Origin of the sequence: Olivibacter sp. 47 (genome assembly GCF_030372825.1) — a bacterium.
GTDB classification, from domain to species: domain Bacteria; phylum Bacteroidota; class Bacteroidia; order Sphingobacteriales; family Sphingobacteriaceae; genus Olivibacter; species Olivibacter oleidegradans.
The window spans coordinates 931,973-1,047,315 of the sequence record NZ_JAUCNR010000001.1; the positions used below are offsets into that span (position 1 = coordinate 931,973).

Genomic DNA, 115,343 nt, shown 5'->3' on the forward strand with positions numbered 1-115,343 from the left:
GAATCATTATTAGATAAATGCGTATCCGTTTCGAAGTCCTATGATCTTATATGGATTAACGAATATTTGGAGAACCCCCTCGTTTCGTTTTTCGAACAAAATGGCTTTTGTAGAGAAAACGGCGTTTATCAAATGGAAGAATTACCATTAGCATCAACGTATCTGATTAAACGTATCCATCAAAATACAATATAAAGGAGTAGGTTCCTACTCCTTTATATCATTCAAACAATTAGATGACCCCAATAAATTGAAGGTAAGGGCGCATGATTTCTTTTGTAAATGCGGGCGGCTTTAGATCAATTTCATCCAAAAAGCGTTGGGTATTGCTTCGATCATAGTAGTAGGTGTTTTCATAGGCTTCTACCAAACATTTGCCTTCATGTACATCTTCCGTGAACAGGCTTAAAAGTGGGTATATTGGGAGTTCATTATGATAACGCCATTGATTTAGCCATTGTTGATACGCCATTCCTTCTAGTTTCAATCCAAAATATTCATTCATCTTAGCACAGAAATCGGTCAGCGAAACATCATTTTCCGGCAAAGGCGACAAGTGAAAATTTAGACCCACTGCTTCAGGCTTTTTTCCAATATGGGTGATTGCCTTGCACATATAATCCACGGTCGTCAATTCATCTTTCAACCCCATCACCAAAGGGAATGATTGCAATTCTGCACAGCTGCGAATTAAGGCTCCCCACCATTGATTCTTAACGGTAGCACCGGAAGTGCTGTGACAAACTGCAAAGCCTAATCGGAAATTAATGATCGGCACGCCTTTGTATTTGGCCTTTTCTGCGATGCGTTCCATCACCCATTTACTTTGTATGTAACCTAAATCGCGACTTACCGCATCCAGGTTCTGCTCTATTGGATCATCTTCATACATCCAGGTTTTACCTGTAAAAGGCCGCCCCCAACTAAACACGCCCATGGAGGATAGTAATACAAGATATTTGACTTTACGAGTAACCGCTAGGTGTAAAATATGGTGTAAGCCATCTATATTCGGCTTTTTAATGAGTTGATACGGCTGTACGTAACTCACCGAGCTACCAGAGTGGTAGATCACTTCGATGGTGTCCACTAAATAGGCGTAACGTTCATCTTCCAAACCAAAATTCGAAAGCGAAAGATCCCCCACTTCAACCTTCACACGGTGGTCATAATCAGCATGCCATTTAAGTTTAAACTTATCGAACGTATCAGTAAGCCTCTTCTTTGCCATTTTTTCACTTTCAGCTCTTACGAGGCAATAAATCAAAGCCTGTGGGTGCTGATGAAGAAGCTCTTCCAAGAGATGCGAGCCTACAAAGCCGGTACTACCGGTCAGAAAAATATGTTGGGGCCTGGCTAACACATCTGCACTTGGTAGATCGCCTATGGTAAAATCGAAAAGGAGCTCGGCATCATTCAGTAATTCTTTGACAGTCTGCTCCGCTTTTATTTTTTGCGACACCTCTGTTTCATTCAATCTCTTTTCAACTTCTTCTACAAAACCTTTTATGGTTGAGTAAGTATAAAGTTCCGGCAAAGCGATTCGGGCCCGCACCATTTCCGGCAATTGCATATGCAATTGAGCCAGCAATAAAGAGTGTCCGCCCAGGTCAAAAAAGTTCACATCGGTTGAAATTTGCTCCAAACCTAGCAAGTCTTTCCATATCCTTGTAACAAGCTCGGTCAGATTTGTCTCTCTCCGAATAGATATACCTTTTTTATCTTCCTGTGAAGGGATTAGCAATTGCGATTTATCGACTTTTCCCGCATGAGTTAGTGGCAGTTTCTCCATTACAACCACTTTGTCCGGAACCATATATGCAGGCATTAATTGTTGCAACTTGACCCTGACATCGCTGAATGTATGTTCATCAACATTAGCAATAGGCTGGACGAATGCAGTCAATGATGGCAAACCCAGCTCGGGACGATGCACTTTCACCGCAGCCCTTGCCACTTGAGGCAACTTTGCAATATGATGTTCTATCTCAGCCAATTCAATACGGTATCCTCTAATTTTAACTTGTTCATCTTCCCTTCCCACATACTCTAGCATGCCATCTGCACGCTTTATAACCCGGTCGCCCGTACGATAAAGTCTGGGCTCGGCAGCCTGTTCATTCACAAACCACGATGGAGCTTTTATAAAAGCTTTTTCTGTCTCATCAGAACGATTAATATAACCTAAAGCCAATTGCGGACCACTTATGTACAATTCACCGATCCCTCCAACAGGTACCTGTTCCATTTCTGCATCTAAAACCCAAAGACCAATTCCCGGAAGCGCTGAACCGATGATACGAGGGTTAGGATCTTGGTCAAACAGATAGTTGGTTACCGCTACGGTCGTTTCGGTAGGCCCATAACTGTTAATCAGCTTGACTCGCTTATACCATTTACGAACCGTGCTCTCTACACTTGCTTCACCCCCTATGGCAATGGTATGAAGATTACCTATAGGTTTATTGACAGGCAAAGAAGCGAGCACAGCGGGTGGTAATAGAGGCACTATATCAATGTGATTCGCTACTATAAAATCCAACAGAGGTTCCCCCACAATCTTATTTTTCGGGTACAAGACCACCGTAGCGCCCTGTAATAAGGGCACCCAAATATCGATAACTGCCGCATCAAAGCTTGGGGAAGCGAACTGTAAAGTTCTACTGTCTGTGTTAATGTCCAATACCTTAGCTTGTCGACTCACAAAATGATAAAAAGCGCCGTGGCTGATCATTACTCCTTTCGGTTTACCACTACTACCTGATGTATAGATAATATAAGCACAGCTATCTGCTTCTACTATTCGTTCTAAATTATTGTCTGGATATTGAGCTAAATCAATGTGATCCGGCATATCAAGCATCACACTTTTGACCCCCGAATTTCCTGCGGTTAAATCATAACATTGCTCCGTTATAAGTAAGTCGACCCCTGCATCGTCAATCATCGTTTGAATACGGCTTTCCGGGAGCTGACCATCAATGGGCACATAGGCAGCCCCCGCTTTTAACACGGCCAGAAAAGCGATAATCCGCTGCGGTGATTGACGCAGGCAAACCGCCACTTTATATCCATGGGTTATCCCTTTACTTCGTAAATAATGGGCTAGTCGGTTAGCCTCTTCATTTAGAAATTGGTACGTATACTCCGTACCCTCAAACACCAAAGCTACTTTGTGGGAAAGTCGTAAAGCAATGGCCTCCAATCGATCTACTATATGAGTACAGTGATCGTTGTCTAAAATAGGTTCTTGTATTTGCATAGTATCTTTATTTAACAAATACAATTTTGCAATTTATGGTTATACAAGAAAAAATTTTACACATAAAGTACTTTAGCCGAGACTAAACTTACTATTAACCTCTTTTTGTTAATTATAGGTTAAATATATATAAATATGTATAGCCAATTCAATCGCCCTAAAATCTCAATATCGGCAGCTTCATATCATGATATAGAAGTACGGCCCAATGCTCTTTATTGGCCTTCCGTTCCCACTCTTGGCGAAGCATCATTGCCTTTTTACCATCATAATCACTTTTATAGGCAATATGTAACTTTAAATAACCACGTTGCGGTAAATTATCGGCCCCATAGAAGGCTGTTTGTTTCTGTTCTCGTATCCAAAAAACTTGATGAAAAGGAGAATGTCCACCAGTTACCTGATAAGAGATTTCATTACTGATCATCCCCTCATCGTCCTCCATAAAAATCAGGTTTGGTAATTCAGCTAATTTTTCAAGCAGTCGGGGATTGTAAGATGGAACATCCTTCTGTTCCAAGGCAAAAGCCAATTCACGTTTCTGCAAAAAAATCTCCGCTTCGGGAAAATTGGATATTAACTTTCCATTTTTCATTTGACCGAGACCTTCTATGTGGTCTTTGTGCAAATGGGAAAGGAGAATTTTCGTTATGGCTGTTGGTTTTACTCGTTCCTTTTCAAGATTACGATATATGAGCGGCATTCCGTCAGTATCAATCGTCCCCAGACCAGTGTCCAGAAGAATGCGCTCTTCACCTACAATCACCAAAAAAGGATTAATTGCCATTTTAAGATCAGTAGCCGGCAAGAACTCGTTCAATTCAGTGAACTCTTTATTCTTGGTGACACTGTAGTTGCCTTCCTTTAAGGGTATAATTTTCATCGATCTATTTTCGTAATTAATGCTTTCGAACCATATTGGCACACCGGATGCTCGCTTTTTTAATGACTTCCTTTTAAGCAGGCACATTGCGCTGCGAAAAGCTTTCGAAAAATAATTTTCCTAAGCGTAACATAGTGATAACATTTTACATGTGTTTTTTGAACAATTTTTCCCTATATTTGACCAAAATTTGGAGTTCAGTCTGAACGTAGTATTTTATTTTAGTCAACCGGATAAGGGTCTGCATTACAAAGGCTATAGCTATAGTCAGGCCCGGATAAGGATTATATGAAAACCTTTACAACACACCTTCAGGCAATTAACCCCGACACACAGGAATTGCAGTTATTTGCAGGGCCAAATATTTTAGCGCGGGATTGGGATGAGGCAGAAGATTACTGTTATAGAAACGGATTAGGTTATCTAGTAGTGGATGGTGAACTTAACGAGGCACTCGGCACAGAAAATGCAACCAAACTAGTTCAACATATAACGTTAAATTAGATTCTAAAAGATGCTGTAAATAACCACTACAAATTCAATTGCTTTAAAATCACTTGTTCCAGTTCAGTTACATCAAACGGTTTCTTTAAGTAAACATCGGCTTGTGAATTTTGTGCTATTTTATCAAAATCGTTATTAGCTGAAAAGAAAATGATTGGAATATGCTTAAACCGGACGTCCCCCTTTAATAAGGCAATGGACTTTAATCCACCCGGCCCAGGCATCCAATTGTCCAAAAGAATGATATCCGGCGATTTCGCTTGCACTTGCGAAACAATATCCTCCGTTGTATTGCTTGTTTCTACTTCAAGCCCTAATTCCTCACTAATGATGGAACAAAAATATAAAATGTCTTTATCGTCGTCTAGGATAAGGATGCGTTTCGCCATAGTCCACAAAAATAGCACTTGAGAAGCAATTCGCAAATTAACTACTAATTAAATTCATTCTTTTTTCAATTATTAGCGATCATTAACAAGAAACACTTCTCCGTTTCCGTTGATTTCCCAAACGGTGATCGGATTGAAATGATATCCGCCCTTGCTTTCCCTTGCTTTAACTAACTCACGATAACTCGGCTGCCGGTATCCTGTTTCATCTATGGCTCTGCTCATGATCAATGTTGCTCTTCCATTCCAATGCCACAAATATCGAAATGCAGTATGGGCCTTACGTAAAATCGGTTCCTGTAGTGAAGCTTCCTGCCAAGACCTTCCCGCATCCACACTTACCTCTACCCGCCGGATCCTGCCTCTCCCGCTCCAAGCAATTCCTCTAATTTCAACCCATCCCCTCGAGATTTGCAACGGATAAGATGGAAATGTAATGATAGAGCGTGCATCCATGACGAAACTAAACTGCCTGATTTTCCCACCGGCTATAGGTTCTGTATACTTCGATGTCTCTTCGCGTGTCATATAAGGCTGATCGGTCAATTCAATTCGTTTTAACCACTTAATTTGCGTATTACCTTCCCATCCGGGCAATAACAGTCGCAGGGGATAACCTTGCTCAGGCCGTATAGCCTCTCCATTCTGTGCATACACAATCATGGCATCATCAAATGCCTTGTTTAAAGGAATACTTCGTGTCATCAAAGCCGCATCCCCTCCTTCTGCAATAAACCAACTAGCTTTACTCTTGATGCCAACCTCTCGAAAAAGTGTCGACAGCATAACGCCGGTCCACTCACTTTGACTGGTCAATCCGCAAATTTCCTGTGGTGTCAACGTCGTCTTTCCGGTCCGAAAATTTCCTGAACATTCAATAAAGCAGATGCGCGTAAATACAGGAAAACGCTTGATATCCTCTAGGGTAAACGACATTGGTTTTTCAACCATCCCATGAATAAGCAGGTCATGCTTGGAGGGCTCAATAAACGGCACACCTGCGTGATCTCGCTCAAAGTGCAAGTCGGCAGGTGTAATTGTTCCATACAGGTCTTGCAAAGGGGTTCTCGCCGAAGTAAAAGATGGCAATTTAACCGGTTTCTCAAAAACTGAACGTGTGCCTAAAATACCGGGAGGCGCTCCTTGAATTTTAGTTGGGTTGGTTATCGGTGTCGGGAGTGTTTGCCTTGCCACTTGCGTAACCCGGCCCAAAGAGTCTTCAACCAATACCAAACCAAGCGCTGCGGTACCCTTTAACATACTTCGCCGATCCATTTTTAAGTTGGATAAGTTATCAGCTGCCCGCGTATTTATTATTTTGTTATCCTCTTTCATATTCACTTAATCATTGGCCCATCACGCCTATCATCCGAAATAAATTTGTATCTATTAGGCATTTTTACTTTAGGCAAAGTAATCGAGTTAATGTGCAGTGTATCCGCAATTAATGAATTGGCCGACAATAAATAAGCCGTCAAATGATAAACTTCATCATTAGCAAGCGAGCCCGGTGCATTATAAGGCATTGCTCTCCTTATATAGTCAAACAAGGTGGTCGCATACGGCCAGTAATTTCCGATGGTTTTTTCTTTTACCCCATGGTCTCCTACTAATCGATCATAAACCCCTCCCTCGCCTGTCTTTCCATGACAGGAAGCACATTTTTGTTGATAAATTAGCGCTCCTTCTTTTGCATTTCCGTTGCCTGCAGGTAATCCCTTACCATTCGGAGCAACCGAAATTGCGAATTGGGTAATTTCATTTTCTTTTACTATCCTTCCAAAACCAAAACTTTCCGGGTAGTTTCCCTCTCGTGGACGAATAAGTACATCTTTAGGTGACGGTTGGCAGCTCCAAAAAGTACCTATGAAAAATAGAATGGCTGTATACAATTTATTCTTTACGATCATAGGATCCTGCGTCCAAGGTGCTTTTGGTTAAAGTATAATTCCGATGCTGACGCTTTAATACCACTTTAATGGAATCTCGCGACTCATTTAATCCCTCTAGAACCACCGTCGAGCCATTATCACTCGTCCTATATTGCAAGACCATTTTATTTCGAATAAGGGGGAGCGGTGCTTTGACGAAGTCTCTGGATCTTCTAGCCGTTGCCCCTCGTGGGTCGATCATTTGATCTTCCTTTCCAATATGCTGCCAAGCCGTAGAACTTATCCAATCCGCTGGATAAATATCATCAATCGCAGTTTGCCCGGCTCCTTGCCTATTTGGATAGTCAACATTTCGTCTTTTAACGCTTGCAGGGAAGCGTGCCGCAGCAATATTCTTATCTTCCAGATAAAGTGTTTGCGTAATCGTATCTGCATAATAGTGATAAACCCGGCGCCCACCAGCAACACCGGCAATCTCGAAGGTACGATCCACATCGCGGATCGGGCTACCACCCCCATTGGATAAATCCAATGGTTGCGCCCTATTAACTTTAAAGGTTAAGCTACTCCACTTTTCGAAGGTTAAATCCTGCCACCGTAATGAGTCATTTGGATTAAAAGGAATTAACTTGCCATTTAGATAAAATTCATCAACCTGATAATAGCCTCGGAGTTTTGCAACGCCCGGAGATGACGGTTGCTTATAAGGATCATACCAAAAATTGAGCAGTTGCACATAAAACAGTACGCCTAAGAACAAAACGAGGACCACTGTCTTTAAACCGAAACGGACAATATGCTGCCAATTTCTTCGAAATTTAGGGTAGTAATGTCTTGGCACGGTTACTTGTTCCAAAATCATTAAGCGATAGATATCAGACACATAATAGCTCAGAATAAATGAGCCAAAGAGCACGAAATAAGAAGCATAAATATGCACACCTCCGTCATAAGCAAAATTTACAAAAGTAATGCTACCTAGTGCACCGACCAGCAGGGCTGCTCCGTAAAAAGTTGTTTTTCTAAAAAACAACAAACTACCGGCCAACAATTCTACAATACCTGCAAACACCTGATACCAGGGTACAATACCGATAGATAACCAGTAGATTTTTTGTGGCGTCAAATCACCAAAATTTGTATTCAACAAGCCTTCTGACGGATAAGGCATTTGAACCGGGAGCACTTTTGTGAAGGCAAAACCGATGATACCGATTCCGGCGCGATAACGAGCAACGACCATTAACCAGTAATACAATTTACGATAATCCCTTGCCTTTTTGTCAACTGCGCTCCATAATAGCGCACCAATTAAGGAAAACAACAATACGATAATCCAGTCATTATAGCCATACCACTCGGGAAGCCACTTAGTTAACATAGGGAAAGAAGGTTGAAACCGCGCAATGTCATATAAATCACGATAGTGGAGACTCGTCCAATCAATTGCAAATAGATCTGTATACCAACGGATATTCCAAGGAATAGACATGAGAACAAAAAACAAAAACAGCAATCGGAAACCGAACTTCTGCCCCTTGTTCCAAACATGGCCACTAGGGCTCACTGCATTTTGGACAGCTTCTTCTGAAATCGAAGAATGAATAGGTGAAACAATTGATGAATCCATGGCTTATAAAATTTATAATATGAGTTGGCTGCGTCTGCCCACTTTCTTCGCTTCCTTTAATAGGTATTTCTTATCTATTTTGCGCAAGTGTATATCGATCACTTTTTGAGCAGCATCCTTTCCAATCAACCGGATGGTGCTATCCGAAAGGAAGATCGTTGAAAAAGAAAATTTCGTCAATTCGTTATGGTTTGTGGGGATTCAGGGTAAGTCCTCCTCCATCGTTTTTTTCACAACGATAGTAGCGCCTAGCACCATTACCGGCAAATTCATAGGCCTTAGCTTCGTCATTGCGATGTATTACTTCGACGTTATGTGTATCGGGTTTCAGTCCAACTGCCGTTTGTATACTAAGGGTTGGCCATTTTTCCACAACCACATTTCGCCAACGTAAACTGCTTTTGCTGACATACGGAAGTTCCTTTCCATCGTATACAAAAGAACTTACATCATAAAAGCCTTCCCTTAATAAACCGGAACGGGAAGAAAATTGATAGCCCCCCATTCGATATTGCGTATAAGCTCGTTGCCCATAGAGTACGACAAAAAACAATAAAAAGCCGAGTTTTAACACCATTCTTCCAATAGAACCGTAATTTGTTACATATTCGGGTTTGAATCGGGCGGGTACTGCAGCGCGTTCAAGCGTGAGTAACGTATACAGACGAGGCGCATCATAAGCCAGCAAAACAAGGGCAAATTGAATGAGGTATAAGCTATATGTTGCCTCTCCCCCTTCATAAGCCAAATTGGAAAGAAACACATTTCCTGTAAAGCTAAGGATAATGAAAGTTGCGATGAATACAGTTTTTCGATATAATAAGAGCAGTCCGGCTAGGATTTCCACAAAGCCCAAAAAACTTTCAAAAGAGGGGGCTACACCCAAACTAAGCGAAAAAATTTTCCAGGCTGACAGATCACCATAAGGGGTATTCAAATCACTCAGTGTTGGTGGAGGAGATTGCAAAGGAAATAGTTTTAAATAGCCGTAAGCAATGACACCCAAAGCCAGGCGATAACGTAAAATTACGCGAAGAAAATAGTACCAGCGATCATACGCGCGTGGCGTACCACGATCAAAACCACTCCACGCTAGCGTACCAATAAGCGCAATCAATGCTAAAATTGACCAATCAGCAAAGGTATTCAAACCCCAATAATCGCCTGCCATATAAGAAGATAACAGTTGGGGCGTATACCGACTTATATTGAACAGATCGGTTAAAGTTGGGTGAAACCAATCGATTTTGAAAATATTTGCCCAATACTTCCAATCTAACGGTAAAGCTTGAAGTAGTAAATAGATCAAAAAGAAACGAAAAATAATCTTTTCAAAGCTACTCCAGTACGATGGTTTCTCAGTAGTTGAATTTGCCATACTATATCTTATTTTAATATCCCGGATTTTGTTCTAGCGCGCTGTCTACTAAAATCTGTTCGGCTGGCAAGGGCATCAATAAACGATTAGTATCACTGATATTAAGCACGGTCTGTGCCCTACCTGTTCGTACCAAATCAAACCATCTATGGGCTTCCAAACCAAACTCTAACCGTCGCTCATTTTCAATAGCCAGTAAAAGCTCATTTTGCGTACCCACAGCCGTTTGCGGTACACCGGCACGGTTCCGTATTGCATTTAAATCACGAACTGCTTCTTCCAGTTTTCCGAGCTATGCATTAGCTTCCGCGCGGATTAAGTACAATTCAGCTATCCTAATGACATAGGTGGGATCGGTGGCAGGGCTACGGTAATAAAGATTACCATACCATCTGTTCTGATTGTCTTTCGCCACAAGCGCACTGCGCGAACCACCTATTGTTGGATCGTTCACTAAATTCACGAACGTGTTATTCGGCGCCCATTGACGTGTCCCTCCATTTTGTTGTGGCTGCCATTGCCCACGATGGGGATTCACCTCATTGGCATTGTAAAAAATTTCAAAGACCGACTCACGGGTTCCAGTCACTCCGTCCGCAAAAAAGGAATAATAGGGATTTAATAAGCTATAATTAGCTTGATCGTCGATTAAGAGGCTAGCATAGTCTGCTGCCTGTTGCCAATTTTCCCGATAAAGAAAATAACGAGCTTTCAAGGCCCGTACCGTTTTCTTTGTAGCCTGGAATCGGTTGGTAGTCTCCTGCAGTAATTCCTCTGCTCGATTCAGATCAGCCAGAACCAGATTATAAGTCTCCTCTATTGAACTACGTGCAATACCCACGTTGTCGGTAGGACCGGCCGTAGGCTCAGTAATCAATGGAACACCACCCCAAGTACGAGCCAAGTCGAAATAGGCAAGCGCCCGAATAAAGTAAGCTTCGCCGGCAATTCGCTTTCGTACATCTTCACTGATAACGTTGGCTGCCAACTCATTTACGTTTTTAATTACTTGATTTGCTCTGTTGACGGCTACATAAATTTCCTTCCAGGTATTCGTGATTGTTGCGTTCTCTGCATTCACTTGATGGTTTATAAATTCCTGCACCTGCGATTGCGAACCTGTCCACTGAATATTATCTCCGGATAGATAAGCAATTGACTGGAAGTCGACACTGTAATAAGTTCGCAATGCACTATACACACCATTCAAAGCGGCATTTGCAGAAGTTTCGTCTACAATAATATTTTCGCCTGAAATAGAAGCCTTTGGTTCAACATCTAAAAATTTACTGCAGGAAACCATAGCCATGATAAAGGCAACAAAAGTTGTATTTTTTAATGTCGTCATGAAAAAATCCATTAAAGCGCTAAATTAATCCCCAGTTGAAAGCTCCTTGGTTGCGGAGGTGTTCCCAAGTCAATACCCTGCTCATTTGGATCGCTGCTAGCAGCAGCTTCCGGATCCAAACCGCTGTACTTAGTCCAGGTAAACAAATTATTCCCTTGCAAATAGAAGCGTAAACGATCCAAATGCCAGCGATCTGTTACATGCTTCGGCAAGGTATAACCGATAGTAAGCGACCGCAAACGCAGGTATGAACCATCTTCCAACCACCTGCTGCCACCATCTTTGTAGTTATTCACATTTACACCATCCGATCGGGGCACATCCGTTATATCACCGGGCTGCTGCCATCTGTCTAAGTTGGAGGCAAAGATGACCCGAGCTGCGTCACGCGCGCCCCCCGCTTCCCCGAAAAATCGATTATGGTTATAGATCTCATTGCCGTAAGAGAATACGAAGAAGATATTTGCGTCGAAACCTTTAAAGGTGAAATTGTTGGTTAGGCCGCCATAAAAATCCGGCCAAATACTGCCCATAATTTTCCGATCAGCTACTGTAATCCTACCATCTTCATTTACGTCCTCATAAACCACATCCCCTGTTTGCGGATCTACATATAATTGATTATAAACCCAAAAGGAATATAGTGGGTGCCCTTCTTGAAAAAGGATGAGATCACGGCTACCGTAGTTTAAGGGATTCTCCAGCTTTTCTATTTTATTTACGTTTCGCGCAATATTAAAGGAACTTTGCCAGGAGAAATCCGTTTTTCGGATATTCCGACTGACCAATGCCAGCTCCAGTCCCTTGTTACTGATTTCCGCAGCGTTACTCGTATAACTGTCATAACCGGTTGTGGCTGCTAGCGTAACCGGAAGTAAACCATCTTTCGTATATTTACGATACCAATTGAACGAGATGTCCAGTGCCTGTTTGAACAAGGTTGCATCCAGTCCAATATTCAATTGGTCGGTCCGTTCCCAGCGGAGCTCGCTGTTTGCTAATTGCTCAGGTGCGATCCCTGGAATCCCTTGATAAGAAGAGCCGATGCCCGACCAAAGTCTGCGCGCTGCAAAAGCACCGATACCGTTCTGATTTCCGGTGCTACCATAACTTGCACGAATTTTGAGGTCATCTAAATAAGCGAGGTTCTTTAAGAAATTCTCACGTTTGATACGCCAGGCTGCACCTACCGCAGGAAAATAGCCCCACAGGTCAGCAGACCCGAAACGCGAAGAGCCGTCGGCACGCAGAGAAAAATCGATCAAATATTTATCGTCAAAAGCATAATCGATTCGACCAAAAAAAGAAGCCAGGTTGTATTTCTCCCAATCTTGACTGCTTGTAGTGGTTGCAGCTGAAGAGATCAATTTAAAGTCGTTACTGGCAAACCCCCTGCCTGTTGCCGATGTGCGCTTAAGGGTTGAACCTTGTAAAGTATTACCTACCAATATACCGAAATCATGCCTTTGATTGACTTTTTTTCGATAGGTTATGGTTTGTTCATTGATCCACGTGGTAGACTGTCCGATAGCCGAGGTGGCTAAACCGTTCGGACTACCTGCAATAAGTAAGTTGTTCCAATATTCGCTTTCATCGTAATTGTTATAATCCAAGCTGAAAGTTGAACGGAATTTTAAGTCGGACGACAGCTGAATATCTGCATACAAATTTCCGATATAACGCAAACTGGTGCTGTGTACATCATAATTTTCCAATAATAGCGTCAGGTTGTCAAATCCAGCTCTGCCAACCAGCACCCCCTGATCATTATAAGGGGAAAGGTAAGTAGGAGTATGTAAGGCTGCCTGTAATAAACCGCCCTGAGGGCCATCACCTGCACGAGCTTGATTTCTTCCGGTTCGGCCGATGGTATTACTGGTTCCTATCTGGACACGATCACTGATTTTTTGATCGAGGTTCACCTTAAAGCTAAGCCGGTCAAAACTGATGGGTTTGAGAGTGGATTCCTGTCGATTGTATCCCCCACCAATATAATAACGGGTCCCGATAGCGCCCCCACTGATTGACAGATCGACATTGGTTAATGCTGCCGTACGAAATGCCTCACCAAGGCGATCATAGGTTTGCTGCTCTTCCGGCAAACCTATGCCTGCAATACCATTTATCACTTCCGTTACCGGACGAAAGGGCTCCGGTTGACCAATATTTCGATAGTATTCATTTACCAGCGTAGCATGCTCAGGCCCGGTTGTTAGCTCCCAAAGTTTCGCTGCCTTTGCTATTCCCTGTGAAAGATTGAGTGCCACCTTTGGCTTCTGATTAAAATTACCTCGTTTGGTTGTAATAATAATAACGCCATTTGCACCACGGGAACCATAGAGCGCCGTTGCTTCTGCATCTTTTAAAACCTCAATACTTTCTATATCTGCCGGATTGATATCGGCTATAGGAGATGTTGCCTTACCTCCTGTATTAACAGTTTGTAAACTGTTGGTATTTAAAAATACCCCGTCGATAACATATAAGGGATCATTGCTGGCATTGATGGAGGTTGCCCCCCGTAAACGTATATTTACAGCTTCCCCAGGTACACCTGTGTTGCTAGAAATTTGAACACCCGATACTTTACCCTGCAATTGCGCATCAAAACCACCTGCCGGAATATCCTTACTCTCAGCAGGATTCACTTTCGTAACCGAACCGATTAAGTTTTTCCGCTGTTGTGTAGTATAACCTACTACCACTACATCGTTTAACTGATTGAACCCTGGCTTGAGCAAAATTTCAATCTTCGCTTCTGATGCGATTATTTTTTTCTTTTCATAACCGATATAAGAGATTTCAAGTGTATAAGGAAATATTTGTCCCGTAACAAAGCCAAATTTTCCTTCCTCGTCCGTGGATACACTATGCGTAGTGCCTTCTATGTGTACCAAAGCACCCGGTAATGGTTCTTTTGTTATTGAATCGAGCACTTGCCCCTGAAGTGTAGAATTGACAAGCGGTTTAGTTTGCTGGGCAACTAACTGTTCCGTAAAAAAGATGATAAAAAGTAATGAAAGGAGAGATGGCACGGATTGTGCCCTCCTCTTTTGAGTTTGCATAAAAAATGGGTTAAGTTACAAAGCTTGATCACGCAACGCCAATTGATCATGATCAATGATTAAAATCCTATAGTTTATTTATATTTTGGTCTCCAAATCAACATCGAAAAACGAAAGCATGTAAATTCTTTATCTTCATAATCGTTCTAATTTAAAATCAAGATGCGCATCTTCGAGCCAAAGTTACAAAAAAATTGAAAAGAATATAATATCTACCTTTTTTATATACTTTTTTTACAAAAACAGTTCTATCTTTCACTTGTGGACTAAATCGTTATGTTGAAAATATCCTTCAGTGCTTGTTTAGCCGCATGGAAACCGCCCATTCCATGCACTCCTCCTCCAGGCGGTGTTGAAGCAGAACAGATATAAAGTCCTTTGGCAGAAGTACGATAAGGTGAAAAACGGAGTGCAGGGCGTGTAAAAAGTTGCCTCAAATCCAACGCACCACCATTTACATCTCCACCTATATAGTTTGGATTATAATTTTCAAGGTCTTCCGTATTGGTAATATGACGGGCCAAGATAAGGTCACGAAATCCAGGAGCGTACCGTTCTACCTGATTTTCTATCTGCTCCGTCATATCTTTTGTCGAACCATTAGGCACATGACAATACCCCCACCCTACCTGCTTTCCCTTTGGCGCACGTGAAGCGTCGAACAAGCTCTGCTGTGCAAACAGCACAAAAGGTTTTTCGGGATGTCTACCTTGAGCCACCAGTTTCTCTGAAAATGCAATTTCTTCAAAAGTGTTACCGATATGTATAGTTCCTGCCTGCCTACACGATTCCGCGATAAACGGAACAGGTTCACTCAAGGCCCAATCGATCTTGAAGAGACCTGCACCATAACGGTAACGACTTAGTTGCTTGCGATACAAAGAGGTAAAACGGTGCCCTGCAATAGCTAGTAGCTGTTTGGGCGATATATCAAAAAAAACAGCACGTGCTTTGGGTAATTGTGCAAGCGACCGAATCCAAATACCTGTTTCAATCTTACCGCCCAATGCGCAAAAATAAGCTGCCATGCTTTGCGCCAACTGCTGGCTTCCTCCCTCTACAATTGGCCAACCGCTGCGATGGCCTGCCATTGTAAGTACCAAGGCAATTGCAGACGTAGTGAGTTGGTCAAGATTTAAGAGGCTGTGCGCAGCCATACCTGCAAATAAAGCTTTTAACTCTTTCCCTTTAAAGCGTTTTGAAAACAAGGTAGCTGGAAGTCCCGCCTTTAAACCAAACCCTAAGTATTTCCATGGGTGTTTAGGAAAACCGAACGGCCCTAATAAATCATTTACAATATCCGGCCACGAAGTTACCAGCGGTTCAATCAAGTCCGAATAATATGCTCGGTCTATACCTAAAGTCTCCGCAGTTTGTCCAATATCCTTGTATAAGGCCGCAGCCGTTCCCCCGTCAAGTGGATGGGCCGCTAATACCTTGGGATCTATATAACGCAAACCATAATCCGCCAAAGGCAAGCTACCAAGAAATGGAGAGGCCGCTGCCATGGGATGCACTGCCGAACAAATGTCATGTATGAAACCGGGCAATGTTGATTCTGCACTACGCATACCACCTCCGATAACGTCCTTGCCTTCAATAATCAACACATTTAAGCCTTGTTGTTGCAATAAAATAGCGGCGGCTAAACCGTTAGGGCCTGAGCCAACTACTACTGCATCATAATCAGTATTAGGCATTCATCGCTCCTTTCTTCAGTGGACGTCTTTGCATATCATTTTATCGGCTTTTTACATCACTAAACCTCAGGACCCTACGAACCTTTTTGCTAAACTAATAAAAATCCACCAAATAGATATGTTTTTTTTCAGGCGGACAACCTAGTCGCACTATATAGTAAAGCCTTTAACTGTGCCTCCCATGGGCAACCCGTTATCCATAGGACGCCGTAATTTTGGCAGCTGAACCTCCGTACACAGGAAATCTTATAAACAAATTATAAGTTGGTCGTAATCAGCATTTCCGTTACTCGGAATATGCGATACAGAAAAGTGTTTCACCCTTATTAACCGGGGGCGTTCCTACTTTATATAGAATAACACCCGGCACCTCTGCAATAACATCCTGCAATTTATTTCCGAAAACATCCGTGATATATCCCAGCTGTTGTCCCTTGGTAACCCGATCCCCCGCAAGCAAGGTGCTATAGAAAATGCCTTGGCCATGTGAGCTGATATATTCTTGCCGGTTATAGTGCACCTTGGTCCGGGTAAGGTCTGATTTTGTTGCATCCGTGTACATGTCCATTTCTTTTAAACAATTGTATACGGCTTGCTTTATCTTCTTTACCGCACTGACCTGTACCGTTCCCAGTTTGCCACATTCGATACTCAATGCGATTCTTCCATCTTGAACAGCTTGTTTAAATGCATAAAGTGCCGCTTCATCGTCGCTAATAGTGTATGGATATGATACGATATGCTCGAAGTCGCTTGCTTCTGCTAATCGCTTTGCCACCCTCGTTTGTTCTGCTTTATCCCGACGGTCATAATAACAAACAAAAGGTAACAAGTCTTCATTTGCATCACCGCCGTGAATATCGAGAAAAACATCACTGTTGGGGATAACCTGCTGACTAATTAGATGCGCTAAACGCTCCGTAGCGGTGCCATCGTATTTACCCGGGAAGGATTTATTAAGATTCTTATGATCTATCGGATTGACAAAGGGTGATCTACGGTAGAAAGAAGCAGTGTTCGCAACCGGAATAATGATAAGGGTGCCTGTCAATTGCTTTGTATCTATTTCCTTCATCAGCTCCTGAACAGCAATAATAGGCGGATATTCAAAGCCATGTATACCAGCAACGATTGTGAAGATTGGTCCGGATTTTGCTCCTCTCATTACCGATATAGGCAAAGCAAGCAAGCTATCCTTATGGTTATCAACTCGTAAACTGAGGTTTTCTTTCCCCGGTCTCGCTCCATCCAACGCTCCCTTTAAAAGGCTTTGCGCGAAAGTAGTTTGAAAATAAAGAGACATTACTATGAATAGGATATATCGCATCGATCGTGTTTTGAATTCTTGAAAGCCCGTTTAACACGTGCGAGGCTAATATACGAAATTCGAAAATGAAGAAATCGTACTTTTATCTTTCGACCATCTGCGTTCTATCCGGACCAACGGAGATATAGACAATTGGTATCCCGAGCTCTTTCTCCAAAAATGTAACATAGTCTATTAAGGTCACCGGCAATTGTGATTTTTCACGGATCCCGTTTACATTGCCCCAACTTTTAAATTCTTTAAAAACAGGTGTCGCCTTATCACTGTCCACCCAGGTTGACACGAGATCCATTCGTTTGCCATCTACCAAATAATGTGTACAGACCTGAACAGTTTCCATAGCGCTGAGAACATCCACCTTGGTAATGATCAATTTAGTAACACCGTTCAGCATAATCGCATATTTCAAGGCAGGGAGATCCAACCACCCCGTTCTTCGCGGCCTTTTGGTTACAGCACCGAATTCATTACCTAATTCCCTTAATTTTTTGGTGTCTCCATTTTTTATTTCGGTTGGAAAGGGCCCATTTCCAACACGAGTGCAATACGCTTTAAAGACCCCGTATACCTCTCCTATTCGCTGCGGAGCGATTCCCAAGCCCACACAGGCACCCCCGGAAAGCGTACTAGAGGAAGTCACGAAAGGGTAAGAGCCATGATCTAAATCCAGTAGAGTCGCCTGAGCTCCTTCCGCTAATATCCGGCCTCCGCTATTTAAAATTTCCTGGAGTACGGGTTCGGTATCGATAAGGGTGAACTGGCGTAAAATATTGATGTTTTCCATAAACTTTTGATAAAGTGTTTCCAGGTCAATTTCTTCTGAAAACAATACCTGCAGTTGTTTAGCATGGTCCTCCATCAATTTTCGACAGCGTAGCGCAAAGTCGGGTTGCAAGAGATCACCAACACGAATACCTTTGCGAAGAATTTTGTCCGCATAGGCTGGAGCAATCCCTTTCTGAGTGGATCCAATTTTCCGTTCTCCTAAGCGCTCCTCTGCAAAGCGATCCAGGAGGCAATGTGTCGGCAAAACCAAATGTGCCTTTTTCGAAATAAGCAGATTCTGCCAATCGATGACCCGGTGCCCCAAGGACTCGAGTGCATTCAGCTCACGCCGTAGTGCAGCCACATCCAATACAACACCGCTGCCAATTACATTACGAATTTTTCGGTTAAAAATTCCGGACGGTAGAACGCTAAGCACCACCTTCTGTCCATTAAATTCCAGGGTATGTCCGGCATTTGATCCACCGTGATATCGGGCCACCGCTTGATACCGGTCACACAGAACATCAACGATTTTACCTTTACCTTCGTCTCCCCACTGAAGACCTAAAACAACATCTGCTTTCATTTTTGACGAATTAAATAATTATGATCCAAATTTGATCGCTAATTTTTAAATTCCCATTGTCATTTGACAAGAATGCTTTCGTTTAGAATATATTTCTTCGGATACGACTTAACGAGGAGGGAGTTATTCCAAGGTAGGAAGCCAACATTGATTGGGGAATACGATTAGACAGTCCCGGATAATGATTGAGGAAGTTCAAATAACGCGTTTGTCCGTCCTGCACCAACATATTGCTAGCTGTTTTCATTTTGTTCTCCAACACGGCTGCATTCAGTTTTACAAAAATGGTTGACCAATTTGGAAGTTCGTGATCTAAAAGCTCAAAATCTTCCCGGTTCAAAAGATAAATACGTGCATCAGTTATCGCTTCAATATATTCTGTGGAGGCAATACGATCAATAAAACCATTTATATCGCCTATTAATCGACCTTCATAGACAAAATACCTCGTAAAATCATCTCCAAATTTGTTGTAATAACAAGACCGAAAGATCCCCTCTTGCACAAAACCGAGGCTCGAACAGATTTTTCCTGCTTCAACGAAATATGCGCCCTTATGGATCGAAACTTCTTTTACAAGCTCTTTTAGAAGCTGCTCCCCTTTGTGCGTAAGTCTTCCAAATTGATCGAGATACGCTAATAATTCTTTCATTCAATAAAGTAGCTACCAAATATCGTGAACCAATTGTCAATTGACAAAAATTAAAAAACAAGTAGCAGCATCTACTACTTCTTATCGATCCACCGGACATTTATCTGTTTGCGCTTCTAATCGAATTAATTTATCTTTAGGTCGTGTAAAGATTAAGTTTTTGCCTACAATAGCGACTTTGTATAATTTGCCATCTATTGTCTTAAATCATTCCTAATTTCTACATAAACTTAGGCAGGTATAAGAATCTGTATGTAAATGTAACAACCAACGGAAAGTAAGAATTAAATACACGATGAAGAACTTGTATGTGTAATCAATAGTTTCACCATGACCAAATTTTCAATGTTTCTCTTTGTTATCATTCATCAAGATGAGGTGATTGCTTATGCATCTCGTTTAGAAGATTTATGGGAGCGTTTCGGCAATTATCTTGGCAGCCAAGGGCACGTAGATAGATTTAGGAAGATGGTGGAAGAACAACAGATTCTAGCAGGTAAAATCCAATCCTTCTCTTTTATAATAGAAGGTAATGAATATCATTTTCAACAATTGGAAAAAAGAATTAAACGATGAGATGCTCACTTACGATAGTGGACTATACAATTCTACAACAATTTTTGAAAGGTATATTCCTTTCCCGACAAGGTTAATTTAAAAAGCCTTTCTCTTTTAAATTTCCGATAAAAGAAGTCAAAATTTCTCGATTCTCCTTCGATCTCTTCAAATTTTCGTACAAAGGCCCGAAGATTCGTTTCAAAACAAATCGCTTCCCCATTTCGGATGACAATATATAATGCTTTTAAGCCCTGCAACATGGTAACAAAAATATACACTTTTTATGCAACTATATCTCAATAATGTTGTGATATTTTTTTCATTTGCAACAATATATGCCTATATTTGCAATCCTATTTTACGAATCATAAATGAGCATCTATGAACTTGCCGCACAACTTGGTTTATCTGTTTCATCTGATAACGTTGCTGAAATTCCCATTATCATTTTGAATGATCATTTATTTGTGTCAGCATCAAGCATGAATGATCTGTTCGATCTCAATGACACCCGCACCATGGAGTGGCTGAGCCTTCCTCCCATGTCCTTAGCCGATTATTATTTTTCAGGATTATCCGATCCTACATCTTACCTTACATCTTCTGATAGACAACACATAAAAAACTGTCTATCAGAAGATAAAAAACAAATTAGGCATACATTTGTGTGTCCGGCGTTCATTATATTTTTTTCGTAAGAGATAAAAATTAATTTCACATAAACATTTCACATATTTTCACGTTTAACTGTAATCAAGTGGTTGGTTATGAAGATATGTATTGTGGACGACGATCCCATATTTCAGCTATTGGCTAAAAAGCAATTTCAAAAAATCGCCGGTGATATCGATACGGTAAGTTTCACCAACGGGATAGACGCTTATGCGTATTTTCGGTCGGTTGAATTAACTTCTTTATCTATGCCTAAGCTTCTACTGGTAGATCTTAATCTTCCGATTATGAATGGCTGGCAGCTAATTGATAAATTAAGGAAGACCTGCCTTACAGAAAATACGCTTATTTATATCGTAAGCTCATCCCCCGCTATCGAGGACAGAGTACGAAGTCTATCCCTTACTTGCGTAAAAGATTATCTAATGAAACCAATCAATTCCCAACAATATGAAGAACTCTATAGAGCCGCTAATGTTGCGCACTAAAGTATAAAGGGGGTTGGGTTTATCGTAAGAATACCGGGTGTATTGCAATATCGTCATCATTTATTTCAATGATACTGTACCCTAATCGCTTATTGTCAATTTCAATTTGGCTGGCGTTTTTAACGAACTGATAAGATACCGCAGGTGAAACATATTGATTAATATTTCTGTAAACCTGTGAATCGGCCATGTGATAGTGTCCGCAACATATACATATTTTGGATGCAGATTGCGTTAGTAAATCAACTATTGTTTCCCGATCACTTAATGGATATTCGTCGTCGACAGGTGTGTTTACTTTAAGGAGCGGATGATGAATAAAGATAACAACCTGCTGTTCATCTACTAACTGCGTCTTTAACCATTCTTGTTGACCGCGACTAATGCTACCGGACGAAGAATCCATAAAAACATACTTGAATTGACCTACCTTTTCACTATAAAACAACTCATTGTCAACAAATTGAGCATCGACATGAAAATGCTTTATCACCTCATGAAATTTATCGTGATTGCCTAGAATCAATCGGAAACGAATCTGTGGCACATCAAATAATTTAATGAACTGCGCGTTCACCTTTGGATCTCCTATGTCCCCTCCGCAAATCACTTCCGTTATTCCCTTCGAACGGACGTCGTTCAAAACGGCTTCCAGATTTCTTACACCGTCAACACCCTGATCCAAGGTAAACTGTTCCCCCAAATGGGTATCCGTCAAAAATGCTATTTTCTTATGCATGCAATCAAGCGTTAAAATTAAGTATACAAGGCTCCGTATTTTACAACGATTTTATTTTCCGAAGATACACCTATTTCAAGAACAAACGGAACATCACAAGGTTTAAAATAATATATTCATTCAACAAAGTCCAAGGAGGTTCTAATACCGCAAGAATAATAATAGTAAGGATGATGGTCTTTATATGGATCTACCGGTTTTAAATCTACATATTGTATAGGGAGCGGTCTAAATCCGTTAGGTTATCCGAATTTGCCACCCACGTAATTCGCGGTCAGTTCATGTTGCGGATTATTAAAGAGCGACATGGTATTATTCTCCTCAATTATTTCGCCTAGGTACATAAACACTGTTTTGTCGGCAATACGCTGTGCTTGCTGCATGTTATGGGTAACAATGACAATGGTATAATTTTCCTTCAATTTAACAATAAGCTCTTCTATCTTCGAAGTGCTTATCGGATCAAGCGCGGAACAAGGCTCATCCATCAAAATCACTTCAGGTCGGAGTGCTACGGCCCGGGCAATACAAAGACGCTGCTGTTGGCCACCCGACAAGCGGGTGGCTGGTCTTAGCAAATCATCTTTTACTTCTTCCCAAATAAAACTTTCTTTCAGCGCATTTTCAACGATTCTTGGCCGTTGTTCTTTCGGCACTTGATTAATTTTCAAACCATAGTTTATATTTTCATAAATGCTTTTTGGAAAGGGATTCGGTTTTTGAAAGACCATTCCAATACGCCTTCTAACCTGTGTAACGGGAAAATCAGCATCATAAATATTTTTACCATCCAACAAAAAATCTCCTTCTATACGAGCGTCGGAGGTCAAGTCGTGCATCCTATTAAAGCAACGTAACAAGGTGCTTTTTCCACAACCCGAAGGTCCAATGAGTGCCGTAACTTTATTTTTTTCAAAACGGACATGGATGTTCTTAAGTACCTGCTTAGATCCGAACCAAAGATTTATTCCTGAGGCTGCAAGCTTCGTCTGACTATCCTTCATTTTTACTGTGTTTATAACGTATATAAAAGGCGATGCTGTTCAATATAAAAACCACCATAATCAAAATCAGCGCCGTTCCATAAGCCAAGGGTCTCACCTCCTCAATGGCTTGGTGCTGTGTTGATAACATATACAAATGGTATGGCAAGGCCATAAACTCTTGGTTGAGATAACCGGTGGGGTTGTTGATATAAAAAGCAACGCCGGTAAAAAGGATCGGTGCGGTTTCTCCGGCCGCTCTCGATAAAGCTAATACCATACCCGTAAGGATACCCGGTAACGCGGACGGTAGTACCATGTCACGAATGGATTCAAATTGTGTAGCACCTACCCCCAAAGCGCCTTCACGCGTGCTTGCCGGAATTCGACGAAGCGCTTCTTCTGTAGTGGTAATGATATAAGGCAGCGACAACAGACCTAAAGTAAAGCCTGCCGACAAGAGGGAAGTCCCCATGTTTAATCCCTGCACAAACAGCGCCAGGCCAAAGAGACCGTAAATAATGGAAGGCACTCCGGCCAAATTACGTATAGAAGCGCGAATAAGACGCGTAAACCAAGTGTTAGGAGCATACTCATTGAGGTAAATAGCACAGCCTATGCCAAAGGGCGCAGCCACCACTGCAGTAATTAAGGTCAGCATTACCGTACCTATTATTGCCGGCAAAATTCCCCCATTGGTCATACCATCTGTAGGCAGTGTACTAACAAAGTCCCAAGTTAGCACGGGTGCTCCTTTTCCGATGATATCACCGATAATGATCAAAAGAAAAATGCAGACTAAGCCTGTACAAAGAAGCAAAGTCCCCCATTCAATAATTGATGTTAATCTATTCATGGCTAAGAAGCTTGATATTTCTTAAACTTGTTAACGTAATATTCACCTACTAGGTTAACGACTAAAGTAAACAGGAAGAGAACCGTAGCGATGGCAAATAAACTATAGTAATGCGTTGTTTGATAAGGCACCTCTCCCATCTCAATGGCAATTGTTGCAGTAATGGTGCGTACGGAGTGGAAAAATCCTTTCGGAAAGGCAGCCGCATTACCGGTTGCCATTAGTACGGTCATTGTTTCACCTAAAGCACGGCCAACGCCTAACATGACGGCAGCCAATATCCCGGGTGCACTACTCGGAATGGTGATTTTACACAGCGTTTGCCAACGATTTGCGCCCAAGCCGAAACTAGCTTCCTTATAAGACTGCGGCAAGCTATGTAAGGCATCTTCTGTAACTGTTATAATGGTAGGTAGTGCCATAATCGCTAAAAGAATGGCACCATTGAGTGCATTCAAACCGTTCGGTTGATTCGATAATTCTCCTAGTTGTGGGCTTAAAATAACAATTCCTAAAAAGCCAATAGCTACAGAGGGAACGGCTGCCAGCATTTCAATAGCCGGTTTAAGAATATTCCGCAGCCTTCTATTGGCATATTCGGAAAGAAAGGCTGCCGTACCAATTCCTATTGGGATTGCTATCAACATGGCACCAAAGGTGACTAAACAAGTACTGACTAATAAGGGAAGGATACCATAAGTGGCGGGAGTACCTCCCGGATTCCACTGGGTACCGGTTATAAAGTCCAGCGGCTTAACCTCAATCAAGAAGGCTACGGTATTCCATAACAACATAAAAAAAATTCCACCAAGAATGGCGATAATGAGCATACCGGTTGCCCGAAAAAGCCATTTAGCGAGGAGATCGATTTTTTCTTTAGCACTTAATTGCATAGCCAGGGGATTTACCGGGTGATATAGTAGCCGGAAGCCTTTATAATTAACTTTCCTTCTTCGCTTCGCTCAAAATCGATAAAAGTCTTAACTTTCTCCCAAGAAGTACTCGGAATAAATTGATATAAGGGACGCTGAAAGGCATAACGTTTTTCCATGATTGCTTTTTCGTCTAAGGGAGAAACAGCGGTCGCCTTTTTTGGGTCGCGTATATAAAGAACTTTTACAGCACGTTCCTTCGCTTCGTGAGCGATGTATCCAGCGCCCACATAGCCAATGCCCGAACGATCCGCCTTAATGCCTTCCATAATCTGCGCATTTCCGTTCATCTCCTTTGCATCTCTGCTAAATCGAATACCCAGCCTTTCTTGAACAAAAGCATGTGTTCCGGAATTGCTTTGCCGCCCATAAATATTAATCGGCATGCTCGTTCCCGTCACTGGCTTCCATGTTCGGTACCGACCGCTTAAAACCTTTCTTAAAGTGGGTATATTGATGGTGTCTAACGGAAATTCCTTGTGTACAATAAAAGCCGTAGCGTCCTCTGCAAAGACAATCGTGTGTAGCTTTATCTTTTTAACCTTGAATAAACTATCTTCTTCTGCGTTTAAACGTCGTGAAGAATTAGCGATATCTGCTTGCCCATTCAGTAAAGAGGCGATTCCCAAACCGGACCCTCCACCGGATATTGCTACGCTAAAAGCGGGGTTCACTTTATAGAAACGTTCTGCAAGGGTTACCGCCAAGTTCACCTCCGTATCCGATCCTTTTACCTTAATAGATCGACTATCATTGCTACAGGCACATATAAGTAACAGAAAGACAAACCGATACCACATAAGTCGCTTGTTTGGCAATTAAACAAATCTACTAAATTAATGTTAGCAGAATATGTATTTTACATAAAGGAAAACACCTATTACAACGCCTCAACTATTCCGGAAGACTGTGACTAGTAAATAAGCAATAGAATGGTTACCCGAGCTACATCAATAAGCATTTGGCAACTATAGCCCCTCGATCTATCACTTCGTAACATCTATATGTGACATGAATGATTGGACACGAAACAGAATAAGTATAATTTTTGTGTTCTCTCTATGGATATGGAAATTAAACTATTCAAATAATTATGAAAAAGCTATTTTTATTTTCGGGAATATTGCTGTTAGCATTAATAGCACAATTCCAGCTAGCTCAAGCACAAACAGATCAAACAGGTAATGTGACCGTTTCGATCGACCTAACCGCTCCGGTTATATCCATTGATTTAGGTGCAGATCCAAACGTAACTTTCGTATATAGCACACCTGAAGACTACACCACACCACAGGTTGAACCGAAAGTGGGACATTTCACGGTGGTAAGTAATCAGGATTACGAAGTCACTGTACAAGCAACGGAAGAGTTTACGGTAATACCTGAGAACGCTTCGCCCATTCCACTGAGTGTTGTCCAAGTAAGTGTTGACCCTTCCACTACCGGTGGCGGAACGCCTGCGATAGTCCCATTATCATCCACCGCAGGAACTTTAGTTACTGATGGCCCAGCTACAATCGGCACAACTTATAATATCAATTACACCATACCCGATGCTACTTCTTTAATTGATAAAGTGCCCGAAGTATATTCTACTACGGTGATTTATACAGCAACGCAAATTTGATCGGTGCATGATATATGACAGGTGTTACTTGGAATTGATCAGGCGATGGAGAATTCGCACTTCTTTGCTCTCAGTGATTTTTTATTTGTTATGCACTTGGAACTGTTTCGCCCAAGGAATATCGATATCACCGTCTCGGATTTTTTTTAAGGGGCTTCCCGGCGAGACGGTCCAAGAAGTGATTACTCTTACCAACAACTCGTCAATATCGTTCAATTTTATTACGGCATTAAAAGATTGGCATCGCGATTCGATCGGTCGAAAGGTTTACGACGCCCCAGGTGATGTGGAACATTCCAATAGTCGCTGGATCAGACTTTCGGAATCTACCATTAACCTTAACCCGAACGAAACAAAACGCATACTCGTGTCAATGACCGTACCAAAGGATGCAGGCGCACGCGGCTTGACCAACAGTATGCTTTTTTTTACGCAAATGAAAGAGCAGACCAAGCTTTCAAAAGAAAAGAAGCAACTAGGCGTAAATGTGCTTTTAGAGGTCGGCGTGCAGATCTATCACGTGCCACCGGGACTAACACCGGGCGAGTTGGATTTTGTCGCTTTTGAAGATCAGGGTATCATAAAATTAGAAACAGACAGTGTTCGTCGCGTTGCACTGAAGGTTAAGAACACGGGAGAAATCAATAAAGATGCGCATGTACGTTTCGAGTTGACAAATGTGCAAACCGGCGCAGAAATCCCCATCAAAACCACCGCTATCGCCATGCTTCCCCATGCACAACAATGGATTTACGTCGATTTACCAATTTCATTAAAGGGAAAACACTTAGGAGTTGCCATCCTAGACGCGGGAGATAATTATGATTTGCGTGTTGCAGAAAAAGAAATTGATTATTAACAAGCTACTATTGGGATGGCTCCTGCTTTCAGCTCCAGCCTACGGACAAATCGTCATTAATTTGCCCCAAGCCAATATTACAGCACGTTCAGATTATACAGCTACCTTGGCAAGTGGAACGTATTCGAGCTTAATTGGGTTGGTGCCGAATATTGAGGTGAAAGCCAATAGTCCCAATTTTACCAATACGGTTGGAGAAACGTCTACTGTGCCACTGAATATCGCGCATATACGGTTACGAAGTATCGGCTCTCTTTCCTTAATAGGTGTCTCAGCAGAAGTCACCCTGAGTACTTCCTACGCTTTATTATACGCAGCATTGGCCAGTATTTCGTCAGGCGCCGTTATTGCGGACTATCGTATATCAACGGGCAGCCACACTTGGATATCGGGCATTTATCGTACGCCTATTAACTTCAGAACAGGACTGCTATCCCCCAATCAGATAACACCTACTACGCCGAATTTAGATATAAACGTACCTGGATTTATTGCCCCTCAGGCTACGTTATCGTCGCTAAGCTTGCCAGTAAACAATTTGAGTTTTTTCAGAAACAGCGCCGGTATCAGCGCTGCCGGCAATATCTCTGTATCAACTACGGTGCCCTATCTTCTGAGCTTGCAAGCAAGTAACACGCAGTTTTCTTTCAACACGAATAGTTCTTATAATCAAACACCTAGCACTTCGGTTGGGCTTGTCAATTCAACGCTATCCAATATCACCAATGCTACGCCGATCATGTTATCCACCACATCACAAGCATTAACGGCTGCTTCGGGCATAGCCGTGCCTACGAACAATAATCAAGCATTAACTGCAGCATTTTCCATTACGGGAAACAATCTGAAAACAGGTTTTGTACAAGCGGGAACCTATTCAGTGCCCATTACTTATACCTGGAGTAAATTGGCCAGTGCTTATCCTACAGGCTCATTACAGGTGCAGCGAAGCAGTACTTTACAAGTCATCGTCAGTGATTTAGCGGAGTTGATTGCTTTGCAGCCAAATGTTAACTTTGTTTTTGATGATGTGACGGATTACCGTCAAGGCATAACGAGAGATATGACGCAACATTTACGTATTAGTAAAACAACTCCCTATAGTCTCTACGTACGTTCATCAACCGCTAACTTTTCGGGAGCCGGTGGCCAAATACCTGTAAATATTTTGCGTATAGGCGCCTCTGCCGGGCAAACAGGAGTTAATACAGTTACTCTTTCCACTACACCACAACAACTTATAAATAATGCTAATCCCACGATCGATCGAACGTTGGATATCCGTTATAGTATTCCGAACACAGCAATGTCGCAATTGCTCGGTAAAGCACCCGGCACTTATAGTGCTACCGTTATTTACAGTTTTACTACACTTTAGGCACTAGAATTTTCTAACGTCTACTTTACGGCGTTGGTCATAATATTTAAAATCTAAAACGTATTTATCCGGTGCTGCCTTCATATCGATCTTCTCTATTTTATTTTCTATAGTAAATGGCATTTCATCGGTTTCAACGGAAACCTCATAAATATCAGGAGCTAAATAAAAAGTGTATCTCCCATTCTGATCGGTTAACGTTCTATAGACCCTTCCTTGCGAATCGACGGCAATCAAGCGAATACCCGACAGTAGTGGAGCCGTTAGCTGATAGTTTTTACCCATAACTTGCATTTCGCCCTGCAGTAACTTGGTTTGTGTCAGCGGAATTTCCAGGGATATATTCTTGTTTAGGACCAAGGATATTGGTTGCGCACTCGTCCAGCCCTTTGTACTCAGCAAGTCGACGGTATAGTTTCCTACTGGCATATGCTGAAATTCCGCCTGACCGGATTTATCGGTCACAGCAGTTTGATCATTTATTTTAACCATGAGACCCGAAATGTGCGATTCTCCTTCGTCTCGATTGCCATTGTTGTTAAGATCCTGATAATAGATGAGGCGGATTCTCTTGCCGTTGGATGTCTGCATGGCAGCAAACTGTTTTTCAATACCGATCCGTATCTGTCGCGTATCAAATGAAGAACGAACATAATTCAGACCTACTTCCTCAGGCAGTGCTGTTTGCATGGTCACCAATGTATAGAACATATCGCCTGTAACTGCCCAATTTCCCTTCAGATTCCACCTTGCCGTTCCATTTACAGAATAATTACGCGTATCTGTAAAGCCATAATAATTATACATCGCTGCCAATTGTACCTGCAACTTATTTTTAAACGCTGTAAAATTAGTATTGGGGCCTATTGAATATAAGCGGTAAGCTACATCATTTACGTTTGCAAACAGATCGCTGAGGTAATAGGGATTTATTTGGATATAAGTGCTAATACCGAACAAAGGATTGGTATAGCTTCCGTTAATCCGCAAAGAATGGTAAGAGCTTGGAGCCATCGGCATCGTGCTTTCATAAACATAGCCATGATCAACGTGCAGATAAAAACTATGTATAGGAGCTGCATAACCCACATTCAATAGCATTCGCCCCGCCGAAGATCGCCATCGCGACGCGGCTTCACCCTCCGATGAGTAGGTACCATTCCGTAAGCTTTGTTGCATGAGGTAAGGCTTCATTTCCAGCCGAAATCTTCCCAAATTTTTACCATAACCTATTTCATAGGAATAGATACTATTTTGAAAAGGGAGATAACCATATCCGTATCTTCGACCTTGATAGGAAGGTCGATTATTCAGCAAGCTAATACGTAGGGAGTATGTCCCGCCATCCTCTGTTGATTTTATAATTCGACTATCGCTTTGCAAAATTCCGCGTCGAAGCCCGGTAAAATAAGGACTGCTGTAATAGTTATTGGTGCTGAATTGATACCCTTTATGTGTGATTGAGTAATCGATTCCCCCAGCTACTGCTCGCCGAGTGCTTGCAATGTCCGTAAAAGTTTCCTGGCTATAACCTGCTTCTATTTTCAAATCATGTTGCGCACCTAGCTTCAGAGGAACTGCAACACTGACCTGATGACTGTTCAACGCATTAAATGATTGGTGGCTATGCAAGTAAGTCAATCGCCCCTCTTGCCCGTTTTTCAAAAAACTATAATTCACGGCTAATATATTTTCGTTCGGCAAATCATTGAATATTTGAGAAGCCAGCATATAATTATTCTGAAGAGCATATACGCTTACGCGGTCCACCTCATTGATGCGATAACTGGCCCGGGCACCACGGCCGCTCAGCGCGTAATCTAAGTTCTCATAAATGTTACCCAACTTCAGCCCCCAATTTTGATTTTCATAAGACAAATAGGTATCATAGAGATTAACACCGCCCAGCTGCTGATAATAATCCAGATTTAAACGATAGTCAAGTTCGTGTTTATTCGCCATAGTGAGCTGGCCATTCGCCTGCATTTGGTAAATTTCATTATACTGATTTAAACTGAGATATCGAAAAGCGGCCGTATTATTAGGTGTTTGTGCGAAAGGCGCATTACTGAAAAACGAGCTTACACTATTCACGTGTTGAATGCGTACGCGATGTACGGCTAATTGCTGACCACTAGCGTCTACTGCTTGAATAGTGACGGAAAAATCAGCTGCCTGACGGCTATTCGTTTTGTTTCGAGCAATGAACGGAATCAATTGGCGCGCACCTGCCGGCAATGTAAGACTCATCTGCTCGCCTATAAACTCCAATCCTTCAGGAACTTCGCTTAAAACCAAACGAAAGGAAATGGGAATTAAGCCATTGTTTACACAATTCAGCATCAGCTGCGTTTGGTTTGTACTTGGTTGCAAGAAGTAAACCGGTTGTTCTGTTTGGAGTGTTAAGGTACGTGTATCCGCTAATTGAGTATAGAAGAAGGCATTAGGCAGCGCCTCCATTTCCTGATCTAAGACATTTAACCGAACCTCAAAGCGTTGTAAATTTTCGACGATAGTCTGTTTATCCGCTATGTATTTTACGGGGAACCGCTTTTCCTCTCCCGGATCGAGTCTAATTGTGTCAGGTAAAGCGATCAGCGCCTTATTGGAAGATTTGCCGGTCGATTCAATTGTTAAGAAGACCTCATCAATAGTATGGTTTTTTACTACAAGTTTATTACTAAATGTACTACTTGGCTTTATAATTAAGGTATCTCTCTCGAAAACACAGCTAACCGTTAAGTCTTGCGCATATACATAACCGATGCACCAAACTATAGAGAAAAAAAGGATCAATATGGCTATAAGAGCTTTCACAAGCATGACAGAAGTACATAAATCCCAAAAACAAATATTCTATTTACAAAGCGGACCTAGAAAAAGCAGATGTCACATAACGATGTGATGATTCTTAATATTTTAATTGTGCGATCAATTCCCCCTTACTGTTTATGTTTAACTTGCGATAAATCCGTTTAATATAAACCCGTACCGTGTCAACTGCCAAATTGTAGCGATCGGCTACTAGCTTATAACTCAACCCATCAGCAAGCCCGTTAGCAATCTGCAATTCGCGCGCGGAAAGTAGATCCTCTCGTCGTTTTGCATCATGTATCCTTTCCACCATTTCGCGGGAAATAAAAGGGCTAATAACAGACCCACCTTTATGAGTTGCGATTAAAGCCGGTGCTATATTATTTAAGCAAGTAGACTTTAACAAATAGCTAACGGCGCCCGCGCGAAGGGCCTCCAGTACAGTCGCGATATTAGCGATTTCGCTTAATATGATTATATTTGTTTTTGGAAACTGAATTCTTATCTGTTTAATCACTCTTGTCGAATATCCTTTAAGTTCAACTAAGATCAGTTGTGGTGACAGTGCCTTTTGATGGAGCAGGTTATTGGCGCGCTCCAGCTCGAAAAGGATGTTGAATTCCTGACTTCTTTGGTTCAATAAGAGCGTCCGAATTGTAGCTCTCATCTGTTCATCCGATTCTATTATACCTACGCTTACCATAATTATTCTTTATACTTGGTAACAAAGAACAATTATACCAACAATTAGTTTGAGAAAAATCGAGAAATATTGAGAAATTATTTACAAATTATAGTGAATAAACGAGAACAAATTATCTTATACCGAGCTAAGACATACTCGTTTTCTTCTCAATGGCGTGCGGCACTATTAAGTATATCGCTCTATTTTTTCAAGCATATCGTTTAGTTCAAAAGGCTTGGCTATATAATCATCGGCTCCGGCTTCTTGGGCGATTTTCGCGATGTCTCTGTTTGCGGAAAACATAATAATGGGTAGTTGACGTGTTAGGTCTCGGCTTTTGAGCTGTTTACAAACGTCTTTTCCGTTCACACCTGACATCCAAATATCCAATAATAAAATATCCGGAAGCTCATGCCGTGAGTCTGTTACTATGCTTAAGTCGTCAGTGGCTTCAACGTCATAATTACATACCTCAAGCAATAATTTGACAGAATCAAGGATACCTGGATCATTATCTATGATCATTACCTTTTTCTTTCTCATCTTTATGCCAAGCTTTAACTTTTAACAACGTTTAGCTGATTATGTTCCCTTTATTTCTTTAGAAGCAATGAAAATGAAAAAATAGAGCCCCCCTCTTTTTTGTTTTCCAACCAAATGGTTCCTCCGTGCCATTTGATGATTTCCGAACAAATATAAAGCCCCAGTCCTAAACCCGGATACGTATTTTGATTTCCACCGGTTACGCGATAAAATCGCTCGAATATCCTTTCTTGGTCAGCTTCAGGAATGCCAATGCCAAAATCTTCCACAGAGAATACGATGCGATCGCGTTGATTCTCATTAACCAGCTTGGTGTATACATAGATAACATCTGACTGAGGAGAATACTTAATCGCATTAGTTAACAAATTGATGACAACCTGCCCAATCCGATCTTGATCACCAAACACCTTTTTTGATGTTGTTAAACGCCTAATGATCTGATGCCGCTGGGTAGTTCGTTGTATTTCCTCCACCACACTATCAATCAATTCATTGAAGTCGAAATGTTTCTCTTGCAAGTGTAGCTTTCCACCTTGTATTCTCGACACATCAAGTAGTTCCGCTATTCGCGATGTTAACTTATCAATCTGCGCCTCCATTTTTAAGGAAAGAGCTGCTGCTTGCTTGTCATTCGCTTCTTGCGCAGAACGATGAAAGATTTGGGTATAGGCCTTAATTACCGTCACCGGTGTTTTTAATTCGTGTGAGGCCATAGCCAAGAATTCGTCCTTTTGTTCCGAAAGTTGCCTCATCTCGGTAATATCACGGGTTGTACCTGCCACCGCAACAATTTCATTGTTTGCGTCAAATACCGGCGAAAAGATATAATCATAAATGCGTCTGCCAAGTGTAGCATGAGGGAAAGCAACCTCGCCTCTTATCAATCGTTTCGTTGCAACCACTTCGTCAATCTCCCGCTCGTGCATTTCGGCATGCCATTCTTCATAGCCCAATTCACGAAGCCCCTTACCCTTTGCCTCTTCCAAGGTGTTTTTGCCCCACATTATAAGTAAGGCCTTGTTAGCATAGGTAAATTTGTATTGTAAATCAAACACGTAGACAAGATCCGGTGTACTTGCCGTTACTGCCTCATAAAGCCTTTTCTGTTGTTCCAGTTCGTCTTTCGATCGACGTAAGGCTTCTTCCGCTTGCTTCCGTTGCGTAATGTCACTGGTGGTTCCAAACCATTCAATTATATTGCCATCTCGGTCCACAATTGGAATAGCACGAGAAGATGCCCAACCCATTTTACCGTCAAGCCGTTTCACTCGGTGTTCCAGTTGAAAAATACTCTTAGTGCGTATTGCTTCTTGGATGACATGCAAGATCTGTTCCTTATCTTCGGAATGGATGTACTTATCCATCCAATGCTGAATGGGTTCCCCTGTATCTTCGAGAAATTCACGGCCCTGAAGTTCGAGCATAATGGTCCAATCTGCGTTCATCCGATAAATGACATCGGACGTGGCTTTCACAAATGCGGCAAAACGTGTTTCACTATCTCGTAATTGCTTATTAACGTTTACCAATTGCTGATTTAACACGTTTGCCTCGGAAATTAGTGGGCTAGAAAATAACTGAGCACTATTCGTCTTCGGATCTGTCATCATTGTCAAGGTCGTCTTTGGTGAATTATCTATCAAAACCGACGCCGGTTTTTTTCGTCAAACTGGTATTATTTCCGTCATCAAATCTATATTGCCTCCCTTTAGCCTAAAACGTATGAAACCTGTTAAAAAATAATTTAAAAAAATGTCCTTATGGAAACAGCTCAGCCTATTAAGCCGAACTGACTCCTATACATCGCTGCTTGTCAATCAATTTCCAATTGAACAGTTCATAGGCATGCAAGGTTACCCAACGAATTAAAGCCGGCCGATCCGATACCATGGCCTTCTTGCATAACCTATCAATACAGACTCCTACCCTACAAGCAGGCATTTTCAGCTCGCTTCCAATTTCCGCATTGGTGTATCCTTCAATGACATAATGCAAAACCATTTTTTCTTGCTCACTGATCAAAGGTATTTTTCCATTGAGTGCAAGACCTGATAAGCGAACAAAATTTTCGGCGATCTCAAAGGAAGTTTCAGGTGAAAGCACGTACTCGCCTGCTAACAACAACTTAATTATAGTCAGGCAGTAATCATAAAAAAAATTTCTGGAGACATAACCATTTAGGTAAGTCCGGAAGTTGGAGAAATGAGTATAACAAGCCAACTCATCCACCAAAACAAGTTTTCCCGCAACACCGATATTGTGTTTGACTTTCGTCAATGTAGTTTCGTCCACCCGCTTTGTCTTCGTTTGAAATAGGAATAAAATTTTTGGGGGAACGCGATAATTTTCGATAAAATCATCTACACTTTGATAATATTGGAAACTACATGTTTGGTTTTCACTAATTGCGAGTCCATTTTTCAACAGGGCGGATCCCTCCCTTATAATTGAGATTTTTACTTTTTTCATTGTAGAACGACAGAAATTACGGTTTCTAAAGTCTTGAACAACAAAGAAAGATTTTTGTTCGCTTTTCTATAGGAAAAAGCTCTTGATTTGATACCAAAAATCACTCCTTCATAAATCAAGGATTACGAAGAATTGCCGAGATAATTTCGTTCCAAAATGCGCTTCAATAGTAAAAAGGGCAGTCGATGCGATCTAAGGAACGTGTTCAATTCGTCAACGGGCATTTTCAATTCAAGCGCCAACAAAGAGAGAAAGGGAATGTCCAATTTTTGCAGTTCGGTTACTTCCTCAATACTGAATGAACCGATTGCTTCGCAATCATGGTATAAATCTTTCAGCTTTCGTATTTTATTCGCTTGTTTCTTTGTGTAGTCCTCGATCAGCTGCTTGTGATCACGCATGAAATCGTCAAAATATCGGTGCAACAAATGTACCTCTTGAAAGGGTACCTCAAAATCAAGACTTGTTATGGAGTCGTCGCTACGTCTACTTATCCGCACCAAAACGTTCACTTTTCCATCGAGGTGTACGTGTTCTAAAAGTTCAAGATAAGTAGTCCCGTCTGAAAGTTTAATGCTCTTTTTCCCCATGATATCCAAATGGCGACAATATACCAAATTACCAAGCAAAAATAATTTTTAGTTAATTTTTTAGACTAGCAACTAATACATTAATAAAAATAGGCTAACAAACAAAAATACAATAGGTTTCTTTTATATGCAATATCCTACTTTTTCAAAACTTATACTACAACAAGTGTTAGTTTAATACGTTTGCCGTTGATCTTAACTAAAATGCAATGCCGTAAACAGTAATTGTGATCTTCAACGTAAGTTTATAAAGGAAGGCTTCGGGCCGGACCCTTGCGTCAGCTAAGATGAGAAGACACGATTCGCTGTAGACTGAGAATCTTTCCATGCTATTAATCGAGAAAAAGTCGATATTTATATACAATGGTTACCGGTCACCACATCTCACCTAGCAGTTTCGACTTTATTTCCTGTCCCAGTATATCGTCCTCATTTAGATCAGACATCCGGACACAGAGTTCAAGATGCCAACTGTGTATAGATTCCTCAATGGTGCTACCAAACCCGAATATTGTATCCGAAATACCATAGTAACAGCAATACATTTTACGGTAAGGGAAGACAATAGGAGTCAATACAGTATATACGTAATTCAGTTCAAGAACAGAACCTATTTCTTCATGGATATGAGAATTGCTGCGCTCCATTTGCCGTATTTTTCATCAAATAGTATTCATTATGGAACCATAGACTAGCCATTTTGTTTATTTAAAATGATATTTTAAAGAAGGAAGGCAAATACTAAAACGCAGGTTAACCCGCTTTCAATGTTGAGAAACTTGCAATATGTTCAATATTAAGGCTGTTGCAATTCCCGTACGATCGCGGCGGCCGGTGCAGTGATGAAAAACCGCCTGCTTTTCGTACATTGTTAACAGGGCTTGGAATAACGGTTTGTAACGAATTGCCAGTGGATCTACCCGACTATAAAATGCTGTCAGGAAAGCAGGGAGTTCTTCAAGGTTAACTCCAAACAATGGGCAGTTCGACGCAGGTATAACCGCTTTTTCCAACGCAGCGTATGATATCTTGTGTAGTAAAAAAAGCGCCTTCAATACGCAAGATATTATCTTTGTCTTCCAGATCAAAATTGATTTTCGAGCCTGGGTAGATTCGAGAAAGAAGACGAATGATGCGTTCAGCCTCCTGGAGATGCTCAACATCGGTTCTAAAAACTTTGATCATGTTATTTGCTTGCTTTAATGTGTCTTATTCTTCCTTACCAGAAACGAAAACGGATTAAAGGATACCCCCAAATTAATGTAGAATGTTGGATCAGGACTTGTTTGAAATACCGGATCGCCAAAAGAATCTTCTTTCCGGAATAATCGGCCTGATGTTGTCAATTTCATTCCCGTCTTAGCCGTGAGCACAAAATATTTTGCTAAAAGATGTTCATACACCAATCCCGAATTAAGATCCAATTGCCTGTATTCATATCGCTGTGAAGTGCCGTCAAGATCGTAAACATAAAAAGAAGTTCTATCTAATTCGGTTCCCAAAGACAGACGCCCATTGTTAAAGACATATTTTCGAAGGTAAATATTTCTTGGCAGTACAATGTCGGCTATAAGCCCATTATTGAATTTATGCTCATAAGAAAAGGTTGGTATAAATGGTGTTTGTGCGCTGGGATCGATATTAACCAACATTCCAACCATTAACCTGGTGCGTTGATTGGCTTTCAACACCATCGTGGCGGTCAACAGCCCTTTAACCCTTTCGAAATGTCGGTCACTGCCATCACCGGAAATGCTAGAGGTATAGATGGTCCGTTTGTTAAATAGCTTAGAGAAATAGGTAAGGGTCAAGGCTGAAAAGAGGTAATGATAATCTTCATCCACCGTTTTAATTGCACCGGTGGGTAACGACAAATCTGTGTTTAGTGAGGTGTATCGATAACCGGCTGTTGCGCCCAAAAGCCACGTCTTTCTTTTTATAAAATTAAAATTAGCGCTAATGTCGGCCTGTCTAATGTGATTAACCTTACTCTCCGGAATCGCATTGGGGCCTTTCTCGGAAGTAAATTTGTAAGGTGCCGTCTGAATGAACTCGATATTCAATGGACGGGTAAAGGCAAATTTATCGGCTACATAGGCCACGGCTTTTTTTCGTATGTTTAAACTATCGGATGTTGCCCTATACAGGCTGTCTTTCTGTTGCGAAAAACATTTTGCTGAACACAGTGCCAATAAGTTAAACAGAAGGAAGCTGGTTTTCTTTAAATTATCCATTTAATCGAGATTTTTTTATGTTGATGCTATGGCAGACGTTACAGGATAAACCGGTACTACTCGGCGATAATCAAGTAACGATATTTCGGAGTCATTTTTACTTTCCATATAATCCGATATGGGATTAACAGTCCAAAGAAAAGCATAAGCTTCTGACTTTTTTGGGTTTTTAGACCAAAGCCCTTACATATTATACTAAAGCCTTTCTATGGTAGATTTGGTATAATAAATAACAAGGTTAGTATAAAAACTAGTGTACATACTGCTTATCGAATTATCTTTGCTAAGAATTTGATCTTCCCCAATGCAGCAGCAGGAATCATTAGAAATAAAGAATACAGCGATTATCCGACTAATTGTAGACGAGCGTTATCGAGCGTTTCGACATATTTTTCTCTTTTTAGGCCTCTTTGTTATGATCTCCTTTACAAATCCCTTATCAGAATACACGGGGCTTTATCGTTATTATCGTCGGTTTTGTGTTTTTGCTCATTTAATATTCATGTTCTATGTGAATATGAATATTTTGATCCCTAAATTTTTCTTCAAAGGTAAATATGTACTATATATAGTGTCTTTACTCCTACTGGTAATGATATGCCTCTTTATGATGAAGTTTTTACTGGAAAACACACTCGACCCACAAAACGTTTCTGTAAACTATCAAAAGGGCAACCCTGCTAAAGGATTCTATGAAACTACACTCATATTAACACCAGTCATATTGGTTACCACATGATCAAGTTATTTCAACGTTGGATACGCGATAATGAGCGGATGTCTGATCTTAAAAACCTCACCCTCACCATGGAACTAAACGAGTTACGAAATCAGATCAATCCGCATTTTCTTTTTAACATGCTGAATGGGATTAAAGCGCTGGTTCGCAGTAACCCTGAAAAAGCGACGCTCGTTATCATGAAATTATCTGAGTTTCTTCGTTATCAACTTTATGAAAATAATGTAGAAAAAACACCGCTCCGATCCGAGATTGATTTCCTAACTAACTTCCTCGAATTAGAGAAGATCCGCCGGGATAACTTTCAGGTTGAGGTCAATGATCAGTCGACCATACATAACTTAAATGCTATTTTTTTACCCGCCAATATTTTCACCACTTTCGTCGAGAATGCCATCAAACATAGCATTGATATAAAGCAAGGGGAATCTTATATCCGTATTGACATAAACGTAAATAATCATAAACTTTATTTTGATTGTGTTAATTCAATAGATCCCAATTATGTCGCTTCAGATAAAAAGAACAGCGGACTTGGGCTGGCAAATGTTAAGAGACGGCTACATTTATTATACGGCGATAGTTATACATTAAATACCACTTCTAAAGTAAACGAATACCATGTTCACTTAATCTTACCGATATGAATTGTATTATCGTAGACGACGAACCATTGGCGAGAGATGAAATGCACGCGCTGATTAAAGATGTCTCTGACCTTGACATGCTGGGCAAATTCTCCAATGCGCCGGCAGCGCTCGATTTTATAAGCACCAATGAAGTAGATCTTATCTTTCTCGATATTCAGATGCCTATGGTAACCGGCCTGGAGTTTGCTGCACAAATCCCCAACCAGGTGCTCACCATTTTTACAACCGCCTATCCGCAATATGCCTTAAAAAGCTATGAGCTTGACGCCATTGATTACCTTTTAAAACCCGTTGATAAATCCCGCTTGGAAAAAGCAATACATAAAGCCGAAATATATAAAACGCTGCTTTCGCATGCTACGGAAAAGAACACCATTGAAGCGAATACGGAGCAGTACTTGATCGTCAAATCTGATCGTCGATTTTATCGGATAAACTTCGAAGATATCCGATTTATCGAAGGACTCAAAGACTATGTCGTGATTTATACCAAAAGCCAGAAACTGATAACAGCGATGAACTTAAAGGCCATCCATCAGAAAATTCCTTCCGGGATATTCGTCCGTGTAAGTAAATCGTATGTGGTTAACAAGAAATATGTTGAATCATTCGACCATCATACCATTTATCTAACAGATAATGAAATACCTTTAGGAGAAGTCTACAAAAATGATTTTTTTAAGGAATATTTAGGCAATGTCTCCAATCCAGATATTCCCTGATCAAATTTGTCTTTATTTTAGGTAATTTCCCGAGACTTTAGACGCCGACCGCAGCAAACACGCGAGGATCGACGCCTATCTTTCTAATTATATCACAGTTACTACTTTACACTACAATACTATCGATGGCCGTATCCAATGCAGTTTCCTGAACCGCCGATACGGCAAAACCTTCGCCCCGAATAAAAGTAACATCGGTAATGCCTATAAATCCCAGAGCCATTTTAAGATACGGTGTCACGAAATCGAAGGATTTATAGTCGCCGGAGCTGTAAATGCCGCCTGTTGTTACCGCTACGTAGGCTTTCTTTCCCGTTATCAGACCTACCGGGCCCTCCGGCGTATATTTAAAGGTAATTCCTGCGCGTGTAATATGATCAATCCATGCTTTCAAGGTAGATGAAATACCAAAGTTGTACATTGGAGCACCAATTACCAAAATATCCGCATCCATTATTTCCTGAATCGCCTGATTGGAATGTTGTATAGCTGCCCTATTCTCATCTGTGTATTTCTCAGCTGGTGTAAAAAAAGCATTGAGATGCACTTCTTCCAGATGAGGGAACGGGTTACGCGTTAAATCTTTCACTTTTACAAAAGATGCAGGCTCCTTTTCTCTAAGGCGGTCGATTACCGCATTCGCTAACTTGATACTGTTCGATTGCTCGCCCCTTGGGCTAGAAATAATATTTAGAATCCTTGCCATTTTATCTCTAATAATTTTTTGATTTGTTTTATGAGGTAAAATTAGGCAAGCAGCTCGCTGCCCGAAATAACATAGGTTAAGAAATTCGATTGATTTAGATCAAGAACTTACGTGACTAAGTAAACAATAAGGTGGGCAATTATCTCGCGGCTTTCCCAAATAGCGTAGTTAATAGGAAGGAAGTAGAGGGTGCCTAATGACAATCTAAGCTTTTTAGGCACCCTTATGAATATTTCAATTATTCCCAATCAAAAATCTGTTTAAGATTGGGATTGAGCATAATCTGTTGTTGCGGAATCGGTCGATAATAATATTTAGGGGCTACAAATGTTCCTACATCTTCTATTATCTGAATATTTCCCGCGTTTGCTCCTCCTAAGAAGACCGATACGTCCTGACCGAAGGTACCAACGCGGTAGTATTGGAGCACCTTACCCAAACTGTTGGTTTCTTTATCGTTAGGGATCGATTGCGAAGCAGGAAGCAAATAAATATCAGGCACGCCGTCACCCGTTAAATCATGTTTTCCCAACGAAGCAAAATAGATTCCCTGTGGTTCCTTTTCCAGTACTTTTCCCGCCTCCCACCGCATCAAATCATCATGTCGTAAACCCTCCATTGCCAGTTCTACCCTACGTTCCCTCCTGATTTCCAATAATTCGCTGCGCTGTGCAGACGAAAGGTTGGGAAATTTGGCAGCTTCAACTGGATCCATTGGCGGGTTTAAGGTCATGTGTGGCATACCAACACGATCCCTTAATTTATTCACCGTAATATCCAAGTCGCCTTGCGTAAGTTGCGCTAATTCGGCCCTAGCTTCCGCATAAATCAGCAGGACCTCAGCAAAGCGATAAAGCGGCACATCCATATTATTCCGTACATCCTGATCTGTTGTATTATAAAAGCCTTTAATCTGATGATAACCCGAAAAGTTCTTCGCCAACTGTTGCACATATAAACCCGTTCCCTGCGCATAAGTACCGGAGCGCACCAAAACCCATCCCGGATAAGCAAAAGTTTGATATAAACGCGGATCGCGGTTGCTGAATTCTTCAACAAACTCGTTTTGCTGATAGTTAGGGCGACTGCTATAAAAAGAACCGTCCTTCATAAGATACGCCTGTACGAGATCCTTTTGCGGATAAGTCTCATAGTTGCCGAAAACCCCTTCGCCACTATCTCCATTCAGCACATTCGCTTGGTAAAACCGACCAAATATGATTTCCGGATTGCTTGAGAGATCCGCACTTGCGAAAAGGCTCCCATAGTCTTCATTCGGTTTTCCGGTAGAATAGAGACTAAAGGTCCCGCTGTCCATAATTTCTTTCGCCACAGCGGCGGCTTTTTGTAGCAGTTCATCAGCTGATTCTGACAAGTTCAGTTCAGCATGGTATTTCCGAAAAGTTCCTTCATATAACAAAAAGCGGGCATAATCAGCTTTGACCACCCAACGGTTCACGGCTCCTTTAGGGGCCGAAACATCCACATTGTTCATTGCGAACTCATAGTCTTCGATGAGGTGGTTGACCACGGTTTCCCGTGGGTCGCGCCCGGCAAATAAGATATCTTCGCTGTTTGCTTCCAATGGTACATCTATCCAGGGAACATCCGAATAGCGTTTTATTTTATCAACATAAAAGCGGGCACGGAAAAAACGGGCTAAACCTTCGAAGTGGTTTAAGCGGTCCTCTGCAGCGTTGGCCCTCCGGAAATGCGCCAAAAAGAAATTAAAATTTCTGAGCTGGCCCCAGTCCCACCCACCGGTAATTGTGGTAGAAGAAGGATTGGTGGTCATCATGGTTTTCAATTCCACATTGCCCGTCGAGAAGGCATTGTCGGTTAAGTTATAAGCATCTGCTGTATAAATACCGGTAGAAGGAAAATTGTAAAGATTATAAATATATAAGTTTAAGTCTCCTTCCGTATTGAAAAAATTGCCCGCGTCAATATCCGTTTCGGGTGTTTTTTCCAAAAAATCATCATTACAGCTTACTGTCGAAAGGGCTAGGAGTCCGATGAACAGGCCGATTTTAAGAAACTTGTTCTTCTTTGTATATTCTATTGCTGACATGTTTTTATTTTTTAAAAGATGGCATTGATTCCTACCGAATAACTCCTTTGAAAAGGGTAAGTCATTCCATTTCCTTTTCTACCGATGCCACTGGTCGGATCGGTATTGATATTTGCGTTCGTACTTTCGGGATCATAAAAATCTTTGATTCCCGACCATTCGAAGAGGTTCTCACCGGAGGCATAAATGCGAAGACGGGCCAAGCCTATTTTTTTTATCAATGTTTCAGGTAAAGTGTAACCGATTGTAATATTTTTTATACGCAGATACGAACCGTTAAGCAGATAGCCGGTTTGGGGAATGGCCAATCCCATCGCATCGTCAATTCTTGTTCCTAGGTTAGCATCAGCCAACCACGATTGCATAATCGGGTATTTTCCGTTGGGATTTGCATCTGCAAGTCCGAGGTTCAGATAAGATTGCGAATGACGCGCCCTTTGTTCATCACTATCGCCGGTAGGTCTATAAAAGTCGAGCAAATGCTCATAGATATTTCCGTAGGGCTGTTGGTAAAAGCCCCAATAAAGGTAATCGATTGGATAATAATCCCGTTTTCCAACACCTTGTAAAAAGACCCTGACATCAAAATTTTTCCACGAGGAGTTTAGATCAAGACCAAACTGGTAGCGTGGTGTTGAATTTCCGATTACGGTTAAATCCTTTGTGTCGTCCAGCGTATAGCCCTTTTCAATTTTTCCGTTACCGTCCCGATCGATATATTTGGGCCATCCCGGTACAATCTGTAACGCACCCCAAGGAATAATAGCTGACTCGTCTAATTGTGCAATCTCGTCGGTATTGGCAAAAAGTCCGTTGCTTTGCAATCCCCAGATTTCCCCCAGCTCCATTCCTTTGTAGTATTGCAGGATGCTTCCGTTCGGATTATCAAACCGTGTAATATGTGTTTTAGAATCGGAGAGTACAAAGCGGCCCTGGAAGGTCAGTGGGCTTCCGCCAACCTCATATTTATTCTGATATCCAAATGAAAGCTCCCAACCCTTGGTTTGCAGGTCGGCAGCATTTTCACTCGGCTCAACGGCACCCATACGCCGGGGAGCTCCTTTCCGCGTGTTAACATATTGAGGGTGTTCCGTTTATACATGTCGAAAGTCAGCGTAATACGATCCTGGAGGAGCCCCATATCCAAACCGACATTAAGTGTATTCACCTTTTCCCACGTATAATTGGGTGAAACCAGGAGCGGCGGACTGATCATGGTCGGGCGCGAATCACCGATCAGGTAACCGGACTGTGAAGCCTCCATGAAAGGAAGATAGCCGTAGTTGGCCACGTTCTGATTTCCTAAGGAACCATAGGAAGCCCGAAGCTTTAGATTATTGACGGTCTGACGGATACCGTCCATAAAAGACTCCTGATCGATCCGCCATGCAGCGGAAGCGGAAGGGAAAAATCCGAAGCGTTTATTTTTGGGAAAGCGTGAAGAGCCGTCATATCTTCCGTTGAATTCCACGATATAACGGTCATTATAAATATAATTGACTCGACCGAAAGCACCTCTAAGCGCATAGGTCCTGATATCTTCCTCGCCATTGGTCAATCCTGTGGCTAAGCCAATCGTGGGATAAGATGAAGAAATCAGGTCCTGTTTGCTGACATAAAAAAATTCGTCACGGTAATTTTCCTGGTTATACCCCACAATGGCCGACAAACTGTGTTTTCCGAAGCTTTTATTCAATGTCCCATAGATATTGAATACTTGATAGGTAATAGATTCGGCATCTCTTCTGGCACTATTCTCTCCTTCCTCACGTACATCATTCGGACCATATCCGATTTGATATTTGGTATTATAAGAATTCGTGTTGATGGAGGTATTTCTAAAGGTAAAATCACTATTAACGGTGAGCAACTTATCCCAAAAAGACATCTCCGTGGTGAAGGTAGACTGAATCATGTTTTGTTTCACCGTCGTTGCACCACCGTCAACTAGTTGGGCGGCCAGCCGACCTACGGTTTCATTTGCCCAGGTGCCATCCGGATTCTTATCCCATGAAGTAGGAAAAATAGTATACAGATCATAAATACTGAAAGGAGTGTTCGTAACAGGCAGTGATGAGGAAGCTTGGCTGGGATTGCTGTAAAATCGGGGCGGCGATTTTCGGTTCGTATAGGTATAATAGGTGTTATTCCCAACTTTAAGCCACTTCTTTAAGTTATAATCAATTTTAGCGCGCAGACTATAGCGTTCATTGTAATCATCGGCCAAGGTTAACGGACTGTTCTGTCTGTTATAGCCGCCTGATAGGTAATATTGTGCTTTATTGTTTTCGCTCACGCCGCTAATGGCGAGGTCGTGATTTTGGTTGAAGTTATAATCATCCATAAAATAGCGGCTCCAGTCTCGATTACCCATATATTCCCATAAGCTGGGATCGGTAGGATTTACCCGTACCCCGGCGATAGACGGATTATCCGATCGTTCTTTGGCATATTGGTAAAATTGATCGCTATAATTAACGTTATCCCAAGGGGTATTATCGGTAGATAATTCCAGTAAACGCGAAAAGATGTAAGGGTCTGTCACCATTTTCGGCAAAACGGTAGGTTTATTTAGGCTGAAATTATTGGAGTAGCTGACGGTAGCACCCGCTACAGCGCCTGTTTTAGTTTTAATTAAAATCACCCCAAATGCCGCCCGCGCCCCATAGATGGCCGCAGCGGACGCATCTTTGATCACCGACATCGTCTCAATGTCCTGTGGCGCTATCAGGTTCAGTTCAGCGGCACTTATCTGCACACCATCAACCAATATAAGCGGCCCGCCACCATTGATGGAAGTGATGCCCCGAATGTTGATGTCCGCCGCTTCACCCGGACCACCGGATGCAAAGCGGATATTTAAATTTGGCACCATTCCCTGCAAACCTTGCGCAACATTTGCTATTGGCCGATTCTGTAGGTCTGTTGCTTTCACTTGGTCGACCGCACCGGATAGGTTCACTTTCTTCTGTGTTCCGTAACCAACCACGACAACTTCGTTAAGGCTTTGTTTGTCATCGGCCAATATGATGTCGTAATGCTCAGCCGCTGTTACCTTTACCTCTTGCGGCAAATAACCAATGGCAGAGATATGCAGCACATCCCCTGTTTTTACTTTTAAAGAGAAAACGCCGTCTATCGTTGTCGACGTTCCCTGTGTCTTACCAACAATGGCAATACTCACACCGGGCAGTGTTTCGCCAATCGAGTCTTTCACCGTTCCGGAAATTGTGCGGTCATCTTGACGCACCTGTCGGCCATATACCCCATACTGCCAGATGATCAGCGGGCTTATGACAAGTAACAGTAAAATCTGTTTCATAACTATTTTTTAAGATTAGGGATCTGGCAACAAAGATGAATTTCAGATGTTAAGGAGGAATTAATATATCGTTATTTTAATTGAACATTCATTCAATTAAAAAAGAAAAGACACTTACTGTCAGTCACTATCATAAGCCACTAACCTTATGGCGGCGTTGTTACGATCAATAAAGATGCGCAAGTCCGCTTCCGAAATATGCAGACAGAATAGCAAATTAGGAAGGAATGCTTGTAGGAGACGCTAGGTTAACTTTAACAGATCATAAACTTCTTCTTTGTATTGATTGAGTCTATTTTCGACCATCGACTTATCTTCTACCAACGATAAATAAAAATAAGCGCCATCCAGAAAAATAAAAATCAGATCAGCCGTATGCGCTGGGTTCGTTAGACGCAGCTGTTCCCGGTCGTTCAATTTAGCGAGTATGGTGCTAAGCATCGATCGTAACGAGTCGAGAATGGTAATGTATTTACGCCTAATTTGTTTGTTCCGGAAACTCTCTGCATAAAAGTCGTAGAATAGACTATCATCAAATAATTTGTTCCATTTCTTTGAAAAGAGTCGATCAATAATATCGTAGAGGTCTGTCAGGCTATAATCTTTTTCCTTGTCTATGTTGAAAATCAGCAGATAGCGTTCCAATAAGTAATCGATCAACGCTTCCTTTAAATCCTCTTTAGTAGCAAAATAATGGATGATAAGGCTGGGGTTTATATTCATCACTTTAGCCACTTTTGCTATTGAAGTATTGGCGTAACCAATTTTTTTTGCTACTTTATAGAAGACTTTGATAATCTCCTGTTTCCTGATATCTTTTATACTTTTTCTACCCATATATTTATCGTACTGAAATCGGTTACAAATAGATGAGTTATTATTGAATGAACATTCAATTAATTAATAAAATAAAGATTTCTTAATGATGGCTTAACTGCTCAAGCTGAATTTTACCGCAATGAATGTAAGTGCGACAAAAAGAAAAACCCAATGTCATCCCTATTAAAGAACCAAGTTAATCAATCCTTTCTGATTATGGGGATAATTCGGGATATTTGATTTTTGCCGAAAGATTTAAAACATGAAACCATCATGATTTATTCAAACCACACAGGGGAATGAATAAATCTGATAGCTTCATCACCACTAAAAAGCAAATTTAAATAGATGAAAAAACTTAGTATTTTAGTTCTATTCTGTATGTGCTTTGGCCCCGTCATTGCACAACGACAAAAAAAGGTAGTTTTCATAATTGCAGATGGCATTTCAGCCGATGCATTGGAGCGAACAGACGTGCCAAATATGAAAAAGTTGATGGCGAAAGGCGCCTACCTTCGCGCTTACCAAGGGGGTGAAGCAGGCTCGTATAGTGAATCGCCAACAATTTCTGCTGTAGGCTATAACAATGTACTAACAGGCGTTTGGTATAACAAACACAACGTTCCGGATAATGATATCAAAGATCCCAATTACAACTATCCAACGATTTTCCGTTTACTGAAAGATGCTTTTCCAAAGAAAAAAATTGCCGTTTTTTCCAGTTGGCAAGATAACAGAACGAAGTTAATCGGCGAGAACCTGGCACAAACGAATTACATTAAGATGGACGAAGCGTTCGATGGGTTGGAATTGGACACAGTGAAATATCCACATGACGCGAAACGCCGGTTTATGTTGGCAATTGATCAGGCAGTTAGCGCTAAAGCTGCCGAATCGATTGCCGAGCGGGCACCCGACCTCTCCTGGGTATACCTCGAACACACGGACGATATGGGCCACATGTATGGCGACAGCCCCGAATACACAGAGGCTATACAAAAGGTAGATGAAGAGGTTGGGCAAATTATGGCCGCTATAGACGAACGCGAAAAAAAATTCAACGAAGACTGGCTACTCCTGGTAACTACGGATCACGGCAGAGCAGAAAAAGATGGTAAAGGCCATGGGGGGCAGTCCTTTCGCCAGCGCTCAGCATGGATTCTCAGCAACAGGCCACTTAAAAACACCTATAGTGCAATGCTATACCCTTCTGTCGTTGATATTCTACCTACCATTGCCCGATATATGGAGATTCCTGTTCCGACAATAGCCGCACGCGAATTGGATGGTATTTCTTTAATGGGCGAAGTAGCAATAGCGCTTCCAAAAGTTCATCGCCTAAAAGAACACCTCGACATTTTTTGGACTCCCCTGAAGCAGGAGGGCGAAGTGAAGATCTGGCTATCCACCACCAATAATAAAAAAACGGGCAAAGAAGATGAATATCGGCTCATGGGCACGTATCCATTAACCGGTAAACATGCGCTTGTTTCTATCAAAGATATTCCTTCCCCTTTTTATAAAATAGTGTTGGAAACGCAAGACAATACGGTCAATCGCTGGGTAACCGAATAAAGGTTACCTACAGATCTAATATGCTTATCGTTTATCCCCATTTATAAGGGTTTAACTGCTTTTGGCCGGCCGCTGTCTTTCGAAATTAGATATTCCGGTATATTTGCAAAAAAGAGCTATTCAAATCTTTATTTTGAAAGACCGTATGATCATGAAGTCGATAGCAGTTAGTAAAGCGTCGCTTGGCGAGTTAAAAGTTATTCAAGACCTTGGCCGAACAACCTTCTTTGAAACCTTTGCAGCCAGTAATTCCGAAGCCGACATGCGCACCTATTTGGAGGCAAATTTCAGTGAAGAAAAGATCAGAACCGAACTAAATAATGCAGAATCGTTATTCTTCATTGCCTGGGACGGGGAAGAGGCGGTAGGTTATCTGAAAATTAATGTGGGCCATGCGCAAACCGAAGAACAAGGCGACGAAGCATTGGAAATTGAGCGTATCTATGTAAAAAGTAGCCATCACGGAAAAAAGGTCGGACAGCTTCTTTATGAAAAGGCGCTCGAAGTGGCAAAATCGTTAAACAAAGTATACATCTGGCTCGGGGTTTGGGAAGAAAATCCACGAGCTATCCGATTTTATGAAAAGAACGGATTCGTTGCATTCGATAAGCACATTTTCAAAATGGGCACCGATGAGCAAACGGATATTATGATGAAAAAGAATCTGAAATAAGCCGTTTCCATGTCAGTCATTGCTTAATAATTTTTATTAAAAAACCCACCCCGGGGAAGGGGATGGGTTCTGCTAATTGAATTGGACAAGTTTGGCAACTTGTTTTCGAAGTCACCATAAAAATAACAAGCCTGCATTATAATGACATTAAAGACCACGAACGATGAGCGGTTATTTTCTTTGCTAATCGATTGCTCTCAGCACCCTTGTATCCGTTTGGCAGCATCTGATGCAACTAACAGCCCACCTGCCATCATAATAATATCCTTAAGAACCAATCTGCCCGCGCCTGAGAGATAAGGAAAGCCGTAATTGGGCGTTGGAAAATCGCCTCCCAAATTTGGCACATATACCTCCGGTGTGGTGATGAGGAAGGATAAGGTTACGATCGACATGGCGGCAGTTAACAATCCGCCCAGCAGGCCTATTCGTGCCGACCATATCCCTGCTAAGGTCAATAGTCCAATAACAATGATGACGGTGCCCAAGCCGAAAGCAAAAAGGTAGGTCCCATTTTGTTTATGCCAGGCCACATTTTTAGCTACTGTCTTCCCTTCCGGGTTTTTATACTGCTGGTATTCCGGTGCATTCTTTGTGTAAAAGAAGCTCATAAATGGACTGTTGGCAACAAAAGGAACAATTCCATCAGCCTCATATTGAAAGGCTTTTAATCCTCCTATCCAAGCCATTACAATAAAAATGGCAATACGCATAAGATGAACAAAACTCGCTTGTCCATTTGCTAAAACGTTCAATAGCTGTTTCATATTTATTTTCTATTGAACAAAGGTAGCGGGCCGCTTAGGTTTATAAAATGGACAGAAACGGCATTATGGTACACTATTTTGCCGCAATGGAAATCCCCACTTTCGAGCGAAATTCCGATGGAGAGATACCCACATTTTTTTTAAAGTAACGACTGAAATAATGTTCATCATCAAAATTTAGTTGTACAGCAATTTCTTTTATTGATTGATACGTCAGGTGTAAAAGCTTTTTCGATTCCAATATAATCCGATCTTGAATAAAGATAGAAGGCGCTTTACCTAATTGTTTCTTGATTTTTTTACTAAAGGCATCTATACTGAGGTTAAAATGTTGCGCATAAAAATTCACAGACTTTTCCCTCATAAAATTTGCTTCCAGTAATTGCTGGAAAATGCGCCCCTCACCTATATCCTCCTGCTGTGGAATTTCATGTAGATTAATCTGATGCTTCTTCACTTGACTCGATAAAGCCAAGATCAATTGCAGGTAGGCTTTGACCACCGCATCAGAAAATTCAAGGCCAACCTTTAGTTCCTTCTCCATTTTGCGAACAAGTTGCTCGATCTCAAGATATGTTTCCTTTCCCAAGTTAACATGAGGTTGTAGATAGATGTTATTAAAAAGCAGGCCATTGCAAGCCACTTCTTTTTTATGGTATTCAATACAATAGAAATCTCCGTGAAATAGCAATTGCCAACCGGTTGTCAACGGACCTTTTAACCAACTCAAATGTTGATACGGACTTAGGCAAAGTAAAGAGTACGGAGCGGTTTTATAGTTCGTAAAATCTACCGTCATCTCCATCGGATCGCGGAGCAGGAAAATTTGATAGAACTCATTATCTTGAGTTTGTACTTCGTTGCCAATGGTACGGATAGAAAGCATAAGGCAAAGTTAACTTGATTTTTTCTTTTCTAATTATACTTAATTAATATGGTTGCAAGTGCTATACTTTGCCTATACCCCTATTCAATATCAGCGCCTGTGTTGTCATTACCATACGCGAATACAAGCTTTACATGCTTGTCAACTAGTGAATTTTAACCGTCAAATATAAGTGTGCGGCTCATACAAATATCATGTGTCCTCTACTCGCAACTTAACATGTGCATCTTAAATTTTGACAGTAAGTCAACTAGATTCTTAACGCGAAGCTTCTTATAAATCTTGGATTTGTACGTACCGATAGTAGACGTATGCAGCACCAATGTATCAGCGATTTCGCTTACTCTCATACCTTTGATTAACATCTGGCAGACCTCCATTTCGCGGTCAGTCAATTTGTTTAGCGGACTCAAAGATTGATGTTTTAGATTAAACCGTTTGTTTAACAAATGCTCCTTTAATCTATTGCTGACGTATTTTTCGCCACGGAGTATTACGCTCAAAGCCTCTTTAATCCGTTCTTCGTTTTCGTTCTTCTGTAAGAAACCATCGGCCCCAGCATCTAGGTATCGTTCACCATATACCAATTCATCATAAGTAGAGAATAGTAAAATTCTTGTACTTCTTTGATTTTCCTTCAATGATCTTATCAGGTAAAAACTATTAGCGTCCAAGATATCGCTATCCAGGAGTATGATATCAATTTGTTGTTGCGACAAAATTCTTTTACATTCTGTTAGGTTCTCGGCCAAAGAAACTATTGTCCCTGGCAGCCAATTTTCGATAATAAACTTCAAGCCCAGGCGCTCGGCAACGCGATCATCGGCAACAGTTATTTGTAATGGCATGATCTAAATACTTAATGATATATAATTGGATTTATAAATGAGCGAACCGAAAATTTTATAAATATTCGGTTCAATCGAAAGACCGAAAATTGTATCAGGTTTTTTTGAAAAAGAAGTAAAAATGTACTCATAGAGATCCTATTAGTAAGCAACATATCGTAACGTGTCGTCTTTAATTTACCCTCATTATCGGTAGGTTGAACAAATATATATATATGACCGAACCAGACGTTATTCAAACCGTTCATTACTCCGCTTCATGTTCATTCCGTTCACGCATATAAAAAGTATACCTTAAAGCTCTTGGTGAAACCACTCTTTTTCTTTATTTTGATGCAATAGATTGTTCATTACAAATGGTTAGACGGCGGGTTGCCGCAACCGATAAGGTTCGGCAGACTCAAGGTCCAATGCTGGTGCCTCAAACTTGATGTTCTGATTGCGCTAGAACAATAGTCCTTAAAAAAAGTGTCCAAAGCATTATCGGACACTTTTATAGCAAATGCGGAAAAATTAGCGTTACTTTAGGGCGTTCCGTTTCATAAACACCGCCACAGGTGCATTTTCGCTATTATCAAGTAACACCTCTTTATGTATATGAAAGCCCACCAAAGGTCCATAAAGTTTTGCCGATCTTCGAGTGCTAGCAAGAAGAAACGGTGTTTCATAGCCAAGTTTATCATAATGGTTCAAGGTCCATTTAAGAATGTGGCTACCATAACCGCGGCCTTGAGATTGCGGTAATACTCCCATATAATCGGGCAGCATACATCCTTTTAGCTTTGCAGAATCGATCTCAACATCGCCTGCTCTATAGAGTTCATAATAGCGTTTTACTCCTTCTGGATCAAGAATCTCATACCAGCGCTTCTTCCACTCACCCGGTTCTTGAAGACTGTAACCGTGCCATGTCCAAACCAGAACAACCTGCTGGTCCGGGCTGCTAAACACTGCGCCTCCGGACTCAAGTGCATCTTTCACTACGGCCTCAAAAAAATCTCTCAATACCGCTTCGTTCGTCTTTTCACCAATCCAGAACTTCAATACAGGATCGTTCAAAAAGGCTTTCGCTAGTACGTTCCATTGCCAAGGTTCGGGACTTTTAATTTGGATGGGGTCAGGAAGCTTCTGTTTAGTTTCTAAGTTTTCTAAAGTGTTATTCATATCAATTTAAAATTATGTAATGGTTCTAATGTTGGGCATCCAATTAGTTAATAGGACAACATATATTCTCCCGACTCTTCTGCATCCTTTTTTGACGGCACAATAGAAATTTCGTCTACGAAATGATCGATTGTTTCTTTTGAAACGCCTGGCATACAAATCAAGTGGGATTGCCCAGCTTCTGTTGCTAATTGCCATTTTGCACGGATTGATAAGGCGGGTTCAGGAAATACGAGGGTAATCGCATTTCTGTTGCGCCAGGCCGGTATACCTGCCGCCTGTAGTCTTGATTGCGTATAAGAAGCCAAAGAAACACTTTCAACGGCGCGCTGGACGAGTCCTTCCCTTCCGTATTTTTTAATGGCATACCACAAAAACAAAGGGCCATGGCCATTTCGGGAGCCAGTTATTGTACTGTCCAACGAACCTATATAAGGTACCGGCTGGCCAATTCGATCTTTGTAATTTTTTCGTACAATCACCACTCCACAAGGCATTGGCGAACCAATAAACTTATGACCGCTACAAGCTATACTGTCTGCGCCATGGGCGAAATCAAATGTTGGATCTTCTTCCAATAAAGGCAAATAATTGCCAGCAAGCGCCGCATCACAATGAATGTAATAAGAATTTATAGCAGTATCCTTTAAAAGTTGCCGGATTGTGGCAACGTTATCCTTGGCTTCGGTCATTGTCGTCCCGACGTTGGCAACCACTATAACCGGTCGTTGTCGATTCGATTTGATAGATGCTTCCAAATCCTCATAATCCATCTCACCGTTGGCTTGGGTGCGAATTATAATCGATTGCATACCCAGTAGATGAATGCTTTTGGGCACACTGTAATGACTCGAGGTCGAATAATAGACGATCGCTCGTGAGTACAGTTCTCGGGCAACATAAAGGCCGTACAAATTACCTTCACTACCACCGTTGGTGGCATAACCCCACCAGTTATCCTTAGGTGCCCTAAATAATTCAGCAAAAAAAGCTAACACTTCCCGTTCCAATGCACGAGAGCTAACTTTATAAGTTGATTCGATGAAAGGGTCTCCTATATTATTAAGGGAATAACCCAGCAAGGGATAAAGCTCGCTATAATTGAAATCCGTGGCGAAAGGATAACCAATAGAATTTGCTGCCCGCTGGACAATTACGTCCATTTGACGGTTTAATTGTTCTTTGTCTTCAGTTGTCATTTTATATGAAAATGGTGGTTTAACACTCGAGTAATTCCATCTTTATGTTGATCTTCATTCAGCAACCATTAGCTCACTAAAAGAGTCCTCAACCACACGAATATAATTTCAGATCTAAACTAGCATGAAATGTTTACACAAATCCATCCCCACCTTACACGAAAACATTGAAAAAAAGTAAATTGTAGTTATTTTTCTATCCTATATAGAAATTTTACGATGGCTAACTTTAAGTTATATGTTATTCTTTTTTCACTTATTAACGTTAACATTGGGAAGTCGGGCTATTAGAATGCCGTATCGGCAGCACTACGGCTTTACGAAAAACCAATAGGAATAGCATGAGGAAGGCAAACAATTAAATCAAACAGGATTTAACATTGACTTTATATCATATCCATACATTTGTGCCGAGTGACCATTAACGAAAGGCGTGTTCTTAAGCACCCTAATCAACAGATCTAATGCATAGTTTAGCGGATAACGCGCTGTTTCAATTAGTGCCTTTGGAATAACAAAAAAGGCACTTATTCACTCCGGTTTAGCAATATAATCTTGCTAAACCGGTGCAAACAAACGCTGCAAATCATCATCAGCCTATTATTCAAAGAAAACCTTTCAACTACTTAACCACTCAACTACTCCACTTAACTAGTTGTTTGAATATCTTAAGAAAATGTTTGATAATCATTAGCCCAAATCCGGTAATAAGATTAACTTTGATAGTAGGATGACAAAATTTAGCCAATGATTTCATTTACAGTCAACAACAAAACGTATCAGCTTGATCTGGACCCCAACATGCCATTGCTTTGGGCCTTACGGGATGTCGTCGGGCTCACCGGCACCAAATATGGCTGCGGTGTCGCACAATGTGGCGCCTGCGTCGTACATCTTGATGGAGAGGCGGTCCGATCCTGCATAACTAAATTAAGCAGGGTTGCGGGTAAACATGTTACTACCATCGAGGGTCTGTCGGAAAAAAACGACCATCCTTGCAGCAAGCCTGGGCCGCAGTGGACGTACCACAATGCGGTTACTGTCACTCCGGCCAGATTATGTCGGCCGCTGTATTACTGCGAGAAAAACCCAATCCAAGCGATGAAGATATCGACAATGCCATGGCGGGCAATATATGCCGGTGTGGCACATATCTGCGCATACGTAAAGCTATACATCTCGCCGCCGAACTACAGCAGAAAACATCAGAACGATAATTAAGGAAGACCTATGGCAAAAAAGCTCAAATTGATTATTTACGCCGTAATGATTGCTGCACTCGGGTTCTCTCTTTATACCGGTACAGAGAACACTTACGCACGCGATACCGGTAGACCGATTAGCAAAAGGAAGTTGGCCGATGACAGTGTTCGATCAGTCAGAGCGTTTAACAAAGTATATGCCGTGCTGATGAGCCCCCGATGTGTAAACTGCCATCCCGCCGGCGATGTGCCCCTACAAGGCGACGACAGCCATTTGCATACCATGTTGCCAGAAAGAGGGGCAGATGGCAAAGGTCTCTTCGCGATGAAGTGTGCAAACTGCCACCAACCTGAAAATACACCTGGACCGCACACGCCTCCCGGAAATCCCAACTGGCACCTTCCTCCGGCAGACATGAAAATGGTTTTTCAGGGTAAAACAGCCCATGAACTTGCAAAGCAGTTGTTAGATCCTCAACAAAACGGCCATAAAAACAAGCAACAACTGATTGAACATGCTGACGACGACTTGGTACTTGCCGGATGGAATATGGGAGAAGGGCGCACCAAACCACCGTTGAGCCATGCGGAATTCAAAAAGGCCTGGATTGAGTGGTTGGAAACAGGAGCTTATGCGCCACCCGCAAATTAATAATACAAGGTAAGAAAGCATCGCACATATGAAGGATTCACTTAAGCGAAATAGCCGATATTCACAAGAAGAGGCCACGCGTCTTTCACGGAAAAATTTTTTAAAAGCCGCCGGCCTGGGTTCAGCAGCATTGGCGCTGGGGTTTTATTTTCCCGCCGGCGCCCACATCGTAAATATACTTGCAGGAGAAACAGCAGCGGATAACGAAGTCCCTTTAGTATCATTAAATGCATGGATACATATCGATACAAACGGTCAAGTAACCTTGTTTGACCACCGCGCCGAAATGGGCCAGGGTTCCTATCATTCGGTTCCTCAAATTATCGCCGAAGAGTTGGAAGTAGATCTAAAAGATATTCAGGTATCCTTTGCTCCGGGCAATCGGAACGAATATGGAGGACAGATTACCGGTGGCAGTTCAACTATTCGCGGAAGCTATAAAAAACTGCTCAAGCTAAGCGCTACTGCCCGCATGATGCTCGAACAGGCGGCCGCCAATCAATGGAAGGTAGATGTATCGACCTGTTACGCAGCATCCGGTCACGTTATCCATAAGCCTTCCGGAAAGAAGCTCCACTATGGGCAATTGGTTGTTGCTGCATCAAAACTTCAGCCGCCTAAGGAAGTTCCGTTAAAGCCCGTTTCCGAATACAAGCTGATACGGAAAGCGAGCCGTCGGATCGATACACCATTAAAGACCAATGGCAGTGCCGTTTTCGGACTTGATAAGCGTATTCCCGATATGTTGTTCGCTACGGTGGAGCGCAATCCCCGCATGCGCGGCACTGTCCGATCTTTCGACGATTCGGACACGATGAAAGTAAAAGGGGTAACGAAGGTCTTCAAAGTAAGGATGAAAGTTTTTAACACCTGGCGCGAAGGGGTCGCTGTCGTAGCCGATTCAACTTGGGCGGCAATGCAAGGCAAAAAGGCCTTAAAAGTTGAATGGGATGATAGCAATTTTGAACATATAAGCACCCCTGAAATCTATAGGCGACAAAAAGAACTACTTTCCGGTCAAGAAGGCTTGATCTTTCAAACGCAAGGCAATCCATCGGAAGTCATTACCGCCGCCAGCACCGACGCCAAGTTAGACGTGTTATACGAAACACCTTACCAATCGCACTACGCGATGGAGCCGGTGAACTGTATCGCTCATTGGAAAGGCGATACGGTAGAAATCTGGGGGCCGATACAAGCCCCCGAAATGGTTCAGGACGCGATTGCCCAAGAGTTCAGTATTCCATGGCAAAACGTGAAGGTCAATATGACTTTTCTAGGCGGAGGCTTCGGACGTAAAGCCTTTATGGACTACCCTTTTGAGGCTGCCGCGATATCAAAAGAACTCGGAAAACCCGTACAGGTTGTCTGGACCCGCGAAGATGATGCAACCCAGGGCCCCTATCGCCCCGGCATATCCTATCGATGTGAAGGGGTTGTAAAGGCAGGTAAAATTGAGGCGATGAAAGTCCGTCTCTGTGGACAAAATATTGGCCATTTCAGCAGTAACGACCGGTCAAAGCCTAACGGAAGCGCCAGTGAGGGTTTCCTTAAGCCCTATACACAGTCGATCCCGCACCTTAGCATCGCTGATGTCACCTTTGAGCTTCCCATACCGGTTTTATGGTGGCGTTCGGTATACGCATCCACCAATGGATTTGCTTACGAAAGCTTTATTGACGAGTTAGCAGTTGCCGCCGGTACCGATCCGCTTGAGTTCCGTCGACAGCATTTGCCGGATGAACGCGTTCATAAACTAATCGATAAACTGGAAGCGGTTTCCGGATGGAAATCGCGGGGTACTAACAAAGGGTATGGCGTGGCGATTACAGAATGTTTTAATTCAACGGTAGGTCAGGTAGTAAAAGTTTCTCGCATTCCGGAGGGAGGAATTAAAATAGATAAAGTATGGGCCGTAATCGATTGTGGCTGGTATGTAAACCCCGATATTATCCACGCTCAGGTTGAAGGCAGCGTTGCCATGGGGCTAGGTGCTGCAGCTTTGCATGAAGTCACTTTTACCGACGGACTGGTTGACCAGAAAAATTTCTACGACTATAATATGCCCCGCATTGCGGATATGCCGCCGGTTGAGGTACACATCATCGACAATGCCGAGGATGCGGGCGGCGTGGGAGAACCGGGACTACCACCTTTCGCTCCCGCGCTGGCTAATGCCGTGTACGACTTGAGTGGGAAGAGAATTAGGCGGCTGCCTTTCAGCCTTGCATCCGTGTAATATACATTATTCAGTTGTCAATGAATATAAGAAAGCGCTCGGATTTCACTGATCGGCTTTCTTATAAATTGCTACTTTAAGCCATGAACTTCGTGATGCTATCTGTTAAAAAGTCTAAAAAGGACAGGCATGTCTTGTCGTGTTCATTAAAATAGCTTAAATTGCACAATAAATGATCCGCACGTTATCAAATAGGATAAAAACATATTACCCATACGGTCTCGTATTTGTAACCATGCTTTTAACGCTACTGACGTCCTGTCCAATTAAAAGTGGCATCAAAAGTCTTGCAGGTATTCCGATAAACGTTGAACAAGGCCATGCTAAAAGCGGTGTCGTAGGGAACATTCTTGGACAATGTATGAGTGGGTCAACAACAGATTCGGTCATCACCAAATCGATGTCTCACCATACCAACAAATTACTTCCCAGCGTCATTTTTATCGCGGCGTTTTTACTTCTACTCGGTTTCCGGATTTATAAAGGTCAATCTAATCTGTTTTATAGGAAACTAAAAGTTCCTAATATTGTTCCTCTCTTTCTTCAATACCGAAAACTCGTCATTTAATACCACTTCCCTTTCTCTTTTTTCTATTAGCTGCAAGGCATCAATAGACAACAACTTTATTCATTTTAGATCATCAGCACTTTACAAGAAGTAATAATTATTTAAATAAGCGGTCATGAAGACACAATTTATAAATCCGGCAATCCGCACAGGCGCGTTGGTTATGGTAACGATTTTTATAATGGCCTGTGGGAACAACGCAACACATGAAGAAAAAAATCCTACGAAAGGACATAGCGAAACACAAGCTTCAAGCATGAGCCAAACGGCAGATCTGATATTTCAGGATCAAAAGGGTAAAACCGTATCATTAAGTTCACTAAAAGGCAAAGTGGTATTCATTAATTTTTGGGCAACCTGGTGCCCTCCCTGTATACAGGAAATGCCCTCCATTAATAAATTAAAGCAGTCTTTTAATGGTAATGACCATATTGTATTCCTGATGGTAGACGTCGATGCGAATATCAAAAAATCGACCGGCTTTATGGAAAAAAATCAGTACGACTTACCGGTGTATGTTCCCGCCAGTGAAATACCACCAAGTTTTTTGGGAGATGCCATTCCAACAACGGTAATACTAGACAAAAAGGGGAATCTAATTGCCCGCATGGAAGGTGGTCGGGATTATGCAGATCCTCAAATGGTAACAGCCTTGAATGCGTTGATTAAAAGTGATGAATAAGCATTAACAAAAGTAAATAGAAACGAACTATGTTTAATAATAAGGAGATTTCAACGGAAAAATCGTCAGCAAATAAGTTTTGGCAATTTGTCCGAAAAAATGCGTTTTCTATCCTAATGGGAATTATTGCGTTGACCATGCTGATCAGTACCGGAGCAAAATCGATGGTGCTTCGGCAGCTTATGCTTACCGGATTGTTTAATGCCTCGATAGACCAAAAGAGTTTCGATGCCACAGATCAATCGATTGTTGATTTTGACTTTGAAGACGACAAAGGGCGTATTCAAAACACCTCCTCACTACGAGGCAAAGTGGTATTTATTAATTTTTGGGCTTCCTGGTGCCCGCCATGCAGGGCAGAATTTCCATCGATAGAAAAGCTCTATGCAAATTTCAAAGAGCATCCCGCTATTTTCTTTTTGACGATTAATGAAGATAAAGATTTAGCTACAGCATACACTTATTTAAAGAGAGAAAAGTACTCCATACCCATCTATAGGGCAAAAGGCAATGTTCCGGCCTCTATTTACGCCGGAACGTTGCCTACAACTGTCGTACTGGATAAGAATGGGAAAATAAGATTTCATCATACCGGTTTTGCCAACTATGCATCCGATAAATTCAATAAGCAGCTGGAAGAATTGATTCAGGAATAAGCGTTGAACGAGGGAAGTATGCGGTCTTGATAATATATTACTATGATGCCGACACCAAGTTGGGGTGCGGCATATTTTTATTTTTAAATAACTACTAAATCTATATAGTTTGTGTATTATATATTTTATTCTATTTTTGCTACGACTTTTTACAGTCTGGCAGCAGGGAAAAAGACCTGTATTGTTTACTTGAACTTAACCATATCGAAAAAATGATTTTACTTGTTAGAACAAGGCCCAAAAGCCTTATTCCTTTATTCTTGCTGTTCATAGGAAGCTATGTCACACTTCGCGCACAGCAAACCAAACCCCTTATCAACTCAACCCTCAGCGGTAAAGTACAGGACGCCCATACGGGCGAAGCCGTCGCAGGGGCTACCCTTACCCTGGAAGGCACCACGCACCGGGCAACATCCGATGGAAACGGACGATTTAACTTCGTAACCGGCCAAAAATTTCCCTACACGTTAATTGCCAGCTATGTAGGTTATAAGACCGTCAAGCTCGTAGTGAATAGCAGTGACATCGTTGTTCAATTAGAGCCTGATTTAAATGAACTCGAAGACGTTGTGGTGGTCGGCTACGGCACCCAAAAGAAAAGCACGCTTACCGGCGCGGTGGCTACCGTAGATTCGAAATTCCTTTCCAACAGACCGATCACTAATTCTACACAGGCCCTTCAGGGAGCTAACGGCGTTTATGTTAATCAGAATAAGGGACGTCCCGGAGCGGAAGGAAACACCATTCGTATACGAGGCGTCGGTACATTGAATAATAACAATCCCTTGGTGCTGGTGGATGGAATTGAATACCCACTAAGTGAAGTGAACCCGAACGATATCGAAAGCATATCGGTATTGAAAGATGCCGCCTCCGCCGCCATCTACGGTAACCGAGCGGCAAATGGCGTGATCCTCGTAAAAACAAAAACCGGACAAAAAGGCCAGTTCCAAGTAGACTATAACATTTACGTCGGTTCCCAGCGGGCAACCTTTAAACCGGATGTTGTTTCCAACGCCATTCAGTACATGGAAGGATAAATCGTGCACTGACCAACGAAGGAAAACCGGCAGAGTATGGGACGGAACTGTTAGATGAATACCGCAACGGAACTGATCCCTTTATATATCCCAATACGAACTGGTTCGACGTTATGTACAGAAATGCCCCCATCCAAGAACATAATCTCCGATTATCCGGTGGTGGCGAAAAAACTACCTTCTCGCTATCTTTCGGTTATTTGAATCAAGATGGTGTGCTTATCGCAACTGATGCCAAGAAGTATACTTTGAACAGCAATGTACAATCTGATCTCAATTCCTGGTTAAAAATAGGCGCTAATCTGGCCGGTACTTTCTGGAACGATCGCGAGAGCGCCTATACCGCCGACGAAGGCAATGGAGAAGGAGGCATCATGGGGCTCCTATACAGAGGTTTGCCCATGCAAGTTCCCTACGCGCAGGATGGAAGCTATGCCGATCAGTGGGTACGCGTCCCGGGCCATAATTTTTTCCGGAACCCGTTAGCCCTCTCTTATGAAGGTTTTCGCAGAAATCATCGATACCGTACACTAGCCAACGTTTTTGCAGAAGTTAAACTTCCGCTTAATTTAACTTATAAAATTACCGCCGCTGCCAATATCTTTTTCGGCAGAGAGAAATATGCCTATCCGCAGATTTCATTGACCAACCCCAAAACGGGAGTTGTCACCCCCATGGGTAACATTCCGGCGCGCGGCGTGAAACAGATTGCAACGGAAGGCGTAAACCTGACCAACTTCCATACGTTGAATTTTACCCGTCAGTTTGGTGATCACTCCGTCAATGCTTTAGCGGGATTCAGCATGGAGCGTTTTGACGACAGCGATTTTGACGCTTATAACCAAGGTTACCTGGGCAATGAATTGAACGAGCTGGATGCCGGAAGTACTGCACCTGCGGTGGGCGGCACTTCATCGCAATCGCGCCTACAGTCGTATTTCGGGCGGATAAACTATAGTTTTCGCGACAAATATATATTCGAAGCGAATGTGCGCTATGACGGATCGTCCCGCTTTGCCAACGGTAAACGCTGGGGCCTATTTCCATCTTTCTCCGGCGCTTGGAGACTGAACAGAGAAAACTTTTTAGCAGAAGCAAGCTGGATCGATAACCTGAAGCTCCGCGCATCTTGGGGCCAACTCGGCAATCAGAACATACCACTCTACAGTTATGTCAACGCCATTAGCTTAGGAAACAATTACAGCTTTAACAACAATGTGGTACCCGGAACCGCCATTATCCAACTTGCCGATCCCTCTATCTCCTGGGAGAAAACCACCATGACCAATATTGGTGTCGATTTTGATATTTTACAAGGAAAATTGGCCTTCCAACTAGATTTGTTCGATAAAACGACCAGTGAAATCCTAAGACAGGTAAATGTTCCTGCACAGGTAGGCAATTTAACGGGTCCTTTCCGTAATATCGGAAAAGTGTCCAACAAAGGTATCGAAGTCTCTTTAGCGTATCAGGACGCTATCGGCGATTTTCGCTATCGAGTGGGTGGAAACCTAGCCTACTTAAAAAATGAAGTATTGGATGTAAAAGGTAACATCTATTACGATGGTGTTACCATCATAAGAAAAGGCGATCCGATAAGTGCCTTTTACGGATTACAGTCGGCCGGTATTTTTCAGAACGAGGCCGAAATTGAACAACATGCCTTTCAGGCCGCCAACACCCGACCCGGTGATATCCGCTATGTCGACCAAAACCAAGACGGTATCGTCGATAATAACGACCGCATAGTGATCGGCAATAGCATTCCTAAATATACCTACGGTTTCACCTTGAGCGGCTCCTACAAAAACGTAGATCTTGATTTATTCTTTCAGGGAGTAGCGGATGTAGACACCTATGCCAACGGCAATCTAGCCTTCCCTTATCGGAACGGGGCAGGTGTAACAAACGAATGGTTGACCGACTCGTGGACGCCCGAAAATCCCGGGGCGCGGCTACCTATCCTTACCACCTCTTCCGGTTACCCGCAAAATTTTCTAACCTCTGATTTCTGGATCAAAGATGCCAGCTACTTGCGACTTAAGAATATTCAACTTGCTTACAGTTTACCCGGCGCTTGGCTGGAACGTCTACATATCCGAAGGTTCAAGGTTTTCGTAAACGCTCAGAACTATTTAACCTTTACGGACTTTAAATTAGGCGATCCAGAGCGGAACCTGACGCGAGCCAATATGATCGATTACCCTAACTATAAATCCATTACCGCAGGGGTAAATTTAACCCTCTAATGTTGTCCTCACCATGAATAGATTTTATATAAGAATGAAAACATTTAGCAAATATTTCATAATAGGAAGCCTACTTTTGTGCTTTGGTAGCTGCTCCTCTTTTCTTGATGTGGAGCCTACCGACCGATATACTGATGATAATTACTGGGAAACCGAAGAGCGCGTGGTTGCCAGCCTGAACGGTGTATACGCATCGTTGCTGCATAATGGTTTATATGGTGGTACAACACCTCTTTATTTTGAAAACCTGTCGCCTAACGCCTACCGCTATCAGGGCGATTACAATTTGGTAGCACAAGGGCAGCACAATGCCAATACGGCGCTATTTTATACCGTTTGGCAAGGAGCTTATCAAGGTATCGGGCGAGCCAATAACCTATTGGCTAATATCGGCAAGGTTGAAATGGATGAAAGCAGGCGTAAACGTTATACTGCTGAGGCGAAATTCCTACGGGCCGTATTTTACTTTCCTTTATGGAATCTTTTCGGAGGGGCGCCGCTTATTTTGGATGCAACCAATGATGCCACCCAATCGAATTTACCCAGAAACACAGCCGAGGAAATTTATACACAGCTATTGCGTGATCTGAATGAAGCCATTCCCGATCTACCCGCAAGCTATGGTGCCAACGAAAAAGGAAGGGCTACCAGTGGTGCCGCCCTGGCATTCAAAGCACGCATACTGCTTTACGCGAGGCAGTGGGAAGAGGCAGCCAAGACCGCCAAAGAAGTAATTGACGCCAACAACTATCAACTATTTCCGGACTATCGCGGATTGTTTTACCTGGAAAATGAAGGAAATGAAGAAGTCATATTTGATGTACAGTTTAAGTTTCCTGAATTTACGCACGGATTTGATATCAACCTGGATCAGTATAATAACATCGGGCCCTTACCTAATCTGGTTAATGACTATTACGATCGCGAAGGAAAAAACATCGGTCAGTCAAACCTATATGATCCGGCCAAGCCTTACGAAAATAGAGACCCGCGCTTACAGGCAACGGTAATTGTTAAGGGCAGTTTATTCAAGGGAGCGGTGGTGACCGAGGGACAATATCCGCGAACAGGATATGGGCAGAAAAAATATACGGTATTTAAAGACGACATACCAGCTGCGACAATTCCGGATGGGCAATCCGAATTAAACTATATCCTGCTACGTTATGCAGATGTCTTGCTGATGTACGCGGAGGCACAAAATGAAGCTTACGGCCCAGATCAATCCGTTTACAATGCCTTACAGCAAATAAGGTCCCGTATAGGGATGCCCGGATTATCCACCAGTTTATCGCAGGACGAATTACGACGAGAAATACGTCATGAACGACGCATTGAATTGGCAGGAGAAGGGCTCTATTATTACGATATAAGACGCTGGGGCATTGCACAAGAAGTTCTTAATGGCGATATTTACAACGACAAGGGGCAACGCATCGATACCAGACGGTTTGATCCGCAACGGGATAATCTTTGGCCTATTCCGGCCATCGCCATACAGGAGAATCCGGCATTGGCACAAAACCCCGGTTATGGAAATTAAGCAATGGCCGCTAACAACCATGGATACATCACAACAACAATTATAATCGAATGAAGAAGTTTTTGCTATTACCCTTACTAATGACACTATGCCTGCTATTTAATGCGAAAGCGCAGGAAAAAAAACCAAATATTATTTTTATTCTAGCGGATGATCTTGGTTATGGAGATGTGGGCTTCAATGGCCAACGGCTGATCAACACACCGAATCTGGACCGACTGGCAAAAGAGGGAATTCGCTTCAATCAGTTTTATGCCGGCACCGCTGTATGTGCGCCTTCCAGATCCGCGCTGATGAGCGGGCAACATACCGGTCACACCTTTATCCGTGGCAACCTCGGGGTAGAGCCTGAAGGACAATACCCTATTCCTGATTCGGTAGAGACGATCGCGGAGACGCTGAAAAAGGCGGGTTACCAAACCGGCGCCTTCGGTAAATGGGGCCTCGGCCCAGTCGGTTCCGAAGGCGATCCGAACAAGCAGGGCTTCGACCGCTTTTACGGTTACAACTGCCAGTCGTTAGCGCACCGTTATTATCCCACCCATCTGTGGGACAATAGCGAGAAAGTAGTCTTAACCGAAAATGGCGATCTGGAATACCATAAGCAATATGCACCCGATCTGATACAAGAGCAGGCACTTGGCTTTATCGAGGAGCATAAGGACCGGCCCTTTTTCCTTTTTCTTCCCTATATCCTCCCCCATGCCGAGCTCTTGGTACCGGACGATAGCATTTTTCAGTATTACAAAGGTAAATTTGAGGAAAAGCCTTTCAAAGGCTTCGACTATGGCAAGGGTGCGAAATCCGGCGGCTACGCTTCTCAACAGTATCCGCATGCTACCTTTGCAGCAATGGTGGCCCGGTTGGACTTATATGTCGGCCAGATAGAGGAAAAATTACGCAGTTTAGGATTGGATGAAAATACATTGATCATTTTCACCAGTGATAATGGCCCGCACAAAGAAGGCGGAGCAGATCCTACCTTCTTTCAAAGTTCCGGAGGGCTTCGTGGAATAAAACGCGACTTGTATGAAGGCGGAATACGTGTGCCCTTTGTCGCCAAGTGGCCAAAGGCAATCCGTGTGGGGCAACAGAGCGAGTTCATTGGCGCATTCTGGGACATTTTCCCTACGTTCGCCGAACTAGGCGGCGCAGCAACTGCCGCATCTACCGATGGTATCTCATTCGTAAATACGCTAAAGGGACAAGGAACACAAAAGCAGCATGAATATCTATACTGGGAATTTCATGAACAAGGCAGTAAACAGGCCGTACGTTACGGCAAATGGAAAGGTGTCCGCTTAAATGTAAAGGCAGATGGTGGTGCACCGATTGAGCTGTACGATCTATCAGCGACAGAGCCGAGAAGAATAACATCGCTTTCCAACATCCTGAAATTGTTAAAAAAATTGCCGGATTCATGCAAGAAGCACACACAGATAATCCCATTTTCCCGTGGGAATAAAAGAATAGATATATCTCCACTCCCTTTGTTTCGACCCTAAAATTTGGTTAAAACTGAAGGAGGTGGAGGTTCTTAACTTATCACTGAATCCTGTCCCGTTATCCCTTGGTCACGGACCATCAGGATGTTCCCTTGCCTTGATAAGCGTTTGCAAACGCGCAATGGCAGGCTTTCGCCATTCAACGGGCATATCCCCTTCAATATAGTCGAAGTTTTCGTCAATGTAAAGCACCTTTCCATCACAGGTGATTCTATAATAGTTGAAAGACTGGTTCTCCGTCAAATCAAAATCAAAACGTCTTTCTTCAAGTGGTGTAATCGCTACCGGTATTTCTTCGTATTCCATTTCCTACATTTTTTACAACATCCGTAAAAACCCGATCCTTAAAAGAACAACTTCATGGATCTGGTAAATTATGTAATTAACAAAACCTCAGAAAGATAGTTGCGACTGTTTTTATTTTGTAAATAAGTGAGAAAACAGCGCGCGCAATAAAGTTGAAACCAAGAAATACGATAAAATCTGTATTTTTGTATATGCCAGCTATCCAAAGTCTAGAAGCATTTTATGCCCGCAAATTCGACAAAAACCCTTCGCTATCCGCGAATGGTGTGGAAGCTTTTAACGTTTTCCGCTTAACGGACAGTAGAAATAGCAGTACAGCGGCCTCGCCCTATGCTCGGTACGACTTTTACAAGATTATGCTTATTAACGGGCAACACCGCTGTCATTATGCCGATAAAAGCATCGCCTTTGCCGGCAGCACACTCCTTTTTTTCAACCCGGCTGTCCCCTATCGCTTTGAGCGTTTAGATAAACAGTCCACCGGATTCTTTTGCGTTTTTAAAGAATCATTTTACACGGAAAGTTTTCGAAAGGGAATCCACGATTTGCCAATGTTCACACCTGGCGGAAAACCCGTATATGCTTTAAACGAAACGCGGGAATTAGAAGTAGCTACCCTATTTGAGAAAATGCTGAACGAGATGCATTCGGATTATCGCTTTAAGTACGACCTGCTGCGTAATTATGTATCCGAACTGCTTCATTGCGCTATGAAAATGGAACCGCATGAACAGCTATACCACCATCCGGACACCAATGCGAGAATCACTTCCATATTTATGGCTTTACTGGAACGCCAGTTTCCGATCGATTTACCCGGTCAGCCCATTCAAATGCGATCGCCAAGTGATTTCGCTGACAAGCTAGGCGTACACGTAAACCATCTCAACCGTGCGGTTCGACTAACAACCGGAAAAACAACCACCGCTCACATCGCCGAGCGCATGGCAGCCGAAGCCACGGCATTATTGAAACATACCAACTGGAATATCTCCGAGATCAGTTATAGCCTCGGTTTCGCCCATCCGTCCTATTTTACCTCTTTCTTTAAGAAACAAACTAAAGTTACACCTACTTCCATCCGACTTGTTTGAATTTCAATAGCATCCGTTTGATTCACCCAAACAGCTACGCTTGTGTCCGTTATACCTTTGCCATATGAATACAAACAATATGGAAAATAAGAAAGTATGGTTTATTACAGGGGCCTCTAAAGGCCTCGGACTCGCTTTAGCGAAACAATTATTACAGATTGGCCACCAAGTGGTTGCAACTTCTCGAAACAGCACAAGCTTGATTAATGCGATAAATTTTAAAGGCGAAGCCTTTCTTCCACTTCAGGTAGATCTGAGCAGTGATCAAGATGTAGCCGCAGCCATCCGGCAGGCTCATCAAACCTTCGGCCAAATAGACGTAGTTGTGAATAATGCCGGCTATGGTATTGGCGGTAGTATCGAAGAATTAACGGACAAGGAAACGCGTGACAGTTTTGATATTAATGTATTCGGAACGATTAATGTCATTCGTCATGCACTGCCCATCCTACGCGCACAAGCTTCAGGGCATATCATCAATATTTCCTCTATTGCAGGTATTGCACCGGCTATTGGCTGGTCGGTTTATGGCGCAGCAAAACATGCCATAATCGGTTTAAGTGAAGTATTGGCCGATGAAGTTAAAGAGCTAGGCATCAAGGTAACGGTTATTGCACCGGGAGCCTTCCGTACCAATTTCCTGCAAACCGATTCGCTTGTGTTGTCAGAAAGAAAAATCGATGCTTACGCTAACATCAGAGCTTCACATGAACGCTATACCCAGATGAACGGTCATCAGGCCGGCGATCCTGAAAAGGCGGCAAAGGCGATGATCGAGCTCGCTGAAATGCCCGAACCGCCTGTATACTTACTGCTGGGCAGCGATGCTTATGCACGTGCCTTTAGTAAGCTAGAGCTCCTAGCCTCCAGCTATAAACAATGGGAAGCTCTGACCAAATCGACTGATTATTAAGTTTACAACAAGCTGGCGATAAGCTATAAGCGTTAGGCACCTCATAGCTTATCGCTCATAGCTCCTGCCTGTCGGCAGGCAAGCATCATTTCTCTTGGCTATTAACAATCAGCGGCGTAGTACTACTGCAACTGCCACTATTCATCACTCCGAATTCATAATTCTTCGCTTAAAACCTCGTCACATCGACTTATTATCCACCGTCCACTTCAATCACCGTTAGCTCCGCGAAACATTTCGGAAAGCCGCTGGTTAATAAAGTAGCCGACGGCTTTTTTTGTTATGACCCGCGACGAAGCATTCGCGCTTCGAATACAAATCAATAATCGCGATTATGTGTGCTTTTATCAATATTATACTTATGACCCACCTTTTACAGCTGAACAGTAACACCGCCTCCTTTGCCGACTTCAAGAAAAATAAAGAAATACCAAAAATCATCGAAGCAAATGTACTGAAAGCCCTTTCCTATTATCCGGAACTACAGAACACCCACATTCGCTTCGAATTTAAACAACACATCAAAAAATCGGTTATGCAAGCCCAACCGGTGGCCTTATCATTGCTCCGGAAAAAAGAAAACAGAATCTACAAAATAAATATCAGCGCTCTGTTTCGGCTCACCCATACCGCTATCCCGATCCATCAACTCCCCGATAGTATTATGATTGGATGGATTGGCCATGAACTTGGGCATATTATGGATTATGAATCAAGAAGTACCTGGAGCATAATTGGTTTTGGGATTTCCTACCTGCTTTCAAAAAAGTTCATTCAGCGCGCAGAACTTACCGCTGATACCTTTGCGGTAAACCATGGTTTGGGCGCCTATATCATAGAAACAAAACGCTTTATTCTCGAACATGCGGATATACCACAAGCTTATAAAGATCGAATTGCCCGATTATATACCTCGCCCGATGAAATTGTAGAACAAGTTAAAGCATTAGAGGAAGAGCGGGAGCTACCCTAAAGCATTCAAAAACTTCTCTAAGGCCAAAAACTCGTTATCTTTCATCACCCTTGGTATCTTCACCTGTCCACCGAGCTTCTTGGTTTGTGCACTCCACTCATAAAAATGGTTAATAGGAACCAGTTTTACCTCTACCGATTTTAGCGCCTTGTTTCTTGCCACATCGTAGTTCTTGTTCAAAGCACGTAATTGATTGTCCAGGTAATCGGCTACTTTCGCGGCATCAGCCGATAGGTTAGTTGTTCCCAGAATCCATCGATTTTTGTAATCGCCATCGTTCACCAAAGCCGCAACCGTGAATTCTTCAATCGTGGTATTAAATTCCCTTTCCACCAAACGCATCGCTTCATTCATTTGGTAAACGGATAATTGCTCACCCACCACATTTAAATAATGCTTGGTACGCCCACTTATCTTAATCTCCATTATCTCTTTGTTGGTCACCATCACGGTGTCGCCAATCATATAGCGCCAGGCGCCCGCTACGGTCGAAATAAGGAGCACATAATTCACGTTCTCTTCTACCTCCGCAGTACTTAGCACCTGCGCCTGCGGTTTAATCGTCCCGTCTTTTTCCATATTTGCCTCAGTGAAGGGCACAAACTCAAAGAATACGCCATTATCCGTAATCAAAGCCATGTCGGCGTCCGGACGTTTTTGCGTAGCCAGGTAGCCTTCGGAGGCCAAATAAGTATCAATATAGACAAGTGGTTTCGCAACTAGTTTCTCGAAACTCTTCCGATAGGGTTCAAAGGCCACGCCACCGGAAGTATATACTGCCAAATTCGGCCATACATCATGAATGGTATTCAATTTATTAAAAGAAATGATTTCCTTTAACATCAGTTCGGTCCATGACGGAATACCCGTAATGCTACCAATATCCCACTCGGGCGCCCGCTCTGCTATCTGTCTTATTTTCTGTTCCCAGTTATCCAGCGAAGCAATTTCGCTTCCGGGCTTATAGAACTTTCTAAACCAAAAAGGAATATTTGCCGCACTGATCCCGCTGATTTCCCCCTCCAGGTGATCATCCTTTTGAATCAGGTTAGTACTGCTACCGAGCATCAATATTTGCTTTTCAAAAAATGTGGGTGGGAGGTCAAAGTTCTTTAAGCTTGTTATTTGTTGGATGCCCGCTCTACGGATCGCTTCCAGCATATCCTCGGTTACAGGTATGTATTTACTGTTGCTTGTGGTGCCGCTGCTTATCGCAAAGTACGACTGTCCACCTGGCCAGGTAACATTCTGATGTCCGGCCAGTAGGTAATGCCACCATTCAGTATACAACTTATCATAATCAAAAATCGGTACCGCCTGTTGAAAAGCTTGAATCAAAGATTTGTGCGTTAAGATCTTTTGAAAATCATATTGTTTTCCGAAAGCGGTATGTTTGGCTTTATTTAATAGCTTCCTCAATACCTGCTGTTGTTCTTTCACCGGATCCGCCTCCGTACCAATCGCCTCCGAAAGATGAATTGCCTGCTTAATGATTTTACCTATGATGGCCATAGAAATTTGATCAATCAGTTACACCACTACCGTGGCGACATTATTTTTGTTAGTTCCCGATTAAAACTCATCGGTGATGGCTATACCGGTATCTGTGCCTGCTCGTACAACAAACCTTCCGCTTTTAGTTCTTGCCAAAAAGCGGTAGGAACCGGTGTTTCCAAAGCCTTCGCATTTGATATTACCTGTTCAGGTTTGCTGGCGCCCGGAATGATGGATACAAACTCGTCTGCTGCCAGTACAAAATGGAGAGCGGCCGTGATGATGTCGATCCCATGACGCCTGGCAATCGCATCAATGCGATCCCTTTTTTCTCGAAAACCTTTTGGAATAACCTCTTTATAATTATAACGATCGCGTCCAGCTATAAATCCGGAATTATAGCCCGCGCCCGATACCAGTTGTACCCCGGCCTTTCTTACGGCAGGTAAAAGGCGGTCAACGGCGTCTTCATGTGCCAGAATAGAATACTGCGTGGCTGATAAGCAGATATCCGGATCGGCCCGCTCGATGCAATCAAGAATGGGCTCTATCTGATTAACGCCCATACCCCAAGCATTAATAATGCCCTGATCCCGATAATCGCTTAACACCTTGAAGGCGCCCTCTGTCGCCTGTTTCAGGAAATAAGGATATCGATCGCCCACCTGATCTTCTGATAAATCATGCACGAAAACGATGTCAATCCGATCTAATCCTGTGCGTTTCAAACTATCGTCCAGCGATCGCTTCACTGCGTCCGCAGTATAGTTATGTTCAAAATCATAGGGTAAAGGATCTTGCCACATGGTAGGTGGAACTTGCTTTTCAGGGACCTCGCGGAAAAGCCGACCTACTTTAGTAGAAAAAACGAAATCTTCTCGTACTTTATCCCCTAAGAACGTTCCGAAAGCCCGCTCACTTTTAGTGAGCCCATACCAAGGCGAAGTATCGTAGTAACGTATACCTACGTCCCAAGCCTTTGCTAAAACTTCCTGCGCTTGGTCATGGCTTATTTTTTCAAACGCTGTACCGATAGCGACACCACCTAGCCCTAGTTTTTCTTTCAGGTGAAAAGCACCTTCCTTAATCCATGTTTTCATAATGTTTATTCCGTTTTACATTCCCCCTTTTATTTACCATTTAAAAACCTAATTGTTTTTCTCGAGTCTCACTTAATTGCTTGCCGGAAAGTCCTACCCACCACTTAACCACCGTCCTATTAACAAAACCGAACAACAAGTGTTCATATTCGTACAGCGTTTCAGCATAAAATGGCCTTTGAATCGCCTTACAATCGTTTATATAAAATGGCTTCCTATTTGAGCTGATTTTAGCATCCAATTTATTACGATATGTTCAGACATTATTTTCGGATAGCGATACGATCCATAGCTCGTTATAAATCTTATGCTGCCATTAATATTTTCGGCTTGGCCTTAGGGCTTGCCTCTTGCATATTAATCCTTCTCATTGTTCGGAATGAGCTTAGTTATGATCAATATCATAAGCAAGCAGCCAGAACTTACCGGGTTACGTCGTTGGGTTTGGATTATAATCCAAGTGTTTCATTTGCCGTTGCGCCCGCCCTCAGAAATGATTTTCCTGAGCTGGAACACGTTTCACAATACTATTATTGGCGGGAAAGTATGATCGAGATCAATCACGAACGTTTTATCCTAAAAGACGTTGCCGCTGCCGATAATGAATTTGCCAAGATATTTGATTTAGTTTGGTTGGCAGGTGATCCCAATTCAGCCTTGGAAGCACCGAATACGATTGTACTTACCGAGAGCACCGCAAAACAATATTTCGGAGATCAGAACCCTATCGGGCAGACCATCCGTATGGATAACGATTGGGAACTGAAGGTAACCGGTCTTATTAAAGACCTACCCGGTAATACCCATTTAACCTTTAAATCATTGGTCTCTTGGGCAACATTCCATGATGAAACGAGCAATTTTTGGTCGATACAAGGAGGATACCTATACGTTACTTTACCTGAAAAGCTATCCGCCGCCACTGTTGAGCAAAGGCTTCCGGCCTTTATTAAAAAAAATTGGCGCGAAGCCGTTGAAAAAGAAAAAGCTACGCTATTGTTACAACCATTAACCGATATACATTACGATCAACGATATCTCAACCAGACCAGTATGCCGCGGTCTAAAAAAAGCATATACGGTTTAGCAGCAGTTGGTTTATTCATTTTAGTAATCGCCTGCATTAATTTTGTAAATATGGCTACCGCTTTTGCTTTAAAACGCTCCAAAGATGTGGGCATCCGAAAAGTAATCGGTGCCAAGCCCATTCAGATTATTAAAAGTGCGCTCTCAGAAATAGTCATTCAAGTGATCATTGCATTAGGACTGGCAATAGGTTGTCTATTGTTATTTATCCCTTATACGGAAGGATTCTTTGGTACCCGTATCAACGCCAATCAGCTTTTACACCTAGATGTTCTTATTGGCCTTTTTATTATTTCACTATTCGCGATTTTGATCTCCGGCGTATACCCCGCCTTGATCCAGTCGCGTTTCAATCAATTGCAGATTTTAAAGGCGTCTTTCTCAACAGCCGTTAAAGGAACTACCATCTTAAAAAGAGGACTGATCGGTATTCAGTTTTTGGTAACTCAATTGCTCATTATAAGCACCTTTATTGTAGCCAAACAGATGGATTTCTTTCTTAATAAAGACATTGGTTTTGATAAAGAATCCATTATCACTTTTGATATAGGAAAAACCCCGAGGGATTGCGTCAGCTACTTTCAAACCAACCCGGTGTTAAAGACTTTAGTTTTGCTTCCGTTGCGCCGGCTTACAACAATAATTATATGCCTTTTTCTGCGCCGAATTTGGGCATGCAAGAAGTAGATGTAACCGAAATGAAGGTGGTAGATGAAAATTATTTTTCCATGTTTGGACTAAAAATGTTGACTGGATTACCTATTACCAAGAGCATTATGCCGCAGGACAGTATTTTGAGAATTGTCGTCAATAAAACCCTTGTAAACCGATTAGGAATACAAAATTATAATGATGCGTTGGGACAGCAGATAACAGTAGGCGATCGTCGGGCAGAAATTCAGGGCGTGGTGGCCGATTTTCAAAGCGAATCCAAGCATAAAAAAATCAGGGCTTGCTTTCTTTATTACAATCCTGAAAGATTTCAGCAAGCAAGTGTGAAGCTTCAATCGAACCACATCAAACAGACCATCGCGTCCATCAACAGAGAATGGTCAGTGCTCAATCCCGAATCTTTATTCAATTATGAATTCATTGATAATAAGCTTGCAAGATTATATGAACGCGAGCAAACACTCTATAATACCTTTAAAGTGTTTACGTTTATTGCCATTGTTATCAGCTGCGTAGGGCTGCTCGGATTGGTGTCATTAATGGCCGTCCAACGTGTAAAAGAGATTGGTGTCCGCAAAGTGTTGGGTGCATCAGTAAACAATATTGTGCTGCTCTTTTTAAAAGACTTTGTCATATTGATCGGCATCTCCTTCGTAATAGCCGTACCCATTGCCTGGTACGCTATGCACAGTTGGCTACAAGAATTTGCCTATCAGATTAAAATAAGCCCTTTACATTTTATGGTCGGCTTGCTGGTTACGCTCTTTATTGCCGGGACTACTGTTTTTATCCGTAGCTTCATCGCCGCTACCGGCAATCCAATTAAGGCAATAAAAGAGGAGTAAGGTTAGTTAATAGGTTTTAGAAATTAGCTTTCAGCAGTCAGCTTTAGGCAGTGCCGGCCCTATCATCAAATTGGCTAATCGGCTCATCGGCTAATTATGGATTTCGGATATCGGCAGTCAGCTTTGGTTAGCCTGCCTGTATGTAGGCACTATTGCTATTACGACAATTCTAGAACTCAACCACTGAGCTACTCAACAACTCCGGCACCTGCAATAAGTCGCAATCCCCCTCACAATTTGACGTTTATACCCTAATATCTCTTTCAATTTTTCGATAGTTTTGTTATTAATAAAATAGGTCTGAAATAAAATAAAAATAAACTTATGAGAACATTAGAATTCACAAAAGAAATTAAAGCACCCGCCCAAAAAGTTTGGGATGTACTTTGGAATGACGACACCTATTCAAAATGGACAAACGCTTTTAATCCAAATGGCGGTTCCCGCATGCAAAGCGATTGGCAGGTAGGTGGTAGAACACTTTTCCTGGATAACAATGGCAACGGCATGGTAAGTACCATTAAAAGTAAAAACGAACCCTACGACGTGGTATTCGAGCACGTTGGAGAAATAATGGATGGTAAAGAAGACACCACCAGCGAGCAGGTTAAAAGCTGGGCAGGCTCATTAGAAGAATATCACCTTTCTGAAACCAACGGCTTCACTACACTGAAAGCGTCCGTACAAGTGGGAGAAGAATGGGTGGATATGATGAGCAAAGGGTTTACCGAAGGACTGGAAACCGTTAAAACACTCTCGGAACAATAGTTTCCCTTCGCTTCTTTTAGATAACGACGTTTGGTTCGATTAAAAAAGAATGTCCGGCTCTTAACGGCCGGACATTCTTGAAGGTTGCTGGTAAAACTACTTTCCTACTTAACTACTTAACTATTTCTACTCATTCAAACTACTTTCGAAATCGTTAGGCTATCGGCTCGGCTTTGAAACCCTTGCGTTGGATGATCGCGACTACCTCATCCTTTGTAATGCCCTTCGAACTGACGGTAAGGATTTTGTCTGCATTATCTGTATCAACATGCCAGTGACAGATACCGTCTGCACTATCTAAATCCGGTTGAACTTTTGATACACATCCGCCACAGTTAAGATTGGTTTTGAATTGATATTCTTTGTTCTCCATTGTTTTAAAATTTAGTGTTATTTAATACGCCAAATTTCGGTACAATATTGATGCCCCTTGTTGTACAATTTCTTGTTTGATTTATGAGATTTACTGTTAGTTTCTCGATGTTATTCCAAGTTATTAGTGGCAACGTCATATCCTTGCTGCACAGGTAGCCATCGGCTTAAAAAAAATCGTTCATCAAGCCCTGAGGCGCATTATTTCTTATGGAATTTCGGCAATGATTGTTAAATTGAAGGAATGGAGAGTCTATTATTACACTTTATCCAAAGGCTTTCTTTTATCCTCGCGTATTTGTTTAAAATGGCTTGGGGAAAGTCCGGTTACTTTTTTGAACTGATTACTTAAATAGGCAACACTCGAATAATTCAGACGGTAAGCAATCTCGCTCAACGACAGTTCATCATATACCAGCAGCTCCTTTACTTTTTCTATTTTTTGCGCAATAAAATACTTTTCGATCGTCGTCCCTTCTACTTCAGAAAACAAGTTAGACAAGTAATTATAATCATGGTTCAATCTGTCGCTTAGCACATCTGAAAGATTCGTTTTAGCATCATTATCCCTGTGATGAACCAAATCAATAATTATATTCTTTATCTTCTCAATGGTGCGGCTTTTTTTGTCGTCAATTAACTCAAAGCCTAAGGGATTCAAAGCCTGCTTTAATGCATCTTTCTGTTCAACCGATAATTCATCAGTAAGACTAACCTCACCCAATTTGACGCTTTTAGCGGCGATGCCAAGTTTATCCAGTTCATGCTGTACCACCATAATACAACGGTTACAGACCATATTTTTCACAAATAATGTATTCATACCCTTTCTAATCTGCAAACTAAAGAATATAAAATAAATTTCGGCGATCTGCTTTCGGCTGCCAGCCGTCGGCTTTCATTAGCCTGCCCAGCGGTAGGCAGGTACCCGCTACTCAACGTTCACATTCATATACTCATCCTCTCCATCCAACTGCCTCAGTGAACAAGGGAACTTGTTAGTTGAGAACATGTCTTACGCCCCATAAAGCTCCTAGTAACTATTCCCTACTCACTATTAACTATTCCCTACTCACTGTTAACTATTAACTATTCCCCACTCAACTATTCCACAATTCATTCATCACTTACGAAAAGCCTACGCAACTATTCAACGACTCAACAACTCAACTAAAACTCAATAATATTTCCTTCTAAACCAAAATGCGAGATTAACCAGGGCAATCAATGCGGGGACCTCTACCAAGGGGCCGATAACTCCCGCAAAGGCTTGGCCCGAATTGATCCCGAACACCCCAATCGCTACAGCAATAGCCAGCTCAAAATTATTTCCGGTTGCTGTAAAAGCGATCGACGTGTTTTTTGAATAATCCGCTCCGAAACGTTTGCCGATCATGAAACTGAAAATGAACATAAAAGTAAAATAAATAACCAAAGGAAGGGCAATCCGAACCACATCCATCGGAATCTGCACAATCAATTCGCCTTTTAGACTGAACATGACCACGATGGTAAATAACAAGGCAATCAGCGTAATAGGTGATATAAAAGGCAGAAACTTGTCCTGAAACCATTGCTCTCCTTTCATAGCAATCAGCCCGTAGCGACTGATCAGTCCCATGGCAAAAGGAATCCCCAGATAAATACCCACGCTTTTGGCTATTTCGCTGATGGTAATGTGTACTTCGACCCCTTCAATTCCGAATAAAGGAGGGAGTACCGTAATAAAAATATAAGCGAATACGCTATAGAACAGTACCTGGAATATACTGTTAAGCGCAATTAGCCCCGCTGCATATTCTCGGTTTCCTTCAGCAAGTTCATTCCAAACCACCACCATAGCAATACAACGCGCCAGACCGATCAAGATCAAGCCAATCATATATTCGGGATAATCTCTTAAAAACGTGACGGCTAAAAAGAACATCAGTAGCGGGCCTATTAGCCAATTTAGAATCAGCGAGATACTGAGCACCTTTACATCCTTAAATACGTTCCCTAAGTTTTCATACTTCACCTTTGCCAAAGGCGGATACATCATTAATATCAAGCCGATCGCCAAGGGTATGTTTGTTGTGCCACTCGAGTAGGAATTGATAAAAGTCGCTGTAGACGGAATAAAATAACCCATTCCAACACCGATGGCCATGGCGAGAAAAATCCATAAAGTCAGATAACGATCAAGAAAGCTTAACTGTTTACGGCCCGCAATCGGTGAGCAATTATTCGCTGACATATCGTTCGTTATTAACATGTTCATCAATAAAATCCTTCATATAGGCTTTAACCAGATCCCTGACCGCCCGGAACTCGTTCAGGATTTCTTCTGAAGTGCCCACCGCCTTTGCCGGATCGGGAAAATTGTGATGAAACTGCTTCGCTTTGGTAGGGAAGTAAGGACAGCTTTCCTTTGCATTGTCACACACGGTGATGACATAATCGAAATCAATATGGCTGTATTCATCTACATGATTGGAGGTGTGCCCGGAGATGTCGATACCGTCCTCTTTCATGACCTGTATCGCTTTCGGATTAACGCCGTGCGTTTCAATTCCCGCGCTGTATACCTCAGCCTTTCCTTGCGCAAAATGCCGTAAATAACCTTCTGCCAACTGACTGCGGCAACTATTGCCGGTACATAATACCAAAATTTTCTTCATTGTTCTTTTTGTTTTATTTAATCAATTCCTACCGTCTTACTCCGACGTTCCATTAATATCGTATCGCGCCACGTATTCTCGTGTTTACCAACCTTTTCCCGATAGCCCAATTTCCGAAAGCCATGCTTTTCATGTAGGCGAATACTTGCCTCATTTTCCGGGAAAATACCGGACTGAAGAGTCCAGAGACCTTGCGCTTCGCTACTTTCTATGAGTGTATTCATCAACAAATCACCCACACCTTTTTCACGGTAATCTTCATGTACGTATACACTTACTTCCGCCACACCGGCATAAACGCAACGACTTGAAACCGGAGAAAGAGCCGCCCATCCCGCAACGCTCCCATCAATGCTTGCTAAAAAACGAGAATGCCTGAGATGCGATCGATCCCAATCCTCCCAACTTGGTGCTTCTGTTTGAAAAGTGGCCTGGCCGGTTGCTATTCCCTGTAGATAAATAGCACGCACTGCGGGCCAGTCTGTTTCAGTAATGATACTAATTTCCATTAGTTAATTTGTTTTAGCAGCATCCGGATCCGGGGGTACAACTTTGGATAGTCGCTAGATTGACCATCCTATTTTGGCTTTCTTCTTCCTGAGCGGGCACACAGCATGTTTCGTTCTGATCCTTCGGACCACAACTACCACCACGCCCAATCGCTTTGCATTGCGTAGCATCCGGAATAAGGTCAACTACGAGGTTTTCACCTTTCAAAATCAAGTTCCCCGGAAATAGTTGACGGGTATCAAATTCCGAATTACCAAATTCAATCTTAACAATACCGCCAGGATTTAAAGGAAGGGACTTCTCTACCAATTCAATAATCGACAAGGCTTTACCCACCTTCATGGCTCTTTCCGAACCGTCCGAAGCCGGCTCCCAAAGCTGCACAATAATCTCCGTCCAGGCGTTCATCACACCTCCACAATCAACCGAAGTAATAGGCGCTTGTTTAATCTCGGTGATATGGTATGAGGCATCCACCCATTTATCTTCGGCGTACTGAAATTGTAAAATAGCCTCTACATTCCTTGTCAATTGGGATTTGAAATCGCCCCAAGTCATTAGTTCCTTCGAATTCATAATATTGCAATTTAACGATATATAGGTAAAAATTTTTTAACAGCACTCGTTGTTCGGCACATATCCATTTAAAAAAGTGCCTACTGTTTCTTTCAGCAGCTGCCAATTTTCAGGGTGAATGCAATAGCAGACACTGACCCCTTCAATGGTACCCTGTATCAATCCCGCTGTTTTAAGTTCTTTTAAATGCTGCGATATAGTTGCTTGCGCCAAACCCAGCTCTTCCACCAGATCCCCATTGATACAAGTCTTTGAAGCCATGATGTATTGCAAGATGGCAATACGGGCGGGATGGGCCATTGCTTTCAAAAGAACAGCTATTCTGTTCTGCTCTTCCGTAAATATTTCTGTTCTGGTAACGCCCATGATCTTATTATTTATTGCAATATTACGATAAATATTTTTAAGATGCAAATAGTGCTAGCAGCTTTCGGATGTCGGCTTTCAGCTTTCGTTAGCCTGCCGGTAGCTTGACGCTGCTGTAACTGTTTTTGTCATTATTTTTACAACTCAACTATTTAACCACTCGACAACTCAACTACTTAACCACTCGACAACTCAACTACTTAACGACTCGACAACTCAACTACTTAACCACTCAACAACTCAACTACTTAACCACTCAACAACTCAACTACTTAACCACTCAACTACTTAACCACTTAACTACTCAACTAGTTAACTATCCTCACAACTGAAATTCATCACTCATCATTTGTATCAGCTTTCGAATGTCGGCTTTCCTTCTAAGGATTTCATGATTATTTTTAATTAATATTATTTGTTGTTCTTTTTCTTGACAAAAAGAACCAAAAGTCAAGGCTGTCTAGGTTTCGCTAAAAATTCAATTGCCCCGCGCCGTTCTGCGGAGCCGCCCCAATCCTCATTTCTTTCCCTCCACTTCTTCGCATAACGTTTTTTCTACCCTTCTAATTGAATTTTCTTTACGCTCACCCTAGAAGGCCGTTTTGTACTACCCGCGAGAGCCCCGTGTGATTTCATCACTTGCAACGACAACTCAACTACTTAACCACTCGACAACTCAACTACTTAACTACTCGACTACTTAACTACTCAACAACTCAACAACTCAACTACTTAACAACTCAACTACTTAACCACTTAACCACTCAACAACTCAACTACTTAGCTACTCAACCACGGCTCTCACTGACATCGAACAAAATGAACAGAATGAACTTTCCTTTTTTAATAAATAGATAATTATATTTATTTAATATTATAAACGTTAGTTTCTTTATGGAATAGTAATCGTGCTGTTAACAGAGCAGTTGCGGCATGTTTAAATCGTTAAAAACTCGACACAATGACAAAGGAACAAGAATTCTACGCATTATTCCAAAACATGCAACGTCCTGAATATCCTTTCCCTAATCTAATTTCTCCCTTTGCACAAGAGATGCGGGAAATATATTATAATTGGATCGATACAGATTATACCTTTCATTCCGAGAAAGCACGCGAAACACACAAAAAGCATGTGCTGACAGATATAGCAGCCCGTGGTTTACCCTTCTTAAAAACGCTGGATGAACTGTTTCCGATCGCAAGTTTCGCAGCCAATGGAGCCATGATGGATGATTATTTTGACCATTGTAGCCACGAAGAAATGTGTCGTATAAGACAACGGAGTATAGCCATACTCAGTGGACAAGAGAAAGAAGAGCCTACAGACTTCGGCATATTCCGTCAGTTCTACTTAATAAGGCAGCGAGCCATTAAATGTGACATGCCACAGCGGCTGTATGATAAATTCATAGCTAGTATTCATACCCTGTTAATCGGTTATCAGGATGAAAAACGCTATATGAAGGCCGATATTATACCTCCATTCCCAGTCTATTTGGTACTTCGCGAAGATACCAGTGGCGGTTTACCTTTTTGTAAATATGTAGCCATGCAAAAAGATTTTCGCAATTTGCCCGATGAGGTGTTAGAACATCCCCATATTTTGAGCTTGCACACCTTGGCAGCCCTTATGATCGGCGTGCATAACGACATTATTTCGTTACCGAAGGAGTTGAGTCGGAAAGGTGATGTCATCAATATCGTAAAAGTTATACACAATGAAAATAACGTATCATGGGAAGAAGCCTATAAGATGGCCCTGGATTATCATGATAAGCTTCTAAACGAGTTTAAGATACTACACGAGCACTTACCAAATTTCGGGCGGTGGCAGGAACTTGCCTATGATTACGTATATACAATCGGGATTATGATACAAGGCGTATACGCCTGGCATACCAATGATAAATCCCGCTACGTTCCCGGTGGCTATGTAGAACCCGAATACCAAGGCCCGGAATAAAGCGACATTTATATTTAAGTATTAAGGGAATTAGCAATGCCTACCGGCAGGCATTACTAATTCCCTATTTTTGGTCTTCAGTGGCGCCGCAGCCAGGTTATTAGCGCTATTTTACTACTTACCGACTGAACTATTTAGCACTACTAGCAAGTCACAAACATCATCCCTAATTCCAGATAGATCGAACGTTTAAGATCTCCAAATCAGTTACCTCAATATTATTTCCCCAGAAATGGAAGCCTTCTTTATTATTGTCTTCCGCTTTTCTAGGCATGGAATAAGAGTAGGCACCGCCATCAATAAATACTTCAACGCTGGTTTTATCGATGTAAATATCGGCCGAAATTACCATACTGGCTGGATCGTTCGGCGAATAAAACAGACCATTCAGTTTATTATAATTCAAATCATAATCTACAATTCGTTGCCCAAAAAGATTAAGCCCGGCACTAGTGGCATGAGACAATTTAATGGTCGTCTTCACCCGCAAGCCATCCGCCTCCGCATATGATGCAAGCAATTGATTAGCACGTTCGGCTGTTAAGTTCATTTCCTTCCGAACCGATGTAAAAAGCTGTTCTGTTTCTTTAACGGGCCGACTAAAAAGGCGGGGACCCTCTTTCGTATTGCGCAGCGTTAGCTCCGTTGGCAATTGCATCATCCCTCTAAAAGGCATACCGGGATGTGTTATTTGTCCCCAGCCAATTTGCACACGTCGTCCGTCCGGCATATCCGTAAAGGTTTGTGCCGCATAAACTGATCCTGTTGTATAGACATATTTACCAGCTTCCGGCTTAAACACTTTCCCATCAAAAGACCCCAGCATATAAGTACCCGAAGCACCATACATCACCCATTTGGTATTATTGATATCCCCATCTACCGGCAGTTCGAAAAGTTCGGGGCACTCCCAAAAACCGGTAACATGACTTTCGTAGTTCCACTTTTTCAAATCGTTAGAGGTATAGATAGAATGACCATCCCGCTCGTTAAGCACCATTACCCAGTGTTTTCCCGGTTTGTACCAAAACACCTTCGGATCGCGCGTGTCCGGGCTATTCCACTTCGCTTTGGAATCAATGATTGGATTCGATTCGTATTTTGTAAACGTCCGCCCTTTATCGAGGCTGTAGGCAATACACTGCACCTGCTTATCCGGCCCGGCTGCAGTATAAGCAGCTACCATAGCGGGCGTTTTACCTTTATTATAACCAGCTGTATTGTTATAATCGATTACAGCCGAACCTGAAAACATCGTTCCCAGCTCATCCGGATAAAGTGCATCCGGCAACTCCGTCCAGTGTACCAAATCTTTACTCACTGCATGCCCCCAGTGCATATTCTCCCATTCATTCTCATAAGGATTATGCTGGTAAAACAAATGATACTCCCCCTCATAAAAAAGTAAACCATTCGGATCATTGATCCATCCCCTGCGGGTCGTAAAATGAAACTGTGGCCGATTTTTCTCTTTATAAAGGCTATCTTGTCCAGCCAGTTTATCATTCTGATAAATTTTCGCCAGTCCTGCCTCATCACCCTCATAGCTTATCTTCAATGTTTTTCCTCGCAAATCCGAAACATCTTTAAAAACCCAATAATCAGGTGTAGCTTTGGTCAGTCTAATAACGACCGAAAGATCAGCTTTACCATCCACACTGAAAGTCATCTTCCGGCGCTCTTCCTTATGTGATACCGGAAAGTTAAGGTATTTCTTATTGATTTTGATTTCAATCTCACCTGCACTTAATGGAAGATAGTTAATCGACAGCAGGGCAATTGTTAAAAATTTGATCGCAAAAGTTCTCATCTGTTTGTTTTTTTATCATTTATTAAGTCGAGCCAAAGGCTAGTCATTCTTTATTTATTGCTTCTTATTATCATCGCCCGTACATCAAGGCCTGGCATACCAATAGGTTGTTGCCGCAATATCCACATAACCACTATCCCAGCTGAGCATTTCCATATCAAATGAAAATTGCTTACTAAAAGGTATGGCATCCAGTATGCGCGTCCGGGTAAATGTATTATGTCCTGTTGACGAAGTATGATCCGCCCGTGTTGCATTGGCAAAAGGTGTTTGGTAAATAACCACCGGCGCCCATGAGGTGTTGTAATAATCCTCCAATCCTGTACCAAATTCAGACGGAAAAGCTTCCCCGTCGACATAAGCTTTAGCATCCCCTTCCCCGTACCATGAATTCATATGATTCAGCGTCGCTAAGGTATTACCAACATATACCCCTTTACCCTTGATCGCAATGAAATTCCAGTCAATCGGTGCGCGGGCATCCCCTTTGGGGTTCTTCTCCGCATCATAATCCCACTTAGCGTCCCATACGTGTTCTTCCATTTTTGTGAAGGCATGAAAATACATTGCTCGTTCATCCCATTTAAAATCATCCGTTCCAACTGAAAGACTTAATTCGACAGGAAAATTATTGTTATTGATTAAGCGTATCACTGCCGACTTCTGAAAAGGCATCACCCATCGTGAGACGAGCGTTTGTTTATTTGCGAGCGTTCTATACCAACTTGCTATATCGCTCCCCCCATAGCCGCTACCTATAAAATCACCCAAGGGGCACAATACCGTTTCCTTGCCATCAAAGGATATTTTCAATACCACGTTCCTCCAGAGCGCCTCCTGATCGCGGTTTAACTTACTCATTTGGATTTTAAGCAGACGAATAGCCTTATGAGCATCCCTTAAATTCAGCGCACATTCCTCCGCAGGGTTCAATTTTTTTGAGATAGAATCCGTTACGCTAAAATTTGCCGATGGGTTCCAAAGGACACTTTCTGTATTATCAATTTCTTTTTTTAATCGTCGTAACTGCTCAAAGGAAAACGTTTCGGCTTTTATATTTTTTGGATATGTTCGGTAGTTGATCTGATAATAATGAGGCTTCTTTTTACTTGCACTATCAGCAAACTCCCATGTTATTTTGCAATGCTTCGCATAAACCAAAGGTAAATATAACGTATTCCCTCCCTTTCCCCGCGGATCATAATTCGTATGCGGGTTCAACAATGCCGGCCCCAACCCCAATCCTGCCTTCAATAAATCAAACCCGGGAACCGTAATCCTAGCTTCCTTTTCATGATCAAAATAAAAACGCATCGTTCCGGGTTTTTCCAAACAGGTGAGCCAAAAACGGACAATTGCACCTGGGCCTTCAGCGTCCATCATCACATGCTCTTCTCGTCCTTCATGCTCTTCCCGACGGATAAACTGATTAAAATCACTATTTGCAAACCATCCCGCCCTATTGCGCACGGTGGATCTTCTGTCATAACTGCTTACTTGTTTTAATGTATATGCAGGTTCAGGATAGCGAGCAACCTCCTCAACCTCACGCATCTCTTGCAATAACTTCTCCGTATTGACCACTTCCTGACAATGGCCGTAACGGACTGCAAAACCAATGGTTGCACAAATCAGTAAAAGAATTTTAGTTTTCATTTGATTTATTTATTGGTTCCCTTTTTCAAACTTAGATAAATTCATTTTATATGCCATGAATGACGTATTTTATAGAGGAATTTAATTACCAGCCGAAGTTCTGCACGTATAAACCCTGACTAAAGTTAATTTGATTCTGTGGGATCGGTAAATACTCATCTCTGTTTTTCTTGAAAGCGGCGCCCGCCAAATGGGGTGTTCTTCTTTGCTCAGCAGAAAAATAATCATTAATAAACTCGGCCGCAATACCCCACCGAACGAGGTCAAAAAAGCGATAACCTTCCATAGCAAATTCCAATCTGCGTTCAAAACGCAGCGCTTTACGCGCAAATTCATTGGTCCAAACGCAATTCACTCCTGGCTGATAAGTATCGATAAAGTAACTGGAAGTAGGCCTACCATCTGCCTGTGTCAATCGTGCCGCACTTTTCTGCGCGCGTTGCCTAATCAAATTAATTAGTGGCAGTGCCTCTTGTTCACGTCCCAGTTCAATTAAAGCTTCCGCTTTTATGAGTAACACATCCGCATACCTAATCACCGGCCAATCTTTAGCGCTCGACATAAAAGGTGGATATTTCATAAAAGTCGGATCGGTATAAGCAACCGTTTCTTTCATACTCATAAAGTTGCCATAAGTGGCATTGTCACGATTCCATGAAGCCTGAAACACCAGATCTTTTTGGTATTTATAGGGATGTCCGGGAATGGCCACAGTATGATCCAAACGCGTATCGAAGCTTTGCATTTTAAAATCTCCGGTAGGAACAACATCATGGGCATTATAGTCATCCAGCAGCGGCAATCCGTCAGCATTCGTTTTAAATGCGTTCACCAGATTAGAACTCGGCTGATGAAATCCACAGCAACCATATTCCTGGTTCATAGGATAATTGGTTCCCACACCGGCATTAATCCGTCCTTGTGGTGTGCCGTCGCTTTTTGAGAAAACGATGGCAAATACCGTCTCTGGACCATTTTCATATTCGGAAAGAAAATTTTCCGCAAAATCTTCAGAAAGGCGATATCTTCCCGAATTGATCACACTGTCGCAATACGCTACTACTTCATTCAATTTCGCTTGGTCTTTTGATAACACATTATGCTGATCATCCTGCACATAACTTTGGTAAAGCAATGTTTTTGCTAGGTAAGATTGGGCAGCCCCCTTTGTAATACGCGATGACTCTGCCTGCGCCAGCGGTAAATGCTGTGTAGCAAAGCGAAAATCTTCTGCTATTTTTGTCCATAGTTCATCGTTACTGTACAGATCATTCCCGATAGTTTGATAGGCTGATTTTTCAACACTTTCGTCGATGTAAGGTACTCGTTTAAAAAGAATTTTTAATAGAAAATAAAAGTGTGCCCGAAGGAAACGTACTTCAGCAATGCGCATTAACTTCTGTGGGAATATGTCATCACCTATTTCATTCAGCAGCGCTAAGGCTGCATTACATCTCGCTACGCCCACATACAAACGGAACCAAGTACCATCACTTTCTCCGAGGTCTACCCGATTGATTGAAAACAATTCGTAAGCGTGCACGTCGTTCTGGTCGCCCGTTCCGCCCCCGCCCTTGTAAGCGTCTCCGCCCCGCACACTTCCGTAGGCCCACATCGTTGTATAAGGTGTACTCCAATGATCATTACCCAAGGCTGAGTAAGCACTGATTACCATCGCCTCCACATTTTCGGGTGTTTTCAGATTTTCATTAAACACGACGCCTTGCGGCAGTTTTTCCAAATTTTTCGAGCAGCCAAAAAACAAGATGGCATACACAACCAATATTATGACAGGTAAATTTTTCATTTGCTAGTATTTTTAAATCAGATGATGATGGAAAATATACTAGAAGGATAGATTAAAACCCACTGTTGCAATTACCGGTATCGGATAGGCGTTCCCCGGATTTTCAGGATCTGGAGCTGTATAGGCCCGGTTCTTCCAACGTAGCAAGTTAGATGCCTGCATGTATACACGTGCCCGCGTTACATTAAACCTTTCAAAAGCATCCTTCAGATCATATCCGATTTCAATGTTCCGTAATTTGAAATAACTTCTAGGCTCTAAAAAATAGGTTGAAAATCTGTTCTCATTATTCGTATTGACCAAAGTTAAGGCAGGAACACTTGCCCCGGCGTTCTCAGGGGTCCAAGCATCCATTACGCGGCTGCCCCAATTTGATCCCGGTGCCAGCGAAGTAAAATCTGTCAGATTTTTATAGCTATTATTTACGACTCCTCCCTGTACGCCCTGAAAGAAAACGGCAATATTGAATCGCTTATAGCTTAGGGTTAAATTCAAGCCGTAAGTAAAATCAGGATCCGAGGTACCTAAGTACTGCTGGTCGTTATTATCAATCCGTCCATTCTGATCAAGGTCAAGGTAACGGATGCGACCAAGTGCCTTTCCCGGCTGTTCCGGGCTGTTATCAACTTCCTCTTGCGTCGTGAACAAGCCATCAGCCACCCAACCGAAGTGCGTATTTGGCGAGTGTCCGATAATCGTGTAGGTTGTACCATTACCTGGGTAACCGATAATTGCATTGTTAGGAAGCGCTGTTATCTTTAAACGGTTTCTGGTAATATTAGCCGCAATATCCAATTGAATATCCTCGGTCAAATCTTGGCTATAACTGATCGCCGCCTCCAAGCCCTTGTTTTGCAGCGAAGCACCGTTAATCCATGTATTTCCCCCTTCACCCACTACGCCCAAGTAAGGCGGGCTGATCAAAATATCGTCTGTATTCTTTATATAATATTCAACTGAACCGATAAGCCGATTGGAGAACAATCCAAAATCCGCTCCAAAATTAGATTGCGTGGTGGTTTCCCATTTAAGATCCGGGTTTCCGGTTTGGATGGCGGTATATCCGGTAGGAAGCGTACCGGTGCCCTGTCCACCTATGTCATAAGCGCTGCCTTCGCTTGGTTCCCAGGTCAGGTCCGTTCCATAAATGGCACGATAGAGTGAATAGGTAGCATATGCAGGAATGCTTTGATTACCCGTTTGCCCCCAGCTATACCGGAGTTTAAAATCCGAAATGAAATTTACATTGTCTTTAAAAAAGGCCTCTTCACTGATGCGCCATCCCAGAGAGGCGGCGGGGAAATTCGCGTAGCGATTGTTCGAACCGAACTTACTCGAACCATCTCTCCGAATGGTCACAGAAGCTAAGTATCGATCATGATAATTATAGTTTGCTTTAAAGAAAAATGACTGTAGCGCGTCCGAATTGCCATCGCCGCGGGCAAGTATATTTCGCGTACCTTGCGTCAAGTAAGCATAGTTCAGATCGGCAATAGCTAGCCCTTGTGCACTGGCATTAAATCCCTGGTACCTATTATTAACCGTTTCAGATCCCAAAAGGAAATTAACACGGTGGTCATTCGAATTCAAGTCATAGGTCAATATATTTTGCCAGGTTAATGATCCACTGTAGTCGAAATTGGTATTAACCTGCGTAACATCACTGTTTAAAAAGCCTGACCGGTATGGCAACTGCAAATGACGATAAAAAGTACCTGCATAATCCACATTAAACGCCGTTCTAAAATTCAAGCCCGGTAAAACGGAAAGATCCGCAAATGTACTGCTCAAAATGCGGGCAAAGTGGTTGTTATTCTGTCTATTATCTTCGATCAATCTGACCGGATTTTGCCGATCGTCCATCCCGGCCACGGGGCCACCCCAACCACCATTAACCGTATGAACCGGTAAAATGGGATTCAATATCAAGGCCAGCGAAGTGACGTCGCCCGTTGGTATTTGTGCGTCCTTAAAATACGAAAGGTTTAGATTCTCCCCTATCTTCAGTTTACCGTTAAACAGCGCATGGTCTACGTTCATACGTAAGGTTAATCGCTGGCTTCGCGTACGTTTGATGATACCCTCATTGTCATAATAACCTAACGAGAAGAAGGACGTTCCATGCTGTCCGCCATTGGAAAGAGCAACATTATATTGTTTAATCTGCGAAACCCGCGAAACTTCGTCAAACCACCGGGTGTCCGATGTGTACATCGACTGCTCAGGATCCACGTATTGCCCCAGGATTACCGCATTCAATTGCGGATTCGAAAAATCCTTATTCCAATCAAAATCGTAAATCAAACTTAAGGTAGAAGGATCCTGCGGATTATTACGAGACGGGCCGAAACGTCCGTCATTTACAGCAGCCTGCCAATAAGCCCGTGCGCGCTGATCGGTATTCAAGGTATTAATTTTACTATTATAAAACTGCAGGGAATGTGAAGCATCTACATCAATCCGCCGAAGGCCTGATTTACCTCGCTTGGTGGTCACAATAATCACTCCCGCTGCCGCTCTCGATCCATAAATCGAAGCAGCCGATGCATCGCGTAATACCTGCATCGATTCGATGTCGTTCTGATTAATCTCCTGTAATCCCCTTTGCGTTGGCACGCCATCTATAATATACAGGGGGTCATTGCTAATATTCAGTGTGGTTTGGCCTCGCATGCGCACCGTAACACCCCCATTCGGTGCACCGCTCGCGCCAACCTCTACTCCCGGAACCCGCCCTTGTATAGCTTTTACCGGGTTGCCCAGCGGCACATTTTCAATATCTGCCATTTTAACAACAGAAACAGCACCCGTTAAGTCCTTTTTGCGCTCTGAGGTATAGCCCGTTACAATAACATCCTCAAGGGCATTCAAGCTGGTTTTCATGACCACATTGATCGGGTCGCCGTTTCTAATCGTCACCCGGACCGATTCACTTCCCAACATACTGAAGGAGATGCTTTGCCCAACAGCAGCCGCAATGCGATACATCCCCTTATTGTCAGTAATAACAGAACCGGTTTTTCCAACAATAGACACCGTAACTCCTTCCAGCGGAACCGAGCTTGTATCTCGTACTATTCCGGAGATTACAACTTCCTGCGCCGCCGCACGAAGGAGAAAAAACATACTTATACAGTATGCAATCAATACTTGCTTTTTCATATTTGGTTAATTAATTAGATTAGTTTCGGTTTATTTTATGGTTAATAGACAAGTTATGTCAGTGGCTCATTGGCCAATTGTGCCTCGATAGCTTCTAAGCTGATGCCTTTCGTTTCGGGCATCCACCAAATCACAAACACCAGTTGCAACACCATCATTATCGCAAAGAATAGAAAGGTCGTCATGCCTCCAAGCGCCTCTGCCAGTATAGGAAAGGAAAAAGTCACCAACGCCGCCAAAATCCAGTGGATAGAACTTCCAAAGGTTTGCCCCTTTGCCCGCACCTGATTGGGAAAAATTTCTGCAATAAAGACCCAAATAACGGCCCCTTGAGAGAAGGCAAAACAGGCGATAAAAAGCATAAAGTACAGCGAAATATACATACCTGATGATGCCGGATTATTAAAAGAAAAAACAACCAGTAGAAGGGAAATAATAATGCCAATGGAGCCAATTTTCATCAACATTCGTCTACCTACCTTATCAATTAATTGGACAGCCAATAGCGTAAACACAAAATTGGTCATACCAATGCCGATTGTTGAAAGCAATGAAGAATGAACACCCAACCCGGCCATTTCAAAAATGCGTGGTGCATAGTAAATAATGGCATTAATGCCTGAAAATTGATTAAAGAGCGCAAACAGCCCGGCCAATACCAATGGCCTGCGATACGCTTTTACAAAGAGGGCTGGCTGTTTGTTAACGGCTTTTAGTTTTGCTGTGTTTTCAATTGCAATGAGCTCTTGTTGATAACCTAGTGGGTTGATAATACTTAATGTTTCTATAGCTTCTTCTCTCCGCAATCCATTCGTCAGCAACCATCTTGGACTTTCTCGAATAAAATAAATCGCTATTAGGAAAAGGAGAGACGGCACGGCCTGGATGCCCAGCATTAAGCGCCATGACTCTCCCTCTAACTGATTGATTAAATAGTTAGACAAGTAGGAGATCAAAATTCCCAATACAACATTAAATTGAAACAGCCCTACCAATGCACCGCGCCTATCCGATGGTGCGATTTCTGATATATAAATAGGTGCCGTAACCGAAGAAGCACCTACGCCCAAGCCACCAATAAAACGGAAGAGTACAAAAAGATGCCAGCTGGTGGTAAATGCCGTTCCAAGGGAAGCAAAAAGATAGGCCAATGCCACCAGGTATAGTGTTTTTTTACGTCCCAATTTATCCGTCGGATAGGATCCGAGTAACGATCCAATAACGGTTCCGATGAGCGCCACCGAAATGGTAAAGCCATGTTCAAAAATCGTGAGCTGCCAATATTGCTCAATGGCTTTTTCGGCCCCGGAAATAACTGCAGTGTCGAAGCCAAAAAGAAAGCCGCCCAAAGCCACCACTACCGACCATAGTTTCACCATGTGATTTTTCATAATATAGATCTATCTTGATTTGTTGAATTTGCTGTGCAAGGTAGACCGGTAAAAAGAGAAGGAGCTGCTGCAAATGATCAAATCATTTCATTTTTATAACAAAAATTATCCATCTGACTATCAAATAATTACAAAAACAAAGATGAATTATTCACTGTACGTTTTTGTCAGCGTACCATCTTTTTCAAGTATTATACCATCGGTGTTTAACCACCTAAATGGCGAAAATGCTTTTTTCTCTCCCCAAAAGATCCAATCTCTTATATTTGCCAAAACCTAGCGTCAATAATTGGTGGCTTAAAACTGAATTATAAATCATGAATACCATTTTTTTCAATCGATCCTATGTGGTGGTGTTTTTACTTTTGGGTTTCGGGTTGATAATTTCCTGCAGCACTAACAAAAAGCATAATAAGTTTACCATCGGATTCTCCCAATGCACGGGTAACGATCTATGGAGAAAAAACATGCTTGCGGAAATGTTGACTGAGCTAAGCCTTCATCCGGAAGTTGATTTTCATTATTTAGAGGCCAGTGGCAACAGTACCATGCAACGCGCCCAGGTAGATACGCTTATTGAAAAAGGAATTGATCTTTTAATAATTTCACCAAACGAAGCCGAACCCCTAACTGCCACCGTAAAAAAAGTGATGGATCGTGGCATTCCTGTCATTGTAATAGATCGGGAAGTGAAGGGAAATGGCTATACGGCATTCATCGGTGCTGATAATGTGGAAATCGGCGAAATGGCGGGCCAGTATCTATCGCAGCTTATTGGCAACAAAGGGAAAGTTGTAGAAATCACGGGCTTATCCGGTTCCTCTCCGGCGATAGACAGAAGTACCGGCTTCTTCGCCGCACTTAATCAGTTAAAAGCTTTAAAGATTGCCAAAACGGTATCTGGCGATTGGATGGAAGACACCACCAAAAATATCTTGAGCAAGATACACTGGCAGTTGAAGGACATAGATGCCATTTTTGCCCATAATGATAACATGGCGCTGGGAGCACGAAAAATTCTTAACAAATATTATCCTGAAAAACATATTCCCATTGTCGGCGTGGACGCCTGTTTTGGTGAAGGAGGAGGGTTGGATATGGTATACGACGGAAAAATTACCGCCTCCCTGGTGTATCCTACACTCGGCAAAGAGGCCATTCGGACAGCTCTGGACATTTTGAAAGGCCTCCCCTTCAGAAAAGAGAACAAATTGAGTTCCATTGTAATTGACTCAAGTAATGTGCGTGTCATGAAGATGCAGGCTGCCATGATCAGTAGCCAGAAAGACGACATTTACAATCAACGTAAACTACTGGACGAACAGAAATTAGTTTATAAAAGCCAGCAGGTTGTACTCAATACCATTATTGTGTTGCTCGTATTGTCGCTCATTTTTGGAAGCATTGTAGTCATTCTACTAAGAGATAACAGAAAAATCAATAAAAATCTAGCTAAGAAGAATATAGAAATCGACACCCAACGGAAGCAGTTAATTGAAATGTCAAAACAAGCCGCTGCCGGCACAGAAGCACGCTTAAACTTTTTTACCAACATTACCCATGAGCTGCGAACGCCCTTAACACTGATCTTATCGCCCATCGAGGATATGGTAAAAGATCCCCGCCTCTTGCCATTGGCTGCTGATAAGTTAAAAGCGGTGCAACGTAATTCGGTACAACTGCTGAATATCGTCAATCAGTTGTTAGATTTCAGAAAGATAGAAATAGAAGGCTACTTAATACAGGCCTCACCAAACAATTTGGTCTCCTTTGTCCGTGATCTCATCGAACCTTTTAAAGTATACGCTTTAAAAAGACAAGTGCAACTGTCCTTTGTTCCTGCAGAAAAAGAAATACCGGTATGGTTTGATGTCAATATGCTTGATAAAGCCCTGTTGAATCTCTTGTCAAATGCCTTCAAGTTTGTAAACGCCGGAGGTTTCATCAAAGTTTACATAGCCCGCTGCGGAAGTGAAGTAAGCATTCAGATCAAAGATTCAGGTATTGGGATGCATGAAAAAGATCTCGCCTTGATTTTTGACCCCTACTATCAGGCAGACAATTCTCCATCCAATGGCTTCGGTATCGGTTTATCTTTAGCAAAAGAGATTATCCACAAACACAAAGGAGACATTCAGGTAGCATCAGTCAAAGAACAGGGTTCTACTTTCACAGTTACGCTTCCACTGGGAAACGAGCATTTAAGCGAACGCGAAAAAGGTGTTCTTCATGACCCGGTACTTAAGAAGGACGAAAAATCTGCCATGTATACCATCGTTTCAGACATCGAAATGCTAGACATCAAACAAACGGAATCCTGTGGCTTAAAGGATCACTCTTTACTCATTGTGGAAGACAACCCCGATCTTTTAAACTATTTAGTGGCAGAGCTGAGCGATGAATACGATGTATTCTACACCACCAACGGCCCCGAAGCCATTCAACTTGCCAGAGAAAAGGTACCCGACCTCATTATTACCGATAATGTTATACCCGAAATATCCGGTAAAGAGGTATGCAGGACCTTAAAGAACGATCTTAAGACCTCTCATATTCCGATCATCCTTCTTACCGCCCAAGCAAGTTCGGAGCAGCTTGTTTCAGGCATGGATGCCATGGTAGACATGTACATCACGAAACCGTTCCTGATCAGCAATCTTTCGGCGAGTATTAGAGCGTTAATCAAGAACAGAAAAGTATTAAAAAGTCATTTTACCAGCAATATTGAGCTCCCGACAGAAAGTGCCAAATTAAGCTCGTTGGACAAAAAATTGTTAAACGACTTTTCCGGCGTGGTGGAAGAAAACCTCAGTAACGATCGATTCTGTGTGGACGATATTTGTCGGCTGATCGGAATTTCCCGCATGCATCTGTATCGAAAAGTTAAATCGTTGACCGGCATGACCGTTAATGAATATATTCTGGAGCGCAGATTAAAAAAGGCCTCTTACCTGCTTAAACATGAATCTTTAAATGTTGCAGAAATCACCTACGCCGTGGGTTTTTCCAGCCCCAGCTATTTTTCAACCACTTTCAAAGCCAAATTTGGATACTCGCCCAGTCAGTATAAAAGTAAAATCAAATAACATTTTTTGATCTCATTGCCATTTGAGTTGCTCTAACTGCTTCTGCCACATAAAACGTACTAAATCGGAGCTTTTGTAATCCGGGTTGGCTCCTGCCTGCGAGGTAACATAAGCCCCCAATGCAGCCGCATAATCCAATATATCTTCCGTCGATTTCCCTAATAACTTTTGCGCTACAAAAGCAGCCAAAAAAGAGTCGCCGCTACCAACCGTATCTTTCACAATAACCGGATATGCTTTGAAATCATATCGCTCCATAGGTGTATAGTAAGAAGCACCCTCTCCACCTTTGGTTACAATGATCTCTCCTATCTTATATTTGTCCTGCAAACGATTTACGTGCTCGTGTTCCTGACCGCCTTCATCACCAAACCACGAGGCAATAATGCGCAGTTCATGGTTGTTCAGTTTTACGATGTCAGCCTTGTCCAGTAGGTATTCAATAGTAGCTTGTTCATAATGCGGTGCACGAAAATTAACATCAAAAAGTCTCAATTTAGCGTGCGCAATCAGATCATACAGTGTAGCGCGGCTAAGCTCACTGCGGGCGGCCAAACTACCAAACACCATTAAATCAGCGTTTTCAACCAAATTAGCTGTTTGACGGTCGAAACGAATAAAATCCCAAGCCACCGGCTGTACGATCTCATAGCTCATTTCGTGATTAGCTCCTTCCGTAGCAATCACTTCACTGGTTTTTTGATCTTTATCCAGTTGAATGTATTCAGTAGACAAACCCATTTTTTTCAAGAACATAGTCAGTTCCTCTCCCAACGGATCATCGCCGACCCGACTTACCATATAACTCGCTATCCCTAGCCGGTTTAGATGATAAGCTACATTCATGGGGGCACCGCCCGGTTTTTTCCCTTCAGGAAGCACGTCCCAAAGCACTTCTCCAAAACAAACTACTTTTTTCATCCAATTAAATTATCTATGAGTGTTAAATCTCAAATGTATAGGCGAGATCGTTAAACTCGGTTTGTTCTTTGTAAGACTAAGTTAAAGACATTATTACTAAAACCCTTCTTATATCGTGCCATTTTTCTTTAATTCCGTACCATGGGGCTTAGGAGCAGCCGTCAGCATTAGCTTTCAGCTATCGGATGGCAGCTTTCGGCAGTCAGCGATCAATAAGGTGTAAGCTATAAGTTTTAAGCTTTAAGGTAATGAAATTAGGCCAATCTTTATATTGCCAGTTGTACATATTTGAGCCGATTCGTGTATATAATCGTCAAATATGTCATTTTTTGAGCCGATTAAAAGAAATAATCGGCTCATACTCCCAGTAAAGGTATAAGCTGTAGACTTTAAGGTTTTAGGAATTAGCTTCCAGCTATCGGATGGCAGAGCATAACTAATAACTGCTATAAACTTTATGTTCAGCGACAATTACCAAAGAACGTCTAGATCATATTTCTTCATATTTGCGTCTTTGGAAATAAGCTGACAGTTTAACTCTATCGCTGTGGCAGCGATAATCTTATCAAACGGATCTCGATGATGAAAAGGAAGTTTTTCCAATGTTAACAAAAATGCCGGTTGAAGTGGAAGGATTATAATATTACTAAAAACACATGACTGTATTAATTCATCAATGCTATAGCCAAGACGAAGTTTACCTAAAGACTTTTTAATCACCACTTCCCAAATCGATACTATACTAATATAAAGATCGTTCGAAGCGTCACTTAAAGCTTCTTTAATATGATCAGGAAGCTGATCATTATCATCTTGCATCCAAAGAAGTACATGTGTATCAAGAAGAAAACTGTCCCATTACATGTAATCCTTGAAATCATCTAAAGGTGCATCAAAATCACTATCCATGCTCAGTTTGCCCTTCAACAAACCTAACTTGCGTTTAACTTTTTTCTCTTTAGCAACTTTTTTTTCTAAGATAAAATCAATAAAATCCTCTACTTCCTGCTGATAAGCAGGTGGTATCTTTTTCACTTTTTCTATCAATTGAAGCTGTTCCATTCCATTGAAATTTATGTTAAAGATACACAAAATCGATCTTCCATACAACCTACAACGCTAAACTTATCACCCGTTTCAGCAACCAGCTTTCAGCCATCAGCTTTCGGCTATAAGGGGCTAATCGGCTCATACTCCCAGTAAAGGTATAAGCTTTAGGGTATAAGGTTTGAGCTCGCGCTACCGCCTTGCCAACTGCCACTGCCACTATTCTACAACTTAACTACTAAACAACTTAACTACTCAACTATTCTACAACTCAACTACTTAACCACTCAACCACTTAACTACTCAACCACTTAACCACTTAACTACTCAACCACTTAACTACTCAACTAATCCCCAAAATTCCTTATATTCGTATCATTGCACTTCATAAGCGATATTTATTTTAAACCTGCTAATTATTGAATGATGAAAAGCATCCTGGCAAATACGCTCCTCTATATAGGTTTAATCCTTTCTCCCTTACTCGCTAGCGCAGAAGACGGTGTACAATTCTTTGAAGGATCGTGGAAGGCCCTGTTGCAGCTTGCGAGGGAACAGAACAAGCCTATTTTTGTGGATGTTTATACCGATTGGTGCCCTCCCTGTAAACGAATGGACCAAGAGGTGCTACCCCTTGCAGCCGTAGGCGCCGTATATAACAAGGCATTCATCAATTACAAACTGAATGCAGAGCGGGGCGAAGGTATAAAGCTCGTCAAGCAATACGAAGTACACGCTTATCCAACCTATCTTTACCTGACACCCGAAGGTGTGTTATTGGCACGAGTGGTGGGTTACCAAGAGCCGGACACCTTTATGGCTTATGCGCATGACGCAGTAGCAAAAAATCGCGAGCAGGTATTAGCTAAAATGGATAAGCAATTTGAAGGGGGCAATCGGGATCCGCATTTTCTAAAAACCTATATCATCCAGAAGAAAGATTTAGGCCTTGATAACAGCTTAGCATTTGATGCCTATATCAAGGCCCAAAGCAGCACCGAGCGTGAAAACCCGGCTAACATTGATTTCATCCGTGATAATCTCAACCATGCCAAAGGGGCTGCTTTTGACCTATTACTAAAAACCTATCCTACGGTAGACCAAACAAGGCGGCAAAAACTGGCACCCGTGCTCTTTAACTTATTAACAGATGCAGCTAGCGCCGCGCTGAAAGAAAACCGCTTACAAGAGATACCCAGTTTTTTAATCAGGTGGACGTGCTCAAACAGCAGCTAAGTAGCAAGCAGCAAGGACACCTCTATCTGTTGCAGTTACGCTACGCACAACGCGCAAAAGACACCGAAATAGCTAAAAAAGCGGGTTATGCTTTCGTGGCCAACAGCATGGATATAACAACAGACAGCATACAAGCAGAAGACAAACGGCGTTATACTGCGCTTATGCAACCCTATTATAGCGGAGAAAGGGATAGCACTGAAATTACAGCCGAAGACAAAGTCTTGGCACAAAAAATCTACACCGGCGAGATCTGTGTTTATCTCTATGAGGCCAGCAATACCTTTGACATGGTATTAAACAATGGCGACCCGGCATTGAAAGACGCCCTACGCTGGGCAGAACGGCTGAGTCAATTACGTCCTAACAACCCCCAATTCAATCAGTTGATCGATCGTATCAAACAGAAAATAAACTGAAATCTACTTGGCTAGCAGTAATGTGCTATAGGTTTTAGGAATTAGCAATCAGCATTCGGCTTTCAGCTATCAGCAGTCAGCTTTCGGCTATAAGGGGCGGCAACAAAAAATTCCTGCCTACCGGCAGGCAGGCATCATTCATCGCTTATAAAAAAACTCATCACCCAACATCAAATTGGCTAATTATTGACTTCAGCTTTAGGCTTTCGTTAGCCTACCCAACGACAAACAAGTGCCACTTCCACGGCTACTATTCATCATTCAACACTCATAACTCATCACTTAAAAAAACCTACTCAACCACTTAACTACTCTCACAACTACCCTTTCGGCTACAGCAATCTGACGTTCGGCTACAGTATTATTTCGTCCATACAGGAACTTTGTATCAAACAAAATAGTTAAAAGATGAACATATTTGTAACAGGAGCATCAGGCTTCATCGGCTCGGCAGTAGTGAAGGAATTGATCCGAGCAGGACATCAGGTCATCGGCTTGGCACGTTCAGAAGCATCCGCGAAAATTATCCGTGATGCAGGCGCATCGGTTTTATTAGGAACACTTGAAGATTTAGAAATTTTAAAACAAGGCGCCTCACAGGCCGACGGCATTATTCACACCGCTTTTATCCATGATTTTACGCAATACCAAAAAGCAGGTGAAGTGGATAAAACCGCTATCCAGACTATGGGAAATGTCTTGGCAGGCACCAACAAACCTCTGGTGGTAACCTCCGGTATGTTAGGATTAACCCCTATCAATGGCTTTATTACAGAAGAAAGTCCGGTTGGAAATTCACCACGACCTTCAGAAGCCACGACCTTGGCACTGTCAGAAGCAGGCGTTCATGCGTCGGTAGTTCGTTTACCACCATCCGTTCATGACAAAGGCGATAAAGGCTTTATTCCGTTTATTATCGCACAGGCACGCAAAAATGGTGTTTCGGCCTATCCGGAGGAAGGGAAAAACCATTGGTCGGCGGTACATCGTTTAGATGCGGCCAAAGCTTACCGCTTGGCTGTAGAGAAAGCAGCGAAAGGAGCCGTGTATAATGTTGTGGGCGATCAATCCATTGAAATAAAAACAATTGCCACGTTAATCGGCAAACAATTGCAGTTACCTGTTCAATCCGTTTCAGGAGAAGCCATTGTAACACATTTTGACTGGATGGGTCGTTTCATTACCTTTGAAGGCGCCGCTATCGGAAGCAAAACACAAGAACAGCTGGACTGGAAACCCACGCATATTGGTTTATTAGAAGATATGCAGGAAAATTATTTCTAAATTTAAACATCAGTTTGTCATTGTCGGTTCGCCGCAATGACAAACTTTTACACCCAAAAATTAAGCTCGATCATGGAAAACCAGTCACCCATCCGGTTAAAAACCATCAGCGAATTTCATAAATCACGCGGTTTAGCACAACCCGAACATCCGCTCATCAGCGTCATTGATTTTGGTACCATTCCACGTTCAGCCGATATCCGTGGCAAAAGTTGGATATTTGATTTTTATCAAGTATCGCTAAAAAGAGGCATCGATTTCAAAATGAAATACGGACAGCAGGCATACGATTTTGATGAAGGCGTTTTGGGATTTATTGCACCAAATCAAGTTTTTAAAATCGAACACGAACCCCATGCTACGCAAAACCAAATTCGCTCCGGTTGGATGTTGCTAGTTCACCCCGATTTTTTCTGGAATACACCCTTAGCAAAAGCCATTAAACAGTATGAATATTTTGATTATGCGATAAACGAGGCGCTATTCCTATCAGAAAAAGAAGAGGCAACGTTGAATGCCATCATCGAGAATATCCGTCAGGAATACCATGCCAATATCGACAAGTTCAGCAAACAGATCATTATTTCGCAAATTGAAACTTTATTGAGTTATTCCGAACGGTTTTATCATCGTCAGTTCCTCACCAGAGAAAAATCCAACCATCAGGTGTTGCATCGTCTGGAAGAGCTTTTAAATCATTATTTCGATCAAGAAGATTTGATTTCAAGAGGTCTACCCTCCGTTCAGTACGTTGCCGATCAGCTGCACATCTCGCAAAAATATTTAAGTACCTTACTCAAAGTGCTCACCGGGCAAAGCACCCAACAGCATATTCACAACAAACTGATCGACAAGGCCAAAGAAAAACTTTCGACCACCAATTTATCAGTTTCCGAAATAGCTTACGCCTTGGGTTTCGAACATTCACAATCGTTCAGTAAACTGTTCAAATCCAAGACCGATCTATCACCAATCGAGTTTAGGCAATCGTTTAATTGAACTGCCGTCAGCTTTCAGCCGTCGGTTTTCAGCTTTAGCTGGTGCTCCTGCCACTGCTTCTGTCGCTTCAATAATCCCGCATCACTCCGCTACACGAACAACCAATAACGAACAACCAATAACGAATAACCAACAACCAATAACCAATAACGAATAACCAATACGGAACTACAAGGCTTCTTGAATTTCCTCCAGTGATTTCCCTTTAGTTTCCGGCATAAATCTCCAAATGAAGAAAAAAGAAACAGCCATCATCAGACTGTAAAAGATAAAAGAATAATAACCGCCATTAGGACTACCTTCGGCGATAATCGGAAAGAGCCAAGAAATGACGGCAGCCATGATCCAATGGGTGAAACTACCGAGCGAGCTACCCTGAGAGCGAACGCTATTCGGGAATATCTCCGAGATAAAAACCCAGATTACCGCGCCTTGCGAAAAGGCAAAGAATGCAATAAAACCGATCAAATAAATTAGCACCGAAGAAGCGGCTGCGATACCCTGACTAAAAGCATGGGCAACCAAGCCCAAAAACACAAACATTCCTAAACTACCGATCAACAGCAGTCGTTTTCGACCAAACTTATCGATGAAGAACATCGCCAGGCAGGTAAACAATAAATTAGCGCCTCCTATAAATACCGGCTGCAGATAAGCCAACTTTTGATCAAAACCCGCCAATTCAAAAATGCGAGGAGCATAATAGAGAATGGCATTGATACCACTTAATTGGTTAAACATCGCCAATATAACAGCATACAAAATGGGCTTCAGATATTTCTTTTGAAATAAACGGTCGTGCGCTCCTTTACCCACTTGATCAGCCTGTAATACGCTGTTCATAGCTTCCTCCTCTCCCAATTTACGAAAGACAGCATGCGCCTTATCGTTATAACTATTGATAGCCAACCACCGTGGGCTCTCCGGAACAAGCTGCAGAAGGCAAAAAAAGAGTACCGAAGGCACCACCATAATACCCAACATCCAGCGCCAAGCTTCATCGCCCAGTCCCACAAAAAGAAAATTTGTCAGATAGGCAATAAATATTCCCAGCACAATCATAAACTGAAAAGAGGCTGTCAACCGACCCCGGCGCTCAGCAGGAGCAATTTCCGAAATATAAATAGGCCCAACAACGGAAGATACACCAACGGCCAGCCCACCGATGAATCGGAATAAGATGAACAATAACCAGGTGTACGATAAAGCACATCCCACGGCTGAACATAAATAAGCAAGGGCAACCACGATCAATACTTTTTTACGTCCAAATTGCTGCGCCGGTATACTGGCCACCATCGCGCCTATAACCGTTCCAATCAAACTGGCAGATACGGTGAATCCCTGCCAAAACGAATTAAGTGTCCAGAGTTGCTGTATGTTTTTTTCCGCGCCGGAAATAACGGCTGTTTCAAAACCAAAAAGAAAACCTCCTAAAGATGCAATGAGTGAGCATCGAATGGCAAAGCCATATTTGGAAATAGCGTTCATTTATGCTATGTTTAACTATTAATCAATGAAGCAGCGCCGAGAAGAGCAGCCTGCTCTCCCATCATCGCTACTTTTATCGGAACAAGAATTTTTTGTGCAGCAAGCCTTTCAACAACCTCCGGCAGAAATAAGTGGTAAGCTTTACTGATATTCCCGCCTATAATCACCGCATCGGGCTTTAGTGCTGTCAAATGAATTAAAAGGAAATCGGCCAACCAATGGGCCAATTGGGCCATTGTCTCTTTTGCCTTACGATCTCCGGAAATCACTTCAGCCAATGATTTGACATCATCAATTCCGGCACCGCCTAAAGAGCGATAATAAGTTAATAAGCCACGGGTTGATATATAATCTTCCGCTATCCCATCCAGAAAGCGGGAGGAACCGAGATTCAGATCTTTTACTACTCCTGAGTTGAAAAATGCGGTTCCCAGGCCAGTTCCCATTGTCAACCCCAGAACCTGGCTTTTCTCCGCCAAGTTACTGCCTATGATCTCGCCACGGAGAAAAGCTTCCGCATCATTCAAAAAGCGGACGCGACTGGGCGGTAGTTTCACTCGTTTAGCAAAGACCTCTTTCACGTTAAAGCCATACAGCGCCTCATATTTATTCATGCCTTTGATCAATGAGATTCCGTTTTCGTAGTCGAAAGGACCGGGCATAGACACCGCTAGGTCTGTACATTGCTTGCCAGAGGCCTCTTGCGCCTCAATCAAGGCACAAGTCCAGGCCTCCAGAATAGTGGAGGCCGAAGCATGCGCATCAATTTTTTTGCGGATTAATGTATCATCGACTATCGATTGCGTTACCGGATGAATGACGGCCGCAGTAATATGCGAGCCTCCTACGTCTGCACTAAGGACAGTTGTTTGCATATAGAATTAAAATAATTTTTCACCTTTTAAACGTATATCAAGGCAACGGGTCGGGCTGTGCCGGATTGGCCGGATCATAAACGGCAACCCCTACTTTTGAATCCGCGCAACCGTAATACAGATACCATTTTTTCCCGAAATAAACCAACCCTTCAATAAACACCGTTCCATCTCTATATTGCCCACTCTTCTCAAACGGTTCCATTGGCCTCAAGAACGGCACATCCAATCGGCCGATGACCTTTGTCGGATCATTCCGATCAAAAAGCACCTGGCCTGCACTGTAAGTTCCCCGGTTAAAACGCTTATCCCCACGTTCCGGATTATTTTTTCCATTGTATAATAGCAAAATACCCTTTTCTGTTAACACCGCAGGCGGGCCACATTCCGTTAAATCGCTATCGAAGTACCCTGCTCTCGGCGAAATGAACGCCTTCAGGGCCCCGTTCCCATCCACAACAGGTTCCCAGTCTATCAAATTATCCGATGTCGCTCCGAAAACTCCATTTTCGCCCCAATACATCCAGTACTTGCCATTCACTTTGGTAATTACCTGCTTATCATTTTTCACCGTTGTCACAATGGAGGCTGATTTATGGAATTTATCCACAATCAGCGCCGCGTTTTTCGCTTTCGCAAAAATTTGCCCATGCTTTTCCCAATGCACTAAATCCTTCGAAGTAGCCACGCCCAATCGCGCGATTTTTCTGTTCCATTGGGTATAAAACATCACGTAAGTACCATCCTCCGTAACAGCCACTCGCGGATCTTCAGTTCCCCCCGGCCATTCGAAATCTTTCTGTCCATCATTCGCCGGATAAAAAACGGGCTTATCCTTTCTCGTAAAAGAAAGACCATCTTTACTAACTGCATACCCCAGACGCGAGGTACGATGGCCTATTTTCACACCGAACTTATCTTCGGCACGGTACAGGACAACAACTTCACCATCCTTTACGGCCGCTGCCGGGTTAAACGTATCATTAGATTCCCAAGCAACATCCTTCCTACTCATCGGGTCAAGAAACGTGGTATTTTCGCGCGGAGAAATAACCGGGTTTACACCAGCCGGGCGGACAAAACCGCCGAAGGCCCAATCAGGTAGTTTATTTGTTTTATGCTGCGCCTGTGAAGGAAGAACTCCGGCAACGCATATTCCCATTGCCATTATCACTGGCAAAAATCGCTTCTTCATATTCGTACTTTAATTAATAAATCATTTTCGTTGAAAAGTTAATATCCACTGTTCTGCGTAATCGTACCACCCGACAAATCGATCTCCCGCTGCGGCACCGGATACAGATAATGATTGGGATTAAAATTCTTACCCATAGCCTTCAGCACTTGTTCGGCCACTCCCCATCGTCTCAAGTCGCTAAAGCGATGATGTTCAAAACCTAACTCCGCTCTCCTTTCCTGCATAAGCCAAGCTTTGATTATGGCCGGATCTGTCACCTGTAAATTGCGGTCCGGTAGTGTTCCACTTGGTGCTGTTCCGCCCGTAACCGTAGAGGTGTTCCGAGCACGGGCACGTACCTCATTTATCAGACGAATAGCCTGCTGATAATCGCCTGTTTCCAGATAGGCTTCCGCCTTCCAAAGAAGAACATCTGCCCAACGTATCAGAATTTTGTTGGTTGGCGAGTCGCCATTTCCGCGATTAGCAGCATTCAGTTCCCCCATTAATTTATACACTAAGCGATCCGCTACATTAACCGTATAATCCAAACGCGGGTCGTTCGGTTCAAACGAGGCGACAAAGTCATCCGTAGGCGCAAGAAAACCCCAACCCAAGAGCGAACCAATGCCATTACCATTTTTTGGCAACGTCCCTTGCGTGTGGTTATACGCAAAAATCACTTCCCGGTCGTTAAACTTTTTACTATTGCTAAAGCTATCGAAATAATTGCTATTCAGGTTGAAATACCCCTTCTGCTGCAACCTATCGATCTTAGTCAACACTTCTTGCCATTGTTCGTTGAATAAAGCTACCTTGGCCTCAAGAGCCAATACGGCACCCCACGAAACACGCCAAGGCTCATTTTCAGCAGCGCGTCTCGTATCCGGAATCAATTGCGCTGCCTGTTGTAGATCAGCATTTATCTGTTGCCAGATCTGTTCTTTCGGTACCCGTACCGCCACTTCATAAGCTTCGTCGAAGTCGGTCAGCGGTTTTGTCAAAAGCGGCACATCTCCGAAATTGGTCACCAGCTCGAAATAATAATAAGCACGAAGGAAAAGCACCTCTCCCAACATACGTCTCGCCAGATCCTGCGAAACACCGGCCTGCTGCACCGTTTCCGGATTACCCAGTTTATCGATTGCCAGATTAGCTCTCGACACGCCCTCAAAAGCATAAGTCCAGAGGCCATTAAACGCGGGGTTATCCGCCGTGAACGAAAAGCGCCCCACCTCATCCATCCAGGCCTGATCACCGTCAGACACCCATTTTTTATTCATATCACCTCCGGCAATATCCTCCATCACAAAATCAGGACGAATAAACAGCCCGCGCGTCCAACTACCATCACCCAGAAAGCCCGTTGTATTACGGAGCGGTTCGTACGTACTATTGACGGCCGAGGTCAACGTTGCCTCCGACGGACTGTCGCTGATCTGATCCGGCATAAGCAGACCGATCGGGTCTTTTTCCATATTACAGGCCGCGAGCATTAAGCCCAAGCCCAGCAAACTGCTATAAATATATGTTTTCATTGCTATTATTTTTTGAAGTAACGAAAGTTGCGCATCACACACTATTTGTTATGTTAGGAACCACCAAGACAGGCTTTCAGTTACTTGTATTTAAGGTTAAAAAGTTACATTGATACCGAACAAAAAGGTTCTGGAAGATGGGTATGTTCCCATATCGATCAGATCGGTCGATTCCGGATCCAGCCCCTTATAATCTGTCCAGGTCAACAGGTTTTGCCCCGAAACATACACGCGCATATTTTTCAGCACCTTTGTATCTTTGATCAGCGATCCAAAAGAATAACCAAGCTCTACGTTTTTCAATCGTGCATACGATGCATCCTCCAGGATGATGGTCGAAACCCGGCTGCTGCCGTTGTCATTGAAAGTCACCCTCGGAATGGTGTTACTACTTCCTTCACCATCCCAGGCGCCAAGCACATCTGTCGTGTAGTTGAACGGTCGCGTATCAAAATCCAGTATCTTTCTACCGTCGTTATAGCGATCAACACCCTGCACACCTTGTATCAGCACGGCCAGGTCAAAGCCCTTGTACGCAGCAGTAAGGTTAAGTCCGTAGGTTAATTTAGGAATAGGGTTTCCCATAAAATCACGATCCTGATCATTGATCATGCCATCACCGTTTAGATCTTTAAAACGGATATCGCCCGGTTTTTGCGTCGGATTCGAAACACCGGACAAATGACTGTTCACTTCCGCCTGGTTTTGATAAATTCCCTCCACCACATAGCCGAAATAGGCATTCAAAGGATTACCTACCTGCGTACGCGTTGCCGTACCACTGATATAAGGTACATTCGGATGTAACTTCACCACTTCATTCGATAGGGTTGCGAGGTTTGCGTTCAATCCATAGCGGAAACCACCGGCCGTACTATTCCGGTATCCCAGTGAAAACTCAAACCCTTTGTTCTTTACCTGTCCTGCATTAACGATGGTAGGTTGCACGTTCCCCACCAAACTGGGAAGCGAAATTGGCAAGAGGATGTCGCGTGTATCCTTTATAAAATAGTCGGCCGAGAAAGAAACATGATCTCCAAAGAACGACGCATCCAAACCGATATTATGCTGTACAGTGGTTTCCCATTTCAGATCGGGATTTCCGTAACGATCAATCAGGTAGTTCTCACCCACCCGTTTCATCAAGGTCAGATACGCATAATTATCAATCTCCTGATTTCCCAGCGTACCGGTACTCGCGCGCAGACGAAGATCGCTAATCCACTTCACGTTTTGCATAAACTGTTCTTTGCTGACCGTCCATCCAGCAGAAACCGACGGAAAATAACCCCAGCGATGGTTTTCACCGAAACGCGAAGATTCGTCCGCCCGTAGATTCGCTGTCACCATATATTTACCCTCATACTCATAACTTGCCGATCCGAAGATACTGAACAGCGCATATTCTGATCCCGATCCGCCGTTCCATACATCGAGCAACGTACTACCATAATCCAGGTAGCGGAAAGTTGGTAAGGTATAATCGTAACGCCGACGAGACCCATTGATTGAAGCTCCATTATTCTTAATATATTCCGTTCCCGCCAGCGCGCTGATATGATGCGATCCAAATGTTTTATCATAAGAAAGCACATTATTCCAGGTCAAGGTGAAATCAGTTCCACGATCTTCATTTAAACCCTCTGGCCGATTAATCCGTCCCTTACCAAGGTCATTAGGGCCCGCGCTCCCATCATCGTCACCATAATTTTCAAAAAAGGCTTTGGTATGGTTTACATTGAGGTCGATCCCCACATTTGTTCGGAACTTTAATGATTTATCCGCAAGCAACGCATACTCGCCAAACACGTTGCCGAAGGTCTTGATCCGTGAGAACACATTATCGGTAAAATAAGCTGCCGCTACCGGGTTGCGGGTATATTCATATTTATTGCTCTCATAGCCCGTATTCACTTGGTTATTTCTGTAAAACGGCAAATCGGTAAAGGGATCAGTGGCAGACCAGGTTGGATCAGATGGATCTTTATACACGCTCAATAGCGGAGGTCTTAATAAAGCGTGCCTTATAATGCCCGGCGCATCACCTTTTGCCGATATCTGATCTCGCTTCGAATAGGTCATCTGCATGTTCGTACCAATTTTGAATCGGTCTGACAATGCACTGTTAACATTTACCCTAAAGTTAATCCGCTCGTATTTATCGTTATCGAAAATGACAATACCATTCTGCCGATAATAACCACCCGAAATCAAGTACTGCGTTTTTTCCGTTCCGCCGCTGGCCGATAGCTCGACACTATTCGTCTTACCCGTTTCAAACAGCTCGTCCAACCAATCCGTATTGGCGAGATCGGTACGCGATTTATCTGCTGTATAGGGGTTCGTGCCTGCAATCCCCGAATTGTTCCATGCTTTTTCAAGCACATTCAGGTATTGCTGCGTGTTCAGCAACTTAGGCAGATTGGTCGCCTGTTGCAGCCCGCCAAAGTAATTTATATTAATAGAACTTTGCCCGATCTTGCCCTGTTTGGTGGTAATCACCACCACACCCGCTGACGCCCGCGAACCATAGATTGCGGCAGCCGAAGCGTCTTTTAGTACAGACATCGACTCAATATCAGAAGGATTCAGAAAAGTTATATCCCTAGACGGTACACCATCTACCACATAAAGCGGGTTATTATTGCCAATGGTACCTTCGCCACGGATTCTCACATTGATGCCGTCCCCCGGGGCACCACTGCTTTGCGTAATTTGCACACCGGCCACCTGGCCCTGTAGCGACTGCGCCACATTAGGCACCCGTCTCGACTCAACGTCCGTCATATTAACTGAAGCTACAGCTCCGGTAACCGAAGATCTCCGCTGAGAAGAATAACCTACCACCACTACCTCATCCAGGGCAGCAGCATCCTCCTTTAAGGTAATCACCAAATTGCCGTTGCCGGTAACCGTTATTTCGGTGGATAAGTAACCCGTAAAGGACACGGAGATTTGCTGTCCATTTTCAGCCGGCAAGGTGAATTGTCCGTTCACATCGGTAGATGTTACGGCCGTTCCGCCCTTTATGCGGACGGTTGCCCCTGGCAGTGGTTGACCGGCAGCATCCAGCACTTTTCCACTAATGCGCTGCTGCTGTCCGATTGCGCTAACAAGCTCGCCCTTCCCCTCAGCGGCGGTTGAAAGCGCCGGGTGCAGTACACACGGAAGCGCAGCCAGGCATAGTTTAACCCATAAGTTTTTACTGTTCATGATACAATTAGTTAGGTGTTAATTCATAATTTATTAGCAATAAATCGTAAAGTCTAGGAAAACCGGTTTTTCTGATTGGCTAAAAAAAAGGTTAGTCCGAAAGACGTTTCAAAACTAAATTAAAAAAACCAGTTTAGCAAGGTTATTTTCGAAGTTTTTTTGGTTTAATGCTCGATTCGCGAATAATCAATTTCGAGGGGATTACTTGTACGTTCGGTCCGTGCGTGGAAGATTTGCCGTTGATCCGCTTCAATAAGTTGTCAAAAATAGCAGCGCTTAACTGCTCCAGGGGTTGTACAATCGAAGTAATGGAAGGTGTAAACAGCCGGAAGAGGTCGTGTTCATCGAATACAACGATACCAATTTGTTCCGGTATCTTCAAGCCCAGTTCACGGATAGCCTCCAGCCCACTGATACATAAATAATTCGTTGCAAAAACAATCGCATCTATCTGTGGATGTGATTGAAGAAATTTAATAATCTCTTTTTTCCGACTGTCTCCTTCGTCATTATAATCCATTTCCAGCACGATAGGCGATTGGCCGCAAGTGCCGACACAGCTAAGGTAGCCATCCAGTCTTTCTTTCATCTGGCTTTGAGAAGAGGCCAGCGAAACAAAAGCAATATGTTGGAAGCCCTGCTTCAGGAGATGCTCACAGGCCTCCACCACCATTTCCCGGTTATTCGTCCCCACGTAATCCGTTTCCACTCCTTCCAGCATCCGATCGAAAATTACCACCGGTACACCATCGTCTATGATTGTCTTGATCTGTTCTTCTATATGTAAAGGAGGTGCAACGATAAAACCATCTACCTTCGTATCACGAAACAAATCCAACACCGAAAGTGCGGCTTGGGTATCGCCCAGCGTACTACTATAAATGATCCGGTAACCACTTTTTTTCGCCTGCTTCTCAATCATTAGCGCAATCGGCCCAAAGAAAGAGTCCCCAATATTTTCCACAATCAGACCTATGCTGTTCGATCTACCTGTTGCGAGGCTTTGCGCCATATAATTGGGTTTAAAACCGATTTCTTTGACATAGTTAAGCACCCGCTGCTCCTGTTCTTTACTTATCCTATGAGCTTCCGCTTTCCCATTGATGATAAAAGATACCGTAGATTTGGCAACTTTAAGATGTTTTGCTATGTCATTAATCGAGGGTTTCTTCTCCGCCATATCGCATTATATACGCCCTAATTGAGAAAGGCTTGAGCGAATGTCTCAATTTTTGGAGATATTTACAAGCGACACAGTCATTTTTAGCTGGAGGCAGTGAGCAATAGGCTGTAGGTTTTAAGGCATAAGGTTTGTGCTACTATTTTCATATTCATTGTATTTCAGTACATATTTATCTACATTTGTTGCAACACCTTCTCCAATACGATCAACAGATGATACATACCTTCACTGCCTTGAATCTTCAACATCTTTTATCCAAGATCGTTGGTAACCCAAAGCAATTTACTTTACAACATCGTCTATTTAACGCCTTTACTTTCATCGGCTTTGTTCTGGTATTGGGCACACTTATATTTAACAGTTTATCCGGCCTCTACTATTCTGCGTTAATTTCACTCGTCGCCGCAGTACTTCTTGGCGCAGCCTATTATCAATCAACCATCAAGAATCGATACTTAGAGACTTTTGTGATCATGGCCGTCTGCCTTAATTTGCTATTGGCCATCAATTATTTCTATAACGCAGGTGTCGCTGGCCCTACCCTCTTTCTTTTACTAGGTATTTATCTGGCAACCATGATGATATCGCCTAAGCATCAATACATTTTCTGGACTATTCTTCATAATACCTTAATAATTCTCTTGCTAATAATCGAATTTAATTTTCCCGATAGTATAAAAAGCACCTATACGAGCCGCTCAATTTATTTTTTAGACAATCTTATTACTTATCTTGTTGTGTCGTTATTGGTTGCGGCCGGTGTAATAACCTTCGTTTTTCATTACACAGTTGAACGCAAAACTGTAGAAAAACAATCCAAGCTTCTCGGCTTACTCAACGATGAAAAAATTCGCTTGATATCAATTCTTTCACACGATTTACGCTCACCGATCTCGGGCATACAATCCTACCTTGATCGTCTTTTTTATGAGAGTTTGACAACAGAAGAGAAAGAAATAATCGAACAACATCTTCTCGATTTAACAAATCGCACACAGCAGCTACTGAACAGTGTATTGCATTGGTCTAAAGATTACTACCATGTAGATCAAATGCAGCTATCTACCGTTGATCTCACCAAAAGTTTACGACATAGTTCAGAACTATACACACATCTCGCCCAGCACAAGCGAATAAAGCTTGTGCTAAATAGTAGTTCTCCATTGCATATTATAAGCAACGAAGCGATCACACAGCTTATCATCCGAAACTTAATTGATAACGCCATAAAATTCACTAAAGAAGGCGGAGAAATCCATCTAAAAACGCGTAAAGAAGGTAAAACCGCCCTTATCTCCGTCGCCGATAGCGGATCGGGAGAGAGTCAATCGGTCGCTGAAAAGATATCCAAATCCTTTGAAAATTCTGCAGACACGTATCGAATCAATAGTGGTTTGGGCCTGATGATGTGCAAACAATATACCGAGGCGTTAGGAGGCTCCATTCATTGTAACACAAACGCATTGGGAGGAACCACCTTTGTAGTACGACTTCCCCTGTCCTAGTCGATAAGCGTCTTCATCTTTCGGTATATCCAAACAGATTGAAAAGGCCCGCAAAAAATTCGGGGGAAAGAATCAGCTATGCCGTACCAATATCTGTAAAACCTTTAGTCAACTTAAGTGTTTTAGGAAGAAACTTATGCATTTCCTTGTGAAAAAACGCTTCATCATACTATTACCGGCAATATTTTTTGTAATCAGCGCTTCGGCTCAGCAAGACACCGCTAAGCTCAAAAACCAATTTTCTATTTTCAATCCGACACCCGAATCGCTCTTAAGAGACGAAATCGGGGCAGACCGTCCAGATGAAACCGAATCGCCTTATACCATAGATGCAGGACACTTCATGTACGAAGCGGATCTGTTCAACTATGAACGTCAGCGAACCGATGAAGCCATTCAATCCACTTATCTTTTGCACCAGGCAAATTTGAAATTTGGCTTAACGAATACGATGGATTTTCAGATCAAGGTACAAAGTTATGGCCGCCAACGCAGTCGCTCCATCTCTTCAGGAAACGTCCAGTCGAAGAGTGGCTTTGGTGATGTGATCTTGCGGTTAAAGCAAAATCTCTATGGGAACGATCACGAAAATATCGCTTTCGGATGCATGGCCTATGTTAAACTACCCACAAACAACTATTCAGACAATAAAGAATATGAAGGGGGAATTATTATCCCGTTAGAATTAAAGCTGCCGGGTGAGTGGAAACTCGGTCTACAGGTAGAAGGCGATCGCTTGAAGGATGACGTTGGCAATGGTATGCATACGGAGTTTTTACAATCAGCCGTTATCAGTCATAAGGTGTTCAAAAATCTCAAAGGATTTTTGGAAACCTATTATACCTATGATTTCAAAGGGCATGAATGGCGTAATTTTATTGATATGGCCCTACAATATGAAATATCGAAAAAAATCATGGTTGACGGTGGATTGTATTATGGCCTACAGACTCAGGCAAGCAAAACGTACTTCTTTGGACTGCTTGTCGAGATATGATTTGGATGGCCCTTAGGGGTTAGTTTTTCAGCTTTCGGATATCAGCTTTCGGCTTTACTTGGTGTTACCGCTAATAAGGTTTATGCTATAAGCTCTAGGCTTTAGGCAGCACCAGCCATTATCAAATTGGCTAATTATTTCAGCTTTCAGCCATCAGCAGTCAGCTTTCGGCTATAACGGGGGTAACAAAAAAATTCATCACTCAACACTCATAACTCCTGCCTACCGGCAGGCAGGCATAACTTATTTGCGTCGGCTTTCAGTCGCACTAGCCCTTCTCATGCTGAGCAAATTTTTATACGCTTGAAAAAACGATCAGGAAAGTGTATTTTTGTTTTAGAGGGATTACACAAATGGAACTGATAATAGATATAGATAAAATTAAGGATGCTTCCAAAAGAGAATGGCTTTTAAGCACTCTAAAATTAATGGGTATAAGATTTCAAACAAGCGAAGGAGCTCAGACTTTAGCAGAATATAATGAAGACCTTGAAAATGGAAATAATGAAATAGAACGTGGTGAATTTATTTCTGCGAAAGATCTAAAAGATCAAGCAGCCAAATGGTAGTTATTTGGAGCAAACAAGCCCAGGAAGAACTAAAGAAGGTTTTTAAAAAAATTTCTTTAGATTCATTGCAGAATGCTGAAAAAGTCAGGGATACGATTATCGATCTGACGCTAGCACTGCCATTACATCCAAAAAGTTTCCTCTCGATAAGTACAAAACCGATAATGATGGATCTTGGAGAGCCTTCGAAAAGTATCATTTACGCGTTTCATACCGGGTAATGCCTGACGAAATTAGAATCATAAGGTTAAGACATACAAAAAGAAATCCAAAGTTGTATTAAGCACTTTCACCGCTACTTATAAAGCAGTAAGCGATAGGCTCTAACCTGTAGGCACTAACGAATATAGCTACTGGTAAGGCCGTAAGCTATAAGCTTTAGGGTGTAAGGCTTGTGCATCACATGGCTCATCATCAAATTGGCTAATTATTTCAGCTTTCAGCCATCAGCAGTCAGCTTTCCGCTATAAGGGGCGGCAACAAAAAAATTCCTGCCTACCGGCAGGCAGGCATCGCTCATCATTGTATCGGCTTTTCTTCTAATGTCGGTGATTAAATACGTTTTTTTAATAATGATTCCGCTATCAATAAAATCGATTCCGACTTCTCTTCAAGGTTGTGGTATGCGTTCATTAAAACCACCTCATTTACCCGCAGGGTATGAGCGATTTCAACAATCCTTTCACTCACTTCCGGGGGTTTGCCACAAATTGCTTTATGATCATTTTCCCATGATTTTGAGCTCATTTCGTTCTTGAATTTTTTAATTGTCTGTTCTGAACTTGAACAATTGACCTGCAGAGCTATTGACACAATAGGCAAGCTTCCATGGGCTTCAAAGAACATTTCGCGAAAAGAAGAAATGGTTTCGGATATATCTTTAAGTCTTCTATCTGTATGGAATAAAGACAAACAAAAATTCGTTTTATATTTCACAGCTGACTGTAAAAGATTTGGAGAAGATCCTAATAGCCAATAATCGGGTCCCTTGGTTGCATAAGGTTGAATTTGAATATTTTTATATTTAGTGTCCCCAAGATTGTTTCGCATGAAACCCATTAATTCATCAACCTGATCAAAAAAATAATCCTCCTTGGGATGCCTGTCTAGATTAGCGAATGGCTTAAGATAAATGTCTTGGATATCGCCTTTCGCTAATCCCAGATCAATCCTTTCGGGATAAAGAGAAGAGATCAAGGTAAATGCCTGCGCAACTCTAATAGGCATATGATACTTAAGTAAAACTCCAGCGACACCAATTTTAATTTCATCGGTATATCCAGCAAGCAATGGAATCAAATGTTCTGGAGAGGCCCAAGCAACATTATCAGCGAGATGCTCACTCATCCAATACCTTTTATACCCTAATCTTTCGAAAACCTGAATATTTTCCAAAAGATGGTTAATGACATCATGCGCATATACTTCAGGGGGGTAAATATTACCGAAATCCAAAAGACTTAAATTGACCATATTCTTCTTTAATAAAATAAAACCTCTGCAATATCAACGCTCTTCATGCATTTTGCGATTTAATATTAGTTTCATCAAAACTTCTCCTTTTTGCGTAATTAAAAAGTCACCATCTTCAAATTCAGAAGAATGTAAATCGATATTAGAGGAACTAATCAATATGAACAATTGTTGAATTGATCTATCGCTATGGACAGAGTCAACAATTCCATAAAAGGGATCTTCTTCAATCTTTTTAGGAACTATTTTCACCCTTTCACCAACTTGGAAGATTTTCAGAGAGCTGGTTTTAAATACCACGACTGAAGTATCCGCCAAACTCTTTCTTTTTACTGACTCAATATTTGCTTCGGAAACCGGGACGTAAGTATTTATAGCCAATAAAATTGTACATACAATTAATACCAATAGAATCAACGGTCCTCCATATCTTACAACATAAGATGGACGAGCGTTTAAAATTGATTGGGCGCTCTCAGATAGAGCATCATCTTTTATTGAGTTAGAATAAT

Annotated in this window: 105 protein-coding genes and 2 pseudogenes (2 of these 107 running past the window's edge); 40 read left to right on the forward strand and 67 right to left on the reverse strand. The window is 42.4% G+C overall.

Going from position 1 to position 115,343, the window contains the following annotated elements:
- On the forward strand, nucleotides 1-195 hold the 3' portion of the coding sequence (locus QT327_RS04085) for a GNAT family N-acetyltransferase (protein WP_130856775.1). Its footprint begins 333 nt before the window's first position; the window shows 195 of its 528 coding nt (coding positions 334-528); its start codon lies beyond the left edge, outside the window; the stop codon is at nucleotides 193-195.
- A gap of 37 nt (nucleotides 196-232) precedes the next feature.
- Here QT327_RS04085 and QT327_RS04090 read toward each other — a convergent pair whose 3' ends face one another.
- Nucleotides 233-3,262, reverse strand: a complete 3,030-nt coding sequence (locus QT327_RS04090; RefSeq protein ID WP_130856774.1) for a non-ribosomal peptide synthetase family protein — start codon at nucleotides 3,260-3,262, stop codon at nucleotides 233-235.
- A gap of 157 nt (nucleotides 3,263-3,419) precedes the next feature.
- On the reverse strand, nucleotides 3,420-4,145 hold the full coding sequence (locus QT327_RS04095; RefSeq protein ID WP_130856773.1) for an MBL fold metallo-hydrolase: 726 nt from the start codon (nucleotides 4,143-4,145) through the stop codon (nucleotides 3,420-3,422).
- A 288-nt stretch (nucleotides 4,146-4,433) separates the two neighbouring features.
- Here QT327_RS04095 and QT327_RS04100 point away from each other — a divergent pair, with 288 nt between their 5' ends.
- A complete protein-coding gene (locus tag QT327_RS04100; RefSeq protein WP_013667931.1) occupies nucleotides 4,434-4,649 on the forward strand; it encodes a hypothetical protein in 216 nt (71 codons plus the stop codon).
- 26 nt (nucleotides 4,650-4,675) lie between these two features.
- Here QT327_RS04100 and QT327_RS04105 read toward each other — a convergent pair whose 3' ends face one another.
- The 13 genes from QT327_RS04105 to QT327_RS04165 form a co-directional block, all read right to left on the reverse strand.
- Nucleotides 4,676-5,038, reverse strand: a complete 363-nt coding sequence (locus QT327_RS04105) for a response regulator (protein ID WP_041387745.1) — start codon at nucleotides 5,036-5,038, stop codon at nucleotides 4,676-4,678.
- Nucleotides 5,039-5,110: 72 nt separating this feature from the next.
- Complete coding sequence (gene soxC / locus QT327_RS04110; RefSeq protein WP_130856772.1) at nucleotides 5,111-6,373, reverse strand: sulfite dehydrogenase; 1,263 nt, start codon at nucleotides 6,371-6,373, stop codon at nucleotides 5,111-5,113.
- 2 nt (nucleotides 6,374-6,375) lie between these two features.
- Nucleotides 6,376-6,948 (reverse strand): c-type cytochrome, encoded by a 573-nt coding sequence (locus QT327_RS04115; protein ID WP_289552111.1) that lies wholly within the window; start codon nucleotides 6,946-6,948, stop codon nucleotides 6,376-6,378.
- The gene (locus QT327_RS04120) at nucleotides 6,932-8,560 is read right to left on the reverse strand and encodes a hypothetical protein (RefSeq protein ID WP_130856770.1); all 1,629 of its coding nucleotides are present in this window, start codon (nucleotides 8,558-8,560) and stop codon (nucleotides 6,932-6,934) included. Before QT327_RS04120 ends, QT327_RS04115 begins: the two co-directional genes overlap by 17 nt.
- A 12-nt stretch (nucleotides 8,561-8,572) precedes the next feature.
- Nucleotides 8,573-8,740 carry a hypothetical protein gene (locus tag QT327_RS04125; RefSeq protein WP_289552113.1) on the reverse strand — a complete coding sequence of 56 codons (168 nt, stop codon included), beginning with the start codon at nucleotides 8,738-8,740 and terminating at the stop codon, nucleotides 8,573-8,575.
- A 4-nt stretch (nucleotides 8,741-8,744) separates the two neighbouring features.
- A complete protein-coding gene (locus tag QT327_RS04130) occupies nucleotides 8,745-9,938 on the reverse strand; it encodes a DoxX family protein (RefSeq protein ID WP_289552114.1) in 1,194 nt (397 codons plus the stop codon).
- Nucleotides 9,939-9,951: 13 nt separating this feature from the next.
- The gene (locus QT327_RS04135; protein ID WP_289554401.1) at nucleotides 9,952-10,221 is read right to left on the reverse strand and encodes a RagB/SusD family nutrient uptake outer membrane protein; all 270 of its coding nucleotides are present in this window, start codon (nucleotides 10,219-10,221) and stop codon (nucleotides 9,952-9,954) included.
- A 9-nt stretch (nucleotides 10,222-10,230) separates the two neighbouring features.
- Nucleotides 10,231-11,286, reverse strand: a complete 1,056-nt coding sequence (locus QT327_RS04140; protein WP_289552115.1) for a RagB/SusD family nutrient uptake outer membrane protein — start codon at nucleotides 11,284-11,286, stop codon at nucleotides 10,231-10,233.
- An 11-nt stretch (nucleotides 11,287-11,297) separates the two neighbouring features.
- Nucleotides 11,298-14,351 (reverse strand): SusC/RagA family TonB-linked outer membrane protein, encoded by a 3,054-nt coding sequence (locus tag QT327_RS04145; RefSeq protein ID WP_130856767.1) that lies wholly within the window; start codon nucleotides 14,349-14,351, stop codon nucleotides 11,298-11,300.
- A gap of 266 nt (nucleotides 14,352-14,617) precedes the next feature.
- A complete protein-coding gene (locus QT327_RS04150; protein ID WP_130856766.1) occupies nucleotides 14,618-16,051 on the reverse strand; it encodes a phytoene desaturase family protein in 1,434 nt (477 codons plus the stop codon).
- 286 nt (nucleotides 16,052-16,337) lie between these two features.
- Nucleotides 16,338-17,378, reverse strand: coding sequence for a succinylglutamate desuccinylase/aspartoacylase family protein (locus tag QT327_RS04155; RefSeq protein WP_130856765.1), 1,041 nt, complete (start codon nucleotides 17,376-17,378; stop codon nucleotides 16,338-16,340).
- A gap of 82 nt (nucleotides 17,379-17,460) precedes the next feature.
- The gene (locus QT327_RS04160) at nucleotides 17,461-18,732 is read right to left on the reverse strand and encodes an adenylosuccinate synthase (RefSeq protein WP_130856764.1); all 1,272 of its coding nucleotides are present in this window, start codon (nucleotides 18,730-18,732) and stop codon (nucleotides 17,461-17,463) included.
- Between the two features lie 82 nt (nucleotides 18,733-18,814).
- A complete protein-coding gene (locus QT327_RS04165; protein WP_130856763.1) occupies nucleotides 18,815-19,384 on the reverse strand; it encodes a Crp/Fnr family transcriptional regulator in 570 nt (189 codons plus the stop codon).
- A 330-nt stretch (nucleotides 19,385-19,714) separates the two neighbouring features.
- On the opposite strand from QT327_RS04165, the gene QT327_RS04170 reads away from it, so the two are divergent.
- A complete protein-coding gene (locus tag QT327_RS04170; protein WP_130856762.1) occupies nucleotides 19,715-19,960 on the forward strand; it encodes a hypothetical protein in 246 nt (81 codons plus the stop codon).
- Nucleotides 19,961-19,992: 32 nt separating this feature from the next.
- On the opposite strand, the gene QT327_RS04175 is transcribed toward QT327_RS04170, so the two are convergent.
- Nucleotides 19,993-20,220: a hypothetical protein gene (locus tag QT327_RS04175; protein WP_013667944.1), complete on the reverse strand. Its 228-nt coding sequence runs from the start codon at nucleotides 20,218-20,220 to the stop codon at nucleotides 19,993-19,995.
- Nucleotides 20,221-20,313: 93 nt separating this feature from the next.
- On the opposite strand from QT327_RS04175, the gene QT327_RS04180 reads away from it, so the two are divergent.
- Both QT327_RS04180 and QT327_RS04185 read left to right on the forward strand, forming a co-directional pair.
- On the forward strand, nucleotides 20,314-20,640 hold the full coding sequence (locus QT327_RS04180) for a hypothetical protein (RefSeq protein WP_289552116.1): 327 nt from the start codon (nucleotides 20,314-20,316) through the stop codon (nucleotides 20,638-20,640).
- A 69-nt stretch (nucleotides 20,641-20,709) separates the two neighbouring features.
- Entirely contained in the window at nucleotides 20,710-21,102 is a 393-nt protein-coding gene (locus QT327_RS04185) for a response regulator (RefSeq protein WP_130856760.1), read from the forward strand.
- Nucleotides 21,103-21,121: 19 nt separating this feature from the next.
- On the opposite strand, the gene QT327_RS04190 is transcribed toward QT327_RS04185, so the two are convergent.
- The 5 genes from QT327_RS04190 to QT327_RS04210 form a co-directional block, all read right to left on the reverse strand.
- Entirely contained in the window at nucleotides 21,122-21,841 is a 720-nt protein-coding gene (locus tag QT327_RS04190; protein ID WP_130856759.1) for a metallophosphoesterase family protein, read from the reverse strand.
- Nucleotides 21,842-22,083: 242 nt separating this feature from the next.
- Complete coding sequence (gene pstB / locus QT327_RS04195; RefSeq protein ID WP_149106018.1) at nucleotides 22,084-22,845, reverse strand: phosphate ABC transporter ATP-binding protein PstB; 762 nt, start codon at nucleotides 22,843-22,845, stop codon at nucleotides 22,084-22,086.
- The gene (gene pstA / locus QT327_RS04200) at nucleotides 22,835-23,680 is read right to left on the reverse strand and encodes a phosphate ABC transporter permease PstA (RefSeq protein WP_013667949.1); all 846 of its coding nucleotides are present in this window, start codon (nucleotides 23,678-23,680) and stop codon (nucleotides 22,835-22,837) included. Before pstA ends, pstB begins: the two co-directional genes overlap by 11 nt.
- Before the next feature lie 2 nt (nucleotides 23,681-23,682).
- On the reverse strand, nucleotides 23,683-24,573 hold the full coding sequence (gene pstC / locus QT327_RS04205) for a phosphate ABC transporter permease subunit PstC (RefSeq protein WP_149106019.1): 891 nt from the start codon (nucleotides 24,571-24,573) through the stop codon (nucleotides 23,683-23,685).
- Between the two features lie 11 nt (nucleotides 24,574-24,584).
- On the reverse strand, nucleotides 24,585-25,412 hold the full coding sequence (locus QT327_RS04210; RefSeq protein ID WP_149106020.1) for a PstS family phosphate ABC transporter substrate-binding protein: 828 nt from the start codon (nucleotides 25,410-25,412) through the stop codon (nucleotides 24,585-24,587).
- A gap of 293 nt (nucleotides 25,413-25,705) precedes the next feature.
- Here QT327_RS04210 and QT327_RS04215 point away from each other — a divergent pair, with 293 nt between their 5' ends.
- The 3 genes from QT327_RS04215 (at nucleotide 25,706) to QT327_RS04225 (ending at nucleotide 28,476) form a co-directional block, all read left to right on the forward strand.
- Nucleotides 25,706-26,239: a hypothetical protein gene (locus tag QT327_RS04215; RefSeq protein WP_130856757.1), complete on the forward strand. Its 534-nt coding sequence runs from the start codon at nucleotides 25,706-25,708 to the stop codon at nucleotides 26,237-26,239.
- A gap of 178 nt (nucleotides 26,240-26,417) precedes the next feature.
- Nucleotides 26,418-27,098, forward strand: coding sequence for a hypothetical protein (locus tag QT327_RS04220; RefSeq protein ID WP_149106021.1), 681 nt, complete (start codon nucleotides 26,418-26,420; stop codon nucleotides 27,096-27,098).
- Nucleotides 27,073-28,476: a hypothetical protein gene (locus QT327_RS04225; RefSeq protein ID WP_289552119.1), complete on the forward strand. Its 1,404-nt coding sequence runs from the start codon at nucleotides 27,073-27,075 to the stop codon at nucleotides 28,474-28,476. The genes QT327_RS04220 and QT327_RS04225 overlap by 26 nt, the downstream gene beginning before the upstream one ends.
- A 3-nt stretch (nucleotides 28,477-28,479) precedes the next feature.
- On the opposite strand, the gene QT327_RS04230 is transcribed toward QT327_RS04225, so the two are convergent.
- The 10 genes from QT327_RS04230 to QT327_RS04270 all read right to left on the reverse strand — a co-directional run bounded on the left by QT327_RS04230 (nucleotide 28,480) and on the right by QT327_RS04270 (nucleotide 37,814).
- On the reverse strand, nucleotides 28,480-31,299 hold the full coding sequence (locus tag QT327_RS04230; RefSeq protein ID WP_289552121.1) for an SdrD B-like domain-containing protein: 2,820 nt from the start codon (nucleotides 31,297-31,299) through the stop codon (nucleotides 28,480-28,482).
- 88 nt (nucleotides 31,300-31,387) lie between these two features.
- Nucleotides 31,388-31,993, reverse strand: coding sequence for a LuxR C-terminal-related transcriptional regulator (locus QT327_RS04235; protein ID WP_149106024.1), 606 nt, complete (start codon nucleotides 31,991-31,993; stop codon nucleotides 31,388-31,390).
- 168 nt (nucleotides 31,994-32,161) lie between these two features.
- Nucleotides 32,162-32,518 (reverse strand): response regulator, encoded by a 357-nt coding sequence (locus QT327_RS04240; protein WP_130856752.1) that lies wholly within the window; start codon nucleotides 32,516-32,518, stop codon nucleotides 32,162-32,164.
- 50 nt (nucleotides 32,519-32,568) lie between these two features.
- Complete coding sequence (locus QT327_RS04245) at nucleotides 32,569-34,164, reverse strand: PAS domain-containing sensor histidine kinase (protein WP_289552123.1); 1,596 nt, start codon at nucleotides 34,162-34,164, stop codon at nucleotides 32,569-32,571.
- 136 nt (nucleotides 34,165-34,300) lie between these two features.
- Entirely contained in the window at nucleotides 34,301-34,990 is a 690-nt protein-coding gene (locus QT327_RS04250) for a LuxR C-terminal-related transcriptional regulator (RefSeq protein ID WP_149106025.1), read from the reverse strand.
- A gap of 122 nt (nucleotides 34,991-35,112) precedes the next feature.
- The gene (locus tag QT327_RS04255; protein ID WP_289552124.1) at nucleotides 35,113-35,619 is read right to left on the reverse strand and encodes a hypothetical protein; all 507 of its coding nucleotides are present in this window, start codon (nucleotides 35,617-35,619) and stop codon (nucleotides 35,113-35,115) included.
- A gap of 335 nt (nucleotides 35,620-35,954) precedes the next feature.
- On the reverse strand, nucleotides 35,955-36,227 hold the full coding sequence (locus tag QT327_RS04260) for a hypothetical protein (RefSeq protein ID WP_130856748.1): 273 nt from the start codon (nucleotides 36,225-36,227) through the stop codon (nucleotides 35,955-35,957).
- 117 nt (nucleotides 36,228-36,344) lie between these two features.
- Entirely contained in the window at nucleotides 36,345-36,635 is a 291-nt protein-coding gene (locus QT327_RS28130) for a tyrosine-protein phosphatase (RefSeq protein WP_354004747.1), read from the reverse strand.
- On the reverse strand, nucleotides 36,544-36,765 hold the full coding sequence (locus QT327_RS04265) for a hypothetical protein (RefSeq protein ID WP_149106028.1): 222 nt from the start codon (nucleotides 36,763-36,765) through the stop codon (nucleotides 36,544-36,546). The genes QT327_RS28130 and QT327_RS04265 overlap by 92 nt, the downstream gene beginning before the upstream one ends.
- 14 nt (nucleotides 36,766-36,779) lie before the next feature.
- Nucleotides 36,780-37,814 carry a hypothetical protein gene (locus QT327_RS04270; RefSeq protein ID WP_149106029.1) on the reverse strand — a complete coding sequence of 345 codons (1,035 nt, stop codon included), beginning with the start codon at nucleotides 37,812-37,814 and terminating at the stop codon, nucleotides 36,780-36,782.
- 304 nt (nucleotides 37,815-38,118) lie between these two features.
- Here QT327_RS04270 and QT327_RS04275 point away from each other — a divergent pair, with 304 nt between their 5' ends.
- The 3 genes from QT327_RS04275 to QT327_RS04285 are packed head-to-tail and all read left to right on the forward strand — an operon-like array spanning nucleotide 38,119 to nucleotide 39,925.
- Nucleotides 38,119-38,553 (forward strand): hypothetical protein, encoded by a 435-nt coding sequence (locus QT327_RS04275; protein ID WP_289552125.1) that lies wholly within the window; start codon nucleotides 38,119-38,121, stop codon nucleotides 38,551-38,553.
- Nucleotides 38,550-39,200 (forward strand): sensor histidine kinase, encoded by a 651-nt coding sequence (locus QT327_RS04280; RefSeq protein ID WP_289552126.1) that lies wholly within the window; start codon nucleotides 38,550-38,552, stop codon nucleotides 39,198-39,200. The genes QT327_RS04275 and QT327_RS04280 overlap by 4 nt, the downstream gene beginning before the upstream one ends.
- Entirely contained in the window at nucleotides 39,197-39,925 is a 729-nt protein-coding gene (locus tag QT327_RS04285; RefSeq protein ID WP_149106031.1) for a LytR/AlgR family response regulator transcription factor, read from the forward strand. Before QT327_RS04280 ends, QT327_RS04285 begins: the two co-directional genes overlap by 4 nt.
- Nucleotides 39,926-40,031: 106 nt before the next feature.
- On the opposite strand, the gene QT327_RS04290 is transcribed toward QT327_RS04285, so the two are convergent.
- From QT327_RS04290 to QT327_RS04310, 5 genes are all read right to left on the reverse strand, one after another.
- Nucleotides 40,032-40,631, reverse strand: a complete 600-nt coding sequence (locus QT327_RS04290) for an FMN-dependent NADH-azoreductase (protein ID WP_149106032.1) — start codon at nucleotides 40,629-40,631, stop codon at nucleotides 40,032-40,034.
- A gap of 238 nt (nucleotides 40,632-40,869) precedes the next feature.
- On the reverse strand, nucleotides 40,870-42,702 hold the full coding sequence (locus QT327_RS04295; protein ID WP_289552127.1) for a RagB/SusD family nutrient uptake outer membrane protein: 1,833 nt from the start codon (nucleotides 42,700-42,702) through the stop codon (nucleotides 40,870-40,872).
- Between the two features lie 11 nt (nucleotides 42,703-42,713).
- Entirely contained in the window at nucleotides 42,714-43,748 is a 1,035-nt protein-coding gene (locus tag QT327_RS04300; RefSeq protein WP_289552128.1) for a SusC/RagA family TonB-linked outer membrane protein, read from the reverse strand.
- Nucleotides 43,643-46,024: a SusC/RagA family TonB-linked outer membrane protein gene (locus tag QT327_RS04305; RefSeq protein WP_289552129.1), complete on the reverse strand. Its 2,382-nt coding sequence runs from the start codon at nucleotides 46,022-46,024 to the stop codon at nucleotides 43,643-43,645. The genes QT327_RS04300 and QT327_RS04305 overlap by 106 nt, the downstream gene beginning before the upstream one ends.
- Before the next feature lie 243 nt (nucleotides 46,025-46,267).
- Nucleotides 46,268-46,861: a TetR family transcriptional regulator gene (locus QT327_RS04310; RefSeq protein WP_130856739.1), complete on the reverse strand. Its 594-nt coding sequence runs from the start codon at nucleotides 46,859-46,861 to the stop codon at nucleotides 46,268-46,270.
- A 330-nt stretch (nucleotides 46,862-47,191) separates the two neighbouring features.
- Between QT327_RS04310 and QT327_RS04315 the strand changes: the two genes are divergently transcribed.
- Both QT327_RS04315 and QT327_RS04320 read left to right on the forward strand, forming a co-directional pair.
- Nucleotides 47,192-48,418 (forward strand): alkaline phosphatase family protein, encoded by a 1,227-nt coding sequence (locus QT327_RS04315; RefSeq protein WP_149106035.1) that lies wholly within the window; start codon nucleotides 47,192-47,194, stop codon nucleotides 48,416-48,418.
- Between the two features lie 151 nt (nucleotides 48,419-48,569).
- Nucleotides 48,570-49,091, forward strand: coding sequence for a GNAT family N-acetyltransferase (locus tag QT327_RS04320; protein WP_013667966.1), 522 nt, complete (start codon nucleotides 48,570-48,572; stop codon nucleotides 49,089-49,091).
- 197 nt (nucleotides 49,092-49,288) lie between these two features.
- On the opposite strand, the gene QT327_RS04325 is transcribed toward QT327_RS04320, so the two are convergent.
- From QT327_RS04325 to QT327_RS04345, 5 genes are all read right to left on the reverse strand, one after another.
- On the reverse strand, nucleotides 49,289-49,858 hold the full coding sequence (locus QT327_RS04325) for a DUF417 family protein (protein ID WP_149106036.1): 570 nt from the start codon (nucleotides 49,856-49,858) through the stop codon (nucleotides 49,289-49,291).
- A gap of 73 nt (nucleotides 49,859-49,931) precedes the next feature.
- Complete coding sequence (locus tag QT327_RS04330) at nucleotides 49,932-50,744, reverse strand: helix-turn-helix domain-containing protein (RefSeq protein ID WP_149106037.1); 813 nt, start codon at nucleotides 50,742-50,744, stop codon at nucleotides 49,932-49,934.
- Between the two features lie 203 nt (nucleotides 50,745-50,947).
- Nucleotides 50,948-51,592, reverse strand: a complete 645-nt coding sequence (locus QT327_RS04335; RefSeq protein ID WP_289552133.1) for a response regulator transcription factor — start codon at nucleotides 51,590-51,592, stop codon at nucleotides 50,948-50,950.
- Nucleotides 51,593-52,111: 519 nt separating this feature from the next.
- Nucleotides 52,112-52,756 carry a GNAT family N-acetyltransferase gene (locus QT327_RS04340; RefSeq protein WP_149106039.1) on the reverse strand — a complete coding sequence of 215 codons (645 nt, stop codon included), beginning with the start codon at nucleotides 52,754-52,756 and terminating at the stop codon, nucleotides 52,112-52,114.
- Between the two features lie 47 nt (nucleotides 52,757-52,803).
- The gene (locus tag QT327_RS04345; RefSeq protein ID WP_149106040.1) at nucleotides 52,804-53,955 is read right to left on the reverse strand and encodes a histidine decarboxylase; all 1,152 of its coding nucleotides are present in this window, start codon (nucleotides 53,953-53,955) and stop codon (nucleotides 52,804-52,806) included.
- Nucleotides 53,956-54,756: 801 nt separating this feature from the next.
- Here QT327_RS04345 and QT327_RS28465 point away from each other — a divergent pair.
- From QT327_RS28465 to QT327_RS04395, 10 genes and pseudogenes are all read left to right on the forward strand, one after another.
- Nucleotides 54,757-54,825: pseudogene (locus QT327_RS28465) on the forward strand ((2Fe-2S)-binding protein); the annotation flags it as partial.
- A gap of 146 nt (nucleotides 54,826-54,971) precedes the next feature.
- Entirely contained in the window at nucleotides 54,972-55,172 is a 201-nt protein-coding gene (locus QT327_RS28470) for a (2Fe-2S)-binding protein (protein WP_289554402.1), read from the forward strand.
- Between the two features lie 13 nt (nucleotides 55,173-55,185).
- Entirely contained in the window at nucleotides 55,186-55,809 is a 624-nt protein-coding gene (locus QT327_RS04360; protein ID WP_130856734.1) for a cytochrome c family protein, read from the forward strand.
- 28 nt (nucleotides 55,810-55,837) lie between these two features.
- The gene (locus QT327_RS04365) at nucleotides 55,838-58,048 is read left to right on the forward strand and encodes a xanthine dehydrogenase family protein molybdopterin-binding subunit (protein ID WP_289552134.1); all 2,211 of its coding nucleotides are present in this window, start codon (nucleotides 55,838-55,840) and stop codon (nucleotides 58,046-58,048) included.
- A 683-nt stretch (nucleotides 58,049-58,731) separates the two neighbouring features.
- Complete coding sequence (locus tag QT327_RS04370; RefSeq protein ID WP_149106043.1) at nucleotides 58,732-59,298, forward strand: TlpA family protein disulfide reductase; 567 nt, start codon at nucleotides 58,732-58,734, stop codon at nucleotides 59,296-59,298.
- A 29-nt stretch (nucleotides 59,299-59,327) separates the two neighbouring features.
- Nucleotides 59,328-59,954, forward strand: a complete 627-nt coding sequence (locus QT327_RS04375; RefSeq protein WP_289552135.1) for a TlpA family protein disulfide reductase — start codon at nucleotides 59,328-59,330, stop codon at nucleotides 59,952-59,954.
- 212 nt (nucleotides 59,955-60,166) lie between these two features.
- On the forward strand, nucleotides 60,167-60,994 hold the full coding sequence (locus tag QT327_RS04380; protein WP_289552136.1) for a TonB-dependent receptor plug domain-containing protein: 828 nt from the start codon (nucleotides 60,167-60,169) through the stop codon (nucleotides 60,992-60,994).
- Nucleotides 60,995-61,041: 47 nt separating this feature from the next.
- Entirely contained in the window at nucleotides 61,042-63,243 is a 2,202-nt protein-coding gene (locus tag QT327_RS04385; protein ID WP_289554403.1) for a SusC/RagA family TonB-linked outer membrane protein, read from the forward strand.
- A 34-nt stretch (nucleotides 63,244-63,277) separates the two neighbouring features.
- Nucleotides 63,278-64,786 carry a RagB/SusD family nutrient uptake outer membrane protein gene (locus tag QT327_RS04390; RefSeq protein WP_242627241.1) on the forward strand — a complete coding sequence of 503 codons (1,509 nt, stop codon included), beginning with the start codon at nucleotides 63,278-63,280 and terminating at the stop codon, nucleotides 64,784-64,786.
- Between the two features lie 50 nt (nucleotides 64,787-64,836).
- Nucleotides 64,837-66,291 (forward strand): arylsulfatase, encoded by a 1,455-nt coding sequence (locus tag QT327_RS04395; protein WP_289552137.1) that lies wholly within the window; start codon nucleotides 64,837-64,839, stop codon nucleotides 66,289-66,291.
- A gap of 69 nt (nucleotides 66,292-66,360) precedes the next feature.
- Here the strand turns inward: QT327_RS04395 and QT327_RS04400 are convergent, their stop codons facing one another.
- Entirely contained in the window at nucleotides 66,361-66,597 is a 237-nt protein-coding gene (locus QT327_RS04400; protein WP_130856726.1) for a hypothetical protein, read from the reverse strand.
- Between the two features lie 191 nt (nucleotides 66,598-66,788).
- Between QT327_RS04400 and QT327_RS04405 the strand changes: the two genes are divergently transcribed.
- The 3 genes from QT327_RS04405 to QT327_RS04415 all read left to right on the forward strand — a co-directional run bounded on the left by QT327_RS04405 (nucleotide 66,789) and on the right by QT327_RS04415 (nucleotide 69,577).
- On the forward strand, nucleotides 66,789-67,691 hold the full coding sequence (locus QT327_RS04405; RefSeq protein WP_130856725.1) for a helix-turn-helix domain-containing protein: 903 nt from the start codon (nucleotides 66,789-66,791) through the stop codon (nucleotides 67,689-67,691).
- A 64-nt stretch (nucleotides 67,692-67,755) separates the two neighbouring features.
- Nucleotides 67,756-68,604, forward strand: coding sequence for an oxidoreductase (locus QT327_RS04410; RefSeq protein ID WP_130856724.1), 849 nt, complete (start codon nucleotides 67,756-67,758; stop codon nucleotides 68,602-68,604).
- Nucleotides 68,605-68,965: 361 nt separating this feature from the next.
- Entirely contained in the window at nucleotides 68,966-69,577 is a 612-nt protein-coding gene (locus QT327_RS04415; protein WP_289552139.1) for a hypothetical protein, read from the forward strand.
- Here the strand turns inward: QT327_RS04415 and QT327_RS04420 are convergent.
- On the reverse strand, nucleotides 69,569-71,089 hold the full coding sequence (locus QT327_RS04420; protein WP_289552140.1) for a GH3 family acyl-acid amido synthetase: 1,521 nt from the start codon (nucleotides 71,087-71,089) through the stop codon (nucleotides 69,569-69,571). The two genes, QT327_RS04415 and QT327_RS04420, sit on opposite strands and share 9 nt — an antisense overlap.
- 80 nt (nucleotides 71,090-71,169) lie before the next feature.
- Nucleotides 71,170-72,171, reverse strand: a complete 1,002-nt coding sequence (locus tag QT327_RS04425) for an aldo/keto reductase (RefSeq protein ID WP_289552141.1) — start codon at nucleotides 72,169-72,171, stop codon at nucleotides 71,170-71,172.
- A 252-nt stretch (nucleotides 72,172-72,423) separates the two neighbouring features.
- Here QT327_RS04425 and QT327_RS04430 point away from each other — a divergent pair, with 252 nt between their 5' ends.
- The 3 genes from QT327_RS04430 (at nucleotide 72,424) to QT327_RS04440 (ending at nucleotide 75,542) form a co-directional block, all read left to right on the forward strand.
- Nucleotides 72,424-73,944, forward strand: coding sequence for an ABC transporter permease (locus QT327_RS04430; RefSeq protein ID WP_289552142.1), 1,521 nt, complete (start codon nucleotides 72,424-72,426; stop codon nucleotides 73,942-73,944).
- Nucleotides 73,905-74,774, forward strand: coding sequence for an ABC transporter permease (locus QT327_RS04435; protein WP_289552144.1), 870 nt, complete (start codon nucleotides 73,905-73,907; stop codon nucleotides 74,772-74,774). The genes QT327_RS04430 and QT327_RS04435 overlap by 40 nt, the downstream gene beginning before the upstream one ends.
- A gap of 324 nt (nucleotides 74,775-75,098) precedes the next feature.
- Nucleotides 75,099-75,542 carry an SRPBCC family protein gene (locus tag QT327_RS04440; protein WP_130856720.1) on the forward strand — a complete coding sequence of 148 codons (444 nt, stop codon included), beginning with the start codon at nucleotides 75,099-75,101 and terminating at the stop codon, nucleotides 75,540-75,542.
- Between the two features lie 154 nt (nucleotides 75,543-75,696).
- On the opposite strand, the gene QT327_RS04445 is transcribed toward QT327_RS04440, so the two are convergent.
- The 7 genes from QT327_RS04445 to QT327_RS04475 all read right to left on the reverse strand — a co-directional run bounded on the left by QT327_RS04445 (nucleotide 75,697) and on the right by QT327_RS04475 (nucleotide 80,026).
- Nucleotides 75,697-75,915 carry a heavy-metal-associated domain-containing protein gene (locus tag QT327_RS04445; protein ID WP_130856719.1) on the reverse strand — a complete coding sequence of 73 codons (219 nt, stop codon included), beginning with the start codon at nucleotides 75,913-75,915 and terminating at the stop codon, nucleotides 75,697-75,699.
- A gap of 258 nt (nucleotides 75,916-76,173) precedes the next feature.
- The gene (locus QT327_RS04450; RefSeq protein WP_130856718.1) at nucleotides 76,174-76,737 is read right to left on the reverse strand and encodes a helix-turn-helix domain-containing protein; all 564 of its coding nucleotides are present in this window, start codon (nucleotides 76,735-76,737) and stop codon (nucleotides 76,174-76,176) included.
- Between the two features lie 354 nt (nucleotides 76,738-77,091).
- Nucleotides 77,092-78,150, reverse strand: a complete 1,059-nt coding sequence (arsB, locus tag QT327_RS04455) for an ACR3 family arsenite efflux transporter (RefSeq protein WP_289552146.1) — start codon at nucleotides 78,148-78,150, stop codon at nucleotides 77,092-77,094.
- Entirely contained in the window at nucleotides 78,137-78,574 is a 438-nt protein-coding gene (locus tag QT327_RS04460) for an arsenate reductase ArsC (RefSeq protein WP_130856716.1), read from the reverse strand. The genes arsB and QT327_RS04460 overlap by 14 nt, the downstream gene beginning before the upstream one ends.
- Nucleotides 78,575-78,591: 17 nt before the next feature.
- Nucleotides 78,592-79,083, reverse strand: coding sequence for a GNAT family N-acetyltransferase (locus QT327_RS04465; RefSeq protein WP_289552148.1), 492 nt, complete (start codon nucleotides 79,081-79,083; stop codon nucleotides 78,592-78,594).
- Between the two features lie 13 nt (nucleotides 79,084-79,096).
- The gene (locus QT327_RS04470) at nucleotides 79,097-79,660 is read right to left on the reverse strand and encodes a DUF6428 family protein (protein WP_289552149.1); all 564 of its coding nucleotides are present in this window, start codon (nucleotides 79,658-79,660) and stop codon (nucleotides 79,097-79,099) included.
- A 36-nt stretch (nucleotides 79,661-79,696) separates the two neighbouring features.
- Complete coding sequence (locus tag QT327_RS04475) at nucleotides 79,697-80,026, reverse strand: ArsR/SmtB family transcription factor (RefSeq protein ID WP_289552151.1); 330 nt, start codon at nucleotides 80,024-80,026, stop codon at nucleotides 79,697-79,699.
- A 125-nt stretch (nucleotides 80,027-80,151) separates the two neighbouring features.
- Between QT327_RS04475 and QT327_RS28475 the strand changes: the two genes are divergently transcribed.
- A complete protein-coding gene (locus QT327_RS28475) occupies nucleotides 80,152-80,358 on the forward strand; it encodes a hypothetical protein (RefSeq protein WP_502910521.1) in 207 nt (68 codons plus the stop codon).
- Nucleotides 80,359-80,987: 629 nt separating this feature from the next.
- Nucleotides 80,988-81,992, forward strand: coding sequence for a terpene synthase family protein (locus tag QT327_RS04480; protein WP_289552153.1), 1,005 nt, complete (start codon nucleotides 80,988-80,990; stop codon nucleotides 81,990-81,992).
- A 166-nt stretch (nucleotides 81,993-82,158) separates the two neighbouring features.
- Here the strand turns inward: QT327_RS04480 and QT327_RS04485 are convergent, their stop codons facing one another.
- From QT327_RS04485 to QT327_RS04505, 5 genes are all read right to left on the reverse strand, one after another.
- Nucleotides 82,159-83,802 (reverse strand): glycoside hydrolase family 32 protein, encoded by a 1,644-nt coding sequence (locus QT327_RS04485; RefSeq protein ID WP_289552154.1) that lies wholly within the window; start codon nucleotides 83,800-83,802, stop codon nucleotides 82,159-82,161.
- 84 nt (nucleotides 83,803-83,886) lie between these two features.
- Nucleotides 83,887-85,458, reverse strand: a complete 1,572-nt coding sequence (locus QT327_RS04490) for a glycoside hydrolase family 172 protein (protein WP_130856711.1) — start codon at nucleotides 85,456-85,458, stop codon at nucleotides 83,887-83,889.
- 85 nt (nucleotides 85,459-85,543) lie between these two features.
- Complete coding sequence (locus QT327_RS04495) at nucleotides 85,544-87,265, reverse strand: RagB/SusD family nutrient uptake outer membrane protein (RefSeq protein ID WP_130856710.1); 1,722 nt, start codon at nucleotides 87,263-87,265, stop codon at nucleotides 85,544-85,546.
- A 39-nt stretch (nucleotides 87,266-87,304) separates the two neighbouring features.
- On the reverse strand, nucleotides 87,305-90,427 hold the full coding sequence (locus tag QT327_RS04500) for a SusC/RagA family TonB-linked outer membrane protein (RefSeq protein WP_149106053.1): 3,123 nt from the start codon (nucleotides 90,425-90,427) through the stop codon (nucleotides 87,305-87,307).
- A gap of 53 nt (nucleotides 90,428-90,480) precedes the next feature.
- Nucleotides 90,481-91,818: a sugar porter family MFS transporter gene (locus tag QT327_RS04505; protein ID WP_149106054.1), complete on the reverse strand. Its 1,338-nt coding sequence runs from the start codon at nucleotides 91,816-91,818 to the stop codon at nucleotides 90,481-90,483.
- 317 nt (nucleotides 91,819-92,135) lie between these two features.
- On the opposite strand from QT327_RS04505, the gene QT327_RS04510 reads away from it, so the two are divergent.
- A complete protein-coding gene (locus QT327_RS04510; RefSeq protein WP_149106055.1) occupies nucleotides 92,136-94,904 on the forward strand; it encodes a substrate-binding domain-containing protein in 2,769 nt (922 codons plus the stop codon).
- Between the two features lie 12 nt (nucleotides 94,905-94,916).
- Here QT327_RS04510 and QT327_RS04515 read toward each other — a convergent pair whose 3' ends face one another.
- The 3 genes and pseudogenes from QT327_RS04515 to vapB all read right to left on the reverse strand — a co-directional run bounded on the left by QT327_RS04515 (nucleotide 94,917) and on the right by vapB (nucleotide 96,887).
- Complete coding sequence (locus QT327_RS04515; protein ID WP_013668000.1) at nucleotides 94,917-95,825, reverse strand: carbohydrate kinase family protein; 909 nt, start codon at nucleotides 95,823-95,825, stop codon at nucleotides 94,917-94,919.
- A gap of 471 nt (nucleotides 95,826-96,296) precedes the next feature.
- Nucleotides 96,297-96,659 (reverse strand): annotated as a pseudogene (locus QT327_RS04520) (type II toxin-antitoxin system VapC family toxin); the annotation flags it as partial.
- A gap of 24 nt (nucleotides 96,660-96,683) precedes the next feature.
- A complete protein-coding gene (vapB, locus tag QT327_RS04525) occupies nucleotides 96,684-96,887 on the reverse strand; it encodes a type II toxin-antitoxin system VapB family antitoxin (RefSeq protein WP_149106057.1) in 204 nt (67 codons plus the stop codon).
- A gap of 408 nt (nucleotides 96,888-97,295) precedes the next feature.
- Here vapB and QT327_RS04530 point away from each other — a divergent pair, with 408 nt between their 5' ends.
- The 4 genes from QT327_RS04530 to QT327_RS04545 all read left to right on the forward strand — a co-directional run bounded on the left by QT327_RS04530 (nucleotide 97,296) and on the right by QT327_RS04545 (nucleotide 100,810).
- Nucleotides 97,296-98,108, forward strand: coding sequence for a thioredoxin family protein (locus QT327_RS04530; protein WP_289552155.1), 813 nt, complete (start codon nucleotides 97,296-97,298; stop codon nucleotides 98,106-98,108).
- A complete protein-coding gene (locus tag QT327_RS04535; protein ID WP_289552156.1) occupies nucleotides 98,090-98,527 on the forward strand; it encodes a hypothetical protein in 438 nt (145 codons plus the stop codon). Before QT327_RS04530 ends, QT327_RS04535 begins: the two co-directional genes overlap by 19 nt.
- Before the next feature lie 408 nt (nucleotides 98,528-98,935).
- Complete coding sequence (locus QT327_RS04540) at nucleotides 98,936-99,811, forward strand: SDR family oxidoreductase (protein WP_289552157.1); 876 nt, start codon at nucleotides 98,936-98,938, stop codon at nucleotides 99,809-99,811.
- Between the two features lie 72 nt (nucleotides 99,812-99,883).
- Complete coding sequence (locus tag QT327_RS04545; RefSeq protein ID WP_149106060.1) at nucleotides 99,884-100,810, forward strand: helix-turn-helix domain-containing protein; 927 nt, start codon at nucleotides 99,884-99,886, stop codon at nucleotides 100,808-100,810.
- Between the two features lie 168 nt (nucleotides 100,811-100,978).
- On the opposite strand, the gene QT327_RS04550 is transcribed toward QT327_RS04545, so the two are convergent.
- The 6 genes from QT327_RS04550 to QT327_RS04575 form a co-directional block, all read right to left on the reverse strand.
- Nucleotides 100,979-102,301, reverse strand: a complete 1,323-nt coding sequence (locus tag QT327_RS04550; RefSeq protein WP_149106061.1) for a sugar porter family MFS transporter — start codon at nucleotides 102,299-102,301, stop codon at nucleotides 100,979-100,981.
- Between the two features lie 11 nt (nucleotides 102,302-102,312).
- Nucleotides 102,313-103,176 carry an ROK family protein gene (locus tag QT327_RS04555; protein WP_149106062.1) on the reverse strand — a complete coding sequence of 288 codons (864 nt, stop codon included), beginning with the start codon at nucleotides 103,174-103,176 and terminating at the stop codon, nucleotides 102,313-102,315.
- 37 nt (nucleotides 103,177-103,213) lie between these two features.
- On the reverse strand, nucleotides 103,214-104,371 hold the full coding sequence (locus tag QT327_RS04560; RefSeq protein WP_130856698.1) for a beta-1,2-mannosidase: 1,158 nt from the start codon (nucleotides 104,369-104,371) through the stop codon (nucleotides 103,214-103,216).
- Nucleotides 104,372-104,409: 38 nt separating this feature from the next.
- Nucleotides 104,410-105,891, reverse strand: a complete 1,482-nt coding sequence (locus QT327_RS04565) for a RagB/SusD family nutrient uptake outer membrane protein (RefSeq protein WP_289552158.1) — start codon at nucleotides 105,889-105,891, stop codon at nucleotides 104,410-104,412.
- A 96-nt stretch (nucleotides 105,892-105,987) separates the two neighbouring features.
- Entirely contained in the window at nucleotides 105,988-109,104 is a 3,117-nt protein-coding gene (locus QT327_RS04570) for a SusC/RagA family TonB-linked outer membrane protein (RefSeq protein ID WP_289552160.1), read from the reverse strand.
- 142 nt (nucleotides 109,105-109,246) lie between these two features.
- Nucleotides 109,247-110,284 carry a LacI family DNA-binding transcriptional regulator gene (locus tag QT327_RS04575; protein ID WP_130856695.1) on the reverse strand — a complete coding sequence of 346 codons (1,038 nt, stop codon included), beginning with the start codon at nucleotides 110,282-110,284 and terminating at the stop codon, nucleotides 109,247-109,249.
- Between the two features lie 215 nt (nucleotides 110,285-110,499).
- Here QT327_RS04575 and QT327_RS04580 point away from each other — a divergent pair, with 215 nt between their 5' ends.
- From QT327_RS04580 to QT327_RS28140, 4 genes are all read left to right on the forward strand, one after another.
- On the forward strand, nucleotides 110,500-111,792 hold the full coding sequence (locus tag QT327_RS04580; protein ID WP_130856694.1) for a sensor histidine kinase: 1,293 nt from the start codon (nucleotides 110,500-110,502) through the stop codon (nucleotides 111,790-111,792).
- Between the two features lie 148 nt (nucleotides 111,793-111,940).
- The gene (locus tag QT327_RS04585; protein ID WP_168204585.1) at nucleotides 111,941-112,789 is read left to right on the forward strand and encodes a transporter; all 849 of its coding nucleotides are present in this window, start codon (nucleotides 111,941-111,943) and stop codon (nucleotides 112,787-112,789) included.
- A gap of 353 nt (nucleotides 112,790-113,142) precedes the next feature.
- Nucleotides 113,143-113,358, forward strand: a complete 216-nt coding sequence (locus tag QT327_RS04590) for a hypothetical protein (protein ID WP_130856692.1) — start codon at nucleotides 113,143-113,145, stop codon at nucleotides 113,356-113,358.
- Complete coding sequence (locus QT327_RS28140) at nucleotides 113,352-113,579, forward strand: type II toxin-antitoxin system RelE/ParE family toxin (protein WP_207303773.1); 228 nt, start codon at nucleotides 113,352-113,354, stop codon at nucleotides 113,577-113,579. The genes QT327_RS04590 and QT327_RS28140 overlap by 7 nt, the downstream gene beginning before the upstream one ends.
- A gap of 331 nt (nucleotides 113,580-113,910) precedes the next feature.
- On the opposite strand, the gene QT327_RS04595 is transcribed toward QT327_RS28140, so the two are convergent.
- Together QT327_RS04595 and QT327_RS04600 are read right to left on the reverse strand one after the other, a co-directional pair.
- Complete coding sequence (locus tag QT327_RS04595) at nucleotides 113,911-114,831, reverse strand: LLM class flavin-dependent oxidoreductase (protein WP_289552163.1); 921 nt, start codon at nucleotides 114,829-114,831, stop codon at nucleotides 113,911-113,913.
- A gap of 33 nt (nucleotides 114,832-114,864) precedes the next feature.
- A protein-coding gene (locus QT327_RS04600; protein WP_289552165.1) for a hypothetical protein crosses the window boundary here: on the reverse strand, nucleotides 114,865-115,343 show its 3' portion. It continues 10 nt past the right edge of the window; only the last 479 of its 489 coding nucleotides appear in the window; its start codon lies beyond the right edge, outside the window — the gene reads right to left on this strand; the stop codon is at nucleotides 114,865-114,867.

Excerpts from the sequence above, each read along its gene's own strand:
- QT327_RS04150 (WP_130856766.1), bottom strand. The coding sequence starts at position 16,051 with ATGCCTAATACTGATTATGATGCAGTAGTAGTTGGCTCAGGCCCTAAC.
- QT327_RS04330 (WP_149106037.1), bottom strand. The coding sequence starts at position 50,744 with ATGCTTTCTATCCGTACCATTGGCAACGAAGTACAAACTCAAGATAAT.
- QT327_RS04180 (WP_289552116.1), top strand. The coding sequence starts at position 20,314 with ATGAGCATCTATGAACTTGCCGCACAACTTGGTTTATCTGTTTCATCT.
- QT327_RS04340 (WP_149106039.1), bottom strand. The coding sequence starts at position 52,756 with ATGAATAACACTTTAGAAAACTTAGAAACTAAACAGAAGCTTCCTGAC.
- QT327_RS04315 (WP_149106035.1), top strand. The coding sequence starts at position 47,192 with ATGAAAAAACTTAGTATTTTAGTTCTATTCTGTATGTGCTTTGGCCCC.
- QT327_RS04495 (WP_130856710.1), bottom strand. The coding sequence starts at position 87,265 with ATGAAAAATTTACCTGTCATAATATTGGTTGTGTATGCCATCTTGTTT.
- vapB (WP_149106057.1), bottom strand. The coding sequence starts at position 96,887 with ATGGAACAGCTTCAATTGATAGAAAAAGTGAAAAAGATACCACCTGCT.
- QT327_RS04445 (WP_130856719.1), bottom strand. The coding sequence starts at position 75,915 with ATGGAGAACAAAGAATATCAATTCAAAACCAATCTTAACTGTGGCGGA.
- QT327_RS04565 (WP_289552158.1), bottom strand. The coding sequence starts at position 105,891 with ATGAAAACATATATTTATAGCAGTTTGCTGGGCTTGGGCTTAATGCTC.
- QT327_RS04560 (WP_130856698.1), bottom strand. The coding sequence starts at position 104,371 with ATGAAGAAGCGATTTTTGCCAGTGATAATGGCAATGGGAATATGCGTT.
- QT327_RS04500 (WP_149106053.1), bottom strand. The coding sequence starts at position 90,427 with ATGAAAAAGCAAGTATTGATTGCATACTGTATAAGTATGTTTTTTCTC.
- QT327_RS04380 (WP_289552136.1), top strand. The coding sequence starts at position 60,167 with ATGATTTTACTTGTTAGAACAAGGCCCAAAAGCCTTATTCCTTTATTC.
- QT327_RS04130 (WP_289552114.1), bottom strand. The coding sequence starts at position 9,938 with ATGGCAAATTCAACTACTGAGAAACCATCGTACTGGAGTAGCTTTGAA.
- QT327_RS04165 (WP_130856763.1), bottom strand. The coding sequence starts at position 19,384 with ATGAAAGAATTATTAGCGTATCTCGATCAATTTGGAAGACTTACGCAC.
- pstB (WP_149106018.1), bottom strand. The coding sequence starts at position 22,845 with ATGAAGGATAGTCAGACGAAGCTTGCAGCCTCAGGAATAAATCTTTGG.
- QT327_RS04420 (WP_289552140.1), bottom strand. The coding sequence starts at position 71,089 with ATGGCCATCATAGGTAAAATCATTAAGCAGGCAATTCATCTTTCGGAG.
- QT327_RS04430 (WP_289552142.1), top strand. The coding sequence starts at position 72,424 with ATGTTCAGACATTATTTTCGGATAGCGATACGATCCATAGCTCGTTAT.
- QT327_RS04115 (WP_289552111.1), bottom strand. The coding sequence starts at position 6,948 with ATGATCGTAAAGAATAAATTGTATACAGCCATTCTATTTTTCATAGGT.
- QT327_RS04230 (WP_289552121.1), bottom strand. The coding sequence starts at position 31,299 with ATGCTTGTGAAAGCTCTTATAGCCATATTGATCCTTTTTTTCTCTATA.
- QT327_RS04425 (WP_289552141.1), bottom strand. The coding sequence starts at position 72,171 with ATGAAAACATGGATTAAGGAAGGTGCTTTTCACCTGAAAGAAAAACTA.
- QT327_RS04485 (WP_289552154.1), bottom strand. The coding sequence starts at position 83,802 with ATGAGAACTTTTGCGATCAAATTTTTAACAATTGCCCTGCTGTCGATT.
- QT327_RS04310 (WP_130856739.1), bottom strand. The coding sequence starts at position 46,861 with ATGGGTAGAAAAAGTATAAAAGATATCAGGAAACAGGAGATTATCAAA.
- QT327_RS04590 (WP_130856692.1), top strand. The coding sequence starts at position 113,143 with ATGGAACTGATAATAGATATAGATAAAATTAAGGATGCTTCCAAAAGA.
- QT327_RS04240 (WP_130856752.1), bottom strand. The coding sequence starts at position 32,518 with ATGAGAAAGAAAAAGGTAATGATCATAGATAATGATCCAGGTATCCTT.
- QT327_RS04265 (WP_149106028.1), bottom strand. The coding sequence starts at position 36,765 with ATGATCAAAGTTTTTAGAACCGATGTTGAGCATCTCCAGGAGGCTGAA.
- QT327_RS04365 (WP_289552134.1), top strand. The coding sequence starts at position 55,838 with ATGAAGGATTCACTTAAGCGAAATAGCCGATATTCACAAGAAGAGGCC.
- QT327_RS04475 (WP_289552151.1), bottom strand. The coding sequence starts at position 80,026 with ATGGGCGTTACCAGAACAGAAATATTTACGGAAGAGCAGAACAGAATA.
- QT327_RS04480 (WP_289552153.1), top strand. The coding sequence starts at position 80,988 with ATGACAAAGGAACAAGAATTCTACGCATTATTCCAAAACATGCAACGT.
- QT327_RS04170 (WP_130856762.1), top strand. The coding sequence starts at position 19,715 with ATGACCAAATTTTCAATGTTTCTCTTTGTTATCATTCATCAAGATGAG.
- QT327_RS04100 (WP_013667931.1), top strand. The coding sequence starts at position 4,434 with ATGAAAACCTTTACAACACACCTTCAGGCAATTAACCCCGACACACAG.
- QT327_RS04515 (WP_013668000.1), bottom strand. The coding sequence starts at position 95,825 with ATGAAAAAAGTAGTTTGTTTTGGAGAAGTGCTTTGGGACGTGCTTCCT.
- QT327_RS04320 (WP_013667966.1), top strand. The coding sequence starts at position 48,570 with ATGAAGTCGATAGCAGTTAGTAAAGCGTCGCTTGGCGAGTTAAAAGTT.
- QT327_RS04370 (WP_149106043.1), top strand. The coding sequence starts at position 58,732 with ATGAAGACACAATTTATAAATCCGGCAATCCGCACAGGCGCGTTGGTT.
- arsB (WP_289552146.1), bottom strand. The coding sequence starts at position 78,150 with ATGTCAGCGAATAATTGCTCACCGATTGCGGGCCGTAAACAGTTAAGC.
- QT327_RS04555 (WP_149106062.1), bottom strand. The coding sequence starts at position 103,176 with ATGCAAACAACTGTCCTTAGTGCAGACGTAGGAGGCTCGCATATTACT.
- QT327_RS04570 (WP_289552160.1), bottom strand. The coding sequence starts at position 109,104 with ATGAACAGTAAAAACTTATGGGTTAAACTATGCCTGGCTGCGCTTCCG.
- QT327_RS04190 (WP_130856759.1), bottom strand. The coding sequence starts at position 21,841 with ATGCATAAGAAAATAGCATTTTTGACGGATACCCATTTGGGGGAACAG.
- QT327_RS04090 (WP_130856774.1), bottom strand. The coding sequence starts at position 3,262 with ATGCAAATACAAGAACCTATTTTAGACAACGATCACTGTACTCATATA.
- QT327_RS04395 (WP_289552137.1), top strand. The coding sequence starts at position 64,837 with ATGAAGAAGTTTTTGCTATTACCCTTACTAATGACACTATGCCTGCTA.
- QT327_RS04250 (WP_149106025.1), bottom strand. The coding sequence starts at position 34,990 with ATGAAAAAAGTAAAAATCTCAATTATAAGGGAGGGATCCGCCCTGTTG.
- QT327_RS04215 (WP_130856757.1), top strand. The coding sequence starts at position 25,706 with ATGAAAAAGCTATTTTTATTTTCGGGAATATTGCTGTTAGCATTAATA.
- QT327_RS04375 (WP_289552135.1), top strand. The coding sequence starts at position 59,328 with ATGTTTAATAATAAGGAGATTTCAACGGAAAAATCGTCAGCAAATAAG.
- QT327_RS04300 (WP_289552128.1), bottom strand. The coding sequence starts at position 43,748 with ATGGGTGCCGTTGAGCCGAGTGAAAATGCTGCCGACCTGCAAACCAAG.
- pstA (WP_013667949.1), bottom strand. The coding sequence starts at position 23,680 with ATGAATAGATTAACATCAATTATTGAATGGGGGACTTTGCTTCTTTGT.
- QT327_RS04280 (WP_289552126.1), top strand. The coding sequence starts at position 38,550 with ATGATCAAGTTATTTCAACGTTGGATACGCGATAATGAGCGGATGTCT.
- QT327_RS04120 (WP_130856770.1), bottom strand. The coding sequence starts at position 8,560 with ATGGATTCATCAATTGTTTCACCTATTCATTCTTCGATTTCAGAAGAA.
- QT327_RS04405 (WP_130856725.1), top strand. The coding sequence starts at position 66,789 with ATGCCAGCTATCCAAAGTCTAGAAGCATTTTATGCCCGCAAATTCGAC.
- QT327_RS04530 (WP_289552155.1), top strand. The coding sequence starts at position 97,296 with ATGATGAAAAGCATCCTGGCAAATACGCTCCTCTATATAGGTTTAATC.
- QT327_RS04260 (WP_130856748.1), bottom strand. The coding sequence starts at position 36,227 with ATGGAGCGCAGCAATTCTCATATCCATGAAGAAATAGGTTCTGTTCTT.
- QT327_RS04160 (WP_130856764.1), bottom strand. The coding sequence starts at position 18,732 with ATGAAAGCAGATGTTGTTTTAGGTCTTCAGTGGGGAGACGAAGGTAAA.
- QT327_RS04460 (WP_130856716.1), bottom strand. The coding sequence starts at position 78,574 with ATGAAGAAAATTTTGGTATTATGTACCGGCAATAGTTGCCGCAGTCAG.
- QT327_RS04235 (WP_149106024.1), bottom strand. The coding sequence starts at position 31,993 with ATGGTAAGCGTAGGTATAATAGAATCGGATGAACAGATGAGAGCTACA.
- QT327_RS04095 (WP_130856773.1), bottom strand. The coding sequence starts at position 4,145 with ATGAAAATTATACCCTTAAAGGAAGGCAACTACAGTGTCACCAAGAAT.
- soxC (WP_130856772.1), bottom strand. The coding sequence starts at position 6,373 with ATGAAAGAGGATAACAAAATAATAAATACGCGGGCAGCTGATAACTTA.
- QT327_RS04550 (WP_149106061.1), bottom strand. The coding sequence starts at position 102,301 with ATGAACGCTATTTCCAAATATGGCTTTGCCATTCGATGCTCACTCATT.
- QT327_RS04450 (WP_130856718.1), bottom strand. The coding sequence starts at position 76,737 with ATGAATACATTATTTGTGAAAAATATGGTCTGTAACCGTTGTATTATG.
- QT327_RS04415 (WP_289552139.1), top strand. The coding sequence starts at position 68,966 with ATGACCCACCTTTTACAGCTGAACAGTAACACCGCCTCCTTTGCCGAC.
- QT327_RS04465 (WP_289552148.1), bottom strand. The coding sequence starts at position 79,083 with ATGGAAATTAGTATCATTACTGAAACAGACTGGCCCGCAGTGCGTGCT.
- QT327_RS04580 (WP_130856694.1), top strand. The coding sequence starts at position 110,500 with ATGATACATACCTTCACTGCCTTGAATCTTCAACATCTTTTATCCAAG.
- QT327_RS04490 (WP_130856711.1), bottom strand. The coding sequence starts at position 85,458 with ATGAAAACTAAAATTCTTTTACTGATTTGTGCAACCATTGGTTTTGCA.
- QT327_RS04295 (WP_289552127.1), bottom strand. The coding sequence starts at position 42,702 with ATGTCAGCAATAGAATATACAAAGAAGAACAAGTTTCTTAAAATCGGC.
- QT327_RS04335 (WP_289552133.1), bottom strand. The coding sequence starts at position 51,592 with ATGCCATTACAAATAACTGTTGCCGATGATCGCGTTGCCGAGCGCCTG.
- QT327_RS04510 (WP_149106055.1), top strand. The coding sequence starts at position 92,136 with ATGAATACCATTTTTTTCAATCGATCCTATGTGGTGGTGTTTTTACTT.
- QT327_RS04345 (WP_149106040.1), bottom strand. The coding sequence starts at position 53,955 with ATGACAACTGAAGACAAAGAACAATTAAACCGTCAAATGGACGTAATT.
- QT327_RS04185 (WP_130856760.1), top strand. The coding sequence starts at position 20,710 with ATGAAGATATGTATTGTGGACGACGATCCCATATTTCAGCTATTGGCT.
- QT327_RS04575 (WP_130856695.1), bottom strand. The coding sequence starts at position 110,284 with ATGGCGGAGAAGAAACCCTCGATTAATGACATAGCAAAACATCTTAAA.
- QT327_RS04545 (WP_149106060.1), top strand. The coding sequence starts at position 99,884 with ATGGAAAACCAGTCACCCATCCGGTTAAAAACCATCAGCGAATTTCAT.
- QT327_RS04145 (WP_130856767.1), bottom strand. The coding sequence starts at position 14,351 with ATGCAAACTCAAAAGAGGAGGGCACAATCCGTGCCATCTCTCCTTTCA.
- pstC (WP_149106019.1), bottom strand. The coding sequence starts at position 24,573 with ATGCAATTAAGTGCTAAAGAAAAAATCGATCTCCTCGCTAAATGGCTT.
- QT327_RS28140 (WP_207303773.1), top strand. The coding sequence starts at position 113,352 with ATGGTAGTTATTTGGAGCAAACAAGCCCAGGAAGAACTAAAGAAGGTT.
- QT327_RS04305 (WP_289552129.1), bottom strand. The coding sequence starts at position 46,024 with ATGAAACAGATTTTACTGTTACTTGTCATAAGCCCGCTGATCATCTGG.
- QT327_RS04290 (WP_149106032.1), bottom strand. The coding sequence starts at position 40,631 with ATGGCAAGGATTCTAAATATTATTTCTAGCCCAAGGGGCGAGCAATCG.
- QT327_RS04155 (WP_130856765.1), bottom strand. The coding sequence starts at position 17,378 with ATGCGATATATCCTATTCATAGTAATGTCTCTTTATTTTCAAACTACT.
- QT327_RS04595 (WP_289552163.1), bottom strand. The coding sequence starts at position 114,831 with ATGGTCAATTTAAGTCTTTTGGATTTCGGTAATATTTACCCCCCTGAA.
- QT327_RS04210 (WP_149106020.1), bottom strand. The coding sequence starts at position 25,412 with ATGTGGTATCGGTTTGTCTTTCTGTTACTTATATGTGCCTGTAGCAAT.
- QT327_RS04270 (WP_149106029.1), bottom strand. The coding sequence starts at position 37,814 with ATGGATAATTTAAAGAAAACCAGCTTCCTTCTGTTTAACTTATTGGCA.
- QT327_RS04360 (WP_130856734.1), top strand. The coding sequence starts at position 55,186 with ATGGCAAAAAAGCTCAAATTGATTATTTACGCCGTAATGATTGCTGCA.
- QT327_RS04440 (WP_130856720.1), top strand. The coding sequence starts at position 75,099 with ATGAGAACATTAGAATTCACAAAAGAAATTAAAGCACCCGCCCAAAAA.
- QT327_RS04140 (WP_289552115.1), bottom strand. The coding sequence starts at position 11,286 with ATGACGACATTAAAAAATACAACTTTTGTTGCCTTTATCATGGCTATG.
- QT327_RS04390 (WP_242627241.1), top strand. The coding sequence starts at position 63,278 with ATGAAAACATTTAGCAAATATTTCATAATAGGAAGCCTACTTTTGTGC.
- QT327_RS04275 (WP_289552125.1), top strand. The coding sequence starts at position 38,119 with ATGCAGCAGCAGGAATCATTAGAAATAAAGAATACAGCGATTATCCGA.
- QT327_RS04505 (WP_149106054.1), bottom strand. The coding sequence starts at position 91,818 with ATGAAAAATCACATGGTGAAACTATGGTCGGTAGTGGTGGCTTTGGGC.
- QT327_RS04470 (WP_289552149.1), bottom strand. The coding sequence starts at position 79,660 with ATGAATTCGAAGGAACTAATGACTTGGGGCGATTTCAAATCCCAATTG.
- QT327_RS04410 (WP_130856724.1), top strand. The coding sequence starts at position 67,756 with ATGAATACAAACAATATGGAAAATAAGAAAGTATGGTTTATTACAGGG.
- QT327_RS04285 (WP_149106031.1), top strand. The coding sequence starts at position 39,197 with ATGAATTGTATTATCGTAGACGACGAACCATTGGCGAGAGATGAAATG.
- QT327_RS04105 (WP_041387745.1), bottom strand. The coding sequence starts at position 5,038 with ATGGCGAAACGCATCCTTATCCTAGACGACGATAAAGACATTTTATAT.
- QT327_RS04435 (WP_289552144.1), top strand. The coding sequence starts at position 73,905 with ATGCCTTTTTCTGCGCCGAATTTGGGCATGCAAGAAGTAGATGTAACC.
- QT327_RS04540 (WP_289552157.1), top strand. The coding sequence starts at position 98,936 with ATGAACATATTTGTAACAGGAGCATCAGGCTTCATCGGCTCGGCAGTA.
- QT327_RS04325 (WP_149106036.1), bottom strand. The coding sequence starts at position 49,858 with ATGAAACAGCTATTGAACGTTTTAGCAAATGGACAAGCGAGTTTTGTT.
- QT327_RS04400 (WP_130856726.1), bottom strand. The coding sequence starts at position 66,597 with ATGGAATACGAAGAAATACCGGTAGCGATTACACCACTTGAAGAAAGA.